An 83,514-nucleotide genomic window follows, 5' to 3' on the forward strand; every position below is an offset into this window, starting at 1 on the left:
GATGGTACTGCACTCGAGAGGGTGTGGGAGAGTAGCACGCCGCCGCTTCAAACGTTGGGGCCTCCCGGTCGAGCCTTTGGCTCCCGGGAGGCCCATTTTTCATGCTCTCTTTTCGGGCTTCCCGGCGGGCGTCGCTCCAGGAACCCCCGTTTTTTCATCACCTCCCGGACCTCCCGGCAACGCCTTTCGGGCTCGTCGAAGGTCCTTATCCGGAGTCTCCACCGGATGTCCGCTTTGAGAACCACTTTTCTCTTTGATGTTTTTTGATTTGAGATTGTGCTGTGGCACCATGGATACACCATAGGAATCATGTGCCAAGGGGATAGCTATGTTTCTTCTTCCAGATCAGCAACTCAGACGTGCCGATCGAGTGATGCGGCAACGACTTGTGCCATATGTGCACGAAACATTATCGCATTGTCAGTTACGCGCTTTTCGCCAATGAAGGCGAACCCGAACAGAGCGCCGACTTTCTTGCCCGTGTCAGGGAAAACAAAGTGGATTTTCTCGACTTCATGGTTCCTGGTGCCTGGGGCACGATATGGGGTACCACATGGTTCGAGGTTCGTGGACGTATCGACCGTGAGTCGGTCAAAGGCAGAGCCGTCGAACTGGTTGTAGATCTGGGATGGAAACGACATCGTGGCCCGGGCTTCCAAGCGGAAGGATTATGCTATCGCCCTGACGGCAGCGTCATCAAAGCGGTGAATCCAGACAATTGCTGGATTCCGCTTATCGATGCCAATGGCGTGGCGAATGTGGAGCTTGACGATGCCGGTCGTTTCACGGTATATGTCGAGGCCGCATCGAATCCACCGGTCGAAGCTGACCTGCCATTCGCGCCGATGAATCTGGGGGAGCGTGCCGACGGTCGTCCATCCGACTATGTGCTCACCACAATGGACGTGTGCGCTTTCAACCAAAACGTGTTCGACTATCTGATGGACTTGGAAACCGTCACCTCGCTGATGAGGGAACTCAAGGATGATGATCCTCGATATTGGCAGCTGGCCAAAGCGCTGCAACGATCACTCAACACATATGACGAGCGTGATATCGCCGGAACTCTGGAGCCAGCCAAGGAAAAGCTTGCCGGGGTATTATCCGAACCCGCATATTCCAGCGTCATCCATCATGTCGCGGTCGGCCATGCGCATATCGATTCCGCATGGCTGTGACCCGTGCGCGAAACCCACCGTAAAGTGGCCCGCACGGTGTCCAACGTGCTTGCCCTGATGGACGAGGATCCGGATTTCACATACGCGATGAGTTCCGCCCAACAGTATGCGTGGATGGAACAGGAACATCCAGACCTGTTCGCGCGCATGCTGCAGCGCATCAAGGAAGGACGATTCATTCCCGTCGGCGGAATGTGGGTCGAATCCGATAACATGCTGCCCACAGGTGAGTCGCTGATCCGCCAGATCACGTTCGGCATGCGTTACTTCCGTGAGCATCTTGGCGTGGAACCAAAAGGACTGTGGCTTCCCGACAGTTTCGGTTATTGCGGGGCATGGCCGCAAATCGCACGTCGTGCCGGTTTCGAATGGTTCCTCACACAGAAGATCTCATGGAACGACACCACGAAATTCCCCCACCATTCCTTCGAATGGGGCTGAACCAATTCCACGACATTCTTCCCGGATCGGCGATCGCATGGGTGCATCGGCAGGCGCGTGCGGACTACGTGCGCGACATCGCAAGACTGCGTGATATCGCCGCTGAAGCGGGTGCTTCCATCGCATCGGTGCGGGATGATGCCGACATGCGATCGAACGCGGCCATCGTCCCATATACGGCAAAGAATGGCGATTCGTGGATTGCTCGCACCGCGGCAGTGGGAACGCAGGATGATGACGCGAACGGCACCGACGCGGTCGCCGATGAATCCACCATCGCAACGACATGCGACGACGGTCGAATCATACTTGACAACGGTTTGCTACGTGCCATCATCGCACCAGACGGTACGGTCCGTTCACTGATCGACCTTGATAATGGACACGAACTGGTGCCCGACGGCAGTGGAATCGGGCATTACGAGCTTCTCCGCGACGAGCCATACGAGTGGGACGCATGGGACATCCAGCGCGATGCCTTCCTCAGCGCCGAAGGCATCGATGACTCGCATGTGGAACGAGTGACGGAGACAAAACGCGGCGGAGCCACCGTGCACGTGTCCAGCACCACCGACGGGGTGTCCATCGATGCCTGCATCACATTGCGGGCAAAGTCGAAAAGCCTTGAATTCCGGACCAAAGTGGATTGGCGGGCATCCGAACGATTCCTCAAAGTCGACATTCCCATGGCTATCCAGGCCGACCGGGCGCAGTACGAATGCCAGTACGGCATGGTGGAACGGCCCATTCAGAAGAACACACGTTCCGACGAGGCGAAATACGAAAGCTGCACGCACCGGTTCGTACGCGTCGCCGATGCCGGCTATGCGGCTGCGGTCGTCAACGCCAGCACCTACGGTTCCGACGTTTCGCCGATTCACCGGAACACGGCTTCCGGGCCGGTGCGTGGCACGATGATTCGACTTTCGTTGCTGTCGTCCCCGCTATACCCCGATCCGAACACTGACAAGGGCGTGCATGAGTTCGCGTGGAACGTTGTGGCGGATGCCAGTATGCCGGCTGTGCTTGACGAGGCGAACCGTCTCAACGCGGCCGTGCTGCCTGCCATGCCGGCGTTCGATCCGCTGGCGCAGCTCAACCCGGTGGATGGCGTCATGGTGCTTGACTGGGTCAAGCTTGCCGATGACGGTTCCGGTGATCTGATACTGCGCGTCTATGAGGCGGTCGGCGGCGAAGCCCATGCGAGACTTGCCGTCAACGCCGCTTTGGGGAAGGCCACGGTACGCGAGTGTTCCATTATGGAGGATGCGCGGCTGGATGCCGAATTGCCCGCGGCTTTTGCCGACGGTGATCCGTCCGTGGCAAGAACGGCGCAAGGAGCGATGCTGAGCCTGCATCCGTTCCAATTGGCCACGTTGCGCGTCAGTTGTGGAAGCGATGGTGGAAATACTGATGGGAATGAGAGTGGAAGCCTGCGATAGATGAGGAACTGGCGGCGGATGCGCTGAGCCGTGCGCCGCCTATTCCTTGGCTTGAGTCCACGCCTGAAGCTTCATACGATTGAGCTCGGTGTTGGGATCGTACGTGTCATCCAACCGCTCCTGATACATCGCGACCAGTTCTCCGCCGCGGCCCAACGCCTCCAAAGCGGCCTCACGAATCGACTCCCATTCGTACGGCACCACTTCCTCGGGGAACATGACCGTGCACTGGTTCGGTGCGTCACGCTCCACCAGATCGACGAAATTCAGCAGATCCTGCCACCGTTCGGCAGCGATCAGCCGCGCCGCGTACGCGTCGGCAAGCGGCTCGGACGTATGGTTGTCGCGCAGGAAACGATCGGCCTCCTCGGCATCGCCACTGATCCGCATCAGATCGTGCCGCAGGAACTGCACGGCATGGTCGAACTGGTTTTGCGCGGTCTGCGCAAGCTGCTGTTTGGACAGGAATGATGGGTCAAGCATGGCGAGATCGTTCAGTTCCTCGGGGGAGAGGGTAGGTGAACCGCCGGTAGTGGAATCGCCGGCAGCGCCCGTGGAATGCGTGATCGAGTTCGCGGTATCCGCGCCGTCCGCAGCGTCTGTACTATTCGTGCTATGCGCATTGTCCGCGTCAGAGGACGTATCACGGAGGTTGTGAGATTGCGTTGCGGTGGCGTCGCGTGCACCCGTATCGCCCGTAACATCACTGTCGATACTGCCGACGCTGTTCATAGTGTCGCCAGTAGTGCTGCTCGCATCGCCATTACCGGACTTCGCTGCGAAATCACGCATCGCGGCAATGCCCTTGTTCAACGCGTCATAGGCGAACATGCGCGTATCATCCCATTGCGCGAACGACAGTCCGCAAGACAGCAGCTCCACCATCTGCATGGCGTTGAGCCGGAAATCCTCATTGCACGCCACCTGCGTGATCATGCGCAACGCCTGCTCGCCCGTCATCGGATCGGCGTTGCAGGCCACGGCATCCATGTACACGCGTACGGTCTGAATCAGATCTTTCAGGTAGTCGAAACCCTCGTTGTCACGGTCGGCCACATTGCCGACGAACCTTGCGGTCATCTCCACAGCTTTGGCGAGATTGCCGACCGCGTCAAGCCATCGCGTGCTGATCACCGCGTTGCCGACCACCGCGTCCACGCCGGACAGCGCCTGCGAATCGATCGAAAACGTCGGCATATCGATGCGCGGAATCTCCACGCCCGTATCGGTACGTTCCGCGGTGGGCACCATGGAGGCGAGGGCGTCGAAATACCATTGCATGGGCATGTTGATGACCACGTCCGCGTCGGAAAGATTGGCGACCGGCACATCGTTGCGTTGCGCGGCATCCTCCTGGCTTGCTTCGCGGATGAGATGATTCCACAGGAAAGTCGGCCCGTCGAATTCGGCGGAACTGAGCCATCCGTTATTGACGTAGTCGGTGAGATCGTCGGCTTCCTGCCTGCGATTGAAGCTGCCCATGCGCCCACCTTTCCGTTGCGATGCCTGTGATTGCATAGTTGCGATTGTGCCGCAACAAGTAGCCGCACCAAGTATAGGCGGCGTCGGCTACGTCTGTGGAAGAGAGCGGAAAGGGCGGAATGAGGGGGAAACGAAAATAATGACGAAAATGAGACGGCAAAATGGCCGTTCGGTAAAATCGGACTATAATCAATCGCACATAACAGAACATGTTTTCAGCGCATTCGGAAATGTTTTCCGGGTGCGCTGAACGGTTTTTGGCGCAATATGAACGGAGGGCCAACACAAGATGAACGCACGCAAACTTGGTGCGGCGGCTGGGGGCATCGCTTTGATCGTAGGTCTGTTCACGGGATGCGGTTCGACGAACAGCGCTTCCAATGCGACGTCGGACGGCGATTCGAACAGCGGCACAACCGCGACATATTCCGTGGACGGTGCCAAAGATTCCATCCGCATCGCCTCCGGCTCCGAAAACAAGGAAGTGAGCGGGGCCATCGAACAGGCGGCCAAACAATCGAAAGTGTCAGTGACCGTCGACTACATGGGGTCGTTGGACGTTATGGACGCGCTGCGCAACAAAGGCCATCACGCGGGCAGGGATTACGATGCGGTCTGGCCGGCCAGCAGCATGTGGATCACCATGGGGGATATCAAGCACGTCGTCAAGGACCAGGTCTCCACGTCCACCACGCCGGTGGTGTTCGGCGTGAAGCAAAGCAAGGCTGAGAAACTCGGCTGGGCGAATACGGACGGTACAACGAAGCCGGTGTCCACGAAAGACATTATGGATGCGGTGAAGGCCAAGAAGCTGTCGTTCGCTATGACGTCCGCCACGCAATCGAATTCCGGAGCGTCGGCGTACATGGCGTTTCTGACGGCGCTGAACGGCGGTAAGTCGGCACTCACCAAAGACGATTTGAACGATGCTTCATTACGTAAGTCCGTGAAAACCGTACTGTCGGGCGTCAATCGTTCATCCGGCTCGTCCGACTGGCTGAAGGACATGGTCGTCAACGACCCGGATACGAACGATTCCATGGTGAACTACGAATCGCTCGTCATCCAGGCGGACAAGGCGTTGACGGCGAAGAACAAGGAGCCGCTGCTGGCCGTCTATCCGTCCGACGGCATCGCGATTTCCGATTCGCCGCTTGCTTACGTGGATCGCAGGCAGGACAAAGAGGATGCGTTCAAGCGATTCAGCAAGTCGATCACGTCGAAGGATTCCAAGAAACTGTTCGAACAGGCGGGTCGTAGAATCGGTTCGGACGGCACGCTGGCGTATGCCAAAGATGCGAAGGTGAAGGATTCGTTCCGTAAGGAATGGGGCGTCAAATCGGATTCATCGGTGCTGAAAACCATCACCATGCCATCCTCCGACATCATCGAACAGGCGCTCGACCAGTATCAGACCGTCCTGCGCAAGCCCGCTTACACCTTGTGGGTGGTGGATTATTCCGGATCGATGTCAGGCAAGGGCAAAAGCGGTGCCGTGGCCGGTTTGCAGGCGGCCCTCGACACCGATCAGGCACGCGCCTCGCATATCGAGCCGGGCGATGACGACGTCAACGTGTTCATCCCCTTCAACAGCAGCGCGAAAGTGGCGCAGGTCGCGCAAGGCAAGCAAACCGCGACCTTGCTGGCCGCCAGCGAAAATCAGGTGGCAAATGGCAATGCGGACATCTACAATGCGCTGGAAGTCGCGTTGAAGAATCTGCCGTCCGACCGCGACGATTACACGGTGGCGATCGCGCTGCTGACCGACGGGCAGTCGGACACGGCGAAGCTTGACGAGTTCAAGCAGCAGTATGCGTCCGATGGCAAAGGCGTTCCGATTTTCTCCATCATGTTCGGCGACGCGGATTCGCAGCAGCTCAACGATTTGGCCAAGCTGTCCAATGGCAAGGTGTTCGACGGACGCAACGGCAATTTGAGCGGCATCTTCCGCGAAGTGAAGGGCTACAACTGATTTGACGGTGTGGTGCTGATTGGTGCCAATGCCGCGGAAGCGGCGCTTGCCTGTGTTTGCGTTATCGTGCGCGACGTGACGGATGCGGCGCGAGTTGCTGCGTAAGCTGCTGCGCGTGCTGTGAAGTGTCTCTTTTCCCTACACGGAACGACGTGTGAAACAGTGTGTGAAACGTCTGCGCTGTGCGATAGATAAAACGGTGTTCGTGCGAGCGTGACGGTAGAATGGTGTGCTGTGCCGCATAGGGCGGCCAGTCCAATTAGGCCTCTGATGAAAAGGGGGAACCATATGAAGGTTGCAAGTGGCAATGTCCTGTGGCAGCAGCGCAAGCGCAATTGGTGCCGTACGCCGTTCACGTTCACCGTGTACACACTTACCGACCGTGAGCTGAGCGTCAAAACCGGCATTCTGAACGAGAGTTTCAACTTGATCAAACTGTTCCGCATCGTGGATATCAGCGTAGAACGTACATTCCTGCAGCGCATCTTCGGCATGAGCACGATTGTGCTGGATACGCGCGATCAGTCGTCCGGCAATGGCGTAGTGGCATTGAAGAACGTGCTGAACGGATTCGAAGTTCGCAAGGTGCTGCAGGAAGCAGTGGATGCCTCCCGTAGGGAGAACGGCATGTCGGCGCGCGAATTCCTGGGCGGTCCGGGTGGTCCTGCTGGTCCGGGATTCGGTCCAGGTCCTGACGGCCCTGGCTTCGACGGCGGTTTCGATGGGCCCGACATGGGTGGCTACGCCGACGGTCGGTGAGTGACCTTCCGTAGTTTCGGCTACTTTCAGCTCGGACGGCTTGCGTATATATGCTGTACATACAACGTATATACACAAGCCGCTTTTATATGTTTCGATGTGTGGCTGGAGTGATTGCGGGGCTATCTCGCTTATGGATGGCGGATTTTCATGTGCGTCTGCTGGTATCTCGCTTATGGATGGCGGTGTACTGAAGTAAATCGCTTGTTTGGGGGTATGATTCATACCCCCAAACTTCGTTTTTGCTGTTGGAACCGCCATCCATAAGCGAGATGGCATGTGTCAGTGATCCAAATCCGCCATCTATAAGCGAGATAGGTGTCAGAAGGTCGCGAATTACAGGGCGGACTTGCCGGTGAGGTGGCGGTAGAGTTCCGGATCGACCGGTTTGCCGAGCTTGAGTGTGGAAATGACGACCTTTGACTCGCTGCCATCCTCGCCGGGGTTCACCGACGCGCGTACGTCGTCCAATGCGACTGCGCTGCCGACGAAGTAATAGGATTTCTCCTGTTCTTCGGCTTTGCGACGGATGAAAATCGGCACAAAATGGCGATTCTGCCATTCCGGAGTACGTTCCGTTCCGTCCAGCAGCCACCGGAATTCGTTTGATTTAAGCGAGCGATTGTTCTTGCTGAACCATTCGATCTCGCCGGGATTAAGGAACCGGTCGCCATACTGGCTCGCCTCATATTTAATGAAAATCGGAAGCGAGCCGCTTTCGGTGTCCAATTTGTATCCGCCGACATTCTGCGGCACCTGTTCCGCAGGCCAACCACACAGTCGCATCACATCGAACACACTGTACTTTTCTCCATACAGGAACCCATGATTCTGGCGGATATGATGCTTGCGGGACGATTCCGCCAACGCCAACGCGTTGAACAGACCGGCTTCGACGGTATCCGTGAAGAACGTGCGGAAAGTGGTCTGTTCAAGCATCGAGCGGAACTCGTCGGTCAACCGATAAGCCCCATCATCGCAGAGGCGCACCAAAGGAGTCTGCCCGAAACGTTTGCTGTTCGCGGCGATGAAATAGGAATAATCCAACGTGGCGAACGCGGAACGGCATTGCAACTCGTTACTGTCCGCATCGGGGAACAGCGCAGTCAACAACGTCTGCAAATCGACGATCGTGATCGCATGCTGTGAAGCGACCTCACGAAGCGCAGTCAGCGCATCCTCGGAACAATCCGGATCGATCCGCTGCCAATCCATACCGCACAATGCCGCCAAAATCAGTAATTCATGTGGGCGCAAACCACGCAGTTGCGTGGCCGTCAACATTTTCAGCACACCATTCTGCGCATCCGAAGTTGGCTCAAGCTGCTCAAGATACGAAGCGGCCGCATTCTTGCCGCGCGACAAACTCTTCTCGCGGGAACGTACAAACGACAGATAATCGTCATTCTTCGAAGCCATAGTGAACACAAGCGAAACATCGCGTCGCGCGAAATCCATCAGCATCGGGATGCGTCCCAATTCGTAACGCATCTGCTGATATTGCTGGCTCAACAGTTTCATGTTCGACAAATCGGCGGTATCCAACGATGCAAGCACGCGCTCGCGAGAGATTTTGTCGAAGCTGATGGAAGAGATACCAATGGTTTCGCGTTGCAGATTCTTGCGTGCCACATCGCGATCGCCGGTATTGCCATACAGGGCGATCGGAATCAGATAGTTGTTCGCGTAGTTTCCGATGAAATCGATGACGACCACGCAATCCTTGCCGTTTGCCTTACGTAAGCCGCGGCCGAGCTGTTGCGTGAAGATGATGCTTGATTTCGTCTGACGCAGCATCACGATCTGATTGACGTGTGGAATATCCACGCCTTCATTGAACAGGTCGACGGTGAAAATATAGTCCAATTCGCCGTTCTCCAACTGTGCCACGGCAGTGTCGCGTTCCATCTGCGAATTTTCGCCGGTGATGGCTTTCGTGCGGTATGGCCGTTCCGCCTGCTGGTTCATCTGCTGGTTGAACAGGTCGGACAGTCGTTTCGCTTCCTCGCGTCGGCTGCAGAACACCAGACCTTGCACGGGTGTTCCGGCCTCGCTGTAGATCTGTATCTTGTCGATGATGTAGCGCACGCGGTTCGGGTCGGCGAGTTCTTCAAGCCAACGGCTTAGCTCGTTACGTTCCTGGTCGGTCATTGACTCGACCTTGACGTCTTTGCCGTCGATCTTCTCGTCGGGCGCGTCCTGAATGTATTCGTGCACCCCGTAATAGTGGAACGGGCAGAGCATGTCCTCTTCAAGCGCCTTCTGCAGGCGGATTTCGTAGGCCACGTTGTTGCCGAATAATTCGAAGATGTTCGCACCGTCCGTACGTTCCGGCGTTGCGGTCATGCCGAGCATGAAATTCGGCTGGAAATGGTCGATGACGCGTTTATACGATTCGGCGGCCGCATGATGCACTTCGTCGACGAGAATGTAATCGAACTCGTCTGCGTCGAATTGTGCAAGCGTTTCCGGACGCGACATCGTCTGCACGGTGGCGAACACGTATTTGCGATCCGATTCCTTGCTGCCACCCGAAAACAGGCCGAGTTCGCTTTTCGGGCATCCAAGCACTTTTTGGAACGATTCTTCAGCTTTCTTGAGGATCTGCTCCTGTTGCGCGATGTACAGCATGCGATTCGGTTTGACCTGCCGCACGTCGAACGCTGACAGATACGTTTTGCCGGTGCCGGTAGCGGAAACGATGATCGCACGGCTTTCGCCCTGCTTGCGTAGCTGTGCGAGATTCATCAGCGCTTCCACCTGCATGGCGTTCGGCTGAATGGTTTGCGATTGGCTTGTTTTTTCGATCGGCTTGCGATTCGGCCGTTGCGGCGCGTACTTTTTGAAGTCTTCCTCGTACAGTTTCAGCCAAGCGTCGGTGAGCGGCTTCGATTCGCTGATTTGCGATTCGATTTCCTCGCTAAGCTGTTCGGCAAGACCGCTGGTATCGGTAGTGGCGACTTTGAGATTCCACTCGCGATTGGAATTCAGCGCGTTGATGGTGAGATTCGAACTGCCAACATACGTGGAATACAGCGGCTCGTCGCCTTGCGTATGATGGAAAACATAGCCTTTGGGATGATAAGGGTAGGCAGCTGTGGCATCGTCATCGTTTCGGCTGGACCGCTCCGGCTGCCAAACTTGCACTTGAATGCCGGTTTCCCGCTGAAGTTTCAGCAGTTCCCTGAATGCTTTGGGAGAGTTGAAATAATTGAACGTCGACGTGATGATTCGACCGGCCTGATGGTCATTGTTGTCGGCGAAATCAAGGAAATACTGCTTAAGCACCTGCAACGCGCCCTGGCTGACGAATGCGACGGACATGTCGAAATCCTGACTGCGTTGCAGTTCGTCCTTGATGGCGTATTCCATGGTCCGACCGTCATGGTTGGCGATCAACGTCGGCTCGTACTGTGCGTCGACATTGTCCTTTTTGTTGATGAAACCGGATAGCAGCGCCTCAACAAGGGAGGAATGGTCATGGTCGTCCATATTGCGCATCATCAGTCGTCACTTTCGTGCGTGGCTGCCGGAAAAGCCGGAAAATCCATGGCGGAGATCAATCGCACCGCTTCTCGGTCGGCGGGCGCCCAGTCCAAAGTGGGCATTTCGGCGGGCGCTACCCAACGAATCTCATGATGCTCGGTCAGATGGGGTGCGCCGCTTATCAAATGGCACACAAACGACGTGAGCACGACGGTACCGAAATCGTAATCGTAAGAAGACGTGCACACTTCGTTGGCAACTTCGACCTCGCACAGCAACTCTTCTTCGATTTCGCGATGCAATGCCTGACGCGCCGTTTCATGCGGTTCGATCTTGCCGCCCGGAAACTCCCAGAAACCAGCCAGTGATCGGCCTTCTCCGCGTTGCGCGCACAGCACCTTGCCGTCTTTGACGATAGCCGCGCCGACGACGTTAATGGTTTTGCGCGGTGTCGGTTGCGCTGACTGTTGCGGATTCTGGTCGGTTGCCGTCATTGCTTTCTCCTGACTAATGAACAGGTCCAGGATACAACGGGGGAGATTACGCCAGGCCCGAATGGGGAGCAACTTACGCGATGGAAATCAGTCCCAATGGTGTCACTTGCATGGCCTGGTGTATCGGCAGTTGGGGAAACCGGTGCACCCGTAAAACGCGCGGGACGGGTCGGAGCCGGTGTGCCGCAATCGCAATGCCTCACCGCAATTCGGGCATTGCGGCGGCAGTTTCACGCCACGGAAGATGTTCGGACAGATCCTGTCGTGCAATTCGTACATGAAACGTGACGGACGCGACTGGTCCACCACGAAAAACAGCTTCTTTTTGCAACGCGTCATCGCCACGTAAAACAGCCGGCGTTCCTCCGCGTGCGGCATGCGTTCCACTTCCGGCAGTAGCAGGCCGAGCAGCGGCTCTTCCGGAATCGCGCTTGGGAAACCCTTCAAACCGCCGGAACAGCACAGCAGAAACACGAAATCGCGTTGCAGACCCTTGGAAGCGTGCGCGGTCATGAATTTGATGTCCATGTCCGGTTTTTCCGGAAAAACGATGCCGCCGGTATGCTCGTCGATTTGGAACAGCCCGTCGCGGTCGTTGCGTGACAGCAGGTTCAGGTCGCTTCGGTAGCGTCCCAGCATCAGCACCGACGCGGCTTTCGGCAGTTTGCGCAGCTGCTCGACGATCGCATCGAACCGTTCCTCCTGCGTTGCGCCGCCAAGCGCCTTCAGCGAATAATCCTTCTTGTCGCTCGGATTGCGCAATTGCTTGGCGTACAGGCTTTTGTCCTGCATGACGAACGCGCCGCTCGCATCGATGAGGCTCTGCCGGAACCGTCGCGTCGTCGTGATCTGGAACATGCGTGTCGGCCCCCAATCGCGCCAAATATCGGCGAAATCGAGAATCAGGTGAATGTCGCTGCCGGCGAAACGGTAGATCGACTGCCAGTCGTCGCCCACGCAGAACAGCGTGAAATCGCTCTGCTCACGCAATGCGCGGATCAGCTCGTAACGTGGCCGCGACATGTCTTGGTATTCGTCGATGAGCACGTATTTGTACGGGTGGCGGTATGCGCCGCGCCTTACGCAGCGAATGGCGTCGGTGATCATGCCGGGAAAATCGATGCCCTGGGTCGCGCGGAAATTGCCGACATACGCGTTGTACAGCGGCTCGACGAGCTGCAGCATCTCACGATTACGGCCGATATGTTTGCCGCCGCGCCTCTCATTGAGCTCGCGCATGCCGTCGATGCCGATATTGTTCTGCCGCATGTGCTGGATGATGGTCTGCGCGTTTTCGACAAGGCTTTGCCTGTACTGGTTGAAAGCGTAATCATCCGTCGGCAGTTGGAAATCCTCACGTTTCGCGGCGGCGCCATACTTGCCGAACAGCTCCTTCGACATGAGCTTGAATGCGAGCAGACGGTAGGGGATGTTCTGTGCGAGCAGCCGGTCAAACGTGTCTCGTACCACGGCGTTCGACGCATGGCCGTCGATGATGGGACGGTTGGCGATGGTGGCCGCACGGCAGATTTCCAGGCCGAGACTGTGGAACGTGCATGCGCGGATCGTTTTGCCGGTGCTTGCCATGATGCGTTGCGACATTTCGTCCGCGGACGCCTTGGTGAACGACAATACGAGAATCTCTTCGGGGGTGGCGCGTTTTGTGGCAAGCAGCCATGCGATATATCCGACGATGGTAGTGGTTTTGCCGGTTCCCGCGCCCGCAAGCACGAGGGTGTTGTGACCTGCGCCGGCGATCGCGCTGATCTGCTCGTCGCTCAATTCGTGCTTTTCGATATTGCCGATGATGTCACGCGCCTTGTCGATGCGGTCGGCTGGCAACAGCGGTTGCGGGGTGAGCTTTGCAGGCCGTTGCGATTGGTGTTGCTGCGATTGACGGCGTTGCGATTGACGTTGCGGCGTGGCATGCGGTTGCAGTTGCGGTTGCGTGACTCGTCGCGCAACCTGTCCCGTCTGCTTGGTCTGTCCGGTCCGCGCAGGCTTGGCGTTGTTGGCATTCTTGGCAGAGGATTGCGTTTGCCGGGGCTGCTGCGTTTCATCTTCCGTGCCCAGCACGTACTTCAGCATCCTCAGCAATCCCATGACGCTCCTTCCATGCGTTTCCAAACCGCCGCAAGGGGCAATTATAACGTGGGCGGAGCGCGTCACGCCCACGTCATCGATCGCATCGCTACGCTTCGAACGGGTACTTAAGACCCCAATCCGCACGCAGCGAATCCATGCATTCCATGATGCGCAACGTGTCGGAATGCGGCATCTCATCGCATTCGGTACGCCCGTCCAGCATGGCCTGCGCGGCCGATGCCACCTCATACTCGTAGCCGGTCAACTGTTCGGGAACGTCATAATGCGCGGTGACGGCATGCGAGCCGTCGAACACGTCAATCGCCTCGACATTGTTGATGTTCTGGCACGTGAGATACCCCTCCGTGCCCCACACCGCGCCCATACGGTCCGAATGGCACAGAATCGAGCTTTGCGCGGTGGCCATCACACCATTCTGGTAATAGAACGTCATCGAATTGTGCGCGTCCACGCCGGTTTCATACGGTTGCATCGACGATTCAACACGTGCGATCGGCGCATTATGCATGATCATGTCGATGAAATTGATTGGATACACGCCGACGTCCAGCAGCGCGCCGCCAGCCAGCGCAGGATCGGTGATACGCGCCTTCGCCGTGGTCGGATAGCACAGATTCGCGTCGATCGCCTGCACCTCGCCGATCACGCCGGACGCGATGATATCGTCGATCATGCCACGCGACGGCATATACCGCGTCCAAATCGCCTCCGTGCACAGCATGCCGGTCTCATCCGAAACGTCCAATATCTCACGCGCCTGCTGCGTGTTCGCGCCGAACGCCTTCTCCACCAGCACGCCCTTGCCGGCGCGCATGCACAAAATCGCCTGCTCGGCATGGAAGTTATGCGGAGTGGCGATATACACAAGATTCACGTTCGGATCGGCGACAAGCTCCTCATACGATCCGTACGACACCGGAAAACCATATTTCGCCGCGAACGCCGCTGCGCGCTCGCCGTCGCGGGCCGCCACCGCGTACGGTGCGACCAGATCACGGTACCGGTCATCCGCCGCCATTTTCACCAACGTTTCGGCCATGCTCTGCGCGATACGGCCCGCGCCGAGAATCGCCACATTGATCTGTGCCATGAAATCTCCTTGTTTTGAACTGCCTGTTTGCTACGTTGCAATGACCAGCGTACGCCACATGCGACGGCGGCACGCGTTATGCGAAAACGATTGATCGGCCCTTTTGCCATAATGGGAAGCCGTGACGGCAGAGCATCGCAGGCAGACAGCCAAACCCGGAAAAACCGGCAAACCCAAGAAAACCGGCAAACCTAGAAAAACCGGCAAACCCGAAAAATACGAGCGGGGCACGCGCAGCTACACCATGTCCCACATCCGCGGCAAAGACACATCCATCGAACGGATGGTACGTAGCTTTCTGTTTGCCAAAGGCTTGCGATTCCGCAAAAACGACAAGCGATACCCAGGCCACCCGGACGTGGTACTACCGAAATACCGTACGATCATATTCGTCAACGGCTGCTTCTGGCACATGCACGAAGGCTGTCCGAAAGCCACACGCGTGCCCAAATCGAACGTCGAATTCTGGACCGCGAAACTGCTGCGCAATCACGAACGAGACGCGAGGCAGCGCGCCGAACTCGAAGCGGACGGCTGGAAAGTCATCGTGGTGTGGGAATGCGAGCTCGGTAAGAAGGTGCGCGACGAACGGTTGGAACGGCTTTACCGCGAAATCGTGGACGATTCCGTGAAATGAGTGTCGGCAGGCAGCATTACAGGGAACGTGGTAAAAACGAAATATGGGAAATGCTGAAAATGGCGCGCAGCCGCAGTTGTCGAAGCGCGCGCAGATTGCCAATCCGTTCCGCGCCATGGTGTTCGGAGCCATGGCCGATGAGATGATCGCCGACGGCACCGACGTGGTCAAACTAAGCCTCGGCGAGCCGGACTTCGGCGCGCCGCCGGCCGTGCGTGACGCCATGCGCGAACAGTATGACGGCCGTCCGCTGCCGTACACCGCGGCGATGGGCCTGCCGGAACTGCGCCAGGCGATTTCCGATTTCTATAAGGAACGTCACCACGTCGACGTCGACCCGAAACGCATCGCGATTACCGCGGGCGGTTCGACGGCACTGCTGCTGTCCGCCGCGCTGACGGTCAACGATGACGACGAAGTGCTCATCGCAGACCCGTCCTACCCGTGCAACCGCGAGCTGGTACGCGCGTTCGGCGGCAAAGTCGTGGACGTGCCGACGTCCGCCGCCACCCGATTCCACCTGACGCCGGAACTGTGCAAAGAATACTGGACGGACCGCACCAAGGCCGTCATGATCACTTCGCCGTCCAACCCGACCGGCACCACCATCGCCTTCGACACCCTGAAAGCCGTGTGCGACCTAGCCCGTGAGCGTGGCGCATGGCGCATCGTCGACGAAACCTACCTCGACCTGGCCGACCGCGAACCGGACGGATCCGACGTGAAATCCGTGCTGGCCTGCGATCCGGACGCCATCGTCTGCTCCAGCTTCTCCAAGTTCTTCGGCATGACCGGCTGGAGGCTCGGCTGGATGGTCGTGCCCGAATACGCGCTCGAAGCCATGGACGACCTCGCCACCAACTTCTTCCTGTGCGCGCACACGCCGACCCAGCATGCGGCGCTCGCCTGCTTCACGCCGGAAACGCTGGCCGTGTGCGAGGAACGCCGTCAGGAACTGCTGGAGCGCCGCCGCATTGTAGTGGACGGTTTGGCCGAGATCGGTCTGCCGCTGGAAGTCGAACCGAACGGCGCGTTCTACGCGTATTTCAACATTTCCAGCACCGGTTTGGATGCGTGGACGTTCTGCGAGCGTGCGTTGAAGGAGGCGCATATCGCGTTGACGCCTGGCCGCGATTTCGGCGAGGCCACCGCGGATACGCACGTGCGCCTGTCGTACGCGGCTTCCCGCGAAGCCCTGCGCGAAGGATTGAAGCGACTCGGTGATTTCGTAGCCAAAGTGCGTGGCTGAGGTGCATGGTTGAGATATTCGGCTGAAACATATGTCTGAAGCGCGATTTTTCACGCCGATGCAATCGTTTCCCGCACTGTGATTATTGGGTGCCCACCCTCCTTTCCGAGGGTGGGCATATTTGCAAAGGTTATCAAGGCATGTCGTGCAATAGGTTAATCGCTTAAGTTATTAAGCTGTGAACCATGGTTACATTGCATTCGCACGCCACCCGACTTGGCGTGCTTGACATCGGTTCGAACACCGTCCACATGCTCATCGTCGACGCGGCTCCGGGCGCGCGCCCCGAGCCCGAGGCCAGCACCAAAAGCACCATTCGCCTGATGCAGTATCTCAAAGATGACGGCAGCATCAAAAAAGCGGGCACCGAAGCCTTGCTTAGCGCGGTTGAAAAGGCGATGAAACTCGCCGAAGAATACGAAATCACCCAGCTGCTGGTCCTGGCCACTTCCGCACTACGCGAAGCGCCGAACGGAGGCAAGATCCTACGCAAGATCGAAGAGGCCATCGGCCAGCCGGTCACCGTGCTGTCCGGCGTGGATGAGGCCCGACTCACCTTCCTGGCCGCCCGCCGTTGGTATGGCTGGGATGCCGGCCGTTTGCTCGTCATCGACATCGGCGGCGGCTCGCTCGAAGTGGCCATGGGCTCCGACGAGGATCCGACAGTCGCACTGTCCGTTCCTGCCGGCGCAGGCCGCGTGACGCGCGAGTTCCTGCCGGAAAGCGGCGTCGCGGATGATGACGATCTGGAAGCTGCCCGCAAGAACATCCGCAAGATCCTCGAGCCAATGGTCAAGTCGTTCCCCAAATCGAAGCATCCGATGCATGCCGTGGGCACGTCGAAGACGATTCGCTCCCTGGCCCGTCTCGCCGGTGCGGTGATGCGCCAACCGGGCCGTGTGGACACGTCGATTATGACGATCGACCAGCTCGAGGATTGGCTACCGCGTCTTGCGGCCATCGCCCCGGACCAGCGCACCGCATTGCCGGGCGTCACGCCGGAACGTACGTATCAGATCGTCGGCGGTGGCCTGGTGATCGATGAGATTATGAAGGCGCTGGACGTCAAAGAAATCGAAATCTGCCCGTGGGCGCTGCGAGAAGGCGCGATTCTGCGCTGGCTCGACCAGTTCGGCCGCACAAGGCTTGGTTTCTAGCGGCTTCGCGGCTGTGGCGCGTTGTTGAGAGCGCGCTTTGGCCACGTTGCCAAACCTCGCTTACGGCTCGGCTGTAATTGTTGCAATTACTGGAATCTCGGTAATCGTAACGATTGCAGCCGAGCTTTGTATTACGGCGGTATTACTGCCCTTGCAGTTCCTCCAACTGGCGCTTCGTCTTGTGCAGTTTCGCGTAGATTTCATTGCGTTGTTCGGGATTCTTGGCACGCTGATGGTCGCGGGTGAGCTTGTCGACCTGCGCGGTGAGCTGTGCAATCTGCATGCGTCGGGCAAGACGCGTGTTCACGTCGATGGGGGAGGGGTCGTCCAGAATCACCTGCGAGCATAGCGACTCCCACAAGGCGTCCATGGAATCGACCGCCGGATCCGTGGCGTTCAGCGTGGCCTCGCCGGCCGGCTGCCAATCGGAAGCGAACACCTTGGATGTGGTCGTGTGCCCGGCACGTGCCGGCAGCGCTCGACGGACGGCGAACGCGCACTCCTGACGCGTCGTACCTTCGAAATCGGCGTCGCGTACGCAAACGAACAGCATGCCCGACTTGCGTTGCATCGCAATCAATTCGACGATATCCGTCGGAACGGCGGCGTTTGGTTCGTGCAAACGCAGGCCGATCACCAGTATTTCCGGCACGCGCGTACCGGCGGCGAGTCCGATATTGCGCGCCTGCAGCAGCGACAGCATGGTGATTGATTCGATGTCGTTCGCCAAACGCTGCTTTGTTTTGGCGGAAACCGGAATCTTCGCCACGAACAGGCCTTTCGGCAGCCTCGCCTTCTCGGCGGGAATCGCAGTGGAATTCGGCAGACCCAAAGTGGTTGCGGAAACGGAACCGCAGGAGGCGATCGTCATTGCTGGCCTTCTTTCGTAAGCACGCCGCAATTGTTGCGGCATTGCTTCGACTGTAGCGCATATGCATTGCGATTGCCGGCATTCGCGCGATTACTGGCGATCATTGGCGATTGGGGAACGCGATTGCAGTGCGCGACACGCCGAAGTTTGCCGATTGCCGCATGTTCGCGTATTATTTCCTCTTGCGGTGATCATAGCCTAGGTGAGACGCCCGGTCCCATTCCGAACCCGGAAGCTAAGGCCTAGCACGGCGATGGTACTGCACTCGAGAGGGTGTGGGAGAGTAGCAAGTCGCCGCGTTTACTCTTTTCGAATCCCGAGTTGAGCTGAGCTCCTCGGGATTTTTCGTTATCTGTCAAAGCAACTGACAAGAGTGCGTCGCCACTATCTTTTACATTGCCAATGCCGTTACGCCGTCAGCGTGACTGTCGTCTATCCAATATATAAAAAGTATATACGTCTTATATAAATTGATTGTCGAAGCGGAGGAACCTTCATGATCATCTCGGTCATCAACCTCAAGGGCGGCAGCGGCAAAACCACCACCGCCATGGCGTTGGCCACCGCGGCCGCACGGCACAACCGCAACGTGTCCGTGCTGGACACCGATCCGCAAGGCGATGCCACCACATGGGCGGGCGACGCCGAAGACGCCGGCGAAACCCTGCCGTTCACCGTGGACTCCGCCAATATCGGCAAACTGAAACGACTGCGCAAAACCATGGCGGATGACGAACTCGTCATCATCGACTGCCCGCCGGCCGGCAACGTGGTGGACGTGGCCTGCGATGTGGCCGATTTCGTCATCGTTCCGGCCACCCAGGGGCCATTCGAACTGAGCCATGCGCTCGAAACCGCGGAAAGCCTCGACGCGGCCGGCAAACCGTACGCGCTGCTGCTGCTCAAAGTGGAAAACAACAAGCTGGCCGGCAACGCGGTCAATCTCATCCGCGAACGCGGCGCCAGCGTCTTCGACGCGTCCGTACCCAAGCGCGTGGGCATGCAGAAAGTCATTGGCCACGCATTTCCCAGCAATCTCAATGGGTATGAAGACGTGTATCTCGAACTTGAGGAGGCGATCGCCTGATGGCCATTAGAAAACCGAACGGTGGTGCGAAGGCAGTGTCCACCGCTCCGCTGACCAGCGTGCAGGACACCCGCAGCCGTGGCAATGGCAATGGCAACGGCGAACGTGTGCTCATGAGTTTCAAAATTCCATCCGATCTGAAAATGATGCTGCAGGAAAACGCGCGTGAACGCGGCACCACCGCCAGCCGCATCATCATCGACGGCATCCGCCACGAGCTCGGCCTCGACGACTAAGCCGAAGGCGTGAAGGAAACCGTCGGAACATCAACGGAACGGACATAAACGGACACGGGCGGACATGGATGGTCGCGGACGTGCGTTCCGAAAAAACAAGGGAATGGTATGGCTCAGGCAAAAACACGCCAGCCGCAAGGGCCGGCAACGGGCAAATCGCAAGCGTCGGCCAAAGCGAATCGGGCTAAGGCAAAACCGGCCGCAACGAGACCGGTCAAGCCGCTACGCACGCTGAATAAGACGAAAACGCATCGCGTACGCAACTTCATCTGCGCGGTGATTGCCTTCATATTCGCGCTCGCCGCGCTGCTGGGCACTGTCACGCACATTCTGCCGGAAGAACTGCAGGCGTTGCCGTATATGCCGATCGTCGTCTCCCTAGTGCCATGGTTCACGCTGCTCGCCGTAATCGCGCTCGTCTGCGCCATCGTCTCCAAACGTACGGTGTCCATCGTGATGGCCGTTCTGGCGATTGCGTTGCAGGCGTTCTGGCAGTATCCGTTCTTCTACCAGCCTTCGAAACTGCCACGTGCCGCAGTCGCGGCGGCGTCCGGCGAAACCGTCAACACGGATGACGGCTACGCGCGGCTGATGACGTGCAATGTGTACAAAGGGCGCGCCGATGCGCGTGAGATCGTGGATCTGGTGCGCAGCGAACACGTCGAGGTGCTTGCGTTGCAGGAGACGACCGACGCTTTCGTGGACGATCTGAACCGTGCCGGCATCGCCTCGTATCTGCCCTATGCGCAGGTGTCGAGTTCGGACGGCGTGTACGGCAACGGCCTTTGGTCGGCGAGTCCGCTTGACGACCCTTCCGATGACGATGTCGATTCGAGCGCGTCGTTCATGCCGGGCGGCACCGTTTCGTTCAATGGGGGAGCCACGCAGGTGCGTTTCGTATCCGTGCATACCACGTCGCCGACGAACGATTACTGGCAGCAGTGGAAGCGGTCGCTCGACGAACTGGCGAAACTACGTTTCGACACTAGCCGACGGTACGTTTTCATGGGTGATTTCAACGCGACGTACGACCATACGCCGTTCCGCAACATTCTGGGAAACCGTTTCTCCGACGCCTCCCGTCAGGCCGGCGAGGGATTGAAATTCTCATGGCCTGCGAATGTCGATTACGTGCCGTCGTTCGCCGGAATCGACCATATCGTACTGGATTCCGGCATGCAGGCCGGACAGGTGCGCACAGTCAAAGTGGACGGCAGCGACCACAAAGCGCTGCTGGCGATTGTGCGGGTCGGCTAAGCCCGTGGCTAGACGGTGACGACCGGCATGTTATTCGAATATCAGATGCAGGCGATGACGTTCGTGCATTGCGGTTCTGTGGGCAGCATCGGCATGGTGAACTGGTCGAGCAGCTTGTAGGAGAGCGGTCCGGGCAACTGTCCTACCGGATTCGTGTGCGCCAGCCGTTCCACAATAGAGAAATATGGTATGTCTTGCATGCTGATCCCTTGGTCTTCCAAAGGTGATGTATGGGTTGTGCGGTTGCTTTCCGATGCTTCCATAGCAGAAGGGGGAACCTTTTGGATACATTCACTCAACCGCTTAAGTATCCGTTTGCCACTATAACAGAGGGAGGGTCATTGTGCCTGTGCTGGAGGGTGGCGGTGAGATGGTGTTGTCCGGATTGCGGACGTGCGATTGATCTTGGATGCTGCCGATGGCGATGCGCGCCGACAATGTACGGGGATATGAAAAAGTGCCCCAGATAGGAATCGAACCTACGACACCTTCTTTAGGAGAGAAGTGCTCTATCCACTGAGCTACTGAGGCAACGAGTCACCATTGTACACACAATATGGACTCGACATGACGGGTAATCGGACCTGATTGTTCGGGCTCAAGCCGTTTGACGGACGTTCCGGTGGAACGTCCGTAGGTGAGGGGAGCGGCTGTGCCGCGACGGATGCTCAGGCCAGATTGTCTTGCGTGCCTGCGGTGTTGGCCGCGGTGGCCTGCTCTGCCTGCGCGGCGTCGAGCTTGGCTCGGACCTCGCCAAGCAGGCTCTGCGCGCGCTTGGCCAACGCCTCGCCGATCTCCCACTGCCGCATGGACTGGTCGAGGTTCAGGCCGCCCGCCTCCAACGCCTGCACGGCCTGGATGAGCTTGTCGCGCGCCTCCTCGTATGGCATCTGCGCGATTGCTTCGCGTTCCTTGTCGGTCAGGCTGGATGCCGGTGCTGCTTCGTTGCTCATGTGCTACTCCTTCGTTACGGTTTTCACTTCAGACACGACGATGCCGTGCTTCAAGGTCATGGTCAGCTGGTCGCCCGTCTTCACCTTGTCCGCGTCGTCAAGCACATGCCCGTCGGCGCATTGCACCACCGCGTACCCGCGGTCAAGCGTGGATTGCGGACTCAGCGCGGTCAGCGACGCGTGCGCTTTCTCGATGGTCAGGCTCGCGTCGTCAAGAATACGGGTCAGACCGATCCGCATTCTTGTGCGTGCGTCATCAAGGAAACGCTGATGCGGTTCCAACATGGTGAGCGGCTGGGTGAGGCTTGGACGGTTCGCGTAGCCTTCGATAAGCCTGGTCTCGTTGGAGACGGTGGCGTCGATGCGCATGCGCATGCGGTCCAGGTTCACCTGAATCAGCTGCATCTGCTCATGCACGTCCGGCACGACCTTCTTCGCTGCGTCGGTCGGCGTGGAGGCCCTGAGGTCGGCCACCAAATCCAGCAGGGTCCAATCGTCCTCATGCCCGATGGCGGAAATCAGAGGAGTGTGGGCCGCCGCCGCGGCGCGCACCACGTTCTCATCGGAAAAGCCAATCAGATCTTCGAAAGCGCCGCCGCCACGCGCCACGATGATCACATCCACATCTGGATCGGCATCCAGCTGCCGGATGGCCGCTACCACGTCCGACGGGCACTGCTCGCCCTGCACGTGCACATGCGTCACCTTGAAGCCGACGACGGGCCAACGCAGACGCACGTTGGTGATGACGTCGCCTTCCGCACGTGCCTGCGGCGCGCAGATCAAGCCGATGCAATGCGGAAATTCCGGCAACGGCTTCTTGCGATCGGCGTCGAACAGACCTTCTCCCTTAAGCTTCTTGCGTAGCTCGTCGATCATGGCCTTCAGACTGCCGCCCGCGCCGGCCGTGATGATCGCGTCGCCGCGCAACGACAGCGACGTGCGCTTCATCCACACGTTCGGCTTGCCGTGGATGATGACACGGTCGCCCTGCACAAACGGCGCCGCCGCCGCGGCGAACCGTCCGAAGCCGTTGACTTCCATAGCGATGTCCTGCTGGTCGTCGCGCAGCGTGATGTAGGCGCTTCCCTGACGACGCGTGTTGATCTGCGTGATTTGCCCGGCCACCCATACGGAGGGCCAACGTTCGACCGCCGTGTAGAACTTCTCGCTGAGCAGGCTCACCGGCCAAGGGTTGTCGGCGGTGGTTTCCGACGCCAGACGGGGCAGCGGCTTCGACGTCCGCTGCGCCGTCGGTGGGTTGTAATCCGGGTTCCAAGTCATAAGTCAAGATTCCATCATCTTGCGGACAAATGGAACATATGTTCGAGTGTTGCGAATGCTCCGTGCGTGAAGATAGTACGGTGTGTGGGGCTGTGTCAAAACGACACTCCGAGATGAAATCGTTACTTTTGTCACACAAGGTACAAAATGGCGAAATCTCGCCAAAAGTAGAATATATAGTTTCTCTAGCGGCGTGGTGACACTACATTTAGTGCCGACCTTGGCGTAGAGTGTGCATCTGTAGATACGAACGGGCATGCGGACGAAGCATGAAACCTGGCCGGATGGGTCCGGCCCGGAAAGGAAATATACATGGAAACCCAGACTCTGGAAGGCGTTGCGACCGAAACCGAGAACGCGCCGGAAATGGTCAAGGTGCTTGTCGAGAAGCGCGACGGGCGTGTGGTCGATTTCGATCCGATCAACATCATCAGCGCGGTGAAATCGGCTTTCGCCGACCTCGACAAGAAAATCGGTCCTCAGGAGGAACGGCTGATTCGCGACATCGCCAATCAGGTCGAGGCCGAAATCAAGGACCGTTACAATGGTCCGGCGAAGATCGAGGACATCCAAAACCTCGTGGAGCATGGGCTGATCGAGGATCATCTGTACGACGTGGCCCGCACCTACACCAACTACCGTCTGAACAAGGACATCGAGCGCGCCAAGGCCACAGACATCAACGAGGCCGTGCGCCGCTTGGTGGACCGCGACGAGGCTCTGGTGCGTGAGAACGCCAACAAGGACTCCAACGTCTACTCCACCCAGCGTGACCTGCTGGCCGGCGCGGTGTCCAAGGCGTCCGCCTTCTCCATGCTGCCGGATGCGGTGTCCAACGCGCATATGAAGGGCGACATCCACTTCCACGACGCCGATTACTCGCCGTTCACCGCGCAGTCCAACTGCTCGCTGCCGAACTATTGGGACATGCTGGCCAATGGCTTCACCCTCGGCAACGCGCCGATGGGTTCGCCGAACAGCATCTCCATCGCCGCCACGCAGATCACCCAGATCATGAAGGACGTGGCCTCCAGCCAGTACGGCGGACAGACCGCCAACCGCGCCGACGAGCATTTCGCCGAATACGCCAAGAAGGACTACGACAAGTTCCTTGAGCAGGCCCACGAGATCATGCCCGACGATCTGCCGATCGAGATCGCCGAACGTCAGGTGCGCATGGCCAAGGCCGTCGAGCCGAAGCGCCTGCACTTCGAAAAGGATCGTCCGGCACTGCCGATGGACGAGCCGTTCGACAAGACGTCCGACCGTCTGCAGCAGCTGCGTGAGATCTGGGCGAAGATCCAGACCCGCAAGGCCATCTACGACGCCATGCAGACCATGGAATACCAGATCAACTCCAACCGTGTGTCCAACGGCCAGACCCCGTTCGTGACCGTCGGCTTCGGTCTCGGCACCGACTGGTTCGCGCGCGAAATCCAGCGCGCCATCTTCCTCAACCGCATCCGCGGCCTCGGTTCCGAGCATCACACCGCCATCTTCCCGAAGCTCGTCTTCACCATCAAGCACGGTGTGAACGCCGATCCGGGCGACCCGAACTACGACCTGAAGCAGTTGGCCCTCGAATGCGCCACCAAGCGCATGTACCCGGACGTCATCTTCTACGAGAACATCGTGAAGATCACCGGCTCCTTCAAAGCGCCGATGGGCTGCCGTTCCTTCCTGCAGGGCTGGATCGACCCGAAGACCGGCAAGGATGTCGAGGACGGCCGCATGAACCTCGGCGTGGTCACCGTGAACATTCCGCGCATCGCATTGGAATCCCACGGAGACAAGGACCGCTTCTGGAAGATCTTCGACGAGCGCATGACCGTCGCCCATCAGGCGTTGCAGTTCCGCATCATGCGTTGCAAGCAGGCCACTCCGGTCAACGCCCCGACCCTGTTCCGCTTCGGCGCATTCGGCCGTCTCGGCGCCAACGACAGCGTTGATCAGCTGTTCCGCAACGAACGCGCCACCGTGTCCCTTGGTTACATCGGCCTGTATGAGGCGACCAGCGTGTTCTATGGCAAGGACTGGATGCGCGACCACGACTGGGATCCGGAAGGCAAGGAATTCGCCCTGTCCATCGTCAAGCGCATGAACGAGCTGTGCAAGGATTGGAGCACCGCGGAAGGCTACCACTACTCCGTGTACTCCACGCCGGCCGAATCGCTCACCGACCGCTTCAACCGCATGGACCGCGAGAAGTTCGGCGAAGTGGACGGCGTCACCGACCACGACTTCTACACCAACTCCTTCCACTACCCGGTGTGGCTGCAGCCCACGCCGATGGAGAAGCTCGACTACGAGAAGGACTTCCCGTACTACGCGTCCGGCGGCTTCATCAACTACTGCGAATTCCCGTGCCTGCAGGCCAATCCGAAGGCGCTCGAAGCGGTGTGGGACTACGCCTACACCATCGGCATCGGCTATCTCGGCACGAACACGCCAATCGACCGTTGCTACGAATGCGGTTTCGAAGGTGACTTCGAACCGACCGAAGAAGGCTTCAAGTGCCCCGAATGCGGCAACTCCGACCCGGACCGCTGCAACGTGACCAAGCGCACCTGCGGCTACCTCGGCAATCCGGTGCAGCGCCCGATGGTGCACGGCCGACACGAGGAAATCGCGCACCGCGTCAAGCACATGAGCGGCGAAACCGGCCATGTCACCCTTGACGACGGTTCCGAACGCGAATGGTTCGAGGAAGCCAAGTAATCAATCGCAATAATCGCAAAACAACAGGCAATTCAGGAGCAACGTATGGTAAGCAGCGCCGATCCCGCTGTGTCTCGCCGTGATTTCGCGGCCGGCGAAACCGGCCGCGGGCCGTTCATTCCGACAAACCGCGCCAGCAACCCGCGTGCCGGACAATGGACGAACGCGATGAGCCACAACATGATCGCCGACTACAAGCGGTTCCTCATGACCGACGGCGAGGGAATCCGCTGCTCGCTGTACGTCTCCGGCTGCCCATTCCACTGCGAAGGCTGCTACAACTCGTCGATCTGGGATTTCCGCGCCGGCCACGAATACAACGACCGGCTCGAAGCTCAGATCATGGCCGATCTGAGCCTGCCGTACGTGCAGGGCATCACCTTCCTCGGGGGCGAGCCGCTGCTCAACACCGGCGTGCTGCTGCCGCTTTCACGCAAGATCCGGGAGCGGTTCGGCCGCACCAAGGACATTTGGTGCTGGACGGGCTACACGTGGGAGGAGCTCATGCGCGAAGGCGAAAGCCCCGACAAGCGTGAACTGCTCGAACAGATCGATATCCTCGTGGATGGCCGGTATATCAAGGATCTGCACGATTCGCTGCTGCAGTTTCGCGGCAGCTCCAACCAGCGCATCATCGATGTGCCCAAGTCGTTGGAAAGCGGGCAGGTGGTGCTGTGGTCGAAACTACACGATCAGACGCGGTTCATTCCCGAAATCTACGGCAAGGACCGCGCTGCGGGGGAGGGGGCGGCTTCCTGAATGGTTTTGAACGGTTCGTATACGAACGGTTGGAATTAGGCAAGCTGACTATATTCGTTGTCTAATTATGCGTCGTGTCGTGCACTTTATGCGATACCGTGCCGAATTAGGCAGGGGCACAGACTACCATTACATACTTGGATAACCGGGGCAGGGCGTTCGTGTTGGCACGGACGCAACCCGGCGGATGAGAACGATAGAGGTACAGTACATGGTCGAAGCAGCAGTTACCGCAGACAACACCTGCGATACGAAGCCGTTGCGCGTAGGTCTTGACATCGGTTCCACCACGGTGAAGGCCGTGGTGCTCGATCAGACCGATTCGCTCGACGCGGTGCTCTTCTCCGATTACCGTCGCCACCACGCCAACGTGCGTGCCACCGTGGCGGGCCTGCTGGAGGACATCCACAAAGAACTTGAGGCCCGTGGCCGCGGCGACGAGCCGATTCGTCTGGCCATCACCGGTTCCGGCGGCCTTGCCTTGGCCGATAATCTCCATGTGCCGTTCGTGCAGGAGGTCATCGCCGAGACCCGCGCCATCGACGAGGAATATCCGCAAGCCGACGTCATTATCGAACTTGGCGGTGAGGACGCCAAGATCACATATCTGAAGCCGACTCCGGAACAGCGCATGAACGGTTCCTGCGCAGGCGGCACCGGCGCGTTCATCGACCAGATGGCCACCCTGCTCGACACCGACGCGGCGGGCCTCAACGACATGGCCAAGCATTACGAGACGCTCTATCCGATCGCCTCCCGTTGCGGCGTGTTCGCCAAAACCGATCTTCAGCCGCTCATCAACGACGGCGCGGCCAAGCCCGATCTGGCCGCATCCATCTTCACGGCGGTCGCCACGCAGACCATCGCAGGTCTGGCGTCCGGCCGACCAATCCACGGCACCGTCATCTTCCTGGGCGGTCCGCTGTTCTTCATGTCCGAGCTGCGCGAGGCGTTCCACCGCGCGCTCGAAGGCAAAGTCGACGAATTCATCGTGCCGACCGACGCGCACCTGTACGTGGCGTTCGGCTCCGCGCTGCTCGCCGGCGAACCGGACCAACTCGAGGAAGGCCAGCATTTCGAAGCACGCACCTGCGCCGATATTCTGAAAAGCCTTGAAGATCTGAAGAATCTGCCGGCCAACACCCCCACCATGCCTCCGCTGTTCCCGACCGAAGCGGATCGCGAGGCGTTCAACAATCGCCATCATCGCGAGCACGTGCACATCGGCACTTTGGATGGCGCGCAAGGCCCGCACTTCCTCGGCATCGACGCGGGCTCGACCACCATCAAAGCGACGCTCGTCAACGACGACCGCGAAATCGTATGGTCGTCGTACGCCACCAACGAAGGCAGCCCGCTGACGGCCGCCGTCAACATCGTCAAGCAGATCCAAAGCCAGCTGCCGGAAGGCGCGTGGATCGCCCGATCCTGCGCCACCGGCTACGGCGAAGGCCTCATCACCACCGGCCTGCACCTGGACGAGGGCGTGGTGGAGACCATGGCGCACTATCGCGGCGCGGAAATGGTTTCACCTGGCGTCACCGCCGTCATCGACATCGGCGGCCAGGACATGAAGTATCTGGCGATTTCCGACGGCGTGATCGATTCGATCGCCGTCAACGAGGCATGCTCGTCCGGCTGCGGTTCATTCCTGCAGACGTTCGCGCAGTCCATGGGACTGACGATCGAGGAATTCACGCAGGCCGCGCTCAACTCCACGCATCCCGTCGATCTGGGCTCGCGCTGCACCGTGTTCATGAACTCCTCCGTCAAGCAGGCGCAGAAGGAAGGCGCCACGATGGAGGACATCGCGGCGGGCCTGTGCTATTCCGTGGTGCGCAACGCGCTGTACAAGGTGATCAAGCTGCGCGATTCCGGCGAGCTGGGCGACACCGTGGTGGTGCAGGGCGGCACGTTCCTCAACGACGCCGTGCTGCGCGCCTTCGAACTGCTCACCGAACGTGAGGTGACCCGACCGAACATCGCCGGCCTGATGGGCGCGTACGGCGCCGCGTTGACCGCACGCATGCACTATTCCGACGTGGCCGACGGTCTCGACGACGGCGATTCCGCCGCTACGGAAGGTGCGAAGACGGTCGATATCGCAGGCGTCACGCACACCGCATCCAGCATCGTGTCCGGCAGCGACCTCGACAACCTGTCCATGACGTCCGAACGTGACGTGTGCAAGCTGTGCCAGAACCACTGCAAGCTCACCATCACCACATTCCAGGACGGCTCCCGCTACGTGACCGGCAACCGTTGCGAACGCGGCGGCGATTCCAAGAAGCAGCGTTCCGACAGGCCCAACCTGTACGACTACAAATACAAGCGTTGCTTCGCCTACCGTCGTCTGACCGACAAGAAGGCCACCCGCGGCGAAATCGGCATTCCACGCGTGCTCAACATGTACGAGAACTACCCGTTCTGGTTCACGCTGCTCACCTCGCTCGGCTTCAAGGTGATGATCTCCGGCCGCAGCTCGCACGAACTGTTCGAAACCGGCATCGAATCGATCGCCTCCGAAAACATCTGCTACCCGGCCAAACTCGTGCACGGCCACATCAAGTGGCTGCTCAACAAGGGCATCAAGACGATCTTCTACCCGTGCGTGAGCTATGAGGAGAACTTCGTTCCCAACACCGACAACCACTACAACTGCCCGGTCGTGGCCAACTATCCGGTGGTCATCGGCGCGAACATGCCCGAACTGCGCGAGGAAGGCGTGCGCTACATGCGCCCGTACTTCAACATGGCCAACCATGAGCTCATGGTGGACCGCATCGTCGAGGAATTCGCCTGGGCCAACGTGACCCGCGAGGAAGCCGAAACCGCGGTCAAGGCCGCCTACGCCGAAAACGAAGTGTTCAAGCACGACGTGCAGATGGAAGGCCTCAAGGCCCTCGCCTACATGAAGGAACACGACTGCAAGGGCATCGTGCTCGCCGGCCGCCCATACCACGTCGACCCGGAAATCAACCACGGCATCCCGGAGACCATCTGCGCGCTCGGCATGGTGGTGCTTTCTGAAGACTCCATCTGCGAACTGCAGCCGGGGGAGAAGCTCAACCTGAGCGAATTCCTCGCCGAAGGCGAAGAGGATCCGCGCAAGAAGAACGCGAACGGCTTCCGCCACGTCGACGACCGCAAGGTCACCAAGATGCCATTGCGCGTCACCAACCAGTGGGCCTACCATGCGCGTCTGTACGCGGCGGCCAACTTCGTCGCATCCTATCCGGGACTCGAGCTCGTGCAGCTCAACTCCTTCGGCTGCGGCCTCGACGCCATCACCACCGACCAGGTGTCCGAGATCCTGGCGGACAAGGCCGACGTGTACACCATGCTCAAAATCGACGAGGTCTCCAACCTGGGTGCGGCGAAAATCCGTCTGCGCTCGCTTAAGGCGGCCGTCGAAGAGCGTGAACGCAACAAGAAGAACGACGGATTCCGCAAGACCGGCACCGAAGCGCCGACCCCCGGTCGCCAGGTCATGCTCGACACCGTCATGAAAGCCAATCCGAAACTCACCGAAGCCGTCACGGCCGCATCCAAGCGCGCGGCGGAAAACGGCAAGGGCGAATCGCAAGAAACCGCCAAAACGCAGACAAATGGCAAGGGCGCGTCCGCACACAACTCGGCGACCCTGTCCAAGTACGCGAACCGCATCCCGTTCGGCAAGAACATGAAGGACTACACCATCGTGGCTCCGCAGATGAGCCCGATCCACTTCTCTCTGGTGGAATCCGTCATCCGCTCCGGCGGCTACAAGTTCGACATTCTGGAGCACGCCAGCCGTGAGGACGTCGAAACCGGCCTGAAATACGTCAACAACGACGCCTGCTATCCGGCCATCATGGTCATCGGCCAGCTCGTGGACGCGATTCTGGAAGGCAAATACGATCCGGACCACACCGCGCTCGCCATCACGCAGACCGGCGGCATGTGCCGTGCCACCAACTACTTCGGCCTGATTCGCAAGGCGCTGGTGGACGCCGGTTATCCGCAGATTCCGGTGATCGCCATCTCCACGCAGGGCATCGAGGACAACCCGGGCTTCACCGCCACGCCGGCTTTGCTGCATCGTGCCATCAAGGCGCTTATCGTTGGCGATCTGCTGATGAAGTGCCTGTACCGCGTGCGTCCGTACGAAGTGACACCCGGCAGTGCGAACCAGCTGTACAAGACGTGGGACACCATCGTGCGCGAGACGCTCGAGAACCACGGTCGTTCCAAGACGGCACGCAAGTTCATAGGCAAGGAATACCTGCCGTATCCGACGCTCGTCAAGGAGATCGTCAAGTCGTTCGACGCGTTGCCGTTGAAGGACGAGCCGCGCAAGGTGCGCGTCGGCGTGGTCGGCGAGATCCTCGTCAAGTACCAGCCGGACGCCAACAACCATGTGGTCGACGTCATCGAATCGCAGGATTGCGAGGCCGTGGTGCCGGGCATCATGGAATTCATGACCACCCGACCGTACATTTCCGACTGGAACGAGCATTACCTCGGCATGGGCGGCAGCAAGATCGGCTATGCGCTGATGCGCAAGGGCCTCGACCTGTACAACGCTCCGGTACGCGAGGCGGTCGATCTGGCTCACGGCAAGTTCTCGCAGGATCTGCCGATGCCTGAACTGGTCAAGAAGGCCGACGAGGTCACGTCCGTGGGCGTGCAGGCCGGCGAAGGCTGGCTGCTGACCGCGGAAATCCTGGAACTCATCGAATCGGGATGCCCGAACGTGGTGTGCGCGCAGCCGTTCGCCTGCCTGCCGAACCACGTGACAGGCCGAGGCATGTTCGGCAAGATCCGCCGACTGCATCCGGAAGCCAACATCGTGTCCATCGATTACGATCCGGGCGCTTCGGAAGCCAACCAGCTCAACCGCATCAAGCTGATGATCTCCGCTGCCAAGAAGGCGCACCGCGCAGCCGAAGAGGCGCGCAACAGCGAGAAGGCCGCTTGAATCGCCATTCTTATTTCCGTCGAACCGACGTTGGGAAACTTTCCGACGTCGGTTCGACGGTATCTGAGCCGCCAAATCGACGGCTGATTCGGCGATCGTAAAATCGATGGTCGTCGAATCGGCATTCAAATCGCCAGCCAAATCGATGGGGAATGATGGTCGGTTATCGATTTTCCGTATAGCGTAGCCTGCGTTGCGAATGGCGCTTTTCGTTAGGATGGCCACTATGACAACGCCAAAGATCACGTACGCGCACCTGCTGACCGAGCCGAATCCGAAGCATGTGGAAAGCCTTATCAAATTCTTCGAATCCGGCTGCCAACAGCGCGGCACCGGCGGTTTTGGCGTGGAAATCGAACACCTGCCGGTACATAACAGCGACGATACCGCGGTGACCTACTACGAAAGCAACGGCATTGAAGCGTTGCTCAACCGCATCCGCCCGTATTACGACGAAAACAAGGAATACTGGGAAAACGGGCGACTGGTCGGACTCGCCCGTGACGGCATCTCCGTATCTTTGGAACCGGGCGGACAGTTGGAAACGTCCATCGGCATCCTGCACAAGCCGGAGGAGCTCGCCACATTGTACGGCGCGTTCCGCCGCGAAGTCGACCCCATCCTCGAAGAACTTGGTTTCCGACTCGTCAACTATGGTTACCAACCGAAATCCAGTTACGCGGACATTCCCGTCAATCCGAAGGACCGGTACAAGGCGATGACCGCCTACCTGGGACGTGTCGGACAGTTCGGTCCGTGCATGATGCGTTGCTCCGCTTCGACACAGGTCAGCATCGACTACGTTTCGGAACAGGACGCGATCGCCAAACTGCGGTTGGGCACGGTGATCGGCCCGATTCTGGCATGGTTCTTCCGCAACACCCCGTATTTCGAAGGCAGAGAGAACCCGTATCCGCTGCTGCGCCAACGCATGTGGGATTATCTCGATTTCCAACGCACGAACGTCATCCCCGGCCTGTTCGACCCGCGTTTCGGTTGGGAGGATTACGCGGTGGACGTGCTGTCCACGCCGATGATGTTCGCCGACCTGACGCACACGCCCGAAGCGCTGGCGGTGCCCGGAACCGATCTGCACCATCCGGCGTTCTACGAGAACGCGAACGACGTGTACCCGGACCGCGAGCTCAACGCGTACGAGATCAACCATGTGATCTCCACGCACTTCAACGACGTGCGTTTGAAGAACTTCATCGAATTCCGCCACTGGGATTCGCTGCCGGTGGCGCGCGCCGAGCGGCTTACTGAAATCATCGGCTCGCTGTTCTACGATCCGACGAATCTCGACCGACTGGAAAGCTACTTCGACGGCATCCGCGAGGAGGACGTGTTCGAGGCCAAGGCGAATCTGCAGGCGCGTGGACGACAAGCCTCCCCATACGGCAATTCGTTGGAATTCTGGCAGGAGTTCCTGGGACTCGAAGGCGTGCTCGCCGACGAACCGGGCGATCCGAAGCATCCGGACGTCTTCCAGGCGTGACCGGCCGAGGGCCCGTCCGATGGTACGCTGTTCCATATGGTTACCGAGGGGAAAAAGCGGGTTCGTAAATCGCCCGAAGAGCGCAAACGCGAAATCATCGCGGCGGCGGGCAGGCTGATCGGCGAGAAGGGGTACTACGGTACGTCGCTCAAGGACATCGCCGACGCCATCGGCATGAGCCAGCCCGGACTGCTGCACTACATCGGCAACAAGGAGCGGTTGTTGTCGCTGCTGGTCACCGATAGCTACGACCAGCAGGGCACACCCGCCGACTTCGCTAAGTCGGGATTGCCCGGCAGCGATTCTGACGGCATGCTGTTTCCCGCATATCTGCGGTTTCTGGTCCGCTACAATGCGCAACGCCGCAGTCTGCTGCAGCTGTACATGGTTTTGGAAACCGAATCGTTCAACGCGGACCATCCACTGCACGAGTATTTCGAAAACCGACCGGACTTGACGTGGGATCATTATTCGCGGTTCGCATGGAAGCTGCCGCCGCAGATCGGCGGATGGGATAATATGCGGCCGATCGTGCGGCAATGCATCGAGGCGATGGACGGTATCCAGCTGCGGTGGACTCGCAAGCCGCCGATCGACCTGTACGACGAATGGCTCGCCTTCGAACGGATGATCTTCCCCTCGCCGGTGTGGGACGGATACCGGTAGACCGTCCCGTGACGTGCGTATCTAATGGCTGTTAGTTAAGAAACGCCTGAAAATCTGCGGTACTTGACGATTTGTTTCGGAAGATATATAGTTCCTATATCTAATAACCGTTAGATATAAAAGTCAACGAGGACGATGGAGGATTCATGGGCCGTTACGAGGCAGACCACATTCTGTTCGGCGCCGCATATTACGACGAATATCTCATGATGAAGGGCATTGACCGCATCGATGAGGACATGGCGATGATGAAGGCTGCGGGACTGAACGTCATCCGCATCGCCGAATCCACATGGAGCACCTGCGAACCGCAGCCGGGCGTATTCGACTTCACCTACGTGGACCGCGCGCTCGACGCAGCCAACCGCGCCGGCATCGACGTCATCGTCGGCACGCCGACCTACGCGGTGCCCAGCTGGCTCGTCAAACTCGACCCGAGCGTGCTCGCGGTCACCCCGAGCGGCCAAGGCAAATACGGCGCACGCCAGATCATGGACATCGTCAACGCCACCTACCGCTTCTACGGCGAACGCGTGATCCGCAAGCTCATCTCCCACGTCGCCGACCATCCGGCCGTCATCGGCTACCAGGTGGACAACGAGACGAAATACTACGATTCCGTCTCCGAGGACATGCAGCGCCTGTTCGTCAAGTACCTGCGGGAGAAGTTCCACGGCGATCTGGACGAGCTCAACCACCACTTCGGCCTCGACTACTGGTCCAACCGCATCGACTCCTGGGAGGACTTCCCGGACGTGACCGCCACCATCAACGAGTCCCTGGGCGGCGAATTCGACAAGTTCCGCCGCGACCAGGTGCGCGCCTTCCTGCAGTGGCAGGCCGACATCGTGCGCGAATACGCGCATGACGACCAGTTCATCACCCACAACTTCGATTTCGAATGGCGCGGATACTCCTACGGCGTGCAGCCGGCCGTCGACCACTTCAAGGCCTCGACCGCCGTGGACATCACCGGCGTGGACATCTACCACCCCACCGAGGACGACCTGACCGGCAAGGAGATCGCCTTCGGCGGCGACATGACCCGCTCCACCAAGGACGGCAGGAACTACCTGGTGCTCGAAACGGAGGCCCAGGGCCAGCACGGCTGGGTGCCGTTCCCTGGCCAGCTGCGCCTGCAGGCCTACTCCCACCTCGCCTCCGGCGCCGACATGGTGGAATATTGGCACTGGCACTCCATCCACAATTCCTTTGAAACATATTGGAAGGGCCTGCTGAGCCACGACCTCGAACCGAATTCCACCTACCGCGAGGCGGGCGTGTTCGGCCGCGAGATCGCCAAACTGGAAGTGGGGGAGCGGCTCGTCCACCTGAAGAAGCACAACAAGGTGGCCATCATGGTCAGCAACGAATCGCTGACCGCGCTCGACTGGTTCCTCATCGAGGCCGGCTTCCCGTTCGGCGGCACCCTCAAGTACAACGACGTGGTGCGCAACATCTACGACGCGCTGTTCGAACTCAACGTGGAATGCGATTTCATCCCGTCCGACGCGCCGGCCGAACGCCTGGCCAAATACGAGATGATCGTGACCCCGGCACTGTACTGCACTCCGCAGGAAACAACCGACCGTCTGCGCGAATTCGTCTCCAGCGGCGGCCACCTTGTCTCCACCATGCGCTCCTTCGTAACCGACGACGAGGTGACCGTATGGCACGACCGCGCGCCGCACAACCTCACCGACGTGTTCGGCATGACCTACAACCAATTCACCCGCCCAAACGGCCACGTGTCCGTGGAATTCGCCGGAACGCTCGCCAAAACCCCGGCAAGCGACGCGCAGGCGCTCATCGAACTGGTCACCCCATTCGACGGCACCGACGTGCTCGCCAGCTACGGCCACTACGCGTGGAAGGATTACGCCGCGGTGACCCGACATGGCTTCGGCAAGGGCGACGCCGAATGGATCGCCACCCTGCTCGACGCCGACACCATCCGCGCCGTCCTGCGTGAAGCCGTGGAACACGCGGGCATCGCCGATGCCGGCACCGCGCTCGCCGGACAGGTGACGGTGCGCCGCGGAACGAACGCCCGCGGCGAGCAGGTGACGTATCTGCTCAACTACTCCGCCGACGAGGTCACCATCGACAGCCCGGTGTCGGGCGATGTGGTGGTCGCTCCGGTGGTGGTGGGCACCGACGGCACCGTCGATGAATCCGCCACCGCGGCGATCGCTCTGAAGGAGGGCTCGAAGGTCGAGGTGGGCGACAGGCTGACGATCGGCCGCTGGAATGTGGTCGTCATCGCCGGCTGAGCCGCAAAGCGGTGGTGGCGCGTCGGCCCGCTGGGTCAGGGGATGAGCAGGTCGATGATGGCCTTCCATTCCCCGATGAAGTCGACGTCATGCGATCCGTTGAGCCAGCGCAGCTGCAGACCCTCCATCGCGGACAGGACCTGCAGCGCGGTGCGCTCCGGATCGGCGACACCGTCGCGCTCGGCCGCGAACGCGTATTCCTTCAGCAGATTGATTTCGCGCTGTTCGAAATACTCGTGCACGGGATGGTCCTTGCTTAACGCCTCGCTTTCCAGCAAGGTGTAGAGACGGACCATCTCCGGACGGTCGGCGTTGGTCTCCACGGTTCCCGTGGAAATGGCCTTCAGCCCCAGATCGCAGTGGTACGCGATGCCGTCGTCAAGGACTTCGCCGGTCACGCCCTGCACGCCAAGATGCTCGGCGATGGCGATCTGATTGGTCCGATCGGCGTATTTGAGGGTTTCCTCAAGCAGTTGTTCTTTGGATTTGAAGTAGTAAAGGAGGCCGGCTTCGGTGATGTTCTGAGCCTGGGCCACATCGCGTATGGTGAAGCCCCAGAAACCGAACTGGGAGATGAATGAGACCGTGGTTTCGAGAATCGCCTTCCTGCGATCCTCGGCGCTCATTCGCTTTCTGGGTTTGTTTTCGGTGCGGCGACGCATATGCTCTCCTTCATCTGGTGCTTACTAAGGTACAAGAAGGGGGAGAAGAAGACGATGGGAACCCTTGGAACACGCCGGATTATCGCAGACAAACGATTTGTTATATGATTTAACTAAGCAGTTACTAGGTAATAAAAACCGGTGACTGTGAAGCTGAATGGAACAGTGTCCGACCGGTTTTGCAAACGCTTTGAGACGGCGATGACATGACGTCGACTTGTGCCTTTGCGAAAGATGGTTTACACTGAAAACACGTTAGTTACCACATGGTAGTTAACAGATGGGGCGAGGCCGTCCCGCCACCACATACACCGCTAAGGTGCGGAATCGCACACAACATAAGTTCACTACTGAAGCATGATTCGAAGGAGAGAGTTTCATGAGTGAAGCAATCGCCAGCAAGGCGGAGCGCCTTGCCGCTTACAACGCCAACATCGCCGCGGCGGAAAAGGATCCGTCACTGTCCCCGGAAACCGGCAAGCCGCTGTCCAAGATGAACGCCGCACGTTTCGGCGCAGGCTTCCTGGTATTCGGAGTGCTGTGGATGTCCGGTCTGGGCATCGTTTCCGCAGTGCTGCTGCCCATGCACTACAAGACCATCCCGGGCGTCAACGCCGATGCGTTGGTCGGCATCGTCAACGCGTTCACCGCGGTCGCATCCCTGGTCGCCAACCTGATGTTCGGCAACTTCTCCGATCGCTCCCGTTCCCGCTTCGGCCGCCGTACCCCGTGGATCCTCTTCGGAGCCGTGCTCGGTGGCGTCACCCTGTTCCTGACCGGCACCACGCATAACGCCGTGCTGCTGACCATCTTCTACTGCGCCTGCATGTTCGGTCTGAACTGCATGATCGCGCCGATGGTCGCCATCCTGTCCGACCGCGTGCCTTCCAAGATCCGTGGCACCATGTCCGCCTTCTACGGCGCCGGCTCCACCATCGGCGCTCCGATCGGCACCATGCTCGGCGCACTGTTCATCGAAAACCTGATTCCGGGCTTCGCCGTCGCCGGCGTGCTCATGTTCCTCGGTGGCGTGGTCGCCGTGATCATCATCCCGAAGGAGCAGTCCGCAGACTTCCTGCCGAAGGACGAAGGCTCCGCCAAGGACATCCTCTCCTCCTTCCGCCCGCCGAAGTTCTCCACCGCGCATGACTTCTACAAGGCGTTCGCCGGCCGCTTCTGCATGCTCATGGCCTACCAGATGATCAACGTCTACCAGCTGTACATCATCCAGAACTACATCGGCCAGTCCGTCAAGGAATCCGCCGTCACCGTGTCCGTCGTGTCCATGATCATGATGGTCATGTCCCTGGTTGGCTCCTTCATCTCCGGCCCGGTCTCCGATCTCATCGGCCGCCGCAAGGTCCCGGTCGTCGTCGCTTCCGTGCTCTTCGCCGTCGGCATCGCCATGCCGTGGATCTTCAAGTCCACCATGGGCATGTACCTGTTCGCCGGCATCGCAGGCCTCGGCTACGCCGTCTACTCCGCCGTCGACCAGGCGCTGCTGGTGGACGTGCTGCCGAACAAGGAAGAGGCCGGCAAGGATCTGGGCATCCTGAACATGGCCACCACCCTCGGCCAGATGTGCGGCCCGGTCGTCATGTCCGCCATCGTGGTCAACCTCGGCTACAACTTCGCGTTCCCGACGTCCATCGCATTGGCCATCATCGGCTGCTTCTTCATCATGGCCATCAAGAAGGTCAAGTAAGGCAGCTGCTGTAAACCGGGGGAGACGGTCGTGCCATAGGCCGTCTCCCCTCCGCGGGACCGAATCGCCCCGCCTCCCATCCATACCAACCATCAACGCATATCCGAATTATCAACGACGATACCAAGGAACATCATGACCACCTGGATTGCAACGACGCAAGACGACAAGCTTGCCGACCGAACCTCCGACATCGAATCCACCAACGCCACCACCGCGGCCGACCTGCAGCTCGACGGCAACGAATACCAGGCCCTGCGCGGCTTCGGCGGCTGCTTCAACGAACTCGGCTGGCTGCCGCTGCAGAACGTCAGCGAAGCCGAACGCGACCAGATCATCAAGGAGCTGTTCAGCCCCGACGAAATGAACTTCACCTTCAACCGCGCCCCCGTCGGAGCCAATGATTTCGCCGACCACTGGTACAGCTACGACGAGGTAGACGGCGACTACGAGATGGAGCATTTCTCCGTCGAACACGACGAACAGACCCTGATCCCGTACATCCACCGCGCGCAGGAATGGCAGCCGAACATGCAACTGTTCTCCAGCCCGTGGAGCCCGCCGACGTGGATGAAGCGCCCGAAGGCCTACAACTACGGCCGTCTCGTGCAGACCCCGGAGAACCTCAAGGCCTACGCCAAGTACTTCGTCAAGTACATTCAGGCCTACGCCGAGCATGGCATCACTGTGAACCAGCTGCACGTGCAGAACGAGGTGTTCGCCGACCAGAAGTTCCCGAGCGCCCTGTGGGATTCCGAAGCGCTCAAGGTGTTCATCCGCGACTACCTCGGACCGGCGTTCGACGAGGCCGGACTCAGCACCGACATCTGGCTGGGCACCCTCAACGGCCCGGAGGACATGGCCTGGACCGGCGGCGGCTATGGCATGACGCTCAACAACTACAACCGCTTCGTCGACAACATCCTCTTCGACGACGGCGCGCGCAAGTACATCAAGGGCATCGCCTACCAGTGGGCCGGCCAGAACTGCATCGCCCGCACGCACGAATCATGGCCGGAGATCGAACTGATCCAGTCGGAGTCCGAATGCGGCACCGGCGACAACAGCTGGGAGTACGCGGAGTACATCTTCCACCTGATCAACCACTACTTCCGCAACGGCGCCACCGCATACACCTACTGGAACATGATCCTCGACGACCAGGATTCCACATGGGGCTGGTGGCAGAACTCCCTGTTCACCATCACCGCCGACAAGCACGAAGTGCGCCGCAATCCGGAATACTACGTGATGCGCCACTTCTCGCACTACGTCAGGCCCGGCGCGAAGGTGCTCGGCACCACCGGCCACTTCAACTCGATGGCCATCGCCTTCCGCAACCCGGACGGCACGGTGGTGGTCGTGGCGCAGAACGCCCTCGACGAGGAGCGCCCGTTCGAATTCGCCGATCCCGATGCCGCCGAACGCGGCTTCAAGGTAACGCTTGCTCCGCGATCGTTCAACACCTTCGTGCTGGACTGAGCCGGAGTGATACGGCGTCGGCTCGCGCGTAATGCCGGTTTTTCCCTTTTTCCCGGCGATATGCCGATCGCCGGCGCCCTGCCCATGAGGTGCCCGCCGCGATGGATCCCCTCCATGCGCGGCGGGCACCTTTGTTTGTATTGGTGGTTTTTCTCATCTGAGCAGTCCTTCGCCGTGGGATGCCGACGAGATTGGGTTGCGTGTGGAACGGAAATGTATTACGATATAACTAAGTAGTTACTAAGTAATAGAAACTGCATGACGTACGAAGGAGTGCATATGGATCTTGATTACATCAAGGGCGTGAACCTGGGTAACTGGCTGGTTCTGGAAAAGTGGATGAACCCGGCATTATTCGATGGAACCACTGCCGATGACGAATACTATCTGCCGACGCAACTCGATCCGGCCGTCTACGAGGCCCGCATCAGGACCCACCGCGCCGAATACATCAACGAGCGCGACTTTGCCACCATCAAATCGTGGGGACTGAACTCCGTGCGCATCCCCGTGCCGTACTTCATCTTCGGCGACCGCGCGCCGTTCATCGGCTGCATCGACGAACTCGACAAGGCCTTCAACTGGGCCGAGAAATACGGTCTGACCATCCTCATCGACCTGCACACCGCGCCGATGAGCCAGAACGGCTTCGACAACGGCGGCATCTCCGGCGTGTGCAAGTGGGCGCAGCTGCCCGACGAGGTCGAATTCGTGCTGTCCGTGCTCGAACGCCTCGCCAGGCGGTACGGCCATCGTCGGGCGCTGATGGGCATCGAAATCATCAACGAGCCGAACACCACCACCTGCTGGCCGATGGCGAACGTGACCGAACGCTACAAGGCGGTCGATCCGGAACTCGCCGAAGGCACCGGCCCGATCGCATTCGACTGGCTCAAGAACTTCTACATCACCGCCTACCACCGTCTGCGCGATGCCGACAAGGGCGCATTGCCGGCAGACAAGGCGGTGGTGTTCCACGACGGTTTCGACATCGAACAGTGGAAGGACTTCATGCGCGGCCCCGACGGCAAGCTCGCGCCCGAGTTTAAGAACGTGGTCCTTGATACCCACCAATACCTCATGACCGCCGAAACGATGGGTTGCCCGCAGACAGCGGAGGGCTACGACGACTTCGTGAGGAATACCTATGCGCCGATGATCGCCGAGATGAGCGAATACTTCCCGGTGATTGTGGGGGAGTGGTGCCTGTTCAACTCCGTCGGCTGCGGTGTGGACACCCACGGCGGACAAAGCGTGCTCAACGGCGAGGAAGGCGCGCAGGCCGAGACCCTGACCGCCGAACAGAAGCGCTCGCTGTACCAGGGCGTGGCCGAATCCCAGCTCGCCGCATGGAGCAAGGGCAGCGGCTTCTACTACTGGAACTACAAGCTGCTCACCGACACCGTCAACACCCCTGGCTGGATCGGCTGGGACGCATGGGACCTCGGGCGCTGCATCGCCCAAGATTGGTTCCCCGTCCAAAAGTGATTCCGTCGGACGCAAGAATCGTACAAAGCAACGCGTGATATCAAGAACATTAAGGAACGACAATGCTGCATAATCCGATCTTCAAAGGCTTCAATCCCGATCCGGCCATCTGCCGCAAAGGCGACGACTACTACGTGGCCGTCTCCACCTTCGAATGGTTTCCGGGCATTCCGATTTACCATTCGAAGGATATGAAGCATTGGGAGCTGCTCACCCACGTGCTTACTGATGGTACGAATCCGAACCTCACCAAGCTGCCAAGCGCTAAGGGCATTTGGGCTCCATGCCTCACGTATTGTGAGGAAGAGGACATGTTCTACGTGATTTACGGCGTTATGAATTCCATGAATGCACGCTATTTCGACGTGAATAATTATCTGATTAAGTCGAAGAGCATTGAAGGTCCGTGGAGTGAGCCGGTATATCTGACATCTTCCGGTTTCGACGCGTCCATTTTGCATGATGACAATGGCAAGAAGTACATCGTCAGCTTGGAATGGGAGACCCGTGAAGGCTATGAGAAGCCGGGTGTGATCTGCTGTGTGGAATATGATCCGGAAACCAAGCATGTGGTTGGCTATCCGAAGCGTATATGGCGTGGCGCTACTGATCGTGGCTGCATTGAGGCTCCGCATCTGACCAAGCGTGACGGCTGGTATTACATTATGTGCGCCGAGGGCGGCACCGGCTACAACCATTCTGTGACCATGGGCCGTTCCCGCAATGTGTGGGGCCCGTATGAGCCGGATCCGAATGGTCCGCTCGTCACTTCGCAGCCGAAGGAGTCAAACGAGCGTGCTGATGACGATCATTTGAAGCCGCGCTATTTCAACCCGGATTCCGTATTGCAGAAGTCCGGCCACGGCTCCTACGTGGATCTGCCGAACGGCGAGACATATCTTGTGCACCTGACCAGCCGTCCGTTTGTGCCGGAATTGCGTTGTACGCTTGGCCGTGAGACCGCCATTCAGAAGATGCAGTGGACGCCTGATGGTTGGTTGCGTATGGCTGATGGTTCTAATCTGGCAAAGATCGAAGTCGAGGAGCCGAATCTGCCAGATGTGCCGATGCCGGAAATTCCAAGCCTTGACGATTTCGATGGTGAGGAACTGGGTAACTGGTATTACTCGCCGCGTCAGATGCCGAGCACGTTTGCAAATGCTACGGAACGCCCGGGCTGGTTGCGTGTTCGTGGTGAGGAATCGCTTGCCTCGCTGAATCGTACGAGCCTGCTTGCTCGCAAGCTGACGAGCGTGTATGCCACGGTAACCACCAAGATGGAGTTCGAGCCGGAAGTCTACCAGCACAGCGCTGGCTTGACCATCTACTACGACAACATGAATAATATTTTCCTGCGCAAGTATTATTCACAGACGCTTGGCGGCAGCGCGATTTCGATTGTGCGTCTCGAAAACGGTGAAAAGATGGAAATGCTTGACACTCGCGTTGCTGTGGAAGACAAGCCGATCTATTTCCGTTTGAATATCGAAGGTCGTCGTACTTGGTTCGAGTGGGGTTATGATGGCGAGAACTGGACCAAGATTGGCCCGGATTTCGACACTACCACCTTCTCTGACGAATACTGCAAGTACGGCGAATTCACTGGCACCATGGTCGGCATCGCCGTTACCGACGCCGCTCTGCACGAGAAGACTGCCGACTTCGACTTCTTCGACTACGAGGCGGACGAGACGAAGCCGGTCGACTGATCCCGCCCATCCGGCCACCACGATCATTCAACGACCCTGATCCGGCTGTGATCCGATTCCGAGCGGCCGCGTGGCCGCTCGCGGGGCGCATACAATGGACCAAGGAACGTTGCGAATGACGCGCGGTTCCTTGGCCCATTGGGCCGAATGGGTTTTGCCATGGGTTGTGATGGGCGGAAGCGAAAAGTCGGGCAACCCCCGAACGTAAGGGCGGTGAGACGCATGGTGCTAGGCATCGACGAGCGAATCGACGGCGTGAACCTCGGCAACTGGCTGGTGCTGGAGAAATGGATGGATCCGAAACCGTTCACCCGCAGCGCCGAAGACGATGAAATCTGGATGCACCGCACGCACGTATCCCTCTGGTCCGAACGGAATCTCGCCGAGGAACTGCGCCGGCACCGCGAAACCTACATCACCTTGGAGGATTTCCGTATTATCGTCGGTCACGGAATCAACCTCGTGCGCATTCCCATACCATATTTCATCTTCGGCGACTGGCCCGGACATCCGGGCTGCATCGCATACCTCGACCGCGCGTTCCGTTGGGCGCGGGAGACGGGACTGAAGATCATGATCGACCTGCATACCGTGCCCGGCTCACAGAATGGTTTCGACAACGGCGGTCTGACGGGCGTGTGCAAATGGGCGCAGAATCCGGACTTGGTGGAATACGCGCTGAATGTGCTGGAACGATTGGCCCGCCGATATCGTGACGAGCCGACCCTACACAGCATCGAAGTGCTCAACGAACCAGTGAGCTGGTCGGTGTTCCATGGCACGTCGAATACGGCGAAGGACGTCCGCGAGGCCTCCGGCAGCACGCATGTCCCACTGCGCTTTCTGAAGCGCTTCTACCGCGACGCCTACGCTCGGTTGCGCGCCATACTGCGCCCGGAAACCATAATCGTATTCCATGACGGCTTCCGACTGCTCCGCTGGGGCAACTGGTTCCGTCGCGCCGGCATGCGCAACGTCATGCTCGACACCCACCAATATCTCATCGCCATGGAGGAACCGTTGTTCGCGGGGCCGGCACGCCGGCTGTACCTGCAATCGCGGCACCTGCCATGGCTGTACCGAATGCTGGTGGGTGCGCGCGAAATCGCCATCCGTTCGGCGGCCCGCCATATCCCTGTACTTGTGGGCGAGTGGTGCGTGGAGAACCGGTGGGCCCTGCACAGCCGAAACCGAGCGGACGCATACCGTCAAGTATCGCGATTGCAACGCGCGGCATGGGATACGTCGGCGGGGCAGGTCTATTGGAGCTACCAGCTTGCGCGTTCCGCGAAACCAGGCAGCGGCGAAGGAAAACCGCCACGCGACCCGCGCAACGGCGGCAATCTCGAAGCGTGGGATCTGACCCGCGTATGGCGTCATGGATGGATTCAAGCGGATACGCCCCACGATGACGTGGCATCGGCGCCGTCAATCAACGACAATCGACGCAAAGGGCATTAGACTCGGAGTCATGGCAGAGGAAGAGACTTCGAAACGTACCCGCAAATCGCCGCAGGAGCGTCGTGCGGAAGTGCTGGATGCGGCGGTGCAGCTCATCAGCGAACGCGGATTCAACGGCATTTCCATCCAGGACGTGGCCGATCGCGTCGGCATCTCCAAACAAGGCGTGCTGCGATACGTCGAAAACAAAGACAAGATGCTGGCGCTGGTATATGACGAATACTACGGGCAAACCGGCACTCCGGAGGACTTCTTCTCATCGGGCATGCCGGGCAGCGACCCATCCGCGCCGCATTTCCCCGCATACCTGCGCTACCTGGTGAAACACAACTCGCGCCGCCGCATGATGGTGCAGCTGTTCACCGTGCTGTCGGCGGAATCGCTGAATCCGGACCATCCATTGCATGACGAATTCATGGAACGCATGGACGGTATTTGGGAGCACTATTCGAAATACCCATGGGTGGTTCCGCCGCAATTGGGCGCATGGGCCGACAGCATGCGGCCAGTGGTGCGCAAAGCCATGGAGATCATGGACGGCATCCAGCTGTGGTGGCTGCGCGAACCGGAAGTCGACCTATGCGCAGAATGGGCTGAAATGGAAAACCTGCTGTTCCCCGAGCCCCTGTGGGACGCCTACCGCTGATTCGGATTTATTGATTTGGTCGTGTCCGTTCCGCCGGTTGGTTGCGATTGCGTGATTCTGATGATTGTCTATCTGCTTTCGTTTTTCGACCTGCGGTTTTTGGACTTGCGGTTTGCGGTTTGGTTTGCGTGAGGCACCCTTTTGCTCACGGATTGCGATTTGCGATTTGATTGGTGGTTTGTGGCTTGCACGAGTCCAATCGCAAGCCACCCTTTTGCTCACGGATTGCGGAAAAGTGCGTTTTTGCGCATACGTGCGCTGAATTATCTGATTTTAGAAATAGGAAACGTTGGAATTCCGCCATTTGTGATTTTGCATAATGGCATACGATTACCCCTTTTCGCTCACATACGTATATTGACGGCTTGATTTACTTTGCGTGAGCGAAAGGGGGTATTGAATAGTGCGATTACGCAATGTGGTTACGCAACGCAATCGCACTATCGCATACAACTACGCCACAGTGAACGTGGTGCGCTTCAAATCGCGACGACGGCTCGAATGGCCAATCAACACTTCGAACTCGCCCGGCTCGACGATACGGTTGGCATCCGAATCGACGATAGTGCACTCCGAAACCGGAATATCGAACGCAACGGTCTTGGTCTCACCCGGCTCAAGCTCCACGCGCTGGAACGCTTTGAGCTCGCGGTCCGTCCAACTGTAGGACGTCACGATATCGCCGATATACAACTGCGCTACTTCGGTGCCTTTGCGCTCGCCGGTGTTGGTGAGCGCAACCTCGACATGCATGGTATCGGTGGTGGCGAACGTGCCGGAAGCCGGAACGTTCGTGATTGTCGGTTCGCCATATGCGAAGGTCGTGTAGCCGAGGCCCTCGCCGAACGCGAACGCCGGATCCTGCGTGAGATCGGCATAACGATTGCCGTGCTGGCCACGGATCTGGTTGTAATAGACCGGCAGCTGGCCCGCATGACGCGGGAAGGTGATCGGCAGACGTCCGCTCGGCTCGGTTTCGCCAAGAATGATTTCGGCGATGGCCTGGCCACCCTTCATACCCGGATTCGGCGCCCACATGAACGCGCTGACACCGTCGGCCGTGGATTCGTCCACGATCACGCCATTCGTGCCGATCACGCATGCCGGCATCACCTGCGGCTTGGAGCTCATCAGCACCACGACCAGCGGCTTGCCGGTCTCGCGGGCCACGTCGGCAAGCGCTTTGAGCATGGCGTTCTGCCCGCCGAGCAGTTCCAGTGTGGCGGTGGAGCAGGTCTCGCCGACCAACTGCACCACATCGCCCACGACGGCGACAACAAGGTCGGAACGGCGAGCGTTGTCCACCGCCTCATCCAGCAGTTGCTGGTCGAACTTGGCGGAGACGGCGAGCTTCGGACGAGGCTGGCCATCCGGATAGAACTCGCCTTCCGGATCGTCCACCAAATCGATGATGTTCGCGCCACGCGAATACGCAACCTCGCATCCTTCGGGCGCAAGCTGCTTGAACCCGTCAAGCACGGTGGTGATCATCTCACGCGGCTGGCCATCCGGCATCCAATTGACCTGACCGGAATTGCCGGCCCAATCGCCCAACTGCTCCTGCGCGTCATCGGCAAGCGGGCCCACCACGGCGATGCGTTTGCCCGCCGCAGCCGAGAACGGCAATGCGCCGTCATTCTTCAGCAACGCCACGGATTCGCGTGCGATTTGCAGGTTGAGCTCTTGATGGGCTTTGGAGCCGATAACCGTCTTGATGCGCTCTTGGTCCGGCAGACGCGGATCTTCGAACAGGCCCAGGCGGAACTTGAGTGCGAGGATGCGGGACACGGCTTCGTCGATCAGCGACTCATCCAGCAGGCCGGTCTTCACGGCCTCGATGGCACCTTCGTAGAACTTCGGCGTGGTCATGATCAGGTCGTTGCCGGCCTTGACCGCGTCCGCGGCGGCGTGCACGTAATCGGCCTTGACCTTCTGCTCCCACACGGAACGGCCGACGTTGTCCCAGTCGGTGATCAGCGTGCCCTGGTAGTGCCAGTCGCCGCGCAGCTTGTCGGACAGCAGCCACTTGTTGAAGGTGACCGGCACGCCGTCGATGGATTCGTATCCGAGCATGAACGTGCCGCAACCCTCCTTCGCCACGCGTTCGAACGGCGGCAGGAACCACGATTCCAGCTTGCGGTGGGACAGGTCCGCTTCGGAAGCGTCGCGGCCGCCCTGCGTTTCGGAATAGCCGGCGAAATGCTTGGCGCAGGCCAGAATCGCATCCTTGGCGAGCGGCTCGCCAGCTTTGGCGCCGCCCTGATAGCCCTTGACGATGGCGGAGGCCATCTCGCCGATAAGATACGGATCCTCGCCGAACGTCTCGTCCACACGGCCCCAACGGGTGTCGCGGGCGATGCACAGCACGGGGGAGAACGTCCAATGCACGCCGGTGGTGGAGACCTCTTCGGCGGTGGCACGGCCCGCGGCCTGAACCTTGGCCGTGTCGAAGCTTGTTGCCATGCCGAGCTGGGATGGGAAGATGGTGGAGCCTGGCCAGAAGGAATAGCCGTGGATGCAGTCGTCGCCGATGATCAGCGGAATGCCGAGGCGGGTCTTCGTGTTCACGGTCTCGACCGCGCGGGGCAGGTCCGCGGGGGAGGTGTGCAGAATCGAGCCGACGTGCTTGTTGACGATCAGGTCATCCAGATCGCCGCTGCGAGCATCAAGCTGCATCATCTGGCCGACCTTCTCTTCGAGGGTCATGCGTCCGAGCAAATCGGCGATGCGCTCTTCGGCAGGCAGGTTGGGATTCTTGTATGGCAGGTCGGTGGTGTTGGTCATGGATTGCTCACTTTCCTCGTTGAAGCGGTGTCCTTTAATTACCACTTGGTATTTTACGATGATTCAGGTAATTTCACAAGTCGCCGCAGCGCATGTCGTATTTGGCGGACATTGCTCGTGTGGGCGGTTCTACAATGACTTCTTGGTTGCGGTATCGGCTCCATGCATGCATACGGGCCGGGAGTCACGGCAAGGTCCGGTCTTTCCGTAGGCGGTTTTCGGGTTCCGTAGGTGGTTGGGGCTGAATGCCTGCCGAAGGAATGGCCTGAATAAAGCCGTTCCTCATCCCCGATACCACCGGCGACCACCTACGGAACAGTGAAACCCTCTACGGAATCTCGCCATGACACATCGGTTACGGTTCACCGGGGTTCGAAAAGGAAGAAATAGCATGATACGACAGGCAACATCTGCGGATATCGCGGCGATCGCCGCGACCTACGAGGACCTGCTGACTTACGAGCAGGAGCATGGAGGCGATTCCCATTGGGAATTGGGCGTATACCCGACGATCGCTGTACCGAAGCGCGCCGTGCCCGCAGGGGGAGATGATCGTGCTGGAAGAGGATGGTGAGATCCGTGCCAGCATGATATTGAAATGCCCAGCCCGCGGAATACGACGACGTGGCATGGCAGTATCCCGGCGAAGGCGAGGATGTGCTTGTCGTGCATACGCTGTGCGTGCCGCCGCGGTTCGCGGGCCACAGGTATGGAAGCCGGATGGTGCAATACGCGAAGGAATATGCGGCCGGGCACGGCTGCGCGGTCGTCCGCCTCGACACCTATGCGCATAACGAGCCGGCGAAACGCCTGTGCCAACGGTGCGGATTCCGCATCGCAGGGTGGGGGCCGCATTGCTCCAAGGGCTCATGGAAGAGGAGCAGGTGTATCTGGAGTACAGGTTGCAATGAGCATCGGCGTCGTTGCCGTTTCAATAGGTGAGTGAAGGTCGGGCCTCCCATAGGGTGACCCGACCTATTGCCTTACGCGCGTCGGCGGGTCAGCATCAATCCGATGCCAAGCATGAAGCAGGCGACCATCATGCCTGCCGGAGCCAGCATGTCCGAGCCGGTGTTCGCAATGGTTTTGGTGGTGCTGGCAGTGGCATCGCTCCTTCCGCTGGATGAGCCGGGCTTAGCTGGGGCGCCCTCGCGCACCACGGAGGCGACGGCCTGCCCCGGCTCCACCTTGACCACGGAACCGTCTGCGGACAGCGTCACTTTGGCGCTGTAGGCGGCGGCGAGATTCAGCCGCTGATAGCCGTTCGAGCTTGCGTCCAACGGTTCGCCGGAATCAATCTCCGTGGCGGCCAGCACGGCCCTCCGTTGTTCGGCGTTCAACGTCGGGAACGCGGTGGTCAACAGATTCTCCGCGCCTTCCGGTACGACGGCGGCCTTGCCGGTGGCGGAGGTCGGCTTGAATCCATAGCTCATGCGTGCCTGATAGGCGGCCAATGCCGACGCGCGGTTGGTCACCGGCTGTGTACTGAAATCGTCGGTGAAATCGTTGGTGTATCCGCCGCTCGGCTTGGAGGAATCGGCGGAATTCGCGTTCAACGCGGTCACGCAATTCTGCACGGTCGTCGGATCATCCGCCGCGCGGGCAACGATATTGGCGCCCACGCAACGCTTCGCCATATACGCCTGCATTTCCTGATATGCCGGCATCAACTTGTCGTTGCGGAACTGTTCATCGGACCACCGCGTCGCAAGCCCGGCCTCTCCGATGATGCGCCCGCCCATCAGATCGAGCGGATAGTGCACGCCCACGATCAGACGATTGTTGGCCGCCTCCGATGCGCGCGTCATGATCTCCGGCGCGAGCTGGGGCAGCAGCGTGGCCAGGCCGATACCGCCGGAATAGGCGACGGTGGTGTGACCGGAAGGGAACGAACCAGTGGGGGCGAGCGTGTCATAGCCGGGGTTGTGCTGCGTGCCGGAATCGTCCGTCCACACCGGCAGATGGATGATATTCTCGGTCTTCGGCAGACCGGCAGCCACATAGCCGCCATTCGTGCGATCCGTGAACGGACGCGGATGGACATACTGCTTCTTCACGGCGGAATCGTTCACATACCGTGACAGCAACGCGTGCCGTTCCGTGCCGATGTCGCTTTCTCCGGGCCGTTTGACCAACAACGTTGTGGAAAGTGGCAGATCACCCTGCTTGATGCCCTCGCTCAGAAACCTCCCCAAAACCGGGCCAAGCGCATCGGAGTACGTGTTTTCGATCAGCGAATCACTGTCCTTCAATGCGCGCTGCTGCTGAGGATTGAGCGGATCGTCATCACTGGTCCGCCCCTCATTGGCCTTATGATTCACCGACACCGTGGCGTCGCTGTTTTCCTTGAGCACCTCTGCATTGACCACGCGTCCACGCAGCTCCGTGGAAGGCGCGGTGAGATCCGGCTGGTAATAATTGGTGAAATCGGTGAGCAATGCCGTGTAATCCGGCTGCTGCGTATCGGACGGATACGGTTCGGCGCATTGCGCCTGCACGGTGACGCCCAGCGCCATGACGGCCGCGGCCGCCGCCGCGCAACACAAGCAACGGTGTCCTTCTCATCAGTCTCTCTTTATACTGATGCGCCCCCTTCGTAATCGGCACGCTTTCATCTCATCATAGGCAGCATTGGCGCAATCGGGGGCGTGTCCGAATACGCGCATGCAATTTCGCGTAACTTTTCCTCCCTAGATATAGGCGAGGCAATACGATATGCGGATATCGCCGGCGGCCGTCAACGCCGACGACGCCAACACGACAAGGAGAACCGTGAGCATCCACGACGAACGACACAACCATCGGACAACACCGGCAGCCAGCTCCGCCGGCACCATGAGCGAAGGCAGACTCACTATCGTGGTGGTGGCGCTCTCCATCCTCACCTTCCTCGGCATCCTATCCGAAACGTCGCTCAACATCGCCTACTCCACGCTGATGGGGGAGTTCTCCATCTCCGCCGACGTGGTGCAATGGCTCACCACCGGCTATCTGCTGCTCCTGTCCATAGCCATCCCCACCTCACCGTTCATGGTGCGCACATTCCCCACCAAGGGGCTGTTCGTCACCGCCGTGGCGCTGTTCTCGGCAGGTACGGTGGTCGGCGCGCTCGCCGTGAACTTTCCGATGTTGCTCGCGGCGCGGCTCATCATGGCGTTGGGCACCGGCGTCTCGCTGCCATTGCTGACCAACATCATCCTCGAGAAAGCGCCGTTCAACCGACGCGGCATGATGCTTGGCCTGGTCAGTCTGGTGACCTGCGCGGCCCCGGCCATCGGCCCGGTGTTCGGCGGGCTCGTCATGGAATTCCTCAACTGGCATTGGATCTTCTACACGATGATCCCGTTCCTGCTCATCTCGCTCGTGCTGGGATGCGCTACCGTCCCCGACATCCGCCACGGCGGGAAGGGGCATCTGTCGGTGCCGTCGCTGGTATTGGTGGCGGCCGGTCTGGCCGGCATCATCGTGGCGGCGAGCTTCTTCGCGCAGTGGAACGGCGACTGGCGCTTCTGGACGGTGCTTGTCGGCGCGATCGTGGTGCTGGGTGTGTTCGCCGCCGTGCAGCTGAGGATGGAGCATCCGCTGATCGAGGTGCGCACGTTCGCATTCCCCGGTTTCACGCTGGGCATGCTGATTCTGCTCATGTCATCCGGCGGTGTGCTGGGTGTCAATTTCCTGCTGCCGATTCTGTTGCAGCGCGGCATGGGTCATACCAGTATGATTGCGGCGCTGATTCTGTTGCCGGGTGCGGTAATCGGCGCGATTTCCGCACCGCTGATCGGTGGCGCGCTGAAAGCGCATTTCCCGCCGAAATTCATCGCCTGCGGTTTCGTCGGCGTGGCAATCATGGATGTCTCGATGCTGCTCGGCGGCGCGCATGAATGGGCCGTCGCGATCGCCTACGCGCTGTTCATGGCCGCGTCCGGATTCGTGCTCGTGCCCGACCAGACGCATGCGTTGAACCAGCTGCCGGCCGCGATGAACGCCGACGGGTCCGCGGTGATGAACACCGTGCAGCAGCTCGCTGGCGCCATCGGCACCGCGGTCGCGTCCACGCTGATCGCCGAATTCTCCGCAGCGAACCGTGCCGCGGGCATGAAGTCCGCGGCCGCCTACGTCGCCGGGTTTTCCACCAGCATGTGGGTGTTCTTCGGCATGGCCGTGACGGGTGAGATCCTGGCCCTGCTCATGTTCCGCTTCTCGAAGCGCGCCGCATAGCTGGTCATGCGCGGTGGAAGGCTTCACTTCTGTCGTTTTTCGATAGCTTTGATAATTTTGATATCGACAATGCCAAACATATTCGCAAGCGGTTGCTGGATGCATATGTCATTCGTCAGACCGGTTGCGGCGAAGTTGATTTCGCGGTTCCGCTTTTGCGTGAATACTTACCGTAAGCAGATGTGAAAATCTAGTTCAGGCGAGTGGCCTGTTGATGATGACCCCAAAGTAGTCCTCAATACCGGTGCAACAGGCGGGGTTCCTGTTCCTCATTGATGAGGTCTCGATGAGCATTCGCGCGTGACGCTCAGCAGCCCGGCGATGGCGGCACAGGTGGCCTCCACGTTGCGTTTTGTTCCGGTGAGCAGTTCCGGCAGAGCGGCTGGGCCGGGTGCGATGCCGAACGTCGCGACGATGCCGGCTTCGTTGAGCGCGGCGGTGACGTTCGGATCGCGCGTCACTTTTCCTCCGATGGCGATAACCGGTTTTCCTTGCGATTTCGCCAGTCGCGCGATGCCGCTCGGTACCTTGCCGTACGGCGTCTGCCCGTCGATCGACCCTTCGCCGGTGATGACGACATCGGCCCACGCGCACGCCTCGCGTGCATGCAGCAAATCGAGCACCAACTCGATGCCGGGGCGCATGGTCGCGTTGAACAGGCCCAGCATGCCGCCGCCGGTGCCGCCCGCCGCGCCCGCGCCCGGCTTATCTGTTATTTTGCGACCGTTCAGTGCCGTGATGGCGTCGGCGAGCCTGCCCAAACCGCAGTCGAGCAATGCGACTTGTTCCGGATTCGCGCCTTTCTGCGGCGCGAACACGGCGGCGGCGCCGTCCGTCCCGGTCAGAGGATTGGTGACGTCGCATGCCAATACGATCGGGATGTTTCGCACGTCGTCGGGAACCTCGGTGTCGTCGATGCGGGCAAGCCGGGGGAGTGCGCCGCCGCCAAGCGGCAACTCGCAATCGTCCGCATCGAGGAAACGATGGCCGAGCGCTCGGGCCAGGCCAGTGCCGCCGTCGGTGGTGGCGCTGCCGCCCAATCCAAGTACGATGCGTTCCGCTCCGGCGTCGATCGCGGCGCGAATCAGCTCGCCGGTGCCGAAAGTGGACGCCGCCAACGGATCGCGGTCGGCGGGGGAGATGCGCTCGATGCCGCTCGCCGCAGCCAACTCGACCACCGCGGTGCGAGGATTCTCTCCATCGTGAGATGTTCCGAAACCGCCCTCGCCAAGGAATCCATATCGTGTGATGATCGGCCGGCCCAGCGCGTCATGCGCGTGCTCCGATCGCAATTCGCCGCCGGTTGCCTGGACCAGCGCGTCGGTCAATCCCTCGCCGCCATCGGACAACGGCATCATGCGGCATTCGGCGCCGGGATCGCCGGCCGCCACGCCCCGGCGTATCGACTCAGCCACGGCCTGCGCGGAAGCGGCTTCCTTGAACGAATCCGGTGCCAGCAGATACCTCATGGTCAGCGATAGCCCTCCCACTGTGGCAGGGGGAAGAGGACGTCCTCGCAGCGCGCCCACATTTCGTTCAGGTCGCGCCCCGGAACCCGCAGCCAGCGCAGCTGCACGCCATCCATCATCGCGAATCCGGAACGCAGCACCTGCTCGGCGTCAACGCCTTCCGGCACATGCCAGCGGATGTTCGCGGCCACTTCCACGATACGTTCCTCGCGTTCGGCGAAATAATCATGCGCCGGATGGTCGGGATTAAGTGCCTCGGCGCTCAACGTGGAGAACATGTGCACCAATTCGGGTCGTTTGGCGTTGACCGCCACCGTCCTGCGCCACATTTCGGCGATAAGCGGACGTTCGTCTCGCACCATGCCGGCGGTGACGTCCTCGGTCTCACGGTCGTACATTTCGTCGAGCACCGCATGCAGCAGCCCTTCCTTGCTGCCGACGTAATGCAGCACGCCCGGTTTGGTGAGGTTCACCATAGTGGCGATGCGCTGCAGCGACGTGCCGTAGTAGCCGAGCGTGCCGAAACATTCGACCGCCGCGTTGAGAATCGCGCTTCTGCGGTCGACTTCGTCGTTGGCCATAATGTGCTCCCGTCGTTGCTGGAGGTTATTGGAATATGTAATTCACATTACGGTCGGTCGGTTTCTTTTTCAAAGATGATTGGCGTGTTGCGTATTGTTTTTTGATAAAGTACCTACCAATCGGTAGGTAGGGAATTCGGGGTTGAAGTCCCACCGCGAAACAATCGCGAGACGGCCGAGAAAATAGCCGAAAGGCACCAGAAACACAGAAGACATACGAAAGAGGCAGCTCATGAGCGACACCGCTTATCCTTCCGTCAACGACCTGACCCTCGAAGAGAAGGCGTCCCTCACCTCCGGCGGCGACGCCTGGCACCTGCAGGGTGTGGAAACCAAAGGCATTCCCGGCTACATGATCACCGACGGCCCCCACGGACTGCGCAAATCCCTGGCATCCAGCACCGGCGAAACCGACCTGAACGACTCCGTGCCCGCCACCTGCTTCCCGCCGGCAGCCGGCCTGTCCAGCTCCTGGAACCCGGAACTCATCCACAAGGTCGGCGAGGCCATGGCGGAGGAATGCATCCAGGAGAAGGTGGCCGTCATCCTCGGCCCCGGAGTCAACATCAAGCGCAATCCGCTCGGCGGCCGCTGCTTCGAATATTGGTCCGAAGACCCGTATCTGGCCGGCCATGAGGCAGTCGGCATCGTCGCCGGCGTGCAGTCCAAGGGCGTGGGCACCTCGCTCAAGCACTTCGCGGCCAACAACCAGGAGACCGACCGTCTGCGCGTATCCGCCAACATCTCCCAGCGCGCGCTGCGTGAAATCTACTTCCCGGCCTTCGAACACATCGTCAAAACCGCCCAGCCATGGACCATCATGTGCTCCTATAACCGCATCAACGGCGTGCATTCCGCACAAAACCGCTGGCTGCTCACCGACGTGCTGCGCGACGAATGGGGGTATGAAGGCATCGTCATGAGCGATTGGGGCGCCGACCATGACCGCGTCGCCTCCCTCAACGCCGGCCTCAACCTTGAAATGCCGCCGAGCTACACGGACGACCAGATCGTCTACGCCGCACGTGACGGCCGCATCCAGCCCGAACAGCTCGACCGTATGGCCCAAGGCATGGTCGACCTCGTGAACAAGACCCGTGCCGCCATGAGCGTCGAGAACTACCGTTTCGACGTGGACGCCCACGACGAGGTGGCCCACCAGGCCGCCGTCGAATCCATGGTGCTGCTCAAAAACGACGACGACATCCTGCCGGTCGCGGCAAACGCGAAAATCGCCGTCATCGGCGAATTCGCGCGCACCCCGCGCTACCAGGGCGGCGGCTCGTCCCACATCACCCCAACCAAGATGACCAGCTTCCTCGACACCCTCGCCGAACGCGGAGCGGACGTCGCGTTCGCACCGGGCTTCACCCTCGACCTCGAACCGGCCGACGCCAAGCTCGAAGCCGAAGCCGTCGAAACCGCCAAAAACGCCGACGTCGTCCTCATGTTCCTCGGCCTTCCGGAAGCCGCCGAATCCGAAGGCTTCGACCGCGAAACCCTCGACATTCCAGCCAAGCAGGTCGAACTGCTCAAAGCCGTCGCCGCCGAAAACAAGAACATCGTCGTGGTGCTGTCCAACGGATCCGTCGTCTCCGTGGCACCATGGGCGGGCAACGCCAAGGGCATCCTCGAATCCTGGCTGCTCGGCCAGGCGGGCGGTCCGGCGCTCGCCGACGTGATCTTCGGCAAGGTCAGCCCGTCCGGCAAGCTGGCACAGACCATTCCGATGGACATCAACGACGATCCGAGCATGATCAACTGGCCGGGTGAGGAGGGGCACGTCGACTATGGTGAGGGCGTGTTCGTCGGCTACCGCTACTACGACACGTACGACAAGGCCGTCGACTACCCGTTCGGCTTCGGCCTGAGCTACGCGACCTTTGCGATCGACGGCGTGAACGTCGCCAAGACCGGCGCCAACACCGTACACGTCACCGCGACCGTCACCAACACGTCCGACGTGGACGCCGCCGAAACCGTGCAGGTCTACGTGGCTCCAGGCAAGGCCGCCGTAGCCCGCCCGAAGCATGAGCTCAAGGGTTTCCGAAAGGTGTTCCTCAAGGCCGGCGAATCGGCTGAGATCTCCTTCGATCTGGACGAGCGCGCCTTCGCCTACTGGTCCGAGAAGTTCGATGACTGGCATGTCGAAGCCGGCGAATACACCGTCGAAGTCGGCACGTCCAGCCGCGACATCGCCGCCGTGGCCGTCGTCACGCTCGACGGCGACGGCAAGGCCCTGCCGCTCGACGAATGGTCCACGTTCGGCGAATGGGCCGACGATCCGGTCGGCTCCAAAATCGTCGCATCCGTGTATGCGGAAGGCGAGGCCGGCAATCTGCCGCAGCTGCCCGACAACGACATGATGCGCATGTTCCTCAAGTCCATGCCGATCAACTCCATGCCGATGCTGATGAGCGACGGCGGCAAAGCCATCACCGCCTTCATGCTCGACGAGTACGCCAAAATCGCCGAAACCGCCGAATAAGACGGATTGACGTAAACAAGACGTAAGCAAAAGGAGTTTCAAGGATTTAGGCCGAGGATGTGGCCCCGCGAATGAACCGGTGCGGACCACATCCTCGGCTTTTTCATACTTGGTTTCGGCTTGTTCCGGGCTTATTTTTGGCTATTTTTAAGCGATTTTGCGATTGCAATATTGCGTTCGGTGTGCTGCGATCCGGTTCCGTCACACACGACACGCTGAATGTTGCATATGCAACTGTTGTATGTACAACGTGTTATCGTATGTTCCGTGAACGATATACAGAACGATGGAACGGCTTCGGTGAACCCCGCGTTCACCGAAGCATGGGAGCGGGGCGCATGCAAGCCGCCGAGCGTCGCCATCCGATCGCTGCACAACGTCATCAACCGGTATCTTGCGGTGACGCGTCCCATGGAAGTGGAGAGTCTGAGCGGTGGCAACATCGACATCATCACCTTCCTCGCGCGCCATTCGGAACGGGAGATCTTCCCGCAGGATGTGGAACGCCGCTTCGGCATCACCCGGTCGACGTCGAGCAGAGTGCTCGCATTGATGGAACGCAAAGGGCTTATCGTGCGCGAATCCGTGCCGAGGGACGCGCGGTTGAAGAAAATCGTGCTTACCGACAAATCGCGCGACATCGCCGAAGCGCTGCGCACCAGCGCAATCGCCATGGAAGGCATTCTGCTGCAGGGCCTGAGCGACGACGAGATCCGCGAATTCATGCACGTGCTCGACGTGATGCAAACCAATCTGGTCTCCACCGGGCTGATCGGCGACGAAAGTCGCTACTCCAGCCTGGCATTGTGCGAGGCGGAATCGCGGGAACGGCAATCGCGGGAATGCGAATCGCAACCAACTGTACGGAAAACATCACAGGAAGACGAAACAGGAAAGGAAGAGTAAGTGAGCGGAACAAACGTGACAACGGCTGCGGTGCAATCGCAGCCAAAACAAAAGCGGCATCTCGTACGCACGCTTGGCAAATCGCTGCGTGAATATAGGAAGCCCAGCATTCTCACCCCGATATTTGTGGTGGTCGAAGGTGTTCTGGAAATCCTCATCCCCACGGTGATGGCGTCGTTGATTGATGAAGGCATCACCGGCAAAAGCATGCCCGCCATCGTCAAATTCGGTCTGATTCTTCTGGCGTGCTCGCTATGTTCGCTCGCGGCTGGCTTCCTTGCCGGTAAGTTCGCCGCGATCGCCGGCGCTGGATTCGCCAAGAACCTGCGTCATGACGAATTCGAGAAGGTGCAGGGCTTCAGCTTCACCAATATTGACAAGTTCTCCACCGGCTCGATCATCACCAGGCTCACCACCGATGTGACCAACCTGCAGAACGCCTATTCCATGATCATTCGTCTGGGTGTGCGAGCCCCGATCATGATGATCGTGGCGTGGATCTTCTCGTTCCGCATCAGCCCGTCCATTTCCTTGGTGTTCCTGGCGTGCATCCCTGTTCTCGCCTTCGGTCTGTGCGGTCTGGCGGTGTACGTGCACCCGGTGTTCGAGCGCGTGTTCCACACCTACGACAAGCTCAACAACGTGGTCGACGAGAACCTTCAAGGCATCCGCGTGGTCAAGTCCTACACCCGCGAATCGCATGAAATCGCCAAATTCGGCCGCATCTCCCAGCGCATCTACAAGGACTTCAGCAAGGCCGACCGTGTGATGAGCTTCAACAACCCGCTCATGATGGTCTGCGTATACGTCTCGATGATCCTCATTGCATGGATGGGCTCCAAGCAGATCGTGGCCTCGGGCAATAATGCCGCGCTGGGGCTCACCACCGGCGACCTGACCGCACTGGTCACCTACGCCATGCAGATCCTCATGGCCATGATGATGCTGTCCATGGTCTTCGTCATGTGCATCATTTCCCAGGCGTCCGCGGAACGTATCTGCCAGGTGCTCAACGAGGAAAGCACGGTGACCAACCCGGCCAACCCCATCAAGGAAGTGGCCGACGGGTCCATCGAATTCGACAACGTCGACTTCCGCTACTCTGATAACTCCGAAAAGCCGGTGCTCGACAATATCAACCTGAAGATCCGTTCCGGCATGACCGTCGGCATCGTCGGCGGCACCGGTTCGGCGAAGTCCAGCCTGGTGCAGCTCGTGCCGCGCCTGTACGACGTGACCTCCGGCTCGCTCAAGGTCGGCGGCGTCGACGTGCGCGACTACGACATGGAGGTCCTGCGCGACCAGGTCGCCATGGTGCTGCAGAAGAACGTGCTGTTCTCCGGAACCATCGCCGAGAACCTGCGCTGGGGCAACCCGAACGCCACCGACGAGGAGATCCGCCACGCCTGCCAGCTCGCGCAGGCCGACGGCTTCATCCAGGAGTTCCCGGACAAGTACGACACGTACATCGAACAGGGCGGCACCAACGTCTCCGGCGGCCAGCGCCAGCGCCTGTGCATCGCTCGCGCGCTCCTGAAGAAGCCGAAGATCCTGATTCTCGACGACTCCACCTCGGCCGTTGACACCAAGACCGACAAGCTGATCCGCACCGCATTCCATGACGAGATCCCCGACACCACGAAGATCATCATCGCCCAGCGCATCGCGTCCGTGCAGGAATCCGACATGATCCTCGTCATGGAGGAAGGCCGCATCACCGCATCCGGCACCCATGAGGAACTGCTGCGGACCTGCGACGAATACCGTTCCATCTACGAATCGCAGACCAAGAACCAGGCCCAGCCTGAGGAACTGAAGTGAAAGGAGGAACGGAAATGACTAAGAACAACGCTGAAAAAACCATGCAGACCAAGCCGGGTAACAAGCCGGGCGCAAAGCCGCCGATGCAGAAAGCCGCCCCCGGAACCACCAAGCGCATCTTCGGCTACATCTTCCAATACAAATGGCATGTCGTGGCAATCGTGCTGTGCATCCTGATCGGCGCGGCCGCACAAGCTGGATCCGCACTGTTCCTGCAATCCCTGATTGACAGCTACATCCTGCCGCTGGTCGGTGTGAAGAACCCCGACTGGAACCCGCTGCTGCGCGCCCTGACGCTGATGGCCTGCCTCTACGCGGCCGGCACCTTCTGCAGCTGGCTATGGCAGTGGCTCATCGTCACCGTCGAGCAAGGCACCCTGAAGAAGATCCGCGACGACATGTTCGCACACCAGCAGACGCTGCCGATCCGCTACTTCGACACCAACGAGCACGGCGACATCATGAGCCGCTACACCAACGACACCGACACCCTGCGCCAGGCCATCAGCCAGTCCTTCCCGCAGATGTTCTCGTCCGCGATCTCCGCACTGGCCGCACTGGTCTCCATGCTGTGGCTGTCGGTGCCGGTCACGATCTTCGTGCTCGTGTTCGCCGCGATCCTGTTCGTAGTCGTGCGCGCCATCGTCTCCCGCTCCGGCCGCTACTTTGTCAAGCAGCAGATGTGGATCGGCGACGTGAACGCCTTCGTCGAGGAATCCGTCAACGGTCAGAAGGTCATCAAGGTCTTCAACCATGAGGACGCCACCCAGAAGACCTTCGACGAGAAGAACGAGGAACTGTTCCACGCTTCCGCCGAAGCGAACACCTGGGGCAACGTGACCATGCCCGTCGTAGGCAACATGGGCTACATCCTCTACATTCTGCTCGCCATCGTCGGCGGATTCATGGCGCTCTCCGGCATGGGCAACTTCGGTCTCGCCGGCGCGGGCAAGCTCACCCTCGGCGCCCTCATCTCCCTGCTCACCCTGTCGCGCTCCTTCGTCAACCCGCTCGGCCAGGTCTCCATGCAGTTCAACATGGTGATGATGGCGCTCGCCGGCGCGTCCCGCATCTTCCAGCTGATGGATGAGAAGCCCGAGGACGACGGCGGCTCCGTCACACTCGTCAACGTCGAGCTCGGCGAAGACGGCCGCACCATGACCGAAATGGACCACGAAACCGGCCATTGGGCCTGGAAGCGTGAGGAAGGCGACGACGGCACCCGTTCCCTGAAGGCCGCGCAGTCGCTGAGCCCGAAGGCCGCGGAAGTGGCGAGGAAGGCGCGCGAGAACGCGATCACCTCGCCGGACGGGCGCCTGACCCTGCTGCAGGGCGACGTGCGTTTCACCGACGTGACCTTCGGCTACAACCCGGACAAGCCCGTGCTGCACGACATCACCTGGTTCGCCAAGCCCGGCCAGAAGGTCGCGCTCGTCGGCGCCACCGGTGCCGGCAAGACCACGGTGACCAACCTGATCAACCGTTTCTACGACATCCAGGAAGGCATGATCCTGTATGACGGCATCTCCGTCAAGGGCATCCGCAAGCCCGACCTGCGCAAGTCGCTCGGCATCGTGCTGCAGGACGTGAACCTGTTCACCGGCACCGTGATGGACAACATCCGCTATGGCAAGCTCGACGCCACCGACGAGGAGTGCATCGCCGCCGCTAAGCTCACCAACGCGGACAGCTTCATCCGCATGCTGCCCAACGGCTACCAGACCGTGCTCGAAGGCGACGGCTCCGGTCTGTCCCAAGGCCAGCGCCAGCTGATCTCCATCGCACGCGCCGCAGTGGCAGACCCGCCGGCCATGATCCTTGATGAGGCCACCTCATCCATCGACACCCGCACCGAGGAAGTGGTGCAGGCCGGCATGGACAACCTCATGAAGGGACGCACCGTGTTCGTGATCGCGCACCGCCTGTCCACCGTGCGCAACTCCGACGTGATCATGGTGCTCGACCATGGCCGCATCATCGAGCGCGGCTCGCACGACGAGCTCATCGCGCAGAAGGGCGAGTACTACCAGCTGTACACGGGCGCCGTGGAACTGGAGTAAGGCTCCTTCTGCTTCGTTCCTGTCCCGTTCTTGGTGAATTGGACAGGCTGAACGGTAGTGTTCAACGAATGCAAGGGCCGTGCGGAAGCCACATATGTGGCTTCCGCACGGCCCTTGCGCATATGGCTCCCATGAATCGGCGGGCATGACCTTTTACGCAGGGTGCGCCCGCTGTGGCTTTTCATGGATTCCCCGAATCAATGGCGAAAAATCCATTGCGGGGACTACTCATGCGGTTCCGTAGGCGGTTTGGGTGTTCCGTAGGTGGTTGGTCAGAGTATCGGGGTTGGAGAAAGGCTTTATTCTGGCCGTTTTCATGCCGGGTATTCAGACCCAACCACCTACGGAAGCGAAAAACCACCTACGGAACTAGTCCAAGCCGTAACGGTGACTGGCTATTGCGCGGGCGACCATGCCGAACAGCTCGTTCAGCTTCTGCTTGGAAGCCAGATGCTCGCGGGTGGCGACAAAAGGAGTGAAACCGAGATCCCTCAGCCGGTTCCGCTTATCGAGGTCATACATCCAGCGGTCATGGGTGTAGTGGTAATTTCCGTCGTATTCTATGCAGACGCGGTCATCCGGGTAGGCGATATCCACCTTCATCGTGCCCGAGCCGCGTATGTGGTCAATGATCTCATAATTGACATGTGCCTCAGGCAGCCCGTAGGCATCGCTCTCCAAACGAAGCACCGTTTCCTGCGGAGAATCGGTACCTGGTTTGGACAGGCGCAAGGCCTTTCTGCATTTGGCGCTCCCAATGAATCGCGGCGCACTCCGGATGTAGTCGGAGAGCTCATCGTGAGTGCAGACGCGTAAATCGGGATTGGCGCAAGTGAGCCAATCCATGGCGATCACCAGACTCCGTTCGTCGACATAGGGCGCAATCTGGCAGACCGCCTGCATCGCGGAGACGCTTGACACCAATTCGTCGGCGTGCGCCACGTCTACGCCATGCCTTGCGTAATGGAATTTCATCCCCTGGATTTTCCGCAGGTCACGTTGCCGGCACACCGAAACGTGAACGAGCTCCGAACCATATCCGGGTAAATAATTCATGGTGGCAATCATGCCATGCAGCTCCAGCGCTGTGCCGTGGCTTACATAGAGTGGAACCGAGGAGCGTGACCTTATCCGCGACAACACCTGCCTGCATTCAAGATGCCGTCTCGCCGCCTCCTCCCGTGCCTGCTCTAATGTGAAAAATGTATTGTGTCCGAAGCTTTCCATGCGCTGACGGTATATGGAAAGCCAGCAGCCCCGCAACCGTCTCCGTGAAAAATGTGGATATGTGCATGGTTCCATCCGCAGCATCACCGGGGAGAGGCCTGATGTATACGCGTCCGGTAGAACCGATGCGGAGCGTGGCGTCATCGAGGGGTGGCTCACATGGCAAGTCGGCCACGCAGAAGGGCGGGCGCTTCCAGCCGCAGGCCCGTGGGGCTGACGGTGACCGCGTTTCTCCACGGTGTCAGCCGCGTTTGGAACCCTGCCGACTGATGCCACCTTTATGACCGGTCGCTTTGAAAGGCAGACCGGCGTTGCCGAGTCCTTTGCTCCGCATGTTCTGCAGGGCAAAGGATTTTTGTTGTGCACGCAGTTCGTTCATCCGTTCCGTGGACTGATGCGCGATTCGCGGTTTCCGTGATTGCTCTGGCTGTGTCATGGCTATAAGAATACGTTCGGTAATGTAATATGATGGATTTAGTAATGCTTTTACTAAAATCTGATGAGGCATCCATGGGAGGGCGAGGGAGCGATGGCGACCATCAAGGAGATTGCGAAACGTACGGGATTTTCGCAGGCCACGGTGTCGCGTCTGTTGAATGGCGATCCGACGCTGTCCGTGCGTGAGGAGACGCGTCGCGCGATCATCCGCGCCAGCGAGGATTTGGGATACAGCGCCCAGGCCAAGCGTATCGTCATTCCGCACGAAGTAGCCTTGTTGGACAACGAGGAGTCCGACGAAACGCTGCGTGATTCGTATTTTGCCGATTTGCGTTCGGCGCTGGAACATAACGCCAAACAGCAGCGTATGGAGCTCACTGTTTTCCACAGTCTTGACGAGATGTTGAATCAGAAGGGGAAATTCGATGGTTTCATGGCTATCGGCGCCAATGTCATAGCCGAAAGCGACCTTGAGAAGTTGCATGAGGTCATGCCATACGGTGTGTTCATCGATGTGAATCCCGCACCGAACCTGTTTGATTCCGTACAGCCCGACCTACAGCAGACCATGCATGACGCGGTCGAAGCATGTGCGAAGGCTGGCATGAAGCGTGTCGGATTCATCGGCGGCAAGGGGAGGCTGACGAATTTTTATGAGGTGGACGAAGAGGGGCGTGCCACATATTTTCGGCGTGAAATGGGCCGTTATGGTCTCGACCTGCGTGGACTGGCGTATTCTGACGGCTTGTTCACCGTGGAAAATGGTCGCAAGCTGGGGGAGCAGTTTATCCGTGACCACAACGGCGCACTGCCTGACGCAGTTATTGTTTCGGCGGACATCATCGCGGTCGGCGTGCTGCAGGCGTTCAACGCGGTTGGTGTGATCGTGCCCCGCGACATCAGCGTCATCAGCATCAACAACCAGGCGATCGCACAGCTTACGTCGCCACCGTTGAGCACGTTCTCAATCGACCAGAACGAGCTTGCGCGCGTTGCGATTCTCACCTTGGCCGATGCGATTGCCAGCAAGCGCACAGTACGGCAGCATGCGTACCTGTCGACGACGCTGGAAGTGCGAGATAGTTTCGTGCCGGCGCAGCCGAAACGTGAATCGCGGCCAAAATTGCAGACCCGATCGAAGCGATCTGCCCGGTCGAAACGGGCTGCCTAGCGTACGTATGTGCGGAAAAATATGAAAGGCGATTGATGATGCTATGTCATCAATCGCCTTTTGTTTGTCTACTGTCGGCGAAATACCGCGAATCGCACACAATATGACATGTATATGTGCAGAATCGCACAAAATGCGACACGCCCAACAGTGCACAACGCAGATGTTAAATTTTACTAAACAGGGGTAAAGGGATATACTTAACTCATGCGAAATCAAATGATGATTTCCGATTACAGCTTCAATCACAACTTCTAAGGAGAAGTACGATGGCAGAATCCAATGTCGCAGCCGCACCGAAGGAGACGCAGCAGTCTGCGAAGCCAACCAGGAAAGGCAGTCTGCTGTCCCGCGTGGCCTATTCATTCGGCAACGTCGGCCAATCCGCCTTCTACAACGCGCTGAGCACCTACTTCATCGTCTACGTCACCAGCTCGCTGTTCTCCGGCGTTGACAAGGCGCTCGCTACCAAGCTCATCGGCGTTATCACCGGCCTTGTGGTTGTCATCCGTATCGCGGAGATCTTCATCGATCCGCTGCTGGGCAACATCATCGATAACACCAAGACCAAGTGGGGTCGTTTCAAGCCATGGCAGCTCATCGGCGGCACCGTTTCCGCCGTTCTGCTCGTGCTGGTCTACACCGGCCTGTTCGGCTTGGTGAACGTCAACACCACGCTGTTCATCGTGCTGTTCGTCATCACCTTCATCGTGCTCGACGTGTTCTACTCCCTGCGCGACATCTCCTATTGGGGCATGATCCCGGCGCTGTCCTCCGACTCCCATGAGCGCTCCACCTACACCGCCCTCGGTTCCTTCGGCGGCTCCATCGGCTACAACGGCCTGACCATCGTGGTCATTCCGATCGTCACTTACTTCAGCTACATCTTCACCGGCAAGCACCAGGAAAGCCAAAGTGGCTGGACCTGCTTCGCCATCATCGTGGCTATTCTCGGCGTCCTCACCGTGTGCTCCGTCGCGTTCGGCACCAAGGAAAGCACCAGCACCCTGCGCGCCAAGGCCGAAGATAACGGTGGTCCACTCGCCGCGTTCAAGGCTCTCGCCCAGAACGACCAGCTGCTGTGGGTCGCCCTGTCCTACCTGCTGTACGCCATCGCCAACGTGGCCACCACCGGCGTGCTCATGTACATGTTCAAGTTCATCCTGAACAACTCCGCCGCCTACTCCATCGTCGGCGTTGTCTCGGTCATCGCCGGCATCATCATGGCGCCGCTGTACCCGATTCTGAACAAGCGCATACCGCGTCGCTACCTGTACCTCGGCGGTATGGTGCTCATGGTCCTCGGCTACCTGCTGTTCATCGTCGGCACCAACAACCTCGCTGTCGTCACCGTCGGCCTGGTGTTCTTCTACCTGCCGCAGACCTTCATCCAGATGACTGCCATCCTCTCCCTGACCGACTCCATCGAATATGGCCAGCTGAAGAACGGCAAACGTAACGAGGCCGTCACCCTGTCCGTGCGTCCGATGCTCGATAAGATCGCAGGCGCCTGCTCCAACGGTATCGTCGGTGCTGTCGCCATCGCCGCCGGCATGATTGGTGACGCCACCGCCGCCGACATGACTGCCGCGAACATCCACACTTTCAAGGTCTGCGCCTTCTATGTGCCGCTGGCTGTCATCATCCTGAGCGGTGTTGTGTTCCTGCTCAAGGTGAAGATCAGCGAGAAGATGCATGCTGACATTGTCGAGCAGCTGGAAACTCAGCTCAACGAAGGCTGATTCGCTTTTGATTGCGATTGAATTTCAATCGTCGCGCTGAAGGAGCCGCATGGTGGACGCCATGCGGCTTTTCGCGTTTCCTACGTTCGTGGTAAGTGCTAGGCTGACGATTTGAAACGTATAGCAATGATCCGTTATCAGCGGGGAGCTTCCGGAAGAACGGTCGGCGCTTTTGGGTGCGGCCTAGTAGAACCGGCGGGATCGGCCCGAACAGCCGAACGTCAAGCGGTCGTATGAAACCTGTGCAGGGAAGCCTGCGTAAGAAAACAGGGGAGTGCGGCAAGCGAGGTGGTACCGCGGTGTCGGACGTGCGCAATCGCACGAAAATCATCGTCCTCGTAAAGTAAGTAATGAAACCGCCAAACGAGGAGCATACGGTGAGCGAATCCACCAATCATGTGTATCCGAAGGCTGCTGCCGGTGAGCAGAGCGCCAATGTCGCGCCGAACCCCAGCTTCCCCAAGCTTGAGGAGTCCGTGCTTGACTACTGGGACAAGGACGGCACCTTCCAGAAGTCCATCGAACGCCGTCCTTCCGGCGATCACAGCCAGAACGAATTCGTCTTCTTCGACGGTCCGCCGTTCGCCAACGGCCTGCCGCACTATGGCCACCTGCTGACCGGTTACGCGAAGGACGTCATCCCGCGTTACCAGACCATGAAGGGCCACCGCGTCAACCGCGTGTTCGGCTGGGACACGCACGGTCTGCCGGCCGAGCTTGAAGCCCAGAAGGAACTGGGCATCGACTCCGTCGACCAGATCAAGGAACTGGGCATCGACAAGTTCAACGACGCCTGCCGCGCGTCCGTGCTCAAGTACACGAACGAGTGGAAGGACTACGTGCACCGTCAGGCCCGTTGGGTCGATTTCGAGCACGGCTACAAGACCCTGAACATCACGTACATGGAGTCCGTGATGTGGGCCTTCAAGCAGCTGTACGACAAGGGTCTGGCCTACCAGGGCTACCGCGTGCTGCCGTACTGCCCGAAGGACCAGACGCCGCTGTCCGCGCACGAGCTGCGCATGGACGCCGACGTGTATCAGGACCGTCAGGACACCACCGTGTCCGTGGCCGTGAAGCTGCGCGACGAGGAGGATGCCTACGCCGTCTTCTGGACCACCACTCCGTGGACCGTTCCGACCAACTTCGCCATCGTGGTCGGCGCTGACATCGACTACGTCGAGGTGCGTCCGACCGAAGGCAAGTTCGCTGGCAAGAAGTTCTACCTCGGCAAGCCGCTGCTTGGCTCCTACGAGAAGGAACTTGGCGAGAACTACGAGATCGTGCGCGAGCTTAAGGGCGCCGAAATGGAAGGCTGGCGTTACTACCCGGTCTTCCCGTACTTCGCAGGCGACGAGAACGCCGCCGAGGGCAAGGTGCCGGGGCCGGAAGGCTACCAGATCTTCACCGCCGACTACGTCGACACCGTTGAAGGTACCGGCCTGGTCCATCAGGCCCCCTACGGCGAGGACGATATGAACACGCTCAACGCCAAGGGCATCAAGAGCGTGGACGTGCTCGACGCGGGCTGCAAGTTCACGTCGCTGTGCCCGGATTACGAGGGCATGTACGTGTTCGACGCCAACAAGCCGATCCTGCGCAACCTGCGCGCCGGTGACGGCCCGCTGGCCCGCATCCCCGAAGAGCAGCGCGCCATCCTCTTCCAGGAGAAGAGCTACGTGCACTCCTACCCGCACTGCTGGCGTTGCGCCACCCCGCTGATCTACAAGCCGGTGAGCTCCTGGTTCGTGGCCGTCACCAAGATCAAGGACCGCCTGCTCGAACTCAACCAGCAGATCAACTGGATTCCGAACAACGTGAAGGACGGCCAGTTCGGCAAGTGGCTGGCGAACGCACGCGATTGGTCGATCTCCCGCAACCGTTTCTGGGGCTCTCCGATCCCGGTATGGGTTTCGGACGATCCGAAGTACCCGCGTGTGGACGTGTACGGTTCACTCGATGAGCTCAAGGCCGACTTCGGCGATTATCCGCGCGATCATGAGGGTAACATCAACATGCACCGCCCGTACATCGACGAGCTGACCCGCGTCAACCCGGACGATCCGACCGGCAAGAGCCACATGCACCGCATCAGCGACGTGATGGACTGCTGGTTCGAATCCGGTTCGATGAGCTTCGCCCAGTACCACTATCCGTTCGAAAACAAGGAAACCTTCGAACAGCACTTCCCGTGCGACTACATCGTGGAATACATCGGCCAGACCCGTGGCTGGTTCTACGTGCAGCACGTCATGGCCACCGCCCTGTTCGACAGGCCGGCGTTCAAGAACGTGATCTGCCACGGCATAGTGCTCGGCTCCGACGGACAGAAGATGTCGAAGCATCTGCGCAACTATCCGGACGTGAACGGCGTGTTCAACGACTTCGGCTCCGACGCCATGCGCTGGTTCCTCATGAGCTCGCCGATCCTGCGCGGCGGCAACCTTATCGTCACCGCCGATGGCATCCGCGACACCGTCCGCCAGGTCATGCTGCCGGTGTGGAGTTCCTACTACTTCTTCACGCTGTACGCGAACGCGGCCGGGTACGACGCGCGCAAGCTTCGCGCCGACGAAGTTGCATCGCTGCCGGAAATGGACCGTTACCTGCTGGCCCGTACCCACCGACTGGTCGAAAAGACCCAGTCCTCGCTGGACCAGTTCCTGATCTCCGATGCATGCGACGCCGTGTCCGACTTCATCGACATGATCACCAACTGGTACATCCGCAACAACCGCGACCGCTTCTGGAACGAGGACGCCAACGCGTTCAACACCTTGTACACCGTGCTTGAGGTGTTCATGCGCGTCCTTGCGCCGCTTGCCCCGATGGAAGCCGAATCCGTGTGGCGCGGCCTGACCGGAGGCGAATCCGTGCATCTGGCCGACTGGCCGTTCCTGGCCGACGAGAAGACCGGCGAAGCCACCGAACTTGGCCGCGTGCTCGTCGACGATCCGGCTTTGGTGAACGCCATGGAAAAGGTGCGCGAGGTCGTCTCCAGCACCCTGTCCATGCGTAAGGCGAAGCAGATCCGCGTGCGCCAGCCGCTGAGCAAGCTCACCGTGGTGGTGGAGGATACCGCCGCCGTGGCCGCGTACGACGAGATTCTGAAGTCCGAGCTCAACGTCAAGAACGTGGAGCTGTGCACGCTTGAGGATGCGGGCTCCCAGGGCCTGAAGATCATCCACGAGCTGCGCGTGAACGCCCGCGTTGCAGGCAAGCGCCTGCGCAAGGACGTGCAGTTCGCCATCAAGGCCTCCAAGTCCGGCGCATGGCATGTGGACGCTTCCGGCGCTCCGGTGTGCGAGACCCCGAACGGCGACATTACGCTGGAAGAGGGCGAGTACGAGCTGATCAACAGCGTGGAGGAACAGAACGCCGAAGAGGCCGCCAACTCCGTGTCCGCGGCCCTGCCGACCGGCGGTTTCGTGATCCTCGACACCGAGCTGAACGACGATCTGGTTGCCGAAGGCTACGCCCGCGACGTGATCCGCTCCGTGCAGGACGCCCGTAAGGCCGCCGGTCTCGAGGTCTCCGACCATATCGCGCTGAAGCTGACCGTCCCGGCCGGCGACGTGGCGAAGGTCGAGCAGTTCCGCGATCTCGTGTCCGCCGACACGCTCGCCGACTCGCTTGACGTTGTTGCCGGCGCCGAAGGCTCCGAGCCCGCCATCGAGGTTGCCAAGGCCTGATTTTGGTTGGGGTGAATCAGTTGGGCTGATTCCGCTTGGTCGATTCAACTAAGTCGACCGGATTGGCCGAATTGGTTGGTGCGATCCGGTTGGGATTGGGTTGGTTTGGCTGAATTGACCGGGTTGTGCGGATTTGGCTTGATTGGGCTGATTTCGTCTTGATGCGAAGGGGTCCTGCCGTTTAAACGGCAGGACCCCTTTCACGTCGTTGTCCCACCCTATATCCTTCAGTCTGTATTCCTTCAGTCTGTATTCCTTCAGTCTGTATTCCTTCAGTCCGTATTCCTTCAGTCTGTATTCCTTCAGTCCTAACCTTCGGCTTCTGGCTCGCTTTTCCGCATTTTGTTACCGTAACCTCCATGTCCGGGTAACAAAACATGGATGCGTATGCTGTTCCATGGTTTTGCGATCGATTTGTGATTATTCGACCGTGCGACTAGAGTAGCCTGTGGCTTTTCGGCTGGCTTTTACACCGGCTGGAAGATTTATACAGACTTGATTTGTGTCTGCCGTGTGCCTGCGACGTATTTACGTTGCGCTGGCACGTGCGCGGAAGCAGATCGCAAGCGAATGGTTCTCAGTACCATCCATGTGAGTCAAGCGCACATCTTTGAGAAGCAGTCGCGATGCCGGGAGTCGAGTTCGTCGGTTTCAACCGTCGTTCCCGTTCCCGGCTTTTTCTTTTCTGTATATTGTGTATGATTTTGCTGCTTTTACACTCATATAAGTGTAGTTGGCATATAACTTCTTATATAGTATTTATTTAATTTGGATTTTAAGGTATTTCCTGAACTTGCAATATTTGTGAATTGTGGTAGGGTGCATGTTGTGCGGGAATTTCGTTAAGCCTAGTATTGGCGAAACTTCTGTATTGGATAAAACGAAAGGAGGCATATGGGTAATGCGATAACGCTTATTCTTGCTATCGTCGTGCTTGTTCTTGTGAATAAATAGAACATGCATGGCGTTAGTGTGGGTGAAGGGCATAGATGTGTTTTCCACCCATGAATAAGGACTTCATTGAGGAATTGTTTTTATTTGCTTCGGATTTAGATTCAAGCAATTCTTTTCCCTTGGCGGAAAAGACTTCTTTTCTGTGTTGGTGCGCGTGGCGTATCCGTCATGTGCACCAACACACCCTACACTGATATTTAACAATATGGACACGGTTGTTCGTATGGGAAAGAAAGGACGCTAGAATGCGTGCGCTTACTATTGAAGATTTGAATGCGGCTGCTCATGTTGGTGGAGCTGGCAGTTTGACGATGCGGCAGGAGCTGGAACCTGCAAGTGGTCCGGATGGTGTGATCGCACCTGCGAAGTATGTCGATGACCGAGGTAATGCGACATATATTTTTGCAAAACGCTATGAGGAAGATCAAGAAAAGCCGGTGAAGACGGTGATGATTGATTCCAAGGGTTCTTTTGCTAATCGTGCTGAGGAAACGACAACGGAAGCCATGCGGAATGGTGAGGGCGTTCTTTCAAAAATGCCTCGCATTGCGGTTCAGTATGATACCGATGCCGGAAAGGAAGTTGTCTATGATAATCAGCTTCCACATCGTGGCTTCGATGGCCATATTCGTGTCGGAAGTTATAAGGGTGAATCTACTTCCAAGGCGGAGGAATATGTGAAGGCGCGTAATTCGACTTTGGATAATCTGCTGCCGATTTTCGAACTTTCTCCGGAGACGGTCATTTTCGGTGGATGGGACTCCACTCGCAGTAAGAATCAGCTGAGGATTCCTTCTGTTATGGTTGGCGAAACATATGCCATTCTGGCCGAACAAGAAGAAGACCCTGTAATCCATCGTGCGGGCGGACGCATTGATCCAGTTGGGGCGAGCGTGATTGTATCTACCGAAGCTGACCGTCAGAAGATTGTTGGTGACAGTATTGACCTAAGCGACAAGACTAAAACAAGTTTCAAGAAATCGGGCAAGGGTTCGACCATCGGTTTGGGTGCCATTCCACCAAGTGCTAAAAAAGACGTTCTAGACGGTGTTTCTGTCCGGAAAGTCATCTCCACCCGTGTGCTGAGCTTCGCTACCGTGCGTACATTCCATTTCGGCAAGGGTGTTGAAGGGGATGCTGCGATTCGTGCATTAATTCTCGCTGTACTTCTGCGTGATATTGCCGGTTATGATGAGAATCCTTTCATCCGTGCGAATTGCTTCCTTGCGGAGACCGGCAAGCCGACTGTCATGTTGAACAAGCGCTATGGCGAGAAGGAGGAATTGGAACCTCTTACTGCTGGAATGGCTGAAAAACTTTTGGAAGAGGCTTACGCGCAGGCTCATGAAAAGGCGGGAATCACTTGGGAGGGGCAGGAATTCCTTGTGGAAGGTAATCCTGCGGTGCTTGCCAATGCTTCTGCTGAAGATGATGAAAAGGGAAACTGATATGGCTTTCGCGATATCGGCTTATTTTCCGCTTGGTTTTTATCAGGGCAGTGATTCTGGTGGCAGACCGGAAGAGTTTCCTTCACTTTGCCGCTTGTATTCTGCGCTTGTTTCGGTGGCATACTTGACTTTCGGTTTTGAACAGGTTGATGCCAATCGTAATCTGACGGACGATCAGATTCGAGAGGCTTTGAACTGGCTTGAGGATAATCCACCTCAGGGAATGCTGCTCCCACACGCTGTTAAAGCTGATAGCAGGGCTGTTGCCTATAGAAATAAAGGCAATGTCCAGAATAGAAAAAAACCGAAAGATAAAGTTTCATCTACTACAGCCCACATAGCCACTGCATATGAGCAGCATCCTGAATCTGGAAGATTGCTGACTTGGATATGGCATGAATGCCCCTCATCTACAGCGAGAATGGTGTTGAGCTGGCTTTGCAATGAAGTTCCTTATCTAGGCGAAGCTTGTTCTCCGGTGGAGCTGAATACTTATGAGGATTATGTTCTTCCTTCTGGCGTCGATGAACAGTTATGGACACTTTCCCCCGATTCGGCATTAACGAATATTCGAAAGAGGGGAAAGCCTGTTGCTTACCCTAAAAAGGGGCGTCTTGATGATTTGAAGCAGGCTTTTGTGGCAGCGAATCCCAAACCGAAGGGTAAGAAAAACCTTACTGTTAGCGACAAAGAGGACGAGCAGAATTTCCTTAATGAGTATCCACTTGCTCAAACGGAAGGCAAAGCTAGGTATCTTTCTTCGGCTGCTCGGAAGCAGAGGGAAGTGCTTAAAGCTCCTTGGGTGATGGCTTTATACTTGGAAATCAATGCAATTGCATGCAATGGTGACATTAAAAATTCATCTGAATGGAAACCTCAGGAATCCGAATTTGTCAATTGGGCTGTGGCACTGCATCGTTTTCTAGTAAAGGAGTGGGGAATTGATCCATCGCCGGCTTTGGTGGGTAAATATGCTCCAGGCATAGCCAGACCGGCCAATAACGTGTCCATTCAGATTATTGATGCCGATTTCAAGCAGCGGTATAGTCAACAAATCCGAGACGATGTTGTGAAGTTGAATCCTGGTTTTCTTATTTTGATTCCTTCAGATATGTCTAAAGGCGACATTGGCAAGTTGCGCGATGTCTGTGCCGGAGCTGAAGGCAAATCGTTGTACTATGCTCCGGAAAAGTCGACTTTGCGTATCGGGAAAGTCACAACGGTTGATGCCGAGCATTTCTGGAAGCCAGTAGCGCCGGGAATGTGTCGATATTGGGCGGTCAGACCGATGGCCATCGCTGAGACACGCCCTATTCCTGACATAAAGTTGCATCGCAAATGGGGAGTTTATGAGGCTCTTTGTTTGTCGATTGGACATGTTTGGCGTTCGCAATATCCGCAATCGTCGGAAGGAAGTCGAGAGGAACGCTATTGGAACATTGTTGATGTGGTGAGCGCGAAGACCTCGCATTTCCGTATTTACAATTATCGTACCGTTCATCGTGCCAACATGACGGATTATGTGCATCGTGCGAACGGTTCCAACATTTTGCATGGTATGAATGCGTTGATTGCGATTTCTGATGCCGGTGAGTCTCTGGATTGTGCGGCTATGGCAATCGGTCAGAGTCGCCATTTGGGTGGAGGTTTCCTTGTGCCGGCGGATTTTGCCGTAAGCGTGTGTCAATCGGATGATGATTTCGAAAAGGGGATTCCAACATGGCTGAAATGAGTCTGGAGCAGCGGCAATACCTGACTGCTAAGTTCAAAGAATTCATCGCTGCGGTTCATTCAAGTCATGAATCGAATTTGCCTGTTCGTACACCTTATCAATGGCAGATTAGATTGATGCTGTATGTTGCAGAGCATGGGTATTGGCCTCGAAGTATTGGCGCTCCAACCGCTTCTGGGAAAACCAGTGTGATAGATATCCATGTGTTCCTTAATGCTATGGCAGGCCTTTCTCTCGTGGAAGGAAACGGTCTTTTCGATTTACCATTGCGAAACATTCCTCGTCGTTTGGCGCTTACGGTAAATCGTCGTTCATTGGTTGATGATCAATTTGATGAAGCTTGTGCGTTACAGGACAAAATGCAGATTGAGCATGTCGCCAATGACGGGCTTGACGTATATCGAGACGGTTTAAAACTTCGTGCAGCTATTAATGATAGAACTAAAAGCGATTCTGCGATTCCGCGGATGATTGCTGTTGAATTGCGAGGCAGTATCAGTCCGGACCGAGAGTGGCGCTATTATCCGCAGACCTGTGCTGTGATTTGTGCTACTCCTGACATGTTCGGAAGCCGCTTGCTGTTTCGTGGCTACGGCACTAGTCGTACCATGCGTTCTATGGAAGCTGGATTGCTTGCATACGACACAGTGTTGATTGTTGATGAAGCTCATCTGAGCCAGCAATTATTAAAAACCGCACAGCAAGTGGCACGTATCGAAAACATGGCTGATGCTCCGATTGCTCGACAAGTATCTCCTTTACAAGTTGTAGAAACGACTGCAACCCCAGTTTCTGAAGATACTGATAATGCGATTTCTGTCCTTGAATCTGATTTCACAACTGACGTTATGCTCGAAAAGCGTCTTAACCAGTCAAAACCAGTTGTTGTAACTTGTGATTTTGAGAAGTCGAAAGATGAGATAGATGCAATTGTTGAGCAGTGCCTTTCTCTGATTCACTCCAATATCGAGGCTGATGAATACAGCGATTCAGGTCCCCATGTTCTTGGATGCATTCTCAACACAGTTAAAAAAGCCAACCTCGTTGCTGACAAACTCGAAAAACTATGCAAAAAGAATGGCATCAAAAAGCCTATTGACGTTTATATCGGTCCAATGCGTGCATACGACAAAAGAAAAGTGGCCGATAAGCTGCATTCTCTTTCTGAGCTAAAACCAGATGAGGCTCCTTGCTGCATTATCGGCACACAGACTTTGGAAGTCGGCGTTGATATCGATTTTGCAAATATGGTGACTGAGATTGCTCCTGGATCTGCGTTGGTTCAACGTGCCGGCCGTGTGAATCGTCGTGGCTTGAGATCTGAAGGCCTTATCTACATATTTGGCGTTGATTTGCAGAAGCTTTCTGAAAAGAAGCAATCTGACGAGACTGTTCCTTACAAGCCTGAAGATATTATAAAGGCGCAGACTTGGCTAAATTCCTTGGAAGATGCAGAAACTGGAAAGCCGAGCATCAGCGCATGGTCCGTAGGAAAAACCATGGTACCTCGGGAAGATCCCGACAGACTTTTAATCCAGCGTTTGGAACCATGGGATGTTGAGAATCTATCTGTCACAGATGAGAATTTATGTGCCAACCTGTGTGGGGTTGATCTTCAACAGGGACGTGCGGACCTCAATCTATGGTTACGGGATGATCTTAATTCCAGTGGTCCTGACATTAATATCGTGGTGAGAAATTTGCCATGGAATGACATGTCGGCTATTCGAATTCTGGAAATGGCGCAGCCTGAGAATGACGAGTTATTCCCCGTTAGAAAATGGCGTGGACTTCAAGAGTTCTTTAAATGTTTGGAGAAGGAAGACAATAAGTCGCGAAGGAGAGGTGCTCGGGTCGAGGCTGACAATGAGCATGGTGGAAAAGATAAAATCGATTTTCCACATAGAGTATTCAGATATCGCGCCTCGGAACCTGAAGGTCATCGTGTGATATGCATGCATGTGCAAGATGCCGAGCATGCTGTGATCAAATCTGGCGACATACTTATCCTTGATGATTTTGAAAGAGTTTTCTCTACATTCACTGAGAATGTTGCGATTTTTGATCCAGAAGGTTCTTCTACGGTAGAGGATGTTTTTAACAAATGTGGCTCCTCTATCATGGTCATCAATGACATTTCGCTTAAGCCGAAAGAGATTGAAGCATTTCAGCATATTCAAAAGATTGAAGAAATCTCTGGCGAGCACAATGCTGAAGTCCTTTCTGACAAAGTGCAAAACGACATGCAAGAGTCGTTAAGACTGATTCGTGCAGCTGCGGCAGCGGAGTCGACAAGTTCGGTGGAGTGCTCCTTGCTTTGTTTTGAACGAGAACATTCTTGTTTTGATGTTGATGGCAATGAGATTATCCGTGAAGTCAGATGGATCGTAAGCAGTGCTTCTGAAAATGCGCCAGATTCTGAATCTGACCAGGAAATCATAGTCTCTAGGAAAAAGACTCTTTTTCTAGGAGGAATATCGAATGATTCCAATCTTCGCAGGAAAGAAGGCCATCAAGATCATGTAGCTTGGCGTGCACAAGCGCTTGGTAAAGCTGTCGGGCTTGATGATACTTTGACCAATGATTTGCGTATTGCCGGTGAATATCATGATGAGGGCAAGAAAGACAGGCGTTTCCAGAGACTGCTTCGTAATGATCGCGAGGTGCAGGAAACGGAACTTTGGGCAAAGAGCCGGTACTTTATTTCGCATGCCAAAGAGCGGGGACTTCGTAACGAATATCGACTGCATGGTTGGCGTCATGAGCAACGTTCCGTTGCGGAATTCCTTCAAGCCAGCAAAACGAATGAACGGTTGCGAGATATGGAAGAAACCGACAAGCAGCTTGTCGCACGACTCATAGGCACATCACATGGCCACGGACGTGCATCTTTCCAGTATGGGACTGAATATCTGCTTCCTGTGGAGGGTGGTTCTTCCCGCGAAATGAATCCGGAATTGAATGTGCTTTCCGACCGATTGTTCGAAACCGGTGAGTGGGAGACCCTCATCGACCATACCAATCAAAGGTATGGTTTCTGGGGAGTTTCTTACCTTGAAGCTTTGCTTCGCGCTGCGGATATTACATGTTCGAAGGAGGGGCTGTGATGAGTGTTGTCATTTCTGCGGATGCGACCGACGCATTCTCGCATTTGCTTATGGTCGGTCTTGCATCCATTCTTGAAGATGCTAATCCTGATCGTGTTTGCCTATTTCGATGGCTGGATGATTTGCAGGCTTTTGAGATAAAGACGAATGATGATTTGGATATCGATCAAATATCGAAGGTTGTGAGTGAACATGCTAAGCGGTGGTCTCAATCTTTGCCGTTGACTTCTCAAGACGACTATACGGTTTCAAATGAATCCGACAAGCCAAGTGGGGCGTTCCATGCCACAATGTCACCGAGGCTAAGCAATTTGGGTGTTCCTTATGGCTGGGAAAAACTTCAAAGAAATCGAGAAGCTGCGGTTGACGCCATGGAAACATTCGGCGATTACCGTTACTTCGGCGCACTGGGGCAGCCTTCATACTGGTCAGGTGAGCAAACTAATCATAGTTTACGTTCTGATTTCGGGGCTTCTCGTTGGGAAATGGTGACGCGAAACAAAGGGCAAGAATTCATCGGAGGTCGTTTGTTTCCTTTGGCCCAAAAGGTTGCAGCACGACCCATCGAAAAAGTTCGGGATGGATTGCTTGGCACGACAATTGAGGATGAGGTTGGTGGCAATAAAGCATTTAGCCGTGCTGCCACGGGCCTTCACGCTCCATCGAAAACCGACAATGCGCGTGCATGGTGCGCATTGATTGGCGTTTCCGCCTTTCCGACGCGTGTTACGACTATTGGAAGCGAAATGTCTCGTGACAGTAGCGCGGCAATGTTCCAGATTAAAGGTCCAATTCGTTTCGCGATTCTTCCGTTGTTCGATCAATACTGGACAACTGCGAAATACCGTTCCGTTATACGTAGCGAAGCGCTTGCGCAATTCGGTATTCAGCAGGCTCGTTTCAGGGGAGACCAAGTAATGAGTGCGGCATCTGACTGGCTTGAAGAAAAAGGTGTTCCTGCCTGTTGCCTTTTCAATCAGTTCATGTCTGATAACAAAAGTGCTCCGGAACGATGGCTGGAGCCTGGTGAAATCATCCCAGTAAAACAAATGGAATAACAAGGAGAAAGCTATGGATGACGACCCTATTCCGATTAGCTTGGTTGCCAATTACATGTTCTGCCCGCGCAGAGCGTGGTTGGAAGCGGTAGGAGAAAAAGTCGATTCGGATCAAATCATGCGAGGAACATATGATCATCGCAAGGTTGACCGTACTGATGGCGCTCCTGATGCGGATTCGTATCAAGCCGTGAATATCAGGCATGAGGAATGGGGCGTCAGCGGCAAGCTGGATGCTGCAAAAATGACGGATAGCGGAATCGTTATTCGTGAATATAAAGCGACGCCTGTGAAGCGGGCGATGATAGTTACGCCCGCAATGCGTACACAGCTTGCTTTACAGGCTGCATGTCTTGAAAATATGGGTTTTCATGTAGCTGGTACTGAAATATTTTTCACCACGCACCATCGGCGGGTTGAAGTTGACCTTGACGAAGAAGATTATGAAAATGCGCATAAAGCGGTGGAAGAAACTCGAACGTTAATTAATTCGGAACAAGCTCCTGAGCCATTAGAGGACAGCGCTCGTTGTATGCGATGCTCACATGTAGGGATTTGTCTGCCGGAAGAACGCAAGTTATGTGCTGTCGCGCATCGAGTGATGGTTTCGTCTCCAGATAATCAAGTAACGCATCTTGCTACTCCTGGAGCAAAAGCCTTTACAAGATCCGGAAGAATGATTGTTCAGAAAAATGGCGAAGAACTTGCTTCTATTCCAATTGATACCATGCAGGGTTTGCAGATTTACGGCAATACCGATTTGTCAAGTGGGCTAATCCGTGAGTTGATGTGGCGTGATATTCCCATAGTTTGGTGCAGTGGAACAGGACGAATGTACGGATGGTCCATTCCCTCTTATGGACCAAACGGGGAGCAACGTGTTGACCAACATGTAGCTTCCCATGAAGGACGGCTTGGTCTTGCACGTGAATTTATCGTCGCAAAAATACACAATCAATCTGTTTTGCTGCGACGGTCAGAATCGGACAATCCAGTATTGCCGCAACTGCGACATATTGAGAAACAGGTTGGAAATGCGAACCGTTGGCAGGACATACTTGGTCTCGAAGGAGAGTCTGCAGCGTTGTATTTCTCTCAATTCGAGCATCTTATTAAAACTGATCGTCAAGCTGAGTGGCCTTGGATTGCCCGTATGCGTAGACCCGCTCCAGACGCGTTGAATGCACTGCTTGATTTTACATACACATTATTGTTGTCGGATTGTGTGCGAGCTTTGATTTCCTGCGGTCTTGATCCGCATGCTGGTTTCTTGCATAGCAGCAAACGGAATAAACCGGCATTGGCTCTGGATTTGATGGAGGAATTCAGGGCTCCGATTGCAGATTCGGTAGTGCAAACAGTGATTAATAACGGTGAAATCAATGCATCTGGATTCTCGGATGCGCTTGGCTCCGTGCGCATGACAGATGAGACTCGGAAAACGGTGATCAAAGCATACGAACGAAGAATGGCTACGGAAATCATCCATCCGGTATTCAAATACAAAGCTTCTTGGCGAAGGACTATCGAAATTCAGGCCAGAATGATTTTGGGATATCTTGATGGGACGCAAACTGAATATCGCGGAATCAGAATTCGTTAAGGAGTGGGGCATGACGAATCAGAAACGTGGCTATCTGGTGGCATATGATATCAGCGATGATTGCTGCCGCTCACATGTTGCGAAAATTCTTCAACACTATGGAGAGCGATTGCAATATAGCGTCTTCTTACTGCGGGTACGTCCTTCGATGATGTTGGATGTCCGTATGCAGATAGAGAAGGAAATAGATGACTCAATCGATTCTGTTGTGTTCTGTTCTCTTGGAACCATTTCTCAAACGGAAGAGGGCTTGGATTTCTTGGGGCGCCGTGGATACGTCGATTTAGAGATACCGACAGTGATTTGAAGTTTTAGCCTAATGGCGATGTTGTTTGATAAGTAAAGAGTGTTTTGCTGTTTTTCAAGTGCGAGAGATGCATCATTGCTGCGACACACGGTGAGCGCTCGCACTTGAAAAATAGTTGTTTTGGAGCCAGTGAACTTATATTGCTTCTGTATTGCGATAGAAATGAAAGAGTCGCTCGCAAAAGCCTTTAGAATATGTGTCATTGTAAGGTCTTAGACTATGACTATTCCTGAGCATTCAAGCTCAGGACTTCATTGAGGACAATCATCCAGAACACTACACCGACAACACGAAGCCATTCCTGAGCATTCAAGCTCAGGACTTCATTGAGGACGCAGATATCCAAGAGCATAATATGCAGTAAGATATTCCTGAGCATTCAAGCTCAGGACTTCATTGAGGAAGTTACGAGTCGGCCGGATGGGCGCGCACCAAGGGAACCATTCCTGAGCATTCAAGCTCAGGACTTCATTGAGGAGAGGGCAATACGTGGATGATGGCCGTGGAATTAGATTCCTGAGCATTCAAGCTCAGGACTTCATTGAGGACGGCCAGACCGTCAGACCAAGACGCCCAACCACTAATTCCTGAGCATTCAAGCTCAGGACTTCATTGAGGACCGGCGATGTGCCGCTCTCCCCATGACGGGACGACGTATTCCTGAGCATTCAAGCTCAGGACTTCATTGAGGAAATTTGAGCATTGTCGAGGAGCAGCAGCTGCTCAATTCCTGAGCATTCAAGCTCAGGACTTCATTGAGGAACGACGCAGTCCACTTTCCTCTTGTCGGTCAGGGTATTCCTGAGCATTCAAGCTCAGGACTTCATTGAGGATCTCCGAACTTTTCGAGAATGAGTACTCCTATGACATTCCTGAGCATTCAAGCTCAGGACTTCATTGAGGAGCGGGTTAGCGACATGCAAGGCGTCACATAGGCGTATCGTATTCCTGAGCATTCAAGCTCAGGACTTCATTGAGGAGTCTCAATATGAGATGCCAGACAGTGGCGTATTATATTCCTGAGCATTCAAGCTCAGGACTTCATTGAGGAGTGCTGGTGGATGGCAGCAAGGTGCTGTCGTGGGGCGATTCCTGAGCATTCAAGCTCAGGACTTCATTGAGGACTGCCATCCTCAAGCAATTCCAGCGCATGCACCAATTCCTGAGCATTCAAGCTCAGGACTTCATTGAGGAATCGACCGCAGACGCGCCCGATTGGAACGCCGCCTGCATTCCTGAGCATTCAAGCTCAGGACTTCATTGAGGATGCAGGGAATATGCGGTGCGTGTCGTGATTGACTTCAATTCCTGAGCATTCAAGCTCAGGACTTCATTGAGGATGTGACTTTTGTGAAGCGTCGTGGCTTCAAGTGGGATTCCTGAGCATTCAAGCTCAGGACTTCATTGAGGACGGCCAAGGTCACGCAGATCACCGGCATCACAGACATTCCTGAGCATTCAAGCTCAGGACTTCATTGAGGAAACGACAATGTTTTCCGGCGGTACGGTTTCGAGGATATTCCTGAGCATTCAAGCTCAGGACTTCATTGAGGAGTCAAGTCGCTGGAAGACGCTTGGCGCGTCCACGTGGAATTCCTGAGCATTCAAGCTCAGGACTTCATTGAGGACTGAGCCCCTTGTGCAGCTTCTCGGTGCGGCACCAGATTCCTGAGCATTCAAGCTCAGGACTTCATTGAGGAGCGGGCGAACGCGTATGCAGACGCGGCACCGCAGATTCCTGAGCATTCAAGCTCAGGACTTCATTGAGGACCCGGCGACATGCCAAGCGAAGTGCCGAACCAAAGATTCCTGAGTATTCAAACTCGGGATTTCATTGAGGAGCTGTGGGCGAAGAAGCGCAACCGTCTCCAGTTTTTTGGATTAAAGCCAATATTCAGAGGTCTATCCAAAATCGCTGGATGATACTGTCTTCGTTCCGTCCCGTACCGTTCACGATTTCATTCTCCATCTTTCCACCATTGCTGATAATCGTCCGTCTTGATGCTTCATTGCTCTTGTGACAGGTAAGTAGAACACGTTGCTCGCCCTGCTCTTTGCAGATGGGCAGGAGTAAGGCGAGCATCGCTTTGGCATACCCTTTTTGACGTTCCGATGGCAAAATGCTATACCCAATATTTCCTCCGTATTGCAGCAGAAAAGGGGATAGCGGACGTCTGAAATCAATGATGCCGACGAGCTTGTCATCCGCCTTCCGAATAGCTAAAAATACTTCCGACGGCACATAGCCTTCGCCGTATTTCTTTTTCAATCGATTATCGAAATCGATCCATTCATCAAAAGAATCCGTGTCTTCGAGACCGGCGCATCCATCGAGACTGTCGTTGTTTGCAAGCATCTCCTGCTTGTAATGCATCACTTGGCTCGCGTATTTTCGCGTTGGCTTGACCAGTGCTAAATCTCTTTGCATGATTATGTCCTCTGTTTATTGATGCGCAAGTGCCTGGCTCGTGCCGTTTAATGTCCAATTATACGGACGCGTTTGTAGTTATCGGCAAAACGAGATGCTGACAAAGCTCGCGTTCCAACTCAAATATTCGTTGTATCACACGCGCGTTAGCTATATTTATGTATTTAGTCAAGTCGGCGTTTTGTGATTGGTTACGAAACGCCGACTTGCCTAAATATAGGCAGGGGCAGCAGGGCCCCGCGGTCCTCTGTGTTTTGTCAAATTGAAGCAGTCCAACAAAACGGCGCCGCCCCCATCGGCCTAACTTCTATTGAACAGACGCAGCTGGCTTGCGAGATACCGATCATCCCACACATCCCATCGCAGGAGAGATTATTCTTGAGGGATATCTCCTGCGAGTCCGAGGTTGGGGGAGAAAAGCTGCACGCAGTATGCCTGCGTGGTCGGAGGGCATCATGGCACCCCGCCAGACAAAAGCAAAATTGATGAAGAGAAAAACAGGAAAACCAATGTTGGATTGGATTCTGAAGCATGGATAAGTGTTCAGGATAAGCTAATAGATTTTGTTGCAGATATGTCATGAAAACGCAGACGTTCGCGTGTTCCCCGCATATGCGGGGATGATCCCCAACGGTACGAAACGCATATCCGCGAGCTATGGGTGCTCGACATATCGGGACTGCATCAGATCCAACTGAAATAGAAAACCCGAAGATAACCCCCCGACTGATGTTCCAGTCTTGAAAGCTGGTCGCGTGGGATCTTCGAGCAATCCAATTCTACCACCACGACACCGTGTTCCCCGCACATGCGGAGATGATCCCCACGACATGCAGGACTACCAGCCACTCGGCAGGTGTCCCTCGCGCATGCGGGGATGATCCCGCGCTCGAAAACAAGCTGCGCCAGCGTTTCAAGTGTTCCCCGCACATGCGGGGATGATTGTATTTGCCAATCTATCAGTCGCATCGCATGTGCGTTAGCTACACTTATCCGCATAAGTGTAGCTAACGTTAAAGGTAGTGCCCGAAGGTTTGCGCACTTAGGGTCGTGCCCGTCCATGGGACGATGA

General features: G+C 57.6%; 54 protein-coding genes, 1 tRNA gene, 1 rRNA gene, 1 pseudogene and 1 CRISPR repeat array. Of the genes and pseudogenes, 39 read left to right on the forward strand and 18 right to left on the reverse strand.

What is annotated here, in order from left to right; all coding sequences use genetic code 11:
* Positions 1–328: 328 nt before the first annotated feature.
* A pseudogene (locus tag Q5H33_RS04410) lies at positions 329–3,061 on the forward strand (alpha-mannosidase).
* Between the two features lie 39 nt (positions 3,062–3,100).
* Here Q5H33_RS04410 and Q5H33_RS04415 read toward each other — a convergent pair.
* Positions 3,101–4,543: a hypothetical protein gene (locus Q5H33_RS04415; RefSeq protein WP_003811161.1), complete on the reverse strand. Its 1,443-nt coding sequence runs from the start codon at positions 4,541–4,543 to the stop codon at positions 3,101–3,103.
* Positions 4,544–4,832: 289 nt separating this feature from the next.
* Between Q5H33_RS04415 and Q5H33_RS04420 the strand changes: the two genes are divergently transcribed.
* Together Q5H33_RS04420 and Q5H33_RS04425 are read left to right on the forward strand one after the other, a co-directional pair.
* The gene (locus Q5H33_RS04420; protein WP_302423240.1) at positions 4,833–6,515 is read left to right on the forward strand and encodes a VWA domain-containing protein; all 1,683 of its coding nucleotides are present in this window, start codon (positions 4,833–4,835) and stop codon (positions 6,513–6,515) included.
* A gap of 288 nt (positions 6,516–6,803) precedes the next feature.
* On the forward strand, positions 6,804–7,274 hold the full coding sequence (locus tag Q5H33_RS04425; RefSeq protein WP_021913132.1) for a PH domain-containing protein: 471 nt from the start codon (positions 6,804–6,806) through the stop codon (positions 7,272–7,274).
* A gap of 336 nt (positions 7,275–7,610) precedes the next feature.
* On the opposite strand, the gene Q5H33_RS04430 is transcribed toward Q5H33_RS04425, so the two are convergent.
* From Q5H33_RS04430 to Q5H33_RS04445, 4 genes are all read right to left on the reverse strand, one after another.
* Entirely contained in the window at positions 7,611–10,778 is a 3,168-nt protein-coding gene (locus tag Q5H33_RS04430; RefSeq protein ID WP_302423244.1) for a DEAD/DEAH box helicase, read from the reverse strand.
* On the reverse strand, positions 10,778–11,254 hold the full coding sequence (locus Q5H33_RS04435; RefSeq protein WP_021913130.1) for a (deoxy)nucleoside triphosphate pyrophosphohydrolase: 477 nt from the start codon (positions 11,252–11,254) through the stop codon (positions 10,778–10,780). Before Q5H33_RS04435 ends, Q5H33_RS04430 begins: the two co-directional genes overlap by 1 nt.
* 102 nt (positions 11,255–11,356) lie before the next feature.
* A complete protein-coding gene (locus Q5H33_RS04440; RefSeq protein ID WP_229081566.1) occupies positions 11,357–13,357 on the reverse strand; it encodes a UvrD-helicase domain-containing protein in 2,001 nt (666 codons plus the stop codon).
* A gap of 88 nt (positions 13,358–13,445) precedes the next feature.
* Entirely contained in the window at positions 13,446–14,450 is a 1,005-nt protein-coding gene (locus Q5H33_RS04445; RefSeq protein ID WP_003811143.1) for a Gfo/Idh/MocA family protein, read from the reverse strand.
* Positions 14,451–14,571: 121 nt separating this feature from the next.
* Between Q5H33_RS04445 and Q5H33_RS04450 the strand changes: the two genes are divergently transcribed.
* The 3 genes from Q5H33_RS04450 (at position 14,572) to Q5H33_RS04460 (ending at position 17,493) form a co-directional block, all read left to right on the forward strand.
* Positions 14,572–15,087: a very short patch repair endonuclease gene (locus Q5H33_RS04450; protein ID WP_034984700.1), complete on the forward strand. Its 516-nt coding sequence runs from the start codon at positions 14,572–14,574 to the stop codon at positions 15,085–15,087.
* Positions 15,088–15,130: 43 nt separating this feature from the next.
* Positions 15,131–16,336: an aminotransferase class I/II-fold pyridoxal phosphate-dependent enzyme gene (locus tag Q5H33_RS04455; RefSeq protein ID WP_003811136.1), complete on the forward strand. Its 1,206-nt coding sequence runs from the start codon at positions 15,131–15,133 to the stop codon at positions 16,334–16,336.
* Between the two features lie 185 nt (positions 16,337–16,521).
* On the forward strand, positions 16,522–17,493 hold the full coding sequence (locus Q5H33_RS04460) for a Ppx/GppA phosphatase family protein (RefSeq protein WP_003811134.1): 972 nt from the start codon (positions 16,522–16,524) through the stop codon (positions 17,491–17,493).
* Between the two features lie 142 nt (positions 17,494–17,635).
* On the opposite strand, the gene Q5H33_RS04465 is transcribed toward Q5H33_RS04460, so the two are convergent.
* Positions 17,636–18,364 (reverse strand): DUF4391 domain-containing protein, encoded by a 729-nt coding sequence (locus Q5H33_RS04465; RefSeq protein WP_021913138.1) that lies wholly within the window; start codon positions 18,362–18,364, stop codon positions 17,636–17,638.
* A gap of 183 nt (positions 18,365–18,547) precedes the next feature.
* Between Q5H33_RS04465 and rrf the strand changes: the two genes are divergently transcribed.
* The 4 genes from rrf to Q5H33_RS04485 all read left to right on the forward strand — a co-directional run bounded on the left by rrf (position 18,548) and on the right by Q5H33_RS04485 (position 20,944).
* Positions 18,548–18,664: ribosomal RNA gene (gene rrf, locus Q5H33_RS04470) — 5S ribosomal RNA — on the forward strand.
* A gap of 196 nt (positions 18,665–18,860) precedes the next feature.
* Complete coding sequence (locus tag Q5H33_RS04475; RefSeq protein ID WP_035011565.1) at positions 18,861–19,451, forward strand: AAA family ATPase; 591 nt, start codon at positions 18,861–18,863, stop codon at positions 19,449–19,451.
* Positions 19,451–19,687, forward strand: coding sequence for a hypothetical protein (locus tag Q5H33_RS04480; protein WP_033499890.1), 237 nt, complete (start codon positions 19,451–19,453; stop codon positions 19,685–19,687). Before Q5H33_RS04475 ends, Q5H33_RS04480 begins: the two co-directional genes overlap by 1 nt.
* A 108-nt stretch (positions 19,688–19,795) precedes the next feature.
* Positions 19,796–20,944: an endonuclease/exonuclease/phosphatase family protein gene (locus Q5H33_RS04485; protein WP_021913180.1), complete on the forward strand. Its 1,149-nt coding sequence runs from the start codon at positions 19,796–19,798 to the stop codon at positions 20,942–20,944.
* Positions 20,945–20,985: 41 nt separating this feature from the next.
* Here Q5H33_RS04485 and Q5H33_RS04490 read toward each other — a convergent pair whose 3' ends face one another.
* The 4 genes from Q5H33_RS04490 to xseA form a co-directional block, all read right to left on the reverse strand.
* Positions 20,986–21,144 carry a hypothetical protein gene (locus tag Q5H33_RS04490; RefSeq protein WP_227561794.1) on the reverse strand — a complete coding sequence of 53 codons (159 nt, stop codon included), beginning with the start codon at positions 21,142–21,144 and terminating at the stop codon, positions 20,986–20,988.
* 258 nt (positions 21,145–21,402) lie between these two features.
* Positions 21,403–21,475: transfer RNA gene (locus Q5H33_RS04495), tRNA-Arg, on the reverse strand.
* Positions 21,476–21,612: 137 nt separating this feature from the next.
* Complete coding sequence (locus Q5H33_RS04500) at positions 21,613–21,897, reverse strand: exodeoxyribonuclease VII small subunit (protein WP_003811124.1); 285 nt, start codon at positions 21,895–21,897, stop codon at positions 21,613–21,615.
* Between the two features lie 3 nt (positions 21,898–21,900).
* Positions 21,901–23,181 carry an exodeoxyribonuclease VII large subunit gene (xseA, locus tag Q5H33_RS04505; RefSeq protein WP_003811123.1) on the reverse strand — a complete coding sequence of 427 codons (1,281 nt, stop codon included), beginning with the start codon at positions 23,179–23,181 and terminating at the stop codon, positions 21,901–21,903.
* A 366-nt stretch (positions 23,182–23,547) separates the two neighbouring features.
* Here xseA and nrdD point away from each other — a divergent pair, with 366 nt between their 5' ends.
* The 6 genes from nrdD to Q5H33_RS04535 all read left to right on the forward strand — a co-directional run bounded on the left by nrdD (position 23,548) and on the right by Q5H33_RS04535 (position 36,055).
* Positions 23,548–25,899, forward strand: a complete 2,352-nt coding sequence (gene nrdD, locus Q5H33_RS04510; RefSeq protein ID WP_227561800.1) for an anaerobic ribonucleoside-triphosphate reductase — start codon at positions 23,548–23,550, stop codon at positions 25,897–25,899.
* A gap of 45 nt (positions 25,900–25,944) precedes the next feature.
* Positions 25,945–26,658, forward strand: coding sequence for an anaerobic ribonucleoside-triphosphate reductase activating protein (gene nrdG, locus Q5H33_RS04515; RefSeq protein ID WP_003811120.1), 714 nt, complete (start codon positions 25,945–25,947; stop codon positions 26,656–26,658).
* A 211-nt stretch (positions 26,659–26,869) separates the two neighbouring features.
* Entirely contained in the window at positions 26,870–31,618 is a 4,749-nt protein-coding gene (locus Q5H33_RS04520; protein ID WP_302423258.1) for an acyl-CoA dehydratase activase-related protein, read from the forward strand.
* 226 nt (positions 31,619–31,844) lie between these two features.
* Positions 31,845–33,116, forward strand: coding sequence for a glutamate-cysteine ligase family protein (locus Q5H33_RS04525; RefSeq protein WP_034984692.1), 1,272 nt, complete (start codon positions 31,845–31,847; stop codon positions 33,114–33,116).
* Between the two features lie 36 nt (positions 33,117–33,152).
* Complete coding sequence (locus Q5H33_RS04530; RefSeq protein WP_003811117.1) at positions 33,153–33,782, forward strand: TetR/AcrR family transcriptional regulator; 630 nt, start codon at positions 33,153–33,155, stop codon at positions 33,780–33,782.
* A 146-nt stretch (positions 33,783–33,928) separates the two neighbouring features.
* Entirely contained in the window at positions 33,929–36,055 is a 2,127-nt protein-coding gene (locus tag Q5H33_RS04535; protein WP_302423259.1) for a beta-galactosidase, read from the forward strand.
* Between the two features lie 35 nt (positions 36,056–36,090).
* On the opposite strand, the gene Q5H33_RS04540 is transcribed toward Q5H33_RS04535, so the two are convergent.
* Positions 36,091–36,717 (reverse strand): TetR/AcrR family transcriptional regulator, encoded by a 627-nt coding sequence (locus Q5H33_RS04540; protein ID WP_302423262.1) that lies wholly within the window; start codon positions 36,715–36,717, stop codon positions 36,091–36,093.
* Positions 36,718–37,096: 379 nt separating this feature from the next.
* Here Q5H33_RS04540 and Q5H33_RS04545 point away from each other — a divergent pair, with 379 nt between their 5' ends.
* The 6 genes from Q5H33_RS04545 (at position 37,097) to Q5H33_RS04570 (ending at position 45,208) form a co-directional block, all read left to right on the forward strand.
* The gene (locus Q5H33_RS04545) at positions 37,097–38,422 is read left to right on the forward strand and encodes an MFS transporter (RefSeq protein ID WP_003811111.1); all 1,326 of its coding nucleotides are present in this window, start codon (positions 37,097–37,099) and stop codon (positions 38,420–38,422) included.
* Between the two features lie 135 nt (positions 38,423–38,557).
* Positions 38,558–39,904: a glycoside hydrolase family 30 protein gene (locus tag Q5H33_RS04550; protein ID WP_270291771.1), complete on the forward strand. Its 1,347-nt coding sequence runs from the start codon at positions 38,558–38,560 to the stop codon at positions 39,902–39,904.
* A gap of 258 nt (positions 39,905–40,162) precedes the next feature.
* The gene (locus tag Q5H33_RS04555) at positions 40,163–41,392 is read left to right on the forward strand and encodes a glycoside hydrolase family 5 protein (RefSeq protein ID WP_253073065.1); all 1,230 of its coding nucleotides are present in this window, start codon (positions 40,163–40,165) and stop codon (positions 41,390–41,392) included.
* A 62-nt stretch (positions 41,393–41,454) separates the two neighbouring features.
* Positions 41,455–43,101: a glycoside hydrolase family 43 protein gene (locus Q5H33_RS04560; RefSeq protein ID WP_302423265.1), complete on the forward strand. Its 1,647-nt coding sequence runs from the start codon at positions 41,455–41,457 to the stop codon at positions 43,099–43,101.
* 222 nt (positions 43,102–43,323) lie between these two features.
* Positions 43,324–44,562 (forward strand): glycoside hydrolase family 5 protein, encoded by a 1,239-nt coding sequence (locus Q5H33_RS04565; protein WP_302423267.1) that lies wholly within the window; start codon positions 43,324–43,326, stop codon positions 44,560–44,562.
* A 10-nt stretch (positions 44,563–44,572) separates the two neighbouring features.
* A complete protein-coding gene (locus Q5H33_RS04570) occupies positions 44,573–45,208 on the forward strand; it encodes a TetR/AcrR family transcriptional regulator (RefSeq protein WP_151907656.1) in 636 nt (211 codons plus the stop codon).
* Positions 45,209–45,661: 453 nt separating this feature from the next.
* On the opposite strand, the gene Q5H33_RS04575 is transcribed toward Q5H33_RS04570, so the two are convergent.
* The gene (locus Q5H33_RS04575; protein WP_055679984.1) at positions 45,662–47,992 is read right to left on the reverse strand and encodes a glycoside hydrolase family 3 N-terminal domain-containing protein; all 2,331 of its coding nucleotides are present in this window, start codon (positions 47,990–47,992) and stop codon (positions 45,662–45,664) included.
* Between the two features lie 391 nt (positions 47,993–48,383).
* On the opposite strand from Q5H33_RS04575, the gene Q5H33_RS04580 reads away from it, so the two are divergent.
* The gene (locus Q5H33_RS04580) at positions 48,384–48,566 is read left to right on the forward strand and encodes a hypothetical protein (RefSeq protein ID WP_051633962.1); all 183 of its coding nucleotides are present in this window, start codon (positions 48,384–48,386) and stop codon (positions 48,564–48,566) included.
* Between the two features lie 50 nt (positions 48,567–48,616).
* Complete coding sequence (locus Q5H33_RS08425) at positions 48,617–48,934, forward strand: GNAT family N-acetyltransferase (protein WP_198941189.1); 318 nt, start codon at positions 48,617–48,619, stop codon at positions 48,932–48,934.
* A 41-nt stretch (positions 48,935–48,975) separates the two neighbouring features.
* Here the strand turns inward: Q5H33_RS08425 and Q5H33_RS04585 are convergent, their stop codons facing one another.
* Positions 48,976–50,538: a phosphatase PAP2 family protein gene (locus Q5H33_RS04585; RefSeq protein ID WP_051923534.1), complete on the reverse strand. Its 1,563-nt coding sequence runs from the start codon at positions 50,536–50,538 to the stop codon at positions 48,976–48,978.
* A 169-nt stretch (positions 50,539–50,707) separates the two neighbouring features.
* Here Q5H33_RS04585 and Q5H33_RS04590 point away from each other — a divergent pair, with 169 nt between their 5' ends.
* A complete protein-coding gene (locus Q5H33_RS04590) occupies positions 50,708–52,210 on the forward strand; it encodes an MFS transporter (protein WP_302423272.1) in 1,503 nt (500 codons plus the stop codon).
* Positions 52,211–52,479: 269 nt separating this feature from the next.
* Here Q5H33_RS04590 and Q5H33_RS04595 read toward each other — a convergent pair whose 3' ends face one another.
* On the reverse strand, positions 52,480–53,679 hold the full coding sequence (locus tag Q5H33_RS04595; protein ID WP_302423274.1) for a glycerate kinase: 1,200 nt from the start codon (positions 53,677–53,679) through the stop codon (positions 52,480–52,482).
* Between the two features lie 2 nt (positions 53,680–53,681).
* Entirely contained in the window at positions 53,682–54,260 is a 579-nt protein-coding gene (locus Q5H33_RS04600; RefSeq protein ID WP_035011552.1) for a TetR/AcrR family transcriptional regulator, read from the reverse strand.
* A 232-nt stretch (positions 54,261–54,492) separates the two neighbouring features.
* Between Q5H33_RS04600 and Q5H33_RS04605 the strand changes: the two genes are divergently transcribed.
* The 4 genes from Q5H33_RS04605 to Q5H33_RS04620 all read left to right on the forward strand — a co-directional run bounded on the left by Q5H33_RS04605 (position 54,493) and on the right by Q5H33_RS04620 (position 61,535).
* Positions 54,493–56,748 (forward strand): exo-alpha-(1->6)-L-arabinopyranosidase, encoded by a 2,256-nt coding sequence (locus Q5H33_RS04605; RefSeq protein WP_302423277.1) that lies wholly within the window; start codon positions 54,493–54,495, stop codon positions 56,746–56,748.
* Between the two features lie 267 nt (positions 56,749–57,015).
* Positions 57,016–57,654, forward strand: coding sequence for a MarR family winged helix-turn-helix transcriptional regulator (locus tag Q5H33_RS04610; RefSeq protein WP_302423288.1), 639 nt, complete (start codon positions 57,016–57,018; stop codon positions 57,652–57,654).
* Positions 57,655–59,475, forward strand: a complete 1,821-nt coding sequence (locus tag Q5H33_RS04615; RefSeq protein ID WP_085382073.1) for an ABC transporter ATP-binding protein — start codon at positions 57,655–57,657, stop codon at positions 59,473–59,475.
* A gap of 41 nt (positions 59,476–59,516) precedes the next feature.
* Positions 59,517–61,535, forward strand: coding sequence for an ABC transporter ATP-binding protein (locus tag Q5H33_RS04620; RefSeq protein ID WP_302423299.1), 2,019 nt, complete (start codon positions 59,517–59,519; stop codon positions 61,533–61,535).
* Positions 61,536–61,904: 369 nt separating this feature from the next.
* On the opposite strand, the gene Q5H33_RS04625 is transcribed toward Q5H33_RS04620, so the two are convergent.
* Positions 61,905–62,603 carry an endonuclease domain-containing protein gene (locus Q5H33_RS04625; RefSeq protein ID WP_229027043.1) on the reverse strand — a complete coding sequence of 233 codons (699 nt, stop codon included), beginning with the start codon at positions 62,601–62,603 and terminating at the stop codon, positions 61,905–61,907.
* Between the two features lie 400 nt (positions 62,604–63,003).
* Positions 63,004–63,141, reverse strand: coding sequence for an integrase (locus tag Q5H33_RS04630; RefSeq protein ID WP_107646399.1), 138 nt, complete (start codon positions 63,139–63,141; stop codon positions 63,004–63,006).
* A gap of 150 nt (positions 63,142–63,291) precedes the next feature.
* Between Q5H33_RS04630 and Q5H33_RS04635 the strand changes: the two genes are divergently transcribed.
* The 9 genes from Q5H33_RS04635 to cas2 all read left to right on the forward strand — a co-directional run bounded on the left by Q5H33_RS04635 (position 63,292) and on the right by cas2 (position 80,014).
* Positions 63,292–64,371, forward strand: a complete 1,080-nt coding sequence (locus Q5H33_RS04635; protein WP_276350704.1) for a LacI family DNA-binding transcriptional regulator — start codon at positions 63,292–63,294, stop codon at positions 64,369–64,371.
* Between the two features lie 269 nt (positions 64,372–64,640).
* On the forward strand, positions 64,641–66,113 hold the full coding sequence (locus Q5H33_RS04640; RefSeq protein WP_003811043.1) for a glycoside-pentoside-hexuronide (GPH):cation symporter: 1,473 nt from the start codon (positions 64,641–64,643) through the stop codon (positions 66,111–66,113).
* A 377-nt stretch (positions 66,114–66,490) separates the two neighbouring features.
* Complete coding sequence (gene ileS, locus Q5H33_RS04645; protein ID WP_152659324.1) at positions 66,491–69,805, forward strand: mupirocin-resistant isoleucine--tRNA ligase; 3,315 nt, start codon at positions 66,491–66,493, stop codon at positions 69,803–69,805.
* A gap of 1,199 nt (positions 69,806–71,004) precedes the next feature.
* A complete protein-coding gene (gene cas7u, locus Q5H33_RS04650; RefSeq protein ID WP_046999823.1) occupies positions 71,005–72,207 on the forward strand; it encodes a type I-U CRISPR-associated RAMP protein Csb1/Cas7u in 1,203 nt (400 codons plus the stop codon).
* A 1-nt stretch (position 72,208) separates the two neighbouring features.
* Entirely contained in the window at positions 72,209–73,939 is a 1,731-nt protein-coding gene (csb2, locus tag Q5H33_RS04655; RefSeq protein ID WP_195569785.1) for a type I-U CRISPR-associated protein Csb2, read from the forward strand.
* The gene (gene cas3u, locus Q5H33_RS04660) at positions 73,927–77,046 is read left to right on the forward strand and encodes a type I-U CRISPR-associated helicase/endonuclease Cas3 (protein WP_229076148.1); all 3,120 of its coding nucleotides are present in this window, start codon (positions 73,927–73,929) and stop codon (positions 77,044–77,046) included. The genes csb2 and cas3u overlap by 13 nt, the downstream gene beginning before the upstream one ends.
* A complete protein-coding gene (locus tag Q5H33_RS04665) occupies positions 77,046–78,104 on the forward strand; it encodes a hypothetical protein (protein ID WP_046999825.1) in 1,059 nt (352 codons plus the stop codon). The genes cas3u and Q5H33_RS04665 overlap by 1 nt, the downstream gene beginning before the upstream one ends.
* 13 nt (positions 78,105–78,117) lie before the next feature.
* Complete coding sequence (locus tag Q5H33_RS04670; protein WP_046999826.1) at positions 78,118–79,707, forward strand: CRISPR-associated endonuclease Cas4/Cas1; 1,590 nt, start codon at positions 78,118–78,120, stop codon at positions 79,705–79,707.
* Positions 79,708–79,717: 10 nt separating this feature from the next.
* On the forward strand, positions 79,718–80,014 hold the full coding sequence (gene cas2, locus Q5H33_RS04675) for a CRISPR-associated endonuclease Cas2 (RefSeq protein ID WP_195393908.1): 297 nt from the start codon (positions 79,718–79,720) through the stop codon (positions 80,012–80,014).
* Between the two features lie 225 nt (positions 80,015–80,239).
* Positions 80,240–81,855: a CRISPR direct-repeat array (repeat unit 36 nt; unit sequence ATTCCTGAGCATTCAAGCTCAGGACTTCATTGAGGA).
* A 53-nt stretch (positions 81,856–81,908) separates the two neighbouring features.
* Here cas2 and Q5H33_RS04680 read toward each other — a convergent pair.
* The gene (locus Q5H33_RS04680; protein ID WP_035010559.1) at positions 81,909–82,442 is read right to left on the reverse strand and encodes a GNAT family N-acetyltransferase; all 534 of its coding nucleotides are present in this window, start codon (positions 82,440–82,442) and stop codon (positions 81,909–81,911) included.
* Positions 82,443–82,881: 439 nt separating this feature from the next.
* On the opposite strand from Q5H33_RS04680, the gene Q5H33_RS04685 reads away from it, so the two are divergent.
* The gene (locus Q5H33_RS04685; protein WP_179141188.1) at positions 82,882–83,025 is read left to right on the forward strand and encodes a hypothetical protein; all 144 of its coding nucleotides are present in this window, start codon (positions 82,882–82,884) and stop codon (positions 83,023–83,025) included.
* The last annotated feature ends 489 nt before the right edge of the window (positions 83,026–83,514 follow it).

Origin of the sequence: uncultured Bifidobacterium sp., assembly GCF_959020145.1 — a bacterium.
Lineage (GTDB): Bacteria > Actinomycetota > Actinomycetes > Actinomycetales > Bifidobacteriaceae > Bifidobacterium.

Bases quoted from the DNA above. Each gene is read 5' to 3' on its own strand.
- cas3u (WP_229076148.1), top strand. From the start codon at position 73,927: ATGGCTGAAATGAGTCTGGAGCAGCGGCAATACCTGACTGCTAAGTTC.
- Q5H33_RS04485 (WP_021913180.1), top strand. From the start codon at position 19,796: ATGGCTCAGGCAAAAACACGCCAGCCGCAAGGGCCGGCAACGGGCAAA.
- Q5H33_RS04445 (WP_003811143.1), bottom strand. From the start codon at position 14,450: ATGGCACAGATCAATGTGGCGATTCTCGGCGCGGGCCGTATCGCGCAG.
- Q5H33_RS04435 (WP_021913130.1), bottom strand. From the start codon at position 11,254: ATGACGGCAACCGACCAGAATCCGCAACAGTCAGCGCAACCGACACCG.
- Q5H33_RS04475 (WP_035011565.1), top strand. From the start codon at position 18,861: ATGATCATCTCGGTCATCAACCTCAAGGGCGGCAGCGGCAAAACCACC.
- Q5H33_RS04680 (WP_035010559.1), bottom strand. From the start codon at position 82,442: ATGCAAAGAGATTTAGCACTGGTCAAGCCAACGCGAAAATACGCGAGC.
- cas2 (WP_195393908.1), top strand. From the start codon at position 79,718: ATGACGAATCAGAAACGTGGCTATCTGGTGGCATATGATATCAGCGAT.
- Q5H33_RS04590 (WP_302423272.1), top strand. From the start codon at position 50,708: ATGCGGATATCGCCGGCGGCCGTCAACGCCGACGACGCCAACACGACA.
- Q5H33_RS04600 (WP_035011552.1), bottom strand. From the start codon at position 54,260: ATGGCCAACGACGAAGTCGACCGCAGAAGCGCGATTCTCAACGCGGCG.
- Q5H33_RS04440 (WP_229081566.1), bottom strand. From the start codon at position 13,357: ATGGGATTGCTGAGGATGCTGAAGTACGTGCTGGGCACGGAAGATGAA.
- Q5H33_RS04670 (WP_046999826.1), top strand. From the start codon at position 78,118: ATGGATGACGACCCTATTCCGATTAGCTTGGTTGCCAATTACATGTTC.
- Q5H33_RS04545 (WP_003811111.1), top strand. From the start codon at position 37,097: ATGAGTGAAGCAATCGCCAGCAAGGCGGAGCGCCTTGCCGCTTACAAC.
- Q5H33_RS04580 (WP_051633962.1), top strand. From the start codon at position 48,384: ATGATACGACAGGCAACATCTGCGGATATCGCGGCGATCGCCGCGACC.
- Q5H33_RS04560 (WP_302423265.1), top strand. From the start codon at position 41,455: ATGCTGCATAATCCGATCTTCAAAGGCTTCAATCCCGATCCGGCCATC.
- Q5H33_RS04480 (WP_033499890.1), top strand. From the start codon at position 19,451: ATGGCCATTAGAAAACCGAACGGTGGTGCGAAGGCAGTGTCCACCGCT.
- Q5H33_RS04635 (WP_276350704.1), top strand. From the start codon at position 63,292: ATGGCGACCATCAAGGAGATTGCGAAACGTACGGGATTTTCGCAGGCC.
- Q5H33_RS04555 (WP_253073065.1), top strand. From the start codon at position 40,163: ATGACGTACGAAGGAGTGCATATGGATCTTGATTACATCAAGGGCGTG.
- Q5H33_RS04420 (WP_302423240.1), top strand. From the start codon at position 4,833: ATGAACGCACGCAAACTTGGTGCGGCGGCTGGGGGCATCGCTTTGATC.
- Q5H33_RS04630 (WP_107646399.1), bottom strand. From the start codon at position 63,141: ATGAACGAACTGCGTGCACAACAAAAATCCTTTGCCCTGCAGAACATG.
- Q5H33_RS04625 (WP_229027043.1), bottom strand. From the start codon at position 62,603: ATGATTGCCACCATGAATTATTTACCCGGATATGGTTCGGAGCTCGTT.
- Q5H33_RS04465 (WP_021913138.1), bottom strand. From the start codon at position 18,364: ATGACGATCGCCTCCTGCGGTTCCGTTTCCGCAACCACTTTGGGTCTG.
- xseA (WP_003811123.1), bottom strand. From the start codon at position 23,181: ATGACTTGGAACCCGGATTACAACCCACCGACGGCGCAGCGGACGTCG.
- cas7u (WP_046999823.1), top strand. From the start codon at position 71,005: ATGCGTGCGCTTACTATTGAAGATTTGAATGCGGCTGCTCATGTTGGT.
- Q5H33_RS04430 (WP_302423244.1), bottom strand. From the start codon at position 10,778: ATGATGCGCAATATGGACGACCATGACCATTCCTCCCTTGTTGAGGCG.
- Q5H33_RS04575 (WP_055679984.1), bottom strand. From the start codon at position 47,992: ATGACCAACACCACCGACCTGCCATACAAGAATCCCAACCTGCCTGCC.
- Q5H33_RS04460 (WP_003811134.1), top strand. From the start codon at position 16,522: ATGGTTACATTGCATTCGCACGCCACCCGACTTGGCGTGCTTGACATC.
- nrdD (WP_227561800.1), top strand. From the start codon at position 23,548: ATGGTCAAGGTGCTTGTCGAGAAGCGCGACGGGCGTGTGGTCGATTTC.
- Q5H33_RS04415 (WP_003811161.1), bottom strand. From the start codon at position 4,543: ATGGGCAGCTTCAATCGCAGGCAGGAAGCCGACGATCTCACCGACTAC.
- csb2 (WP_195569785.1), top strand. From the start codon at position 72,209: ATGGCTTTCGCGATATCGGCTTATTTTCCGCTTGGTTTTTATCAGGGC.
- Q5H33_RS04565 (WP_302423267.1), top strand. From the start codon at position 43,324: ATGGTGCTAGGCATCGACGAGCGAATCGACGGCGTGAACCTCGGCAAC.
- Q5H33_RS04500 (WP_003811124.1), bottom strand. From the start codon at position 21,897: ATGAGCAACGAAGCAGCACCGGCATCCAGCCTGACCGACAAGGAACGC.
- Q5H33_RS04605 (WP_302423277.1), top strand. From the start codon at position 54,493: ATGAGCGACACCGCTTATCCTTCCGTCAACGACCTGACCCTCGAAGAG.
- nrdG (WP_003811120.1), top strand. From the start codon at position 25,945: ATGGTAAGCAGCGCCGATCCCGCTGTGTCTCGCCGTGATTTCGCGGCC.
- Q5H33_RS04535 (WP_302423259.1), top strand. From the start codon at position 33,929: ATGGGCCGTTACGAGGCAGACCACATTCTGTTCGGCGCCGCATATTAC.
- Q5H33_RS04665 (WP_046999825.1), top strand. From the start codon at position 77,046: ATGAGTGTTGTCATTTCTGCGGATGCGACCGACGCATTCTCGCATTTG.
- Q5H33_RS04455 (WP_003811136.1), top strand. From the start codon at position 15,131: ATGGGAAATGCTGAAAATGGCGCGCAGCCGCAGTTGTCGAAGCGCGCG.
- Q5H33_RS04490 (WP_227561794.1), bottom strand. From the start codon at position 21,144: ATGCAAGACATACCATATTTCTCTATTGTGGAACGGCTGGCGCACACG.
- Q5H33_RS04640 (WP_003811043.1), top strand. From the start codon at position 64,641: ATGGCAGAATCCAATGTCGCAGCCGCACCGAAGGAGACGCAGCAGTCT.
- Q5H33_RS04620 (WP_302423299.1), top strand. From the start codon at position 59,517: ATGCAGACCAAGCCGGGTAACAAGCCGGGCGCAAAGCCGCCGATGCAG.
- Q5H33_RS04525 (WP_034984692.1), top strand. From the start codon at position 31,845: ATGACAACGCCAAAGATCACGTACGCGCACCTGCTGACCGAGCCGAAT.
- Q5H33_RS04570 (WP_151907656.1), top strand. From the start codon at position 44,573: ATGGCAGAGGAAGAGACTTCGAAACGTACCCGCAAATCGCCGCAGGAG.
- Q5H33_RS04550 (WP_270291771.1), top strand. From the start codon at position 38,558: ATGACCACCTGGATTGCAACGACGCAAGACGACAAGCTTGCCGACCGA.
- Q5H33_RS04595 (WP_302423274.1), bottom strand. From the start codon at position 53,679: ATGAGGTATCTGCTGGCACCGGATTCGTTCAAGGAAGCCGCTTCCGCG.
- Q5H33_RS04540 (WP_302423262.1), bottom strand. From the start codon at position 36,717: ATGCGTCGCCGCACCGAAAACAAACCCAGAAAGCGAATGAGCGCCGAG.
- Q5H33_RS04425 (WP_021913132.1), top strand. From the start codon at position 6,804: ATGAAGGTTGCAAGTGGCAATGTCCTGTGGCAGCAGCGCAAGCGCAAT.
- Q5H33_RS04520 (WP_302423258.1), top strand. From the start codon at position 26,870: ATGGTCGAAGCAGCAGTTACCGCAGACAACACCTGCGATACGAAGCCG.
- Q5H33_RS04530 (WP_003811117.1), top strand. From the start codon at position 33,153: ATGGTTACCGAGGGGAAAAAGCGGGTTCGTAAATCGCCCGAAGAGCGC.